Here is a 114,447-nt window from a genome sequence, read left to right as displayed (position 1 = left end):
ACGACGATCGCCTTGCCGACCTCGCCCCAGTCCGCGTCGGGGACGCCGATCACCGCGCAGTCGGCGACGCCGGGATGCTCGCGCAGCGCCAGTTCGACCTCGGCGGGGGAGACGTTCTCGCCGCCGGAGATGAACACGTCCTTCGCCCGGTCCACGATGGCGATGTAGCCGTCGGCGTCGGCGACGGCGATGTCCCCGGTGCGCAGCCATCCGTCCGCGACGGCGGCCGCGGTCTCCTCCGGTCGGCCCCAGTACCCGCGCATCACGTTGGGGCCGTGCGCGATGACCTCGCCGCGCTCCCCGGCCGCGACCGGCCGCGCCCCGGGGTCGACCACCTCGACGTCGGTGAAGAAGTGCGGCACGCCCGCCGTCCCGGCCTTGCGGGCGCTGTCCTGCGCGGGCAGGAAGAGCACGCCCGGCGAGGCCTCGGTCATGCCGTAGCCCTGGCTGAAGACGACGCCCCGGTCGAGGAAGGCCGCGATGGTGGGGGCCGGCACGGGGGCGCCGCCGCAGGTGAGGCGCCGCAGGCTCGACAGGTCGGCGCCCTCCCAGGCCGCGCAGCGGGCGATCGCGTCGAACATGACCGGGACGCCGAACACGTAGGTGACGCGGAGCTCCTCGACGAGCCGCAGCGCGCGGTCGGGGTCGAAGGCGGGCTCCAGGACCACGGTGCCGCCCTTGAGGAGCGTCGGCAGGCAGGTCATGTTCAGGCCCGCGGTGTGGAACAGCGGCGCCGCGCACAGCGTGACCTCGTCGTGGGCGAGGTCCATGTCGACCAGGACGTTGACCGCGTTCCAGGTGAGGTTGCCGTGGGTGAGCAGCACCCCCTTGGGGCGGCCGGTGGTGCCGGAGGTGTACATGATGACGAACGGGTCGTCGAGGGCCACGGCCTCGTCGATCGGGGTCGACGGCGCGTCGGCCAGCAGCGCCTCGTAGCCGAGCGGGCCGGGGTCGCCGACGTCGATCGTGCGGCGCGCGGTGCCCGCGGCCCCGTCGCCGCGGATCAGCACGGCGCTGCCCGAGTCCTCCAGGCAGTGCTCGAGCTCCGGCGGGGCGAGGCGGGTGTTGAGGGGCACGACGATCGCGCCGAGGACGCCGCCGGCGAAGAGCGTCTCGAGGAGCGTGTGGTGGTTCGGGCCCAGGTAGGCGACCCGGTCGCCGCGGCGGACGCCGAGGGTGCGCAGGGCGTGGGCGAGGCGGTGGACCCGCTCGTGCAGCTCGGCGTAGGTGAGGCGGCGGCCGGGGCCTATGACGGCGGTCCGGTGCGGGCTCTTGCGGGCCCGGCGCGCCGTCCACGATCCGATGCCGAAGTCGCGCAAGGCCTCACCCCGTTCCCAGCCCGAGGAGGCGCGCGGCGTTCTCCTTGAGGATCAGCGGCCGCACCTCGTCCTTGAGGTCGAGCGCCGCGAAGTCGGCCAGCCACCGGTCGGGGGTGAGCAGGGGGTAGTCGGAGCCGAACAGCACCTTGTGCTTGAGCAGCGAGTCGGCGTAGCGCACGAGCAGCGGGGGGAAGTACTTCGGCGACCACCCGGACAGGTCGATGTGGACCGAGGGCTTGTGGACGGCGACGGCGAGCGCCTCCTCCTGCCACGGGAAGGACGGGTGCGCCAGGATGATCGTCAGGTCCGGGACGTCGGCGGCGACGCCGTCGAGCAGCATCGGATCGGAGTACTTCAGCCGGATGCCGCCGCCGCCGGGGAGCCCGGCGCCTATGCCGGTCTGCCCGGTGTGGAACACCGCGGGGAGCCCGAGTTCGGCGATGGCCTCGTACACCGGGTAGAACCGCCGCTCGGACGGGTCGAACGCCTGGAGGCTGGGGTGGAACTTGAATCCGCGGACGCCGTGGTCGGCGGCGAGGCGCCGGACCGCCCGCACCGCCGCGGCGCCGCGCCAGGGGTCCACGCTGGCGAACGGGATGAGGACGTCCGCGTTGCGCGCGCACGCGGCCGCGACCTCCTCGTTCGGGATCGGCGGGCGGCCGGTGGCGTGCTCGGCGTCGACGGTGAACACCACGGCGGCCATGCGCCGCTCGCGGTAGTACGCGGCGGTCGCGTCGATCGAGGGGCTGCGGCGCCCGTGCGCCGCGAAGTGCGCGCTGGAGGCGTCGAGCAGCTCGTCGGGCAGCGCGGTGCGCCCGTCCTCGCCGATCTCGGCGTGCACGTGCACGTCGACGGCGGTCAGCTCCCCGACGTTCACGACCCCTCCTGCGGCGCTTCGACGGCGGGCACGCCCACCGTCTCGGCCCGCGGCCCGAACACGTGGGGCCACACGGACGCGATGCCGTCGGCGGTCCAGCCGCCGTCGCGGCACGCGGCGACGGTCTCCTGCGGGTGGGACCACAGCGAGAGCCGGTCGCCCCCGAGCCCGACGGCCTGCCCGGTGATCGCGGCGGCGGCGTCGGACATGAGGAACACCGGCAGCGCCGCGACGTCCTCGGGGACGCCGAACCCGGCCCCGGCGCGCAGCCATGCGGGCAGGGGCCGGCCCTCCTCCTCCCAGGCGCGCGCGTACGGCTCGAACACGGGGATCGTCCTGGTCATCGCCGTGGCGGCCACCGGGATCACGGCGTTGACCGCGATGCGGTCGCGCGCGCACTCGGCGGCCCAGGTGCGCGCCATGCCGACGATCGCGGCCTTCGCGGCCGAGTAGTTGGTCTGGCCCACGTTGCCGCGCTGCCCGGCCGGGGAGCCGACCACGATGATCCGGCCGCCCTCGCCCTGGGACCGCATCCGCCGCACGGCGGCCCGCACGCAGGTGAACGTCCCCCGCAGATGGACGTCGACGACGGCGTCGAAGTCCTCGTCGGACATCTTCCACAGGATCCGGTCGCGCAGCACCCCCGCGTTGGTCACCAGGCCGTCGAGGCGTCCGAACGACTCGAGCGCCGTCTCGGCCAGCATCTCCGCCGTCGCGGCGGAGCCGACCGCGCCGGGCGCGGCCACGGCCCGCCCGCCCGCCGCCTCGGCCTCGGCGGCCACCTTCGCGGCGGCCTCCGCGTCCGCGTCGTTGACGACCACCGAGGCGCCCGCGGCCGCCATCGCCAGCGCGTACGCCCGGCCCAGCCCCCGTCCCGCGCCGGTGACGATCGCGCTCTTGCCGCTCAAGTCCATCAGTGGTCTCCTTCGTCCGCTTCGGGGGTGGTGTCCAGCGCCGCGAACGCGATGGCCCGGGCCCGGGGCTCGAGCTCGGCGTGGAGGCGCCGGAAGAGGCGCTGGGCCCGCTCGGCGGGCCAGTCGCCGGGCAGGTGCTGCACCGGCAGCCGCGGGTCCTTGCGCAGCAGGTGCAGCCACTCGGCGGTGAGCAGCAGCTGCCGGGCCAGCGGGTCGGCCGAGTCGGGGCCGGTCGGCTCGGGCGACCAGCGCTCGATGAACCGGAGGTAGTGCTTGGCGAGCGCTTCGAGGTCCCAGGCGCTCTCGACGAGGTCGCGCACGTCGGTGGGGGCGAGCGCGCGGGCCTCGAAGAGCTTGACGTGCTCGGCCGCCTCGACGCCGGCCAGCAGCGTGTCCGCGTCGACGGGGGAGGGGGCGATCCACAGCCCGCCCTGGAGGCTGCCGAATCCGGCCCACATGAGCCGCGAGCGCAGGAGGTGGCGCCGGCTGCGCTGCGATTCGGGGACGGTGAACCCCAGGAGGGTCCAGGTGCCGTCCCACCGGTCGTCCACGACGCCGTTGCGCCAGATGCGGACCTCGCCGTCGTTGAGGATGCCGCGGGACCGCGGTGTGAGCCCCAGGTAGACCTTGCGCCCGTGCCGGTGCCGCCGCAGGAGCCCGTGCTCGGCCATGCGGCTCAGCGCCGACCTGGCGGCCGGCTCGGCCACGCCGACGCGGGCGAGCACCTCGACGACGCTGCCGGTGGCGACGCGCACGCCCCGGCCGAGCACGTGCCCGCCGAAGAAGGTGAGCAGCAGGCCCTGGGGGCGGACCTCCCCGTTGTCACTCGTCATGGAATCAGTATATGCAAATCCTTGACTGTCGTCATGTATTTACATAGATTAATTTAAAGGGTCCGGCCGTCCGACCGGCCCCCGCCGCAACCCCACCGGAGGCACGCCATGTCTCGGACCGAACCGGCGACCGGCCCCCAGCTCCGCCGCGCCGTCATCTCCAGCTACCTGGGCAGCCTGATCGAGTTCTACGACTTCCTCCTCTACGCGACCGCCGCCGCGCTCGTCTTCAACAAGGTCTTCTTCTCCGACATGGACCCCCTGGTGGGCACCGTCGCCAGCTTCGGCACCCTCGCCGCCGGCTACCTCGCCCGGCCGCTCGGCGGCATCGTCTTCGGGCACTTCGGCGACCGCCTCGGCCGCAAGCGGATGCTCGTGGTCACCATGGCGACCATGGGCGCAGCGAGCACCCTCATCGGCCTGCTGCCCACCCACGACCAGGTCGGGGGCCTCGCGCCGCTCCTGCTCGTCGCCCTCCGCGTCGTCCAGGGCATCGCCCTCGGCGGCGAATGGGGCGGCGCGGTCCTGCTCTCGGCCGAGCACGCCCCCTCCCGGCGCGGACTGTGGGCCTCGTTCACCAACGCGGGCGCCCCCAGCGGCATGGTCCTCTCCACAGTGGTCCTCGCCCTGGTCGCCGCCGGCACCACCGAGGCGCAGTTCCTCTCCTGGGGCTGGCGCCTCCCGTTCCTGCTCAGCGTCGTCCTGCTCGCGCTCGGCCTCTTCGTGCGGTCGCGCGTCGCCGAGACCCCCGTGTTCGAAGGCGCCGCCCCCGAGGCCGCGGAGCGCTGGCCCCTGCGCGAAGTCCTCCGCAGGCACCCCAGGAACCTGCTCCTGGCCGTCGGGATCGGCTTCGGCGTCTTCGTCGCGCAGTCCACGCTCACCGCGTTCGCCGTCGCCTACGCCGTCGAGGCGGGATTCCCGCGCGGCACCGTCCTCAACGCGCTGGCGCTCTCCTCGGCGCTGGCGGTGATCGCCATCCCCGCGTACTCGGCCTGGTCGGACCGGATCGGCAGGCGGCCGGTCGTCCTCGCCGGCGCGCTGGCCATGGCGGCGTTCGCCTTCCTCATGTTCCCGATGATCGACACCGGATCGGTCCTCATGCTCACCCTCGCCGTGGTCGTCGGCCAGGCCGTCGTCCACCCGATGATGTACGGCCCCCTGGCCGCGCTGTACAGCGAGATGTTCGCGACCCGCACCCGCTACACCGGCGCCTCGCTCGGCTACCAGGTCTCCTCGACCGGCGCGGGCGCCTCGCCGCTGGTGTTCGCCGCGATCCTGGCAGGCGGGGCCCACGTCGTCGTGCTCTCGATCGTGATCGCCGCGTGCTGCCTGCTCACCGCGGTATGCATCCGCGCGGCCGACGAGACCCACCGCAGCGACCTGTCCCGGACGACCCGCTGACACCGCCGCTCACATCTGTATCGATCGTCGCGTATTCGACGAATGAACCAGTCGAGACCCCCTCACTTCCGCCTCGGCGCGACAGTCAGGAGCACCTCCAAGTGAAACGAACCAGAACCGCTTTCGCGGCCGTCCTCAGCGGACTGCTGCTCATCGCCGCCGGGGTCGCGTTCGCGCCCTCCGCGGCCGCCGCCTCCCTCCAGGAGGTGACGAATTTCGGCGACAACCCCGGCGGCCTGCGCATGCACGTCTACGTGCCGGACGCCCGGCCGTCCGAGCCGGCGATCCTGGTCGCCATGCACGGCTGCGGCGGGTCCGGGACCGGCTTCTACTCCGGATCCGAATTCGCCTCGCTGGCCGACCAGTACGGCTTCATCGTCGTCTACCCCACCGCCACGAAGCAGACCGCGATGGGCAACTGCTTCGACGTGTGGTCGGACGCGTCCAAGACCCGAGGCGGCGGCAGCGACCCGGCATCCGTCGTCTCGATGGTCGAGTACGTCGAGGACCGGTACGGCGGCGACCCCGACCGGGTGTACGTCACCGGGAGCTCCTCGGGCGGCATGGAGACCAACGCGCTCCTCGCCCTCTACCCGGACGTGTTCGCCGCCGGCTCGGCGTTCATGGGCGTCCCCTTCACCTGCTTCGCGAACGAGGCCGACTTCCCGCCGCAGACCAGCCGCTGCGTCAGCGGCGGCATGGACCGGACCCCGCAGTCGTGGGGCGACTCGGTCCGGCAGGCCTACCCCGGCTACAGCGGCCCGCGGCCCCGCGTGCAGCTCTGGCACGGCAGCCAGGACAACCTCGTCCCCTACCAGCTGCTCCAGGAGGCGGCCGAGCAGTGGACGAACGTGTTCGGGCTGAGCCAGAACCCGACCTCCACCGACCGGCCGCAACCGAACTGGGAGCGCAAGCGCTACGCCGACGCGAGCGGCACGGTCCAGGTCGAGGCCATCACCGCCGAGGGTGCGGGGCACGCGCTCCCGCAGTCGGGCATGGCGCGGCTCGCCATCGAGTTCTTCGGACTCGACCAGGGCGACCCCGGCGGCACGACCCCGCCTGAGGAGCCCACGACCCCGCCCGAGGAGACCACGCCGCCGGCCGACGGCGAGTGCACCGCCGTCGTCCGCGTGGTCGGCGACTGGGGTTCGGGCTGGCAGGGCGACGTCGACGTCACCGCCGGCTCCCGCCCGCTCGACGGCTGGACGCTCACCTGGACCTGGCCCGGCGGCCAGTCCGTCTCCAGCAGTTGGAACGCCGAGGTCACCACCGCCGGGTCGACGGTGACCGCCCGCGACGTCGGATGGAACGGCACCGTCGCGGCCGGCCAGACCCGCAGCACCGCCTGGGGGTTCATCGGCTCCGGCGCGGCCGCCGCGCCCGCCGTGACCTGCACGGCGAGTTGAGAGCAGTACCGTTCGCCCGGGCCCCGGTCATCCGGGGCCCGGGCGCCCGCGACGCGGGAGGCCCGCCGCGGCCCCTTCAGCGGGACTCCAGGACCGCCAGGTCGCGCAGGGCGAAGCGGCGGTGCTCGCAGTGCTCGTTGAGCACCACCCGGAGGCACCTGCCGACCGGCAGGGTCACCGCTCCCCAGGTCGGGGCCGGCTCGGCGGTGACGACCCGCTCGAACTCCGCTTCGGTCAGGCGCTCCACCGCGTCCCTCATCATCGCCGCGCGACCGGCGCGGACCTCCGTGATCTCGTCCCAGGAGGGCCGCGCGTCGCGGTCGAGGCCGAGTCCGCGGGCCGCCTCGGCCGGGTAGTCGCCGGTCGGCAGGCCGATCCGGTGGAACGGCCGGGCCTCGCCCCCCGCCATGCGCCCCACCCAGATGTCGGTGGCGAAGACCAGGTGGCGCAGCGTCTCGGCGAAGGACCACTCGCCGTCCACCCGCTCGTTCCGGGCCGCCTCCGGCAGCCGCTCGGCGCGGGCGATCGCGTCCTCCCAGAGCCCCTCCAGGAGCGTCCACACCGACCGGAAGTCGTCCGGCGTCCGAGCCGCCCGCAGCGTCACGCGTTCGGGGTGGCGCCGGTCGAGTTCGTCCTGCACGAAACCGGTGACGTCGACGTCGTTGACCACGAGCCGGTCGATCTCGCCGGCGTGGCCCGACACGCGCAGCTCGGGGATCGCCGACCCGGTGACGCGGACCCGGCTCAGATCGCAGTCGCGGAACACCGCCTCCGTCAGGTCGACGGACTGGAAGACCGCCCCGCGGAAGGCGTCGGTGTGCTCGAATCTCGCTGTCATCACGCCTAATCCCGTTGTGCCGCAGTGTGAATGAAGAGGACAGAGTGTCGTATGGAGATTGTATCGCTCACGGCGTCGTCCGCGCTCTCGACCGCGCGCCCAAGACCGCTCCCGAGCCCTGCCCGGCGGTCGATTCGAAGACCCGCGGGCCTACTCCTCGCCCTGCTCGTCGGTGAACAGGTGCTCGATCGGCATGCCGAACAGCCTGGCCAGGCGGAACGCCACGGGCAGGCTCGGGTCGAACTTCCCCGTCTCGATCGCGTTGACCGACTGCCGCGAGACGCCGATGCGCCGGGCCAGGTCGGCCTGCGTCCAGGAGCGTTCGGCCCGGAGCTCTGCGATGCGGTTCCTCATCGGTACCTGATCCAGCCGACGGCGACCGCGACGATGTAGACGGCCCCCAGGAGCACAGGGAAGAGCGCGATGTCGAGGTCGCGGGCGATGAGGCCCGCGGCGTCCGCCGCGATGTAGGCGAAGCCGGCGACCCAGCCCACCCCGAGGGCGACCGCCAGCGAGTCCTGCGTGATCTTGCGCCACAGGTCGTCGAGCGCTCGGAGGTAGCGCGCGAAGGAGACGATCCAGGCGGCGCCGACGAGGACGTTGGCGCCGACGGCGACCCAGCTCGCCGCGGGCGAGGCCTGCCCGTCCCACAGCAGCTCGGGGCCGAGCCGGGCCGCGGCGAGGGTCGCCGTCCAGGCCAGCGTCCAGAGCGCGAGCCGCGCGGTCGCCCTGTTGGAGCCCTGATATCTCGTGGCCGCGTCATGAGTCGCCATCGATGTCCTCCTCGCGTCGTCGAGTCAAGTACGCTTGACTTCAATTCGATGAGTCAAGCATACTTGACTCGACGACCGTTCCGACACCCTTCACGGAGGCGACGATGGTCCGCTACAAGGCGCAGAACAGGATGGTCAAGGCGGTGCTCACCGCCAAGGACGAGGACAGGATCGCCGAGGAGACGATCCAGCCCGTCCTGGACGAGGGCGCCGGGAACGGCTGGACGCTCCACTCGTTCCAGTCCACGCCCGCGGGGCTCGTGTTCATCTGGGAGCTGCCCGACTGACCCGCAGGGGCGCCGCGCCCGTCCGGCGGGGTGAGCGCGCCGCCGCCCGCGGGCTCGGCGATACCGTGGGCTGCGGCGAGTGCCGCAGTTCAGGAGGGATCGCGTATGGGATGCGACAGGGGCGGCTCGACGGAGCGCGCCGTGGCGCGGGTCGATGCCCGGTGACGGCCGGACTGCTGTGGGGCCTGACGGGCCTGGCGCTGCTGGACTCGGTCAACGCCGCCACGATCTGGATCGTCATCGTGATCCTGCTCGGGGCGAAGCGCCCCGCGCCGACCGGCTGGGCGTTCATGCTCGGCGCGGCCGCCTCGTTCCTGGCCCTCGCCCTGGCGTTCTACTTCGGACTGTCGTTCGCGGAGTCGGCGCTGGAGGGGATCGCACTGTGGCTGCGCCGCCTGCTGTTCGCCGGCCTGGCGGCGGCACTGGTCGTCGCCGGCGTGCGCAGGCTCAGGCCCCGGGAGCGCCGAGACCGCACACTGCCGCCGTGGGTGAACGTCTGGAGCGCGCTGCCGTTCGGGGCGCTCGCCACGCTCGGCGACCTCCCCAACGCCTTCCCGATGCTCCTGGCCGTCGAACGCCTCGTCGACGCCGATGTCGCGGCCGCGGCCGCGGTGGCCGTCCTCGTCGGCTACACCCTGGTCTACGCGGCGCCGTCGGCGCTGATCCTCGCGGCGGGCCTGGCGTTCAACGAGGAGCTGCGCGAGCAGCTGGAGTCGATGCTGGGCGGCCGCGCCTCCGGGACCGCCGGACCGAGCCCGAAGGCGGCCGCGGCCTGCTTCGCGGGGGCCGCCGCGAGCCTCGCCGTCCTGCTCCTGTGGGTCGGCTGAACCGGCCGACGGACCGGTTCCGGTGCGAGCGGCCCGAACACCCGCCCTGATCCGATGGGGACCGTGAACCGGCGCCGCCGCGTCCTTCCGGGACCGGTCCCGGTGGAGCCGTGGGACTCTCGAGCCGTACGACGACGCGGCGGAAGGAGGCGGGCATGCCGGTCGGGCGAGAGGAGGAGCACGAGGCGGTACCGGCCGTGTACGGGACCGCGGACCTGTACCGGCGCAACGCCTTCCGGCTCAGCGGCCTGCCGGTGGACGCGACGCTGCGGCAGGTGCGGCGCCGGACCGGCGAGATCGAGGCGGCCCGCCGCCTCGGCGAGCGGCCCGCGGGACCGGCGGGGCCGTTCGCGGTCAGCCCGCCCCCCGGTGCCGACGAGGTCCTGGAGGCGTTGCAGCGCCTGAGCGACCCGCGCCGCCGCCTCGCCGAGGAGTGGTTCTGGCTGTGGCCCGTCGACACAGGCACCGGGCACGGCTCGGACCGGCAACTGCGGACGGCCTGGAACGAACTGGTGCGGACGAAGTCCCCGGACGCCTCCGCGGCCCTGCACAACCTCGCCGTCACCGCGCACCTGAACGCGCTTGAGACCGCCGACGGCGGCAAGGGCGTCCACACCGCCTGGAAGTCCGCCTACCGGCGCTGGCGGCAGGTGCTCGCCGACGAGGGCTGCCGGGCGTGGATCGAAGCGCGCGTGGAGGCCGCCGCGGACCCGCGGCTCAAGGCCGAGGCGGCGGCCCGGCTCCGCCGGGAGCTGCCGGACCTGCTGCTGGCCAGCCACGCCTCCCTCATCGCGGGGCTGATCAAGCGGCCGACCCGGTTGCGCGCCCACCTCGGCGCCATGCGCGAGTCCGGGTTCGACCGGGACCGGGTCGACCGGGCGCTCCTGCACGCCGTGAAGCCCCCGGTGGACCGGTTGCGCGCGCTGGTCGACCGCGCGAAGAGCCCGGAGTTCGCCGCCGAGCCGTACGCGCGGGCGTGCCTGTCCGTACTCGACGCGTCGACCGCCGACCTGAACGCGCTCCGGGCCGTGCTCGGCGCCGACCACCCGGTGGTCTCGGGCATCACCGACGGCCTGGCCTCGGGCATGCACCGCTGCGTGATCGCCGGGGCGAACCGGGCCTCCATCGCAGCGGGCGATCGGGGCGCCGAGTACGAGCGGGCGGCCGACTGGCTCGACAGGGTCGCCGCGGTCGCGGCCGCGGGCCACGTGCGCCGCCAGATCGACGCCGACATCGCGACGCTGCTGAACAACCAGGTGGTGGCCGTCTGCAACGCCGCCATGGAGAAGCCGAAGGGCGCCGGCCGCACCCTCGCCGCGCACGCCCGCCTCGTCGAGGACACGCGGCGGCCGCTCGAACGCCTCCGCAAGCACGACCGGAGCGCCTACGACAAGGTCTGCGACGAGGTCGCCGGGTCCGCGCTGGTGATCCTCGTCGACTACGCCAACGGCCGCATCCGGTCCGGCGCCGACGTCGCCGCCGTCCTCCCCGGACTGGAGGAGGCGCTCGAACTGGCGAAGGACCCGGACCTGGAGCGGCAGATCAGGCAGGCCGTCCGGGACATCGAGCGGATCGCCCGCCCCGCCCCGCCCGCGCACCGGCCCTGGGAGGCCTCCTCGGCGGAGGCGGACCGCATACTCGCCGGGCTGCGCGGCGCCGACGCCCAGGACCCCTTCGCGCCCTGGCTGCCGAACTGGCAGCGGGACGCGCAGCCGCGGTACGCGGCCTGCGCGTGGTGCGGGCGCGGCACCGAGTCCACCAGGACGATCGACCTGAGCCGCTACTCGCAGGGCGTCGGCGAGCACCGCTCCGCCGTCGTCCCCTGCTGCCCCGCGTGCGGCCGCATGCCGCTGGCGACGGGGCCCTTCTCCCGGGCGAGCCTCGGCATCTCGATCGTCGCAGTGCTCATCCTGGTCGTGAACGTCGCGTTCACCGACCTCACGATCACCGAGCCGCCCCTGACCGGCTGGTGGCGGCTCCTCGCCGTCGTGCCCCTGCTGCCCGTGCTCTACGCGACCCGCCGGTACCTGCGCCAGTGGCTGCTGCGCCGGAACGTGCCCGAACTCGACCAGTGGCACCGCGAGGGCTGGAACATCGTTCGCTGACGACCAAAGGAGGTCCACCAATGCCGGTCGAAGTCGACGAGCGCCCGCTCGCCGAACTGGCCGCCGCCGTATGGCGGCTGCACCGCAAGGTCCAGGACGGACCGCTGCACCGCCACGTCCTCGGCGTGGGCGACGCGCTCGCCGCCCTCGGCGTCCAGATCCACGAGTACGACGGCCTGGCCTACACCGCCGGCCTCCAACTGCGGGTCCTGGCCTTCCAGCCGACCGCCGGCCTCGAGGCCGAGCGGGTCCTGGAGACCGTCGGGCCCGCGGTCACCCTGCGCGGCTCCCTGATCCGCATGGGCGAGGTCATCGTCGGCATCCCCGAGGACGCGCCCGGGGAGGACCGATGAGGACCACCATCGACGTCGGCATCGACCTGGGCACCACCAACAGCGCCGTCGCGGTCCTGCGGGACGTGGGCACCGAGGTCGTCAAGAACAACGACAACGACGAGACCACGCCCTCAGCGGTGTGGGCCGACCGGCGCGGGCGCCTCCACGTCGGCCGCGCCGCCCGCGAGCGCAGCGAATCCGACCCCGACCACACCTGCACCGAGTTCAAGCTCCGCATGGGCACCGTCGACCCGGTGAAGACCCTCGCGGGCGTCCCCATGACCCCCGAGATGCTCTCCGCCGAGGTCCTGAAGTCGCTGCGCGCCAACGTGGGCAAGCGGCTCGGCGAGGACGTCCGGTCCGCGGTGATCACCGTCCCGGCCGCGTTCGACCTGAGCGCCTGCGACGCCACCCGCCGCGCCGCCGAACTGGCCGGCCTCCGGTCCGCGCCGCTGCTGCCCGAACCGACCGCCGCCGCCCACAGCTACGGCTTCCAGGCCACCGACGAGAACGCCATGTGGCTCGTCTACGACCTCGGCGGCGGCACCTTCGACGCGGCCGTCATCCGCCTGCGCGAAGGCGAGTTCTCCGTGGTCCGCCACGCCGGCGACAACTTCCTGGGCGGCAAGGTCATCGACTGGAGGATCGTCGACGAGCTGCTCGTCCCGGCCGCGGTCGACCGTGTTCCGGCGCTCGCGGGGCTCTCCCGCGGCGACGCCCGCTGGGCCGGCGCGGTCGCGAAGCTCAAGCGGCAGGCCGAGAACGCCAAGATCGAGCTCTCCCAGTCCGCGACCGCCTGGATCGAACTCGAACTCGAGGACCGGCGCGGCAGGCGCCACGACTTCGAGTACGAGCTGCGCCGCGCCGACGTCGAACGGCTCGCCGAGCCGATCGTCGCCCGGTCGGTGAACCTGTGCCGGGACGCCCTCGCGCAGGTCGGCGTCGGCCCCGCCGACCTGGAGAAGGTCATCATGGTCGGCGGCCCGACCGCCATGCCCTACCTGCGCGAACGCCTCGCCGACCCGGTCCTCGGCCTGGGCGCGCCGCTCGAGTTCGACCAGGACCCCATGACCGTGGTCGCCCGCGGCGCGGCCGTCTTCGCCGGCGGCCAGCCCCTCGACGCCGACCCGGACGCCGCCCCTCCCGCCCCCGAGGCCTACCGGGTCCGGCTCGAGTACCCGCGCGTCAGCCCCGACGTCGACCCGATCGTCATGGGCCGTATCGAAGGCGAAGGCCGGCTCTCGCGCCTCACCGTCGAACTCGTCGACCAGGACGGCGACCCCGCCTGGCGCAGCGGCAGGATCCGCCTCACCGACCGCGGCGGTTTCAGCACCAGCCTGTGGGCCACCCGCGGCAGGCGCCACACCTACGCCATCGAGCTCGCCGACGAGTCGGGGCGGCTCCTGCCGGTCGCCCCGGACCGGCTCACCTACACCGTCGGCGGCGTCGAGGAGGGCCCCGTCCTCGGTACCACCATCGCGGTCGGCCTCGACGGCAACCGCATGAAGCCGATCGTCCCCCAGGGCACCCCGCTGCCGGCCCGACGCGTGGTCTCGCTGCGCACCACCGTGACCGTCCAGCCCGGCGACTCGGGGAGCCTGCTCCCCGTCCCGGTCCTCGAGGGCGTGCACGCCCGCGGCGACCGCAACCGGCGCATCGGCCGCATCGAGGTCCGCGCCGGCGACGTCGCCCGGACCCTGCCCGCCGGCAGCGAGGTGAAGCTGACCGTCGCCATCGACACCTCCCGCCTCATCAGGGCCAGTCTCGAAGTGCCCCTGCTCGACCAGGTCTTCGAGCACACCGTCAACCTCGCCGCCGAGTCCGCGCCCTCCCACGCCGAACTGGTCGAGACGGCCGGCGAGGAGCTCGCCCGCCTCGCCGCGGTCCGCGACCGCCAGCGCGCGGCGGGCAGCCCCCTCGCCGAGATCCACTTGGCGCGCATCGACGACGAGCGGCTCGCCGAGGACGCGACCGCCCTGGTGGACGCCGCCCGCGCCAGCCAGGACGACGCGCTGGCCGCGCACAAGCGCCTGATCGACCTGCGCATCGCCGTCGACGCGGTCGAGGACGAGCTGCGCTGGCCCGAACTGGTCGAGGAGGCCGAAGGCGTCACCGCCGAGATCCGCGACCTGGTCCTGGCCCACGGCGGTGAGTCGGACCGCGAGAACCTGCCGATGTACGAGCGCCGGATCGCGGACGCGATCGAGTCGCGCGACGCGGACCTGCTGCGCCAGCGCCTGTCCGAGCTCCAGGAGTACGCGCTGCGGCTGCTCGACCGCGGACCGGTGCTCCAGACGATGATCTTCACCGACCTCGCGCAGCAGCGGTCCCTGATGCGCAGCCGCTCGCAGGCCGACCGCCTCATCGCCGAGGGGCGCAAGGCGATCGACCGCGGTGAGCCCGAGCGGCTGCGCACCATCAACATGCAGCTCAACGGCCTGCTCGACGACTCCGAGGCGCCGGACCGGCCCCGCAGGCCCTGGAGCGGCGTGAACGACGCCTGACGGCGGGCCCTCACCGGCCGTCTCGTCGACCCGGAAGCACCGCTCGGCCCGCTCGACGCCGCCGCTTGCCGATGCGCCTGTCGGCGCGGCAGGACGTGGAAGACCGCGGTGCCGGGAGGCCGGCACCGCTGCGGTTCGGCGGGCGGCGCCGTCATGCCGCGGTTACGGCTCAGGAGGATCGGGGCGGGCCGTCGCTCCACGGCTCCCGTCAGGCCGCCGGGGCCGGGCCCGTCGAGTCGCGGACGGTGAGGGAGGTCGTCAACTGCAGGTGCCGGGACGCGGGCTGGACGCCCTTCGCCATGGCGAGGACGGTCTCGACCGCCATCCGGCCCATGCCCGTGAGCGGCTGGCGCACCGACGTGAGGCCGGGCGTGGTCCACTCCGTCTGCGGGGTGTCGTCGAACCCGGTGACGGACAGCCGGCCGGGGACGTCGACGCCCAGCTCCTTCGCCGCGGCGAGGACGCCGATGGCGATCTCGTCGTTCCCGGCGACGACCGCGGTCGGCGGCGCCTCAAGGGAGAGCAGGTCGCGCCCGTGCCTGAACCCCGCCTCGACCGAGAACGCGTCGTGGAGGACCAGCGCCGGCTCCGCCGCGAGGCCGGCGGCGTCGAGCGCGGCCTGGTACCCGTGGAACCGCTCGGCCGAGGGCGCCGAGTTCCGCGGCCCCCCGATCCAGGCGATCCTGCGGTGGTCGAGGCGGAGGAGGTGCTCGGTCGCCGAGCGTCCGCCCGCCCAGTTGGTGGAGCCGATGCTCACGAAGCGGTCGCCCGCCGTGCCGATCGGGTCGATCGTCACGACCGGCAGGTCGCGGTCGCTCGCGGCGGCGTGCACCGCGTCGGGCACGGCGACGGCGAGTTCGATGACGCCGACGGCGCCCGACGCCTGCTGCTGCGCGACCCAGTCGCGGGCGGCCTCGGGGCTCGCGCCGACCTGCGGGGACGGCGGCAGGCGGAGTATCAGCTCGGTCGCCGTCCTGGTGGCGGCGGCGAGGATCTCCTGAAGCACGGTCCCCGCGTAGGGGGAGGCCATGAAATCGAGCACGACCACGAGGGCCCGCGTCCGCTCGTGCCGCGGCGTCGTCGACTTGTAGCCGGTCTCGGCGACGACGCCGAGGACGCGTTCGCGGGTGCGGGCCGAGACGTCGCTGCGTCCGTTGAGGACCTTCGAGACGGTCGCCGACGAGACCCCGGCCCGCAGGGCGACGTCCGCCAGGGTGACTCTTGCGGTTCGGGCTCGGTCGCTCACCGGGCTTCCCTCATGTTCGAAAACCTTTCGATATCCGCATCGCCGCATATCAGGATGCGTATCGAATGGTATCCGAGAGCGGAGTGGCGCCGGTATCGACCGAATAGTTTTCGAAGGTGTTTCGAAACGCGCGGCGAGGCCGCGCTGCCGGAGTGCTGCTCCGGCGGCGCGGCCGGACGGTCCTCGCGCCTCCCTCCGCCTCAGGCGGAGGGAGACGCGAAGTCCGCGGTCGGCGCCTCAGGCGAGGGACCACCGCTGGTTGGCCCCGCCGTGGCAGGTCCACAGGAGGACGCTCGCGCCGTCGGCCGTGGAGCCGCCCTCGACGTCGAGGCACAGGCCGGACGCCTGGCCGGTGACGCTGCCGTCCGCACCGATCCGCCAGCGCTGGTTGCTCTGGCCGTTGCAGGGCCAGATGATCACGGGCGTGCCCGCGGTCGTCTGGTTCTCATAGGCGTCCAGGCACATTCGCGTCTGCCCCGAGTACACGCTCAGCTCCCCGTCCGCTGTCGCGGTCCACCGCTGGTTGGCCTGGCCGTTGCAGCTCCACAGCGCCAGCTGGGTGCCCGCGGTCGTGGAGGACTCGGGCACGTCCAGGCACTTGCCGCTCGCGACCGAGCGCAGCTCGCCGCTGTCACCGCCGCCGCCGGGCTGCGCCGGAGTCAAGACCAGGCGGTAGGCGCCGAGGTAGTCCTGGTCGTCGACGGGGATGCCGACGCTGCCGCCGTCGACCTGGAAGTCCCGTGTCCACACGTGGGTCGCGCCGCCGACCGGGGTGGTGCGGCCCGACCCGGGCACGTACTCCAGCGTGGCGCTCACCTGGGACCCGAGGCCGCCGATGCCGTTGACCTGGACCGTGTTGTCCCCGGCTTCGCCCGCGAAGACGATGCTGACCTCTTGCGCGCCGGCGTCGTAGGAGGCGACGGCGTCGTTGTAGGCGGTGGGGTCGACGTCGACGATCTGACCGGACTGCTCGGCGTACCACTGGTACATCCAGTAGGAGGCGGTCGGCCGGTTGTCGTGCAGCAGGCCGTTGAGGGTGCCGGCCTCGTACCAGAACGCGCGCTCGGCGTCGCGGACGCCTTCGCGCTCGAACTGGGCGATGTAGTGGTTGACGCTGCTGGGCACGTCGATCTCATCGGGCGTGGCGTACTCGTTGATCGAGATCGGCAGCGGCCCGATGTTCAGCTCCTCCTCCAGGTCGCGGTAGTCGCGGATGTGCTGGGCGACGCCCTGCCAGCCGGAGAGCTCGTGCCAGGAGATCACCTGGGGCACGGTGCCGGAGGCCTTGGCGGCGGTCAGGAAGCTCCGCATGCGCGACTCGTTCCAGTGCGAGTCGCTGGGGCCCATGATCGGCGTGGTCGCGTCGCCGGCGCGGATGCGCTCGTAGGTGCGCTCCCAGCCGTCGTGCCAGCTGCCGGCCGAGGAGGGCCAGGTCCAGTCCGGTTCGTTCCAGACCTCCCAGGCGGTGACGTTGGTGATGTCGGGCCGGGCCTGGAGGTCGTCGATCATGCGGTCGACCCGGTCGAGCCAGTCGTTCCACCCGAACCACTGGTACGGGAAGCCCGGCAGCGAGTCGGCCATGTCGACGGTGATGTCGGCCCCGGCGGCCATGGCGTTGCCGGCGATGTCGAGCGTGTCGCCGATCGTGTCGGTCTCCCCGTTGGGGATGTGGTCGTGGTTGGGCGGCGGCTGCCGCAGCGTGTTGAGGTTCAAGGGCATGAGCAGCTCTACCGGCGGCTTGTCCGCGGTGGACAGGCCGTAGAGCATGCCGTTGCCCACCTGCGTGACCGGGCGGATCGGAGCGTTCGCGTTCACGACCAGGACGCTCTGCGCCTCGACTTGGGCGTGGGAGGCGGTCGAGGTGGTGAACATGGAGGCGATCAGGGCCAGCGCGGCGGCGAGCACGCCGAGCGCGCGCCCTCGGCGGCGGGTGAGCAGGGGTGGAGCGGTCATCGCGGACTGCCTTTCGACGGGGGTGGAAGAAGACTGTTAGCGCTAACGAAATCTCAGCCTAGAACTCGCGGACCGCTCCGGTCAAGGGCCGAGTCGCATGCATGACGAGTTCATTCACGGTTACTACCTTGAATTACGAGCACATCGCATCGATGAATAAAAATATGATGCTCTGATATTGACGCACCTGGATCGTGAGCGCTAACATTCCTTCGCATCCGACCCCCCTACCCGACAAGCCAGGTGCCATGCAGACCCTTCACGACACCGAGTCGCGCTCCGAGCCCGTGGGCGCGCACCGACCCCTGCGGCGGCGCCGCCGGCGGGAGGCGGTCGAGGCCTACGGGATGCTCGCCCCGAGCATCATCGGCTTCGCGGTCTTCCTCATCGCGCCGATCGCGGTGGTCGCCGTCCTGAGCCTCTACGACTGGAACCTGCTCTCCGACCCCGAGTTCATCGGCCTGGAGAACTACCGCGACCTGGCCGGGGACGAGCGGGCGCTCCAGTCCATCGGCAACACGTTCTACTACGTGCTGCTCAACATCCCCGTCCAGACCGCGCTCGCCCTCCTCCTCGCGCTCGCATTGAACGCGAAGATCAAGGCCCGCAACGCCTTCCGCGTGATCTACGTCCTGCCGTGGATGGCCATGCCGGTCGCGCTCGGCGTCATCTGGCGCTGGGTCTTCGACCCGGCCTACGGGGCCCTCAACCGCTTCCTCGAGGTGTTCGGCGTCGACGGCGCGTCCTGGCTGACCGACTCGGCCTGGGCCATGCCGGTGATCGCCTCGGTCAACGTCTGGCAGTACACCGGCTACACCATGCTGTTCTTCCTCGCCGGGCTCCAGGCCATCCCCGCGCAGCTCTACGAGGCGGCCGACGTGGACGGCGCCTCCGCGCCGTACCGGTTCTTCAAGATCACCCTGCCGCTGCTGCGCCCGGCGATGCTGTTCGTGCTCATCACCAGCGTCATCGGCTCGTTCCAGGTCTTCGACACCATCCACGTCATGACCGCGGGCGGCCCGGCCGGCTCCACCGCGACGCTGAACTACCAGATCTACCTGGAGTCCTTCACCCAGCGCAACGCCGGCTACGCCTCGATGCTCGCGGTGATCCTCTTCGCGATCATCGCGGTCATCACCCTGGCGCAGGTCTCGTTCTTCCGCAAGCGCACCACCTACGACTTCAGCTAGGGGCACCCGATGAAGAAGATCCCGCTCTACCTGGTGCTCCTGGCCGGCGCCCTGCTCTCGGTCGGGCCGTACCTGATGACCATGAACGCCGCGTTCAAGTCCAAGCAGGAGATCCTGACCTCCGAGCCGTGGGCGCCCCCGGCGGACCCGATCCTGTCGAACTTCGCCGAGGTGTGGAGCCGCTACGACTTCGCGACCTTCGTCGTCAACTCATGTCTCGTGGCCGTCGCCGTCACGGTCGGGCAGCTGGTGTTCTCGACGCTCGCGGCCTACGCGTTCGCGAGGCTGGAGTTCCCCGGGCGGGACGCCCTCTTCTGGGCCTACATCGCGACGATGATGGTGCCGCAGATCGTCACGCTGGTGCCGACCTTCATCATCGTGCGCGAACTGGGCCTGGTCGACACGCACCTGGGCCTGATCCTGCCGTTCGTGTTCGGCTTCCTCATGCCCTACGGGGTGTTCCTGGTGCGCCAGTACTTCAAGACCATCCCCGTCTCGATCGAGCAGGCCGCCCGCATGGACGGCGCCGGGACGCTCACCCTCCTGTGGCGGGTCATGGTCCCCATGGCCAGGCCGATCCTGGGGACGCTCGCGATCATCAGCTTCGTCAACACCTGGAACAACCTGCTGTGGCCGCTGATCATCACCCACTCCGAGTCCACCCGGGTCATCACGCGCGGCATCGCCCAGATGCAGTCCCAGTTCAACCAGGAGTACCACCTCATCCTGGCCGCCTCCACCATGGCCCTGCTCCCGCTGGTCGCCGTCTTCCTGGTCTTCCAGCGCCACATCGTCCGCTCCATCGCCCTCAGCGGCATGAAGTGACGACCCCTCGACCGAACCTCTCACGACGAAAGGCACGAAGGATGAACAAGACGCGCACCGCGGCCCTCGCCGCCCTCGCGCTCGCCCTCCCCGCGGCCGCCGCCTGCGGCGGCGACGACGGGGGAGGGGTGACGCTGCGCTACGCCTTCTGGGACGACAACCAGCGGCCCGCGCTGGAGGCCATGATCGCGGCCTTCAACGAGGACCACCCCGACATCGAGGTGGAGCTGGAGCAGAACCCCTGGGACGACTACTGGCCCGGACTCGACAGCCGGTTCGCGGCCGAGGACGCCCCCGACGTGTTCTGGAACCACGTCTCCCGCTTCCCCACCTACGCCGACAACGGCGTGCTGCTCCCCATCACCGACTACATCGAGGAGGACGGCCTCGACACCTCCATCTACCCCGAGGACCTCTACGCCTCCTGGCAGTTCGAGGGCGACCAGTACGGCCTGCCGAAGGACTGGGACTCGATCGGCCTGGTCTACCGCCTCGACGCCCTCGAAGCGGCCGGGATCGACCCGGCCACGGTGAACGACCTCGAATGGAACCCCGCCGACGGCGGCACCTATGTCGAGTTCCTCCAGAAGCTCACCGTCGACGCGAACGGCGAGAACGCCCTCAGCCCCGACTTCGACCCCGAGAACGTGGTCCAGTACGGGACGGCGATGGCCTCCTCCACCGGCCAGACCGACTGGTGGAACTACGCCGTCCAGAACGGCTGCTCGCTCCAGACCGAGCCGTGGGGCGACTACGCCATCGACGCCCCCGAATGCGTCGAGGCCATCCAGTTCACCGCCGACCTGTACAACCGGTGGCACGTGGCCGTCCCCGCCGAGTCGACCAACCAGCCCAACGGCGGCGTCCCCGGCGACTACGTGGTCCCCGGCCAGGCCGCCACCACCCTCGACGGCTCGTGGATGCTCGGCTTCTACCGCGACGGCCTGGAGCCGGGCACCTGGGCGGTGGCCGACAACCCCTCCGGCCCCGTCGGCTCCGGCACCGTCATCAACGGCCTGTCCAACGCGATCTACGCGGGCACCGAGCACCCCGACGAGGCCTGGGCGCTCGTGGAGTTCCTCGGCTCCGAGGAGGCCCAGTCCATCGCCACCGAGATGGGCTCGGTGTGGCCGGGCGTGTCCTCCCTCAACCAGGGCTTCGCCGACTACTGGGCGGGCGAGGGCATCGACGTCCACGGCTTCCAGGCCGCCGCCGAGGGCACCACGACCGGCTACCCGCTGTCGATGAACGACGCCGCCTTCGGCACCGCGGCCCTCGACGAGTTCAATCAGGTCTGGCTGGGACAGAAGGACGCCCAGGACGCGGCCGAGGCGGTCGTCGAGATCGCCAACGCCGAGTAGCCGCACCCGACCCGAAAGGTGACCGACCGCCATGAGCGCAGCCGAATCCAAGCCCGTCAGCATCTTCGACGTGGCCAAGCGGGCGGGAGTCTCGCACCAGACCGTCTCGCGCGTCGTCAACGACGCGGCGGGGGTCGCCGACTCCACCCGCGCCAAGGTCAAGGCCGCGATCGGCGAGCTGGGCTACCGGCCCAACCGCTCGGCCCGCGCCCTCGCCGGCGGCGCCGTGCGGTCGGTCACCGTCCTCACCACCGACACCTCCCTGTACGGCACCGCCGAGACCCTCCGTGGCATCGAGGACGCCGCCCGCGCCGCCGGGTTCACCATCCTCATCTCGGTCCTGGACCCCGACGAGGCCTACACCGAGACCGACATCCTGGCCCGGCTGCCCCACGACGGCGCCCCGGCCATCGTCATCGCCCACGACGAGACCACGGCCCGGGCCATGCAGACCCTCCAGAAGACCCAGGCGCACGCCACGGTCGCCACCGGCGGCGAGCACCTCGGCGTCGAGCAGCCCGCCGCGGACTGGCTCGTCTCCCTCGACGACCGCACCGTCGCCGCCCGCGCGACGAAGTACCTGCTCGACATGGGCCACGCCACCGTCCACTACCTCGCCATCCCCTCCAAGGCCAGCCGCCGCACCGGCTGGGCCGCGGCACTGGCCGAGGCCGGCGTCGAGGCGCCGCCGGTCGTCCCCTCGGGATGGTCCGTGGCCTCGGCCTACGAGGCCGCGACCGAACTCGTCGCCGACCCCGACGTCACCGCCGTCCTGTGCGGCAACGACGACCTCGCCTTCGGCGTCCTGTACGCGGCGCACCGCGCCGGCCGGAGCGTCCCGGGAGACCTGAGCGTCATCGGCTTCGACGACTGCCCGCTGGCCGCCTACCACGTCCCGCCCCTGACCACCGTCGACCTCGACTTCCGCGGCGTCGGCCGCGGCGCCTTCGAACTGCTCCGCGGCAAGCTCGAAGGCGGCGAACGGCCCCGACCCGTATGGCGGTCTCCCGAACTGATCGTCCGCGAGACCTCCGGACCCCCTGAACGACGACGTTTACCGAAAGGGTTCCCATGCATCCACTCCTTCGCAGCGGCCTCGCGGCCGCGGCCGCGACCGGGCTGCTCGCCGGCCTCGCCGCCGCACCCGCCCAGGCCCGGGACGTCCCCGTCCTGTCCGTCGACTTCGGACGGCTCGGGGGCGAGCCGGTCCACGGCGCCGTCGGCTCGCTCTACGGCGTCTCCGACGCCGGCGTGCCCGGCGACAACCTGATCGACCCGCTCGACATCCCCACCATGGCGGGCAAGCCCACCCAGGGCACGCAGCACCCGAACGGCGACGCCGCGGCCGTCCTGGAGACACTGGCCCGGCACGACCAGGGCGACGCCTACATCAACCTCCAGGACTGGTTCCCCGACTGGCCCTACGCCCGGCTGTCCGTCGAGGAGTACCTCGCCGAGATCGACCGGATCGTGCCCCTCATGGAGGCCGACGAGCACGCCGACCGCCTCGTGTACGTGCCGTTCAACGAACCGAACTGGATCTGGTACAACCGGGGCGCGGACTACGAGGGCACCGTCGAGCGGTTCCTCCACGACTGGGACGCGGTCTACGCCCACCTCAGGGCCATCGCGCCCGACACCCCCATCGCCGGGCCCAACGAGTCCCACTACGACGCCCGCTTCATGCGCGACTTCATGGCGCACACGTCCGAGGCCGGCACCGTTCCCGACGTCGTCACCTGGCACGAGCTCTCCCCGGACTCGCTGCGCCACTACCAGGACCACTACGACGACTACCGCGCCCTCGAGGCCGAGTTCGGGGTCGAGCCCCGGCCGATCAACATCAACGAGTACGGCAACAACCGCGACTTCGGCGTGCCCGGCCAGATGGTGCAGTGGGCCTCCATGTTCGAGGACACCGGCGCCTACGCGGACATGGCCTACTGGACCGCCGCGGGCGGCTTCTCCGGCAACGCCCCGCAGACCAACGTCCCCAACGGCGGCTGGTGGTTCCTCAAGACCTACTCCCAGATGACCGGCCGGACCGCCGAGGTCACGCCCCCGCAGGAGAACCAGGTCGACACCCTCCAGGGCGTCGCCGTCCTCGACGAGGGCAAGGAGCAGGCGCAGATCCTCCTCGGCGGCGGCGAGGGCGCGGCCAACGTGGACGTCACCGGCCTCGACCTCGGCAGGAAGGTCACCGCGACCGTCCACGAGATCGCCTGGACCGCCAACGAGGGCGCCTCGGGGCCGCCCCGGGTCGTCGACCGCGTCGCGCTGCGCCCCTCGCACGGCGCGGCGACCATCGAACTCGACGGCCTCGACAGGATGTCCGCGTACTGGATCACGCTGACCCCCGGCACGGGCCGCGTCGACCCGGCCGAGGTCCCCTGGAGCGGCACCTGGGAGGCCGAGGACGCCCGGATCACCGCCGGCGCCGTCTACGACGAGGGCGGCGTCGACGACGCCAACGGCTTCCCCGCCTCGGGCGGCCGGTCCGTCGGATCGCTGAACCGCGCCGACAGCCGCGTCGAGTTCGACGTCGACGTGCCCGAGGCCGGGACCTACGACCTCACGATCACGTACGGCAACACCTACGGGCGCGACCTGCCCCAGGGCGGATCGCCCACCGAGCAGTTCCTCACCGTCGACGGCGGCGAGGCCGCCACCGTCACCTACCCCTCGACCATGCAGTGGGCCGCGCGCGGCCAGGTCACCGTCCAGGTCGAACTCGACGCCGGCGCGAACACGCTGGCACTGGCCAAGTCCGACCGGACCGCGGGCACCGCCTACGGCGAGGCCGGGCTCGACAAGATCGACCTCGCCCCCGCCGCCGTGGACTCGCACACCTACCCGGCCGTGCTCGCCCGCACCGAAGGCGACGTCGACTACCGGTACGGCCGCAACGAGGGCGTCAAGGTCCGCGGCGACGAACAGGTCGTCTTCGACGTCTACGCCCCCGCGGACGGCTACTACGAGGTGGCCGCCGACGCCCGCGGCCGAGGCGAGCTGACCGTGCTCGGCCCGCACGGCGAGCACGCCGCCTTCGACCTCGACGACGAGCAGACCCTCGCCCTCCACCACGGGATCAACCGCATCGCGATCGGCGCCGACGGCCGGGGGAGCCTCACCGTCCACGACCTCACCGTCACCGGCGACGGCGGCGACGAGGGCTTCACGCAGCTCACCGCGGCGGACGCGGAGCTGTCCGGCACCGCCCGCCTGACCGACAACGAATGGGCCGCAGACGGACAGGCCGTCACCGGCGTCGGCGGCGGCGAGGAGAACACGGTGCGGCTCACCGTCGAGGCCGAAACCGCCGGGCCCCACCTGCTGCTCGTCCACTACGCCAACGACGAGCGCAGCGGGAACCACGCCTACAACATCGACGTCGTCTCCCGCTACGCCGAGTTCACCGTGAACGGCGACGCCGTCCGCACCGTGCCCATGCGGGGCACCTGGAGCTGGAACGACTTCTGGTCCTACCCGCTCATCGTCGACCTCGAAGCCGGCGTCAACACCATCGAGATCGGCAACCCCGGCCTGCACACCGACATCGGCGACCGCGAAGGCCGCACCGCCGATTTCGACCACTTCGAGCTCGCGCCGCTCCTCGGCTAGACCCGGCGCCCGAGAGCCCGCCCCGCCGATCGGGGCGGGCTCTCACCGCGAAGCACGCACCATTGCGAAAGGAAACCGAATGCCAGCGCGCGAAACCCGCCTCTGGGCCGTCGACACGCCGAACACGAGCTACGTCGTGGCCCTGGACGACCACGACCGGCTCCACGGCCTCCACTGGGGACCCCGGCTCGCCCCCGAGCAGGCGCTGGCCCTCCTCGACCTCCCCGAGGCCCCCTTCAGACCCGTCGTCGACGGGTGCGACGCGCGCCTTGACCTCAGCGCCGCCTCGGCGTTCCGCTACGGCCACAACGGCCTCCAAGTCCGCTTCGCCGACGGCACCCGCGACCTCGAACTCGCCTTCACCGAGGCGGCCGAAGCGGACGGCGCCCTCACCCTCGTCTTCACCGACCGGCACTACCCCCTCGAAGTGCGCAGCACCTACCGCGCCTTCACCGACACCGACGTCATCGAACGCTCGCTCGTCCTGCGCAACACCGGCACCGAGGACATCGAGGTCGTCCGCGCCGACTCGGCCACCTGGGTCCTCCCCGAACTCGAGACGCCCCGGCTCGGCCAGCTCCACGGCGAATGGGGCGCCGAAACACAGCTCACCCGCACCGCCGTCCCCCACGGCGAGACCGTGATCGGCTCCCGCCGCGGCATCACCGGCCACCAGGCCAACCCGTGGGTCGCCGTCGACGACGGCCAGACCACCGAGACCCGGGGCCCGGTCTGGTCGACCGCCCTCGCCTGGAGCGGCACCTGGCGGATCACCGTCGAGAAGACCCCCCGCGGCCGGGTCGCCGTCTCCGCCGGCTTCGGCCACGACCCCGTCTCGATCCGCCTGCGCGGCGGCGAGACCCTCGAGACCCCCGTCTGCGCCGGACTCCACACCGACGGCGGCTTCGCCGCGGCCGCGGGCGCCTGGCACGACTACGCCCGCGCCCACGTCCTCCCGCACCCCGACGAGGACCGCCCCGTCCTCTACAACTCCTGGGAGGCCACGGAGTTCGACTTCACCGCCGAGGACCAGATGCGGCTGGCCAAGGGGGCGGCGGCGATGGGCTGCGAGCTGTTCGTCATGGACGACGGCTGGTTCGGCTCGCGCACCCACGACGGCGCCGGGCTCGGCGACTGGACCCCCAACCCCGACCGGTTCCCCGACGGCCTGGGGCCCTTGATCGAACACGTCCACGGGCTCGGGATGCGGTTCGGGATCTGGGTCGAACCCGAGATGGTCAACCCCGACTCCGACCTGTACCGCGCCCACCCCGACTGGGTCTACCACCAGCCGCACCGGCGCCGCAGCGAGGTGCGGCGGCAGCTGGTGCTGAACCTGGCCCGCCCCGACGTCGCCGAATGGGTCCACGCCCGCCTCGATGAGCTGTTGAGCGCCAACGCGATCGACTTCGTCAAATGGGACATGAACCGGCCCTTCACCGAGGCCGGCTGGCCCGGCGAGGACGACCCCGACCGGCTCTGGTTCGACCACACCCGCAACCTGTACGCGATCCTCGACCGGCTCCGCGCCGACCACCCCGCCCTGCGCATCGAGTCGTGCTCCTCCGGCGGCGGCCGCGTCGACTTCGGCATCCTGCGCCGCACCGACCAGGTCTGGACCTCGGACAACACCGACGCGGTCGACCGCATCGCCATCCAGGAGGGCTTCGCGCAGGTCTACCCCGCGCGCGTCATGGGCGCGTGGGTCACCGACTCGCCCAACCCGTGGACCCGCAGGGCGGTGCCGCTCGAGTTCCGCTTCCACGTCGCCATGGCCGGGGCGCTCGCCGTCGGCGGGGACCTGCGGGTCTGGAGCGAGGAGGACCTGGCGCGCGGCGCCGAGCTGGTGGCCGACTACAAGCGGATCCGCCCCGCCGTCCAGCACGGGCGGCGCCGCCCGCTGCGGGCCGGCGCGGTCGCCGGCGTCCAGTACGACCGCGGCGACCGGACGGTGGTCCTGGCCTGGCGCCGGTCCCGCGCCTTCGGCTACCGCGACCCGCTGCTCAAGCTCCACGGCCTCGACCCCGGTGCGCGCTACCGGGAGCGGGGCACGGACCGCCTCCACCACGGGGCGGTGCTGCTGTCGCACGGGCTGGACCTGCGCCTCGACCCGGGAGACTACGCCTCGGCCATGATCGAGCTGGTCAGGGAGGCGTGACCTGAGCACCGGCCCGGCCGGAGGCGGCGCCGCCTCCGGCCGCGTCAGGCGAACCCTTCGACGTCGCACACCTTCCACTCGCCGCCCTCCTCGACGACGGTCATGATCGAGATGACGTCGCCGGGCCTGGACTCCTTCTCCCAGATGTAGTCGTAGGTCGGTTCACTGTCGTTCATGAAGATCGCCACCTCGGTGACGCCGTTGTACTCGCGCGAGGTCACGTAGACGTTCGAGACGGTGTAGTCCAGGTCGTTCGTCTCGTACGCCTCGGCGTACTGGAACACCGCGGCGACGGCGGACGACGGGTTCGCGCACGTGCGGGGCTCGAGCGCCTCGAGGTCGGCGTTGATCTGCGCTTCGTGCCAGAGCGCCGCCACGCCTTCCCGGCTGTCCGGATCGACCTCTTCGGTGGTCGAGTACTCCAGCGCCGCTTCCGGTTCGTCGCCTCCCGACTCCGCCGGGCCGGCGGTCGGCGGCTGGGGCGCGGCCTCGGGGGCGGGCTCGGCGAGTTCGCCGGGGAGCACTGCGACGGCGAGGAACCCCACGGCGCCGAGGATCGCGCAGACGCTGATCGCGACCGCGAGCATGGCGGCCTGGTCCCGGTTCATCCGCCGGGACCGGGCGGGGCTGGGGTGTTCGGTCATGACAGGTTCGGCCTTCTTCGTTCCGGGCGTCGGCGAGTGGATCGGGGACGGGCGCCGCACGAGGGCGCGTGCGGCACCGGGCCCCTTCGGCGGCTTCAGGGGCGAGGCTATGACACCCGATCCCGCCTCGAAATCTGTCCACTATGAACTCAATCTGTCACTGGGTCCGATGTCGAGACTGGTCGCGCGCGGTGCGCGGCCGCGCCGTCGCCGCAGCCTCGCGTGAGGACGGACGCGGAGCCGCCGGTTTCCCGCCGGATCCCTGCCTCCCGCTCGCCGCCGGCCCCGCCGGGAAGGACCGGAGCTCCACGACCACGGCGCCGCCCCCGCGCGCCCGCAGGCCCGGACGCCGGTCACCGCCGCCGCGGCGGTGTGGCCGCGCGCGCCCGGGCGGCGGTAGGCTGCTGGCACTCGACGGCGTCCCCGCCGGGGTGGAAGGGCGGCGACTGATGCGTCTCGGGGCGAACCTCCCGCGGATCGGCGGCTACAACGAGCTCGTCGTCCTCCAGGCCGTGCGCCAGGACGCCGGGATCAGCAGGGTCGCGATCGCCGAACGCACCGGACTGGCCCGCCAGACCGTCTCGGGCCTGGTGGGGCGGCTGCTGGACGCCGGGCTCGTCGAGGCCGCGGGAACCGAGATCATCGGCCGCGGCAAGCCCAGGACCCGGCTGCGCATCGTGCCCTCCGCGCGCTACGCGCTCGGCGTGCACCTGGACCCGGCGGTCGCGACCGCGGTCCTGCTCGACTTCCAGGGCGAGATCGTCGACCGGCTCGCCGACGCCGAGCTCCTCGACGCCGACCCGTTCGCCTCGACCCGCCGCGTCGCCGCGGCCGCCTCGGCGCTGGTCTCCCGCAACGGCGTCCCGCCCGACCGCGTCGTGGGCCTGGGCGTCGCCACGCCCGGCCCCGTCGACCTGGCCACCGGCGCGCTGATCACCCCGCCGTGGCTGTCGGGCTGGAACGGGTTCCCGGTCCGGCGCGAGCTCGCCGCCCGGTTCGGCGGCGAGGTGAGCTTCGACAAGGACACGACCGCCGCGCTCGTCGGCGAGATGTGGCTCCGGCCCGGCTCGTACGCGGCCGGGACGGTGCTCTTCGTGTACCTCGGGACCGGCATCGGCGCGGCGCTCGGCGCGGGCGGCGAGATCGTGCGGGGCGCGGGCAACGCGGGGGAGATCGGGCACATGGTCGTCGACCCCGACGGGCCGCCGTGCCCGTGCGGGCGGCGCGGCTGCCTCGGCGTCGCCACCGACCCGGCCGGCCTGGTCGCCGAGGCCGTCGAGGCCGGCGTCCTGCGCCCGCGGCCCGGTCCCGCCACGCCGCGCTCGATCGACCTCCAGTTCGCGGAGCTGTGCGAGGCCGCCGAACGCGGAGCGGCCGGGGCGGTCGCCTCGCTAGAGCGGGTCGGGCGCCGCGTCGCCGAGGCCGTGCGGATGCTCGTCGGCGTGCTCGACGCCGGACACGTCGTCTTCGGCGGGCCCAATTGGCAACGGCTGGAACGCTACTGCCTCCCCGCGTGCGAGGCCGCGCTCGCCCGGACCCGCAAGCGGTGGCCCGAGCCCACGGTCGTGCGGGGCACCACCGCGGGCGCCGGGGTCGGCGCGGTGGGGGCGGCGGCGATGGTCCTCGACGAGCGCTTCGTCCCGCGCGCCTCCCGCCTGCACGCGGACTTCGACGCCGACCGCGGCAGGGCCTTGACATTATTAACGCTGAATGATGTGCTAAATCGGTTCGGCAGTTCGGGCACCCCCGCGACGAAAGGAACCACCCCGTGCACGACGATTCGGCAAGACTGAACGGGAAGCTGGCACGGCTGCGCCGCGAATGGCTCGAGCCCGCACGCGAGGCCGGGACGCACCCGGTCGCCGTCGCGGCCTGGGACGTGCCCGACGAGCCGGTGCCCCCCGCCGAGGCGATCCGAGCCGAGTACGAGCCCTTCACGGTCGGCTCGCCGTGGTCGCGCCCCTGGGGCACGACCTGGTTCCACGTCCGCGGCACCGTCCCCGAGGGCTGGGGCGGCGACGCCGCACTGCTCGTCGACCTCGGCTTCTCGGGCGCCGGACCGGGCTTCCAGGCCGAAGGGCTCGCATTCCGGCCCGACGGCTCCACGGTCAAGGCGATCGCGCCGCGCAACCGGCACGTGCCCGTCGAACCCGGCCCCGGCGGCGAGTTCGAGCTGTACATCGAGGCCGCCGCCAACCCCGACGTGATGCGCGACGGCTGGACCGCACCGACCCCCTTCGGCGACAAGGCGACCGCCGGGGACGGGCCGATCTACCGGCTTGAGCGCCTCGAACTCGTGCGCCGCGACCGCGACGTCGAGGAGCTGCTGCTGGACCTCGACGTCCTCACCGGTCTGCTCGGCGAGCTGCCGCCCGCCCTGCCGCGCTCGCAGGCCCTCCTCGGCGCGATCGAGTCGATGCTCCGCGCCCTCGACCCCGACGACGTGCCCGGCACCGCGCGGGCCGCCCGCGCCGCACTCGCCCCCGCGCTCGCGTCCCCCGCCGCCGCCAGCGCCCACGAGGTCTACGCCGTGGGCCACGCCCACATCGACTCGGCGTGGCTGTGGCCGGTGCGCGAGACCGTCCGCAAATGCGCCCGCACCTTCTCGAACGTCCTGCACCTGATGGACCTCGACCCCGACTTCACGTTCGCGGCCTCCTCCGCGCAGCAGTACGCCTGGATCAAGGAGTCCTATCCGGAGCTGTTCGCGTCGATCCGCGCCCGCGTCGCCGAGGGCCGCTGGATCCCGGTGGGCGGCATGTGGGTCGAGTCCGACACGAACATGGTCGGCCCCGAGGCGATGGTCCGCCAGTTCACCGAGGGCAAGCGGTTCTTCATGGAGGAGTTCGGCGTCGAACCGCGCGAGGTGTGGCTGCCCGACTCCTTCGGCTACTCGGCGGCCCTGCCGCAGATCGCCCGCAAGGCGGGCGCGGACTGGTTCCTCACCCAGAAGATCTCCTGGAACGACACCAACGCCTTCCCCCACCACACCTTCCGCTGGGAGGGCATCGACGGCACCGACGTCTTCACGCACTTCCCGCCGGTCGACACCTACAACTCCGACCTGTCCGGAAAGGACCTGGCGCGGGCCGAACGCCAGTCCCGCGACCAGCGGCGCTCGAACCGCTCCATCGTCCCGTTCGGCTACGGCGACGGCGGCGGCGGCCCCACCCGCGAGATGGTCGGCAGGGCCAGGCGCACCGCCGACCTCGAAGGCTCCCCGAAGGTCCGCATGACCGCCCCCGCGGCGTTCTTCACCGACGCCCAGCGGGCGCACCCCGACGCGCCCCGCTGGCTCGGCGAGCTCTACCTCGAGTACCACCGCGGCACCTACACCTCCCAGCACCGCACCAAACTCGGCAACCGGCGCTCGGAGCACCTGCTGCGCGCCGCCGAGCTGTGGGCGGCCACCGCGGCCGTCGCCGGAGTCGCCGACTACCCGGCCGAACGGCTGCGCCGCCTGTGGCGGACCGTGCTGCTCCAGCAGTTCCACGACATCCTCCCCGGCTCCTCGATCGCCTGGGTCCACCGTGAGGCCGAACGCAACTACGAGGCGGTCCGCGCCGAACTCGAGGCGCTCGTCGCCGAGTCCCTGCGCGCCCTCGCCGGCGACGGCGACCTGCCGCTGGTGGCGAACGCCGCCCCGGCCGCGGTCGACGGCGTCCCGGCCGGCGCCGTCGCCGCTCGGGGCGAGGCGGCCGCCGAGCCGGTCGCGCTGACCGCCGCCGACGGCGGCCACGTTCTCGACAACGGCCTGCTCCGGGTCGCGATCGACGCCGACGGGCTCGTGCGCTCGCTCGTCGACGCCGAGACCGGGCGCGAGGTCGTCCCCGCCGGGGAGCGCCTCGGGCTCCTGCGCGTCCACCGCGACGTGCCCGCCCAATGGGAGGCCTGGGACATCGACCAGGACTACCGCGACAGCGTCGAGGAGCTGCGCGGCGCCGACGGCGTCGAGGCCGAGACGCTGCCGGACGGCTCGGCGCTCGTGCGCGTCCGCCGCAGCCGGGGCGCGAGCGCCTTCGTCCAGACCTTCACGCTCGCCCCGGGCGCCAGGCGGCTCGAACTGGGCACCGAGGTCGACTGGCACGAGCGCCGCAGGCTTCTCAAGCTCGCGCTGCCGCTCGCGGTGCACACCGACCGCGCGGCCTCGGAGATCCAGTTCGGACACCTCTACCGGCCGATCCACACCAACACCTCCTGGGACGCGGCGAGGTTCGAGACGGTCGCGCAGCGCTGGCTGCACGTCGCCGAGGAGGGCCTCGGCGTGGGCGTCGCCAACGACCAGACCTACGGGCACGACGTGACCCGCCGCCACAACGACGACGGCGTCTACGTCGTGGTGGGGGAGTCGCTGCTGCGCGCCCCGATGTCCCCGGACCCCGACGCCGACCAGGGCCGCCACTCGATGCGGACGACCGTGGTCGTCGGCGGCGTCGACGCCGCGATCCGCGAGGGCTACCGGCTCAACGTCCCCGCCGTCCCGATCCGAGGCGCGCGGGCGGTCGAACCGCTGGTCGGGGAGGCGTCACCGGGCGCGATCGTCGAGGCCGTGAAGCTCGCCGACGACGGCGGCGGCGACGTGGTCGTGCGCGTCTACGAGGCCTGGGGCGGCAGGCGCACCGCGCTCGTCCCGCTCGGCGCGGACGCCGCCGCCGCGGTCGACGCCGACCTCCTCGAACGCCCGCTCGACCGCAACCGGGCCGAACTGTCCGGCGACCGCGAACTCCGGCTCGAACTGTCGCCCTTCGAGGTCCGGACCGTCCGGATCACGCCGCGGCGCAACTGAACGACCGCTGCGAAGCGGCCCCGGCCGCGGCGTCCCGGCGCAGCCGAGGACGCCGCGGTCCGGCACTCGTCCCGCCGCCCGCCCGCCTGAGCCTCGGGTCGAACTGAGCCGCACCGGGTACGCCTCCTCCACCAGCCGCTCACCGCTCCCTCGCGGATCGCCTGAACCCCCAGCCGGTCCAGGCCCGGCCACGGCGGCACCGCCCTCACCGCTTCATCGTTGATCGTCTGCACCCTGGGCCGAGGCGGCCTGGAGCCGGATCCGGAAGCCGGGACACGGGCACCGGAGCAGCGAGGCCCAGGGCCGAAACCGCAGCGAGAACCGAGAACCGGACCGATCACCGACCACCGACCACCGACCACCGAGGGAAGGCGACGAGCAGACCATGGCGAACACGATCGCGCCCAACGCCATGCTTCACCGACCGGTCACTGCGCATCGACCGGCGCCGGGAGCACCCGCCGCGCTGGCATGTCAGGAGCGCTCATGCTCCAGGCGCGCCTTTGGGTCTGGGGTGGCGAGGGTGGCCCGGAGGTCCTCGAGCGAGTGGACGACGCCGATCCCGGCGTCGGCCGCGGAGCCGCCGCCCGCCCGGTCGAGCCAGAAGCCGCGGAGACCCGCCCGCCGCGCCCCCAGCGCGTCGGTCTCGTACTGGTCGCCGACATAGGCCACCTCGTGCGGCGGGAGGCCGAGCGCGGCGCAGCCGGCGAGGAAGATGCTCGCGGCGGGTTTGGCCGCGCCGTGCTGCTCCGAGCACACGAGCCGGTCCCCGAAGTAGGCGAGGAGGCCGATGGCCTCCAGTTTGCGGCGCTGGTGCCCGGCGGCGGAGTTGGAGACGACGCCCAGGCGGAAGCCGGGCGCGAGGGCCCTGAGCGCGGGCTCGGCGTCGGGGAACGGCGCCCGGGACGCGTGGCGGTGGGCCTGGTACCCGGCGAACCACGCGGCGGCCTCCCGGTCGGAGGGGCCGCCCTGTGCGGACGCTCCGATGCGGGCGAGGAGCTCGCGGGCGCGCTCGCGCTGCTGGGCGGCGAAGGTCAGCTCGCCGTTCAGGAAGCGGGCGTAGTGGCGCTCCTTGAGCTCCCGCCACAGTCCGAGCGCCGCGGCGCCGTCGGGGAAGCGGTCCAGCATGCCCTGCATCCGCAGGTAGGCGAGCACGCTGTCGGCCTCCGACCCGGAGTCGAACAGGGTGTCGTCGACGTCGAACAGCACGCCCCGGATCGGCATGGGGTCGCTCCTTCCGGTCAGGGCCTCCCGGCCGCCCGTGGTGATCGGTGCCGCCCGCCGTTATCCGGGCGCGTCCCCTTCGTCGGCCGCCGGGGCGCGCCGGAGGCGGATCTCGGTGATGGCGTTGCGCTTGACCTTGAGGATCTCGGCCGTGTAGTCCTCGACGGCGACGGTCTCGCCGGGGCGGGTGGGGACGCGGCCGAGGTGGTCGAGGACCAGCCCCGCGACCGTGGCGTAGTCGCCGTGCCCGGTCCGGTCCAGCTCGACGCCGAGGTCGGTGAGGTCGTGGAGGGGGAACCCGCCGGGGAGGACGAGCGCGCCGTCCGCCTCGCGCTGCACGGTCTGGATGTCGCGGTCGAACTCGTCGTAGATCTCCCCGACGATCTCCTCGACGAGGTCCTCCATGGTGATGATGCCCTCGACCGCGCCGTACTCGTCGACCACGATCGCGAACTGCTCGTGCTCGTCGCGCATCCGGCGGAGCGCGTCGGTGACCTTGAGGCTCTCGGGCAGCAGCATGCTGGGGCGGGCCAGCTCGGCGGCGGTCGCGTCGGTGCCGACCAGGTCGCGCAGGTGCACGGTGCCGATCACGTCGTCGATGCCGGCGGGCCCGGCGACCGGGGCCCGCGAGTGCCCGGTCTCGACGAGGATCTGCGCGGCCTCCGCGGCGGAGGCGCCCGCCGGGATCGAGGTGACGTCGCGGCGGGGGATCACGATCTCCCGCAGCACCCGCTCGGCGATCTCGAACGCCCCGGAGAGGATGGTGCGCTGGTCGGCGGTGAAGTCGGCCTGCGCCTCGATGAGGTCGCGGATCTCCTCGGTGGTGACCTCGTCGCGGCCCGCGGCCGGGTTGTTCCCGGTGAGGCGCACGACCAGGTCGGTCGAGCGGCCCAGCAGCCACACCGCCGGCCGCGCGACGGTCGCCAGGACGTCGAGGGGCCGGGCCACCAGGAGCGCCCAGCGCTCGGCGCGCTGCATCGCGATGCGTTTGGGCGCCAGCTCGCCGAAGACGAGCGTGACGAAGGTGAGCACCAGGGTCACCAGGACGATCGCGACCGACTCGGCGCCCGACCCGAACACCGAGAGGGCGGGCACGAGCGGTTGCGCGAGCGCGACCGCGGCGGTGGCCGAGGCGAGGAACCCCGCGAGGGTGATGCCGATCTGGATGGTGGCGAGGAACCGGTTCGGGTCGCGGGCGAGCCTGGCGAGCACCCGCCCGCCCCGGGACTCCCGTTCGAGACGCTGGATCTGGCTGTCGCGCAGGGTCACCAGTGCCATCTCGCTGCCCGCGAAGACCGCGTTCAACCCGATCAGCACCACGACCAGCGCGAGCTGCCCTCCGTAGCCGCCCACGGCAATCAACTCCCTCTCCGGTTCGCTGCCGCGAGCCTACCGAGCGCCGGAGGCCTGCGTCGGACCCCTGGGGTGCGTCGCCGGACTCCGGCGCCGGCGCCCGGTTCAGCTGTTGAGGGAGACGACCCACTTGAGGTAGTCGCCGAAGGTGTCCTCGATGTCGGCCTCGGTCAGGTCGAACTCGCGGATCGAGTACTCGTGCTTGCGGTCGGTGACGGGGCGGGCGAGGGCGTCGGCGAGGTTGCCGGCGTCGGTCTCGCTCCAGGCGGCGCCGAGCCGCTGGTACAGCTCCGGCACGTAGCGGGCGGGGTCGGCGTTGAGCCGGTGGTAGGGCACGTCGACGACGCTGTCGCGGTGGCCCTGGCGCCAGGTGCGGCCGGCCTCGACGGTCTCGGCCATGACCTCGAGCGCGAGCCGCCCGATCGCGGGCCGGTCGACGCGCTTGAGGAACAGCGAGTAGGACAGGTCGATCAGCGAGCACAGCGATCCCATGACGGTGATCGGGTCCCGGTGGGTCCACACGAACGTCGCGTCGGGGAAGACCCGCTTGATGGTCGCCATCTGGCCGAGGTCCAGCGGGTTCTTGAGCACCCAGCGGCGGCGGTCGCGCCCGTGCTGGAGGACCTGGAGCACCGCCTTGAGGTAGGCGTAGTCCGGGGTCGTGTCGCGCTCGGCGAGCCACTGCTGGTACTCGGGCATCGGCGAGTGGTACAGCACGTGGTACATGCCGTGGGGGAGCAGGAGGATGCTCTCCTCGGCCTTGGTGGCCTCGACGGGGTGGACGACGTCGAAGTCGGGCGCCCACTTGGTGACGACGTTCGCCTTCTCGGCGAGCTTGACCCGCTGCCGCTCGACCTCGGGGCCGACCGGCAGGTCGGGGTGGGCCATCTCCCAGCGGAGCGGGCCGCGGTGGGCCGGGGCGGCGGCGAGGATGCGGTGGGCGAGCGTCGTGGCGGTGCGGGGCAGGCCGACGACGAAGATCGGCCGCTCGATCGGTTCGGCGCCGACCTCGGGGTGGTCGCGGTGGAGCTGCCGGACGCGCAGGCGGGTGATGAGGCGCTGCTTGGCGTCGTTGAGGCTGCTGATCCATCCGATCGGCGTCAGCCCCGGCACGCCGGCGACGCAGGAGAGCAGGAAGCGGAAGTCCTCGATCCACACGAGGTCGGACTGGTCGGCCTCGACGCCGGTCTCGCGCTGGGCTTCGGCGGCCGCCTTGGCCCAGGCCTGGTCGGGGTTGCGGCGGGAGCGGGCGACGGGGCGCATCAGGGCGTTGGTGACGGTGAGGGCGGGAGTGGTGCGACGACCCATGGATCGGATTCCTTCGCGGTGGGGGAGCGGAATGCGCTCATCCTACGAGCGCGAGGAATCCTCCGCTCCCGGGAGGTGGGCGCACCGTGACCCGCTGCGCCGCAGCGGGATCCCGGCCCGCGTCGGCGCGACCGCGAGGGGCGCCCCGGGTCAGACCAGCCCTCGGGCACCGGCCTGCGCCCCCGCCTGGAACCGGGTCTTGGCGCCGAGCAGCTCGGTCAGCACCGCGAGCTGCCTGCTCAGGGTGCGGGGGCTGACCTCCAGCTCCCGGGCGATCGCCTTGTCGCTGAGCCCGGCCGCCAGCAGCGACAGCAGGCGCCGCGCGGACGCGTCCAGCACGGGCCCGTCCCGGTCGGCGACCGCGCCGCCGTCCGTCTCGGACAGCGGCAGGGACAGCTGCCACAGGACGTCGAACAGGGCCACCAGGGCGTCGACCAGCGTCGAGCCGCGCACGACCATCGCCTGCTCGGTGATCCGCTCATAGCTCAAGGGCAGCAGCGCCACCGCGCGGTCGGCGATCGCCAGCTTCATCGGTACGAGCCGGGAGACCCGGGCCTCCTCCCCGGCGGCCACCAGCCGCTCCAGCTCCTTCATCCGCCCGGGCGCCTCCAGCCCCTCGGAGGCGTAGATGCCGCGGACCTTCACGCCGCGCGCCAGGAGCTCGTGCTCGCTGTCGCTGGCCTGGTCCACCGATTGCGAGTACGGCGGCCGGTCCAGGACCAGCAGCTCCTCGGCGACGGTCTGCTCCAGCTGGAGGAAGCGGCGGGCCACCGCCTGGCGGCCCTGGACGATCTCGACCAGCTCCTCGGGGCCCGCGCGCTGCTCCGGCGCGATCTCGTCCATCAGGGACTGCGCCGCCGCCTGCGCTTCGGCGAGCTCCCTGCGCCGCAGCGCGACCAGCACCTCGACGGCGACGTCGGGCCGGGTGGGCCAGAAGCGCACCGGGGAGCCCGCCAGCCGGGACACCATGCCCAGCGCCTCGAGCCGGCGCAGGCCCCGGCGCACGGCGGCGACCGCCTCGCCCGCCCCCTCCGCGAGCTCGTCGGCGGTGGAGCCGGGGGCCCGCAGCAGGACGCGGTACAGCGCCTCGTCCGCCTCGCCGACGCCCAGGGTCTGCAACATGGCGGCATTCTGCCATGGCCGAAGTCCGCCACGCAAGAAAGTTGATCATGGCCGGGCGGCGAATGAGAATGGTCGCAAACCGAACACTTCCCCCCGAAGGAGCCGGCGTGACACACCCAGCTCGCAGACTGCCCCGCGCCCCCGTCGCCGCCGCGTCGATCATCGCGGTCGCGGCCGCCCTGACCCTGGTGGCCTCCAGTCCGACCCAGGCCGAGCCCCCCGCGGCCGTCGGCGAATTCGCCCAGGACACCGCCGCCACCGCGACCGACGTCACGCTGATCACCGGCGACGTGGTGCACCTGAGCGTCCTCCCGGACGGCCGCGCCGGGGTCACGGTCACCCCCGCGCCCCGGCCCGGCGGCACCGTCCCGAAGTTCCGCGTCTCCGGCTCGGGCGACCGGATCCAGGTCCTGCCCTCCGATGTCGCGCCGCTCGTCCCCGAGCGCCTCGACGCCGCCCTGTTCGACGTCGCCGCGCTCGCCGAGCAGGGCTTCGACGACGCGAGCAGCGGCCACCTGCCGCTCCTCGCCGAGTACGCCGCGGACACCACCTTGAGCGACGCGGCGATCCCCGGCACCGAGGCGACCGTCCGACTCGAGAGCGTGGACGCCGTCGGCCTCGAACTCGACAAGACCGCGGCCGCCGAACTCGGTGCGGCCCTTGCCGACTCGATCACCGGCGAGGCGAGCGCGTTCGCCGCCGGCCCGCTCGCGGGCGTCGAGAAGCTCTGGCTCGACGCCCGCGTCGAGGCCAACCTGGACCGCAGCACCGCCCAGATCTCGGCCGACGCCGTCTGGGAGACCGGCGTCGACGGCTCCGGGGTGACCGTGGCCGTCCTCGACACCGGCATCGACGACACCCACCCCGACCTGGCCGGGCAGGTGGCCGCCACCGCGAACTTCACCACGACGGAGGACTACCGGGACCGCAACGGCCACGGCACGCACGTCGCCTCCATCGTGGCCGGCACGGGCGACCCCCGCTCCGGCGTCGCGCCCGGCGCCGACCTCGTCGTCGGCAAGGTCCTCGACGACGGCGGCGGGGGCCAGGTGTCCTGGCTGATCGACGGCATGGAATGGGCGGCCGAGCAGGACGCCGACGTGGTGAACATGAGCCTCGGACTGTCCCCCGGGCACTACGAGGCCCCGATGCTCACCGACGCGATCGACGAGCTCAGCGACAGCACCGGCGTCCTGTTCGTGGTGGCCGCGGGCAACGCGGGCTGCGACGCGTGCATCGGCAGCCCCGGCGACGCGCCCTCGGCGCTGACCGTCGGCGCCGTCGACCACGACGACGTGCTCGCCGACTTCTCCAACCGCGGCCCCGTCTACGAGGGCTTCGGGCTCAAGCCCGACATCACCGCCCCGGGCGTCGACATCTGGGCCGCGCGCGCCGACGGCACGGGCGAGGACGACGACCCGTACACCGCCTACTCGGGCACGTCCATGGCCGCGCCGATGGTCAGCGGCGCCGCCGCGCTGCTGCTGGCGGCGGAACCGGACCTGACGGGCCCGGAACTCAAGGCCGCCCTCATGGCGGGCGCGGTCCCGACCGAGGGCGCCTCGGTGTTCGAGCAGGGCACCGGCCGCGTCGACGTCGCCCGGTCGATCGAGGCGGCCGTGCGGCCCTCCGAGGGCTCGCTCGACTTCGGCTTCTTCGCCTACCCGCAGAGCGACCGCGAACCGGCCGTCCGGGAGGTCGCCTACACGAACACCACCGAGGCCGAGATCGTCCTGGACCTCACCGCCGCTGCCGCCGCCGAGGACGGCACCGCCGCGGAGGGCCTCTCGGTGGAGCCGTCCACATTGTCGATCCCGCCCGGAGCGAGCGCGACGGCCCGCGTCACGGTCGACGCCGAGGCCGCCGCGGACGGGCGGTACACCGGCGAACTCACCGCGACCGCCGACGGCGCCGCCGTGCGCACCCCCGTCGCGTTCGAGGTCGAGGCGGTCCACTACGAACTCACCCTCGACGCCGTCGCCCGCGACGGCCGCCCGGCCCGCACCTGGGCGAACCACGCGCCGTCGCTGGTGTTCGACGTCGAGACCGGCGAGCCGATGCTCGATCGGTGCGACAGCGGCCCGAACTGCTTCCGGGTCCCGGCGGGCACCTACTCGGTGATGTCCTACATCTACACCAAGCCCGCCTGGGCCGCCAGCGACGGCAGCCCGTACACCGACGCGCCGCTGCACACCACCCTGGCGGGCGACCCCGAACTCGTCGTCGAGGACGACACGCACGTCACGTTCGACGCGCGCGACGCCGTGGAGGTCACCGTCGACACCCCCGAACACGACGGCAAGGCCAACACCGGGGGCGCGGTCGAGCTGGCGTGGACGCGCACCTTCGCCAACGGCGAGACGGCCTTCGACTACGACCTCAACGGGGCCGGAGCCCAGGTCGAGGAGCGGTTCTTCATGCTGCCCACCGGCGACGTGACGATCGGCGGCTTCACGGCGACCTCCCGGTGGCGGCTCGAAGCGCCCGCCGTCGCCTTCGACGCCGAGGGCCTCGACCTCGATCCGCAGTACTTCCGCGCCGACTGGTTCAGCGACCACTCCTGGCAGTTCCCGGCCCTCGAAGGGGAGCGGGAGCTGCGCGTCGCCGACGCGGGCGAGGCCACCGAGGCGGACATCGCCGCGGCCGACCTGGACGGCGCGCTGGCGCTGATCGAGCGCAGCGACGACGCCTCCGTCGCGGTGCAGTCGAACCGCGCCGCCGAGGCCGGGGCCGCGATGGTCGCGGTCTACAACGACGAGCCCGGCCTGAGCAACCGGCTCGGCGCCACCGGCACCTTCCTCGAGGCGCCGACCGTCCGCCTCTCCCGCGAAGAGGGCCTCGCGCTGCTGGAGGCGCTCGAATCCGGCGGGCTCACCGTGGCCGCGTCCGGCACCCGGCAGAGCCCGTACCGCTACGACCTCGTGTACGCCGAGCGGGGCGGGATCTCGGGCGACCTGCACTACACCGCCGACGCCGACGACCTGACCACCGTGGAGCGCGACTTCTACTCGATGCTCGACCAGGAGGCCTTCAGCGAGACGTCGTACGCGTTCCAACCCGACGCCGGGCTCGCCACGGGCATCATCACGCCGCTCCTCGGGGCGCCGAGGACCCGCGTCGACTACCACGTGTCCGACCCCGCCGTGGCGTGGCAGTACGCGGTGCACGCGCCCGAGCGGGCCTACAACCACATGCGCCCGCAGGACCCCACCGGTTCGCTGAACCTGACCAGCGGCCTGTGCTCCTACGAGCCCGGAGGGCACTACGAGCAGTCGTGGCACCGGCAGCCGCTGGCGCCCGCCTTCGACCCCGCCAGGCCGGTCACCCGGCAGGGCGACGTCCTGACCATCCCCACGGCCGGCGTCGTCGACGACGGCGGCAACTTCACCGAGACCCCCTCGAACACCTTCGAAGGCGGCATCGACTCGCACTTCCGGATCTGGCACGGGGACGAACTCCTCGGCGAGACGCACCAGCTCCCGCAGGGCACGCTCACCCTGCCGCCGCAGTCCGAGACCTACCGCTTCACCTACGAGGTGAACAACGACTCGGCGTGGGCGAGCGAATCGACTCGGACGAGCACCGAGTGGACCTTCACCTCCGCGTCCACCGACCCGGACGCGGCGACCCCGGTCCCGCTCCTGACGCTCGACTACGACCTGAACCTCGACATGGACAACAGCGTCCCGGGCTTCCGCGAACGGCTCGGCCTGAACCTGATCGGGCTCACCCTCGGCGACGAGGGCGGCGACCCGGTCCGGGCGAGGTCCCTGACGTTCTCGACGTCCTTCGACGACGGCGAGACCTGGCAGCGGGCGCCGGTCCTGCCCCTCTGGAACGGCGAGCACCTGGTCTTCCTGCCGGGCAAGGCGCCCCGGAACGGCAGCGGGTTCATCTCCTTCCAGGTGACCGCCGAGGACCGCCACGGCGGCGAGATCAGCCAGGAGATCATCCGGGCCACGGCCTACCGGTGACCGGCGAGGCCCCGGTCCGGCCGGGCCGCGCCTCGCCGCCCGAAGACCGGGCGGCGAGGCGCGGCTTGGCCGCAATGCCGTTCAGTTAGATCATCGGCGGTGGCGGTGGCGGTGGGGGCAGTGCCGGGGTGAGTCGGTCGGGTGCCGGTAGCGTTGGGGGAGCGGTCAGGGCGGCGGCGACGAAGCGGTGTGTGTGGGGCTGGGGTCGGTTGGCGGGTTCGGGGGCTGGTGTGGGTCGGGTGGGCGGAGCGTCGGTGTGGGGTGTGGATGTCGTTGCGGGACATTGGATTCGGGGTGGAACGTGAGGGTGTTCTACCCGTGTGGGTGTTGCCGGGGTGGGGTTGGTGGGGGGATGATTGGTGGTACGTACAGGGTTACGGAATCAGTGCAAGCGAACGAGATGTGTTCACTTAATGCAGACTACGACAGCCTCTGGCCGCTCGTACCGCCCACTGGTGTCGGGGCCGCCCCCGCAGTAGAGGACGGGGGTTGCTTGTCCCGCGTTCCGGTCCTGCGCTGGTACCACCGTCACCGCGGTCTACGGGCATGTGACGGGAGCGCGGCCTCCTTGAGGAGGTACCGCCGGCCAGCACAGTCGGAGTCCCGCACACACCCCGAGGCGTATCCAGCACACCCACCCGACCACCACCACAGGACAGGAGGGGAAGACCAGACAGGCCCGGCAGGCCCAACACGCCCGATAGGACTGTGACACCAGGCCAGGGAGGACTGGCGGGACCGGCAGGCCACGGCCGCACGGCGGCGACTACTACTCGACGGCGATACGAGACCCGGCCGCGAGAGCCCGCCGCGAGGCGGTGCCGTCAGGCGAGGCGATCACCATCGCGACCCTCACCGCGTATCCGCCAGGACGCGACCACACCCACCGGAAGGAGGTGAACGCACCATGACCACCACGACCACGACCACGACGATGCCCTGCGCCAGCACTCCTGCGGCACCCACCGCGCGCCAGGCCGCCCGGCGACAGGCCGCAGCGACGAACCCGGCAACCACCGACCCCGCCGCCACCACCGCCACCGCAGCGATGACCGGCAGCAACTCCGCCGCACCACCGACGACCGGCCGAGCCGCCGCAGCGAGGACCGGCCGAGCCGCCACCGCACCGGCAACCACCGGCCCCACCACCACCGGAGCATCATTGTTCGTTCCCGCCGCGACCCACACCGCCCCGGCCCCGGCGACCACCGCAGGACCGACCCCTCCGCCTGCACCCCGCCCGAGTACCGACCCGACCCCGGCGACGCACCCCGACCCCGGCCTCCACGGCACCGTCGCCGCCCGCCCGAACCCCGGTCACACCACCAGAACCGGCCCCTCCGCCACACCGCCGCCGCCTGCACCCCACGCGAGCACCGACCCGACCCCGGCAGACGGCCCCGGCCCGGCGAACCCCTACGAAGGACTCTCACCACTCCGCCACCGAGTGCCTGGCACCGACCGAAGACCCAAGGCCAACCCTCCTAACTGAACAGCATTGGGCTTAGTCGTCCTTCCTGCCGCCGGGGCGATTCCGCGGCTGCTCGGTCGGCGGAGTGAGCGGCCCGCGGCCCGGCCGCGGGTCATCGGGGCTCGGTCCGGGCTTGGGCGCGTTCGGCGGCGGGTCGGCGCTCTGCGGCCCGCTGGGGGCCTCCCTGTCGAGGGGGCCGTAGGGCCGCGTCTCGGGGGCGCCGTGCGTGCTCTGGGCCCCCTCCGCCGTGGCGGACTGCTCGTACTGCGCCGGATGCGGCTGGTGGCTGTCGGGGACGGTCGCACCGGTTCCCGCGAACAGGGCCTCGAAGGAGAGCGCGACGCCCATGCCCCAGCGCTGGAACGTCGAGAGCTGCCCCACGTAGTCGGTGTCGGTGCCCGGCTTGAGCTCGGGGGTCTCTGGGAACAGCTGCTCGAGCCGCCGCTCGCCCAGGTCGAACCGGTCGGCCAGGCCGTGGATCTCCCCGCGCAGGTCGCGGGCCTGTTCGGTGAGGCCCGGGAGCGCGTCCCTGATCCGGTCGAGCCGCTGGCCCAGCAGGAGGTCGTCCACGCGCCCGTTGAGGCTCTGGAGGCGGCGGTCGATGCTCGCGAACATCGCGTCGGCCCCGTCGAGGAACTCGCCGTAGGCGGCCCGGTCGGCCGCGCTCATCCGGTCGAAGTCGGGGACCGGCAGCGCCCCGCCCGCCCCGCCCGGGCGCCCGAGAGCGGCCGTCGTGCCGATGGCGTCCTGGTGGCTCGTGACCGTGGTGCCCCCGTCGGGGGTGATCGACGGCGACGCGCCGCCGCCCTCGCGGGTCCTGGCCGGACCGTCGGCGTCCACTCGGGGGCCGTCCCCGCCGACGCGGGGCGCGGCGCCGTCGAAGGACGGCGTCCCGCCGCTGAAGCCCCCTCGGCCGCCGACCGCCATCGCGGTGAGGGCCACGCCCATGAGGAGGGCCAGTTTCGCCGTGGGTGTCATCGTCGCGTCCTAGAGGTCGAGGAGGAGCTTGAGGTTCTGGTAACTGGCGACGAGGGCCGTGACCCAGCCGAAGATGGTGCCGCACCACTCGATGACGGCCCCCACGATGCCCACCGCGATCGCCGGGGCCGTGTAGACGCCCATCGCTTCGATCGCCCACACGATCGCCTTCCCCACGCAGTCCGCGATGAACTCGCGGATGAGCTCGCGGGTCATGACCATGAGGCCGCACGCGCCCTGGGCGGCCGCGCCCATCGCCGACGCGGTGCCGCTGAGGCCGCCGACCGCCTCGAGGTTGTGGCCCATGAGCGCCCGGTAGCCCTCCGCGGCCTCGCCCGTCCAGCCCGGCAGGTCCTGCGACAGGGCCGCCCCGAGCTCCTCCCAGATCGAGTACAGCTCGTCGGACATGTTGTACCAGGTGGTGGCGTGCGAGGTCACCAGGTCGGGTTGGCCCGACACCCAGTCCAGCGCCTCCCGCATGGGCTCGAAGTACTCCATCGCCCAGCCCAGCCCGTTCGACAGCAGCGCGCTGAACGGGTCCATCATCGACCCGACCATCTCCAGCCCCCAGCCGACGCCGCCCAGCCCCGCGTCGACCCAGTTCTCGGACATGATCGCCTCGACCACGCCCTGGGTGCTCTCGAGCAGGCCCGCCCCCGTCCACAGCTCGCGGGTCGACTGCACGTCCGCGATCAGCGCGTCGTCGCCCACCGCCTCAGCCCCCCATCGCTTCGGTGAGCGCCCGCATCTCTTGGTGCGAGGCCTGGTCCGCGTCGTCGTAGGCGCCGGCCGCGGCCCGCAGCTCCCCGGCGGCGAGCGCCAGGTTCTCCGCCACGTACGCCACGAGCTCGTCCTGCCGCCGGTGGCGGCCCTCCATCACCATGGGCATCCACAGGCACGCCTTGCCGTACGCCTCGTCGTCCTGCACGATGTGCGCGCTGGCGGCCTTGACCGCCGCGAAGCGCTCGGCCAGCGCCTCCAGGTTCGCCGCGTGCCGCAGCAGCTCCTCGGTCTCGACGCCGAAGCCCCCGGCCATCAGCGCCGCCCTTCGGGACCGGCCGGGACGAGCCGGTCGCGGATGCGGTCGGCGATGGCCTGCCCCGCGCGGCTGTCCTCGCCCATCGTCTCGCCGATGACCCGCGCGGTCTCCTCCGAGACACGGCGCCGGGCCTCCCCGAGGGTCTCCATGACGATCCGCGACGCCTCCTCGGGCGGGATCCGCCGGATCCGCTCGCTGAAGCGGAGGTCGAGCAGCATCCCGCCGGAGTCGACGGTCAGCTCGACGACCCGGTTCGGGTCGCCGAGGGTGCACCGCAGCTCCTCCAGCCGCTCGCTCATCGCCCTCGTGTCGGCCGCCATCTTGTCGACCCGCGCCCGCCAGGCCGCGACCCGCTCGATCGCCGCCTCGGGGTCCGTTCCTCGAAAGTCCATGCAGTGCTTCTCTCTCGCCGTGTCCGCGGAGCCGGACCGGCCTTGCCGACCGGTGCCGCGCTGGCGACGACGCTAACCGGGGGCACTTGCCGAACGCTTGCCGCCGCGTTGCGGGTGAACCCCGGCGCCGGGACGGGGCCGCCCGCGCCGGTTGAACCGCATCGCTGCGGGTAATGGGCCTGTATGAACGATGCACTCACCGCACTGGCCCTGACCTGCACGCTCAAACCGTCGCCCGCGCCGTCGAGCAGCGACCTGATCGCCGGGCAGGTGCTGGACGAGCTCCGCGGCCACGGCGTGGCGGGCGACCGGGTCCGCGTCGTGGACTTCGACGTGCGCCCGGGCGTGAAGACCGACATGGGGGAGGGCGACCAGTGGCCGTCGATCCGCTCGCGCATCCTGGAGGCCGACATCGTGCTGCTGTCGACGCCGACCTGGCTCGGCCACCCCTCCAGCATCGCGCAGCGGGTGCTGGAGCGCCTGGACGCCGAGCTGTCCGAGACCGACGCCGAAGGCCGCCCCTCCATGTTCGGGAAGGTCGCGGCCGTGGCGGTCGTGGGCAACGAGGACGGCGCGCACAAGATCGTCGCCGACTGCTTCCAGGCCCTGGACGACATCGGCTTCACCGTGCCCGCCCAGGGGTGCACCTACTGGAACGCCGAGGCGATGACGTCCACGGACTACAACGACCTGGACGGCCCGCCCGAGGCGGTCGCCGAGACCAACAGGACGCTCGCGGCCAACGCCGCGCACCTGGCCCGCCTGCTCAAGGCCCACCCGTACCCGCCGCCGGGCTGACGCCCCGCGACCGGCCTCCGCCGCCGTGAACGCAGACGGGCCCGCCCGCGGCGGGGCCGGGGACCCCGTCCCCGGCCCCGCCTCCCGTCAGGTCAGGGTGATGCTGTCGAGTTCGGCGTAGCCGGTGCCGCCGTCGAAGTACGGCGATCCCTTGGCGAGGCGGATGACGTTGTAGCCCGCGTGGAGGTCCACGGTGACCGTGGTGGTCGAGAACTGCCCCCACCCGGAGGTCGGCGGGTAGGAGACCGTGGACCAGGCGCTCCCGTTGTAGGCGAGGCCGTGCGTGGCGGTCGCGCCGGTGCCGTTGGCGTACCGGACGGCCATGGTGTAGCTGCGCGAGGTCGGCACGTTGACGGTGAAGTCGACGAAGGAGTCCGACCGCATGTCGGTGTCGTTGTCGATGCCGCCCACGTAGAAGCCGTTCGAGGCGCTCGAGGAGGCGTACGTCCGGGCGTTGACCACGGTGTTGTTCTCGGCCTCGTAGACCTGCTGCCACGAGGTCGCGGGGCCGCCCGCGGGCGTGACGACGAGCTGGTAGGCGCCCTCGGCGTTCATGTCGTCCACCGGCACGGTGATGGAGCCGCCGCTGGTCTGCATCGTGGTGCTGCTGACCAGGGTCGGCGAGGAGACGGCGGTGTGCCGCCCCGATCCGGGGGTGTACAGGACCTCCACCTCGACACTGGAGCCCAGGCTCCCCAGGCCGTTCACCCTGACGGCGTTGTCGCCCCAGTCGCCGCCGAACAGGACGTTGACGGTCTTGCGGCTGGAGTCGTAGGAGGCGACGCCGTCGAGCCACGAGTTCGGCGTGGTCTTGACGATGTTGCCGGTCATGGCGCCGTACCAGCGGTACAGCCAGTAGGAGGCGGTCGGCTGGTTCTGGAGGGTGAACAGCCCGTCGAAGGTCCCGGCCTCGAACCAGTACGCGCGGTGGGCCTCGCGGGCGCCGTGGCGCTCGAAGACGCTCATCCAGTGCAGGGCGACCGAGGGGATGTCCATCTGGCCGTAGCTGTTGTACTCGTTGATCGCGATCGGCCTGGGGGAGATCCCCAGCGAGGACTCGATGGCGCGGTAGTCGGCGACGTGGTCGTCGAAGGCGTCCCAGTTCATGTCGTCGAGCTCGTGCCACACGATCACGTCCGGCACCGTGCCGGTGTTCTTCGCGTGGGTCATGAACGACAGCATCCGGTCGTGGTGGTACTGCGCCCAGCTCGGGCCCACGATCGGCGTGACCGGGTCGAGCGACTCGACGAGGTCGTACGTGCGCTCCCAGCCGGAGTTGAACGACCCCGCCGCGCTGTCCCAGGTCCAGTCCGGCTCGTTCCACAGCTCCCAGCCGTGGACGTTCGTCAGGCCCGTCTCCGCGAGCCGGGCGTTCACCATGGTGGTGACCTTCTGCTCCCAGTCGGCCCAGCCCTGCCAGACGTAGGGGAACGACGGGTAGATGTCGGGCATGCGGATGAACTGCTGGGCCCCGGCCCGGGTGAGGTTGTAGCCGACGTCCATCGAGTCGCAGCACGGCTCGGTGGCGCCGTTGCCCAGGTGGGTGGTGCCGGGCGCGGGCTGGGTGAAGCTGGTCGGGTTGAGCGGCAGGAGCATCGCGGTGGTCGGCTGGGAGTCGGAGCCGACGCCGTAGAGGCCGCCGGCGGCGACCTGGGTCGCGGGGCGCACGACCTGGCCGACGTCGACCGTGAGCGTCAGGCCCGCGGCGCCGGCCGGGACGGCGGCTCCGGCCACCGCGGCCCCGACGATCATGACGACCGCGCAGGCCCGCGCGAGCGTCCGTTTCAGGGGGTGGGACATTGTTTCTCCTCGTTGAGTTCTCGAACCGGTTCGACGATCGGTTATCTCGCAGAGGCTAGTTTCGAACTTCGTTCGATGCAAGTACTTCGATATATAGGATTCTTGAACTGGTGATATGCCCAGAGGTCCGGGTTGCCTTCTGGGAATATGGGTGCTATGTTTCGAACCGGTTCGACTGACCGTGGACACACGAGGAGGTTTCGATGGTCAACATCGGAGACGTCGCCCGCGCCGCCGGCGTGGCCCGGTCCACGGCGTCGTACGCCCTGAGCGGCAAGCGCTCCGTCTCCGACGAGGTGCGCCGCCGCGTCGCCGAGGTCGCCGCCGAGCTCGGCTACACGCCCAACGCCGGCGCCCGGGCCCTGGCGACCTCGCGGGCCATGGTGATCGGCCTGCTCGCCCAGTTCCTGCCCGACGAGTTCGCCCCCGCGATGCTCCAGTACATCCAGGGCGTCGCGAACACCGCCCGCGACCTCGGCTACGACATCCTGCTCAGCTCCGACCCCGACGGGCCCGCGGCGCTCAAGCGCCTCACCGACTCCCGGATGGTCGACGGCGTCGTGCTGCTCAACGTCGCCGAGGACGACGAGCGCCTCCCGGTGCTCCGCGCCGCGCCGCAGCCCGGCGCGCTCGTCGGCCTCCCCGGCGACTGCACCGGCGTCGACGTGTTCGACCTCGACTTCGAGGAGGCCGGCCGCGCCATGGTCGAGCACCTCACGGCCCTCGGCCACCGCGAACTGCTCCTGGTCTCCCAGCCCGAGCACGTGATCGAGCGCGGCGGCGCCTACGTGTGGCGCCTCCAGAACGCCGCCGTCGAGACCGCCGCGCGGCGCGGCGCCGCCCTGCACGCCGTCCACGCCCCCTCCTCGCAGCCCGCCATCGGCCGCGACCTGCACGCCCTGCTCGACGCCCACCCCGGGGCGACCGGGCTGCTGCTCAACAACGAGGCCGCCGCCGCGGCCCTGCCGACGGTGCTGCACGAGCGCCGCCTCACCGCCCCCGCCGACCTCTCGGTGGTCGGGCGCTACTCCGACGAGTTCGCCCGGACCTTCTCCCTCCCGTTCTCCTCGATCGAGAGCGCCCCCGACCGGCTCGGCCGCATGGCCGTCCGGCAGCTGGTGCGCCGCATCGAGAAGGAACTCGACGACGAGGCCCCCCACGTCGTCCGCTTCGTCGCGCCGGAACTGGTCGACCGGGGCTCCACCGCCCCGCCCCGCACCCGGTGACGCGTCCCCCGCAAGGGCAACCCCTCACCTCGGAAGGCACGCCGCCGACCGGGAACCGTTCAAGGAGGAACACATGAAGTACCGATCCCTCACCAGGACGACCGCGGCCCTCGCCGCGGCCGCCGCACTGGCCGCGGCCGCCGCCTGCTCCTCCGGGGGCTCCAGCGGCGGCGACGCCGACACCTACACCTGGTGGGACCCCTACCCCCAGCACGCCGAGGACTCCGCCTGGGCCGAGCGCGTGGCCTCGTGCGGCGAGGAGGCCGGCGTGACCATCGAGCGCACCGCCTCCGACACCACCGCCCTCACCAACCAGGCGCTCCTCGCGGCGCAGGAGGGCACCAGCCCGGACGTCATCCTGCTCGACAACCCGGCGGTGTCCACACTGGCCGACACCGGGATGCTCACCACCGTCGACGAGCTCGGCCTGGACGTCTCCGGCGTCGACGAGAACCTGCTCGCCGCCGGGGTCGTCGACGACCAGGCGTACGGCATCCCCATCGGCGCCAACACGCTCGCGCTCTACTACAACGCCGACCTGCTCGCCGACGCCGGCGTGGACCCCGCCTCGATCACCGACTGGGCGGCCCTGACCTCGGCCCTCGCTCAGGTTACCGATAACGGCGCGAAGGGCGTCACCTTCGCCGGCATCGGCACCGAAGAGGGCTCCTTCCAGTTCCTGCCCTGGTTCTGGGGCGCCGGGGCCGACCTGACCGACCTCGACTCGCCCGAGGCCGTCGCGGCCCTCGAACTGTGGACCGGCTGGCTCGACGCGGGCTACGCGCCCGACTCGGTGATCACCAACTCCCAGAACACCACCTGGGAGGAGTTCCTGACCGGCGAGTACGCCTTCGCCGTCAACGGCACCTGGCAGGTCAACAGCGCCGCCGAGGCCGGCTTCGCCACCGGCGTCGTCCCGCTCCCGGCCCAGGGCGGCGGCGCCGCGCCCGCCCCGACCGGCGGCGAGTTCATCATCGCCCCCGTCCAGTCCGACACCGGGCGCTACGACGTCACCCGCGAGATCGTGGAGTGCATGACCACCCCCGAGGGCTTCGTCGAGACCGCCACCACCTTCGCCTACTACATCCCGCCGACCGCCGAGGGCCAGGCCGCGCTCCTCGAGGCGCAGCCCGAGCTCCAGCCGTGGGTCGACGCCGTGCGCTCCGCCAAGGGCCGCACCAGCGACAACCTCGGCACCGACTACCCGATGATCTCCGAGGCGCTGTGGACCGCCGTCCAGAACGCCCTGTCCGGATCGGCGAGCCCGGCCGACGCCCTCGCGCAGGCCCAGGCCGACGCCGAAGCCGCGATCGGCTGACGAGGAGCACCCACCGATGACCACGACTTCGGTCGACGCGACCGGGCGTGCGTCCGAGCGCGCGGCGGGCACCGGCCCCGCCGCGCGCCCCCGGGCCCGCCGCCGCCCCGACGCGGGCGCCTGGACCGCCGCCGGCTTCGCCGCCCCGCTCCTGGCCTACCTGCTCGTGTTCTACGCCTACCCGCTGTGGCGCAACGTCGAACTGAGCCTCCACGACTACACCGTGCGCGCGTTCGTCCAGGGGAACCCCGAGTTCGCCGGGCTCGCCAAGTACGCCGAGGTCTTCGGCTCCGACTCCTTCGGGACCGCCGCGCTCAACACCGCGCTGTTCACCGTCGTCTCCATCGCGTTCCAGTACACGATCGGCCTGGCCCTGGCGGTGTTCTTCCGCGACAACTTCCGGCTCTCGGGCGTGCTCCGCGCGCTGTTCCTAGTGCCCTGGCTCCTGCCGCTCATCGTCTCGTCCTCGACCTGGGCGTGGATGCTCAACAGCGAGAACGGCATCGTCAACTCCGTGATCGAGGCGTTCGGCGGCGAGCAGGTCAACTGGCTCACCTCGCCCGACACCGCGCTCACCGCCGTCGTCATCGCGAACATCTGGCTCGGCATCCCCTTCAACCTCGTCATCCTCTACTCGGGACTCCAGCAGATCCCGCCCGAGACCTACGAGGCCGCCTCGCTCGACGGGGCCGGCGCCCGCGAGCGGTTCTGGCACATCACCCTCCCGCTGCTGCGCCCCGTCTCGGCCATCACGCTGCTGCTCGGCTTCATCTACACGCTCAAGGTGGTGGACGTCATCTGGATCATGACGACCGGCGGCCCCGGCGACGCCTCGCTCACCCTCGCGGTGTGGTCCTACCGGGAGGCGTTCGGCACCGGCCAGCCCGACTTCTCGCCCGCGGCCGCGATCGGCAACCTGCTCATCGTCATCGCGCTCGTCTTCGGCTTCCTCCACCTCCGGCTCCAGCGGACGGAGGCCCGCCGATGACCGCCCGGCCCTGGTGGAAGACCGCCCTCGGCGTCGTCTTCACCGCGATCATGCTGTTCCCCGTCTACTGGATGGTGAACGTCTCCCTCACGCCCACCAACGAACTGCGCCAGACCAACTGGTTCCCGGCCCACCCGACGCTCGAGGGCTTCGAGGCGGCGCTGGCCCAGCAGCTCCCCGCCCTCGGGACCAGCCTCGCCGTGGGCATCGGCTGCGTGCTCCTGACCGTGGTCATCGCCGCCCCCGCGGGCTACGCGCTCGCGATCCTCAACCTGCGCGGCGGGAAGGCGCTGAACTTCCTCCTCCTGGTGGCGCAGATGATCCCGGCCGTGGTCATGGCCATGGGGTTCTACGCGATCTACGTGCGCCTCGGGATGCTCAACACCGTGTGGGGCCTCATCATCGCGGACTCCACCGTGGCCGTCCCCTTCGGCGTCCTGCTGTACACCGCGTTCATGGCCGGCATCCCGCGCGAGCTCGTCCAGGCCGCCCGCGTCGACGGCGCCGGCGCCTGGGGCACGTTCGCCAGGATCGTGCTGCCGGTGAGCCGCAACTCGACCCTGACCGTGGCGCTCTTCGCGTTCCTGTGGGCCTGGTCGGACTTCATCTTCGCCTCGACCCTCAACCGCTCGGGCGAGTTCGTCCCCATCACCCTCGGCATCTACCAGTACATCGGCAACAACACGACCCAGTGGAACGCGATCATGGCCACCGCCGTGGTCGCCTCCCTCCCCGCGGCGGTCCTCCTGGTCGTCGCCCAGCGCTATGTGGCCGCCGGCGTGACCGCCGGGGCCGTGAAGGACTGAACCGTGAACCCCGGCAACACCTCCCGGCCCCTTCCCGTCGCCCCGCCCGCGAACCGCCGCGGCATCGCACTCGACGAGTACCGCCTCGCCGGCGGCTTCTGGGGCGGCCTCCAGGCGGTCAACTCGGCCGCGACCCTGCGCCACTGCCTGGAGTGGATGGAGCGCCTCGGCTGGACCGCGAACTTCGACCGCGCGGCCGCGGGCGACACCGGCGGCCCCCGGCCCGGCTGGCAGTTCTCCGACTCGGAGGTCTACAAGCTCGTCGAGGCGCTCGCCTGGGAGCACGGCCGCACCGGGGACGCCTGGGCCAACGAGACGCTCGAGGTCCTGGTGGACCGGATCGCCGCGGCCCAGGCCGACGACGGCTACCTCAACACCTGCTACGGGGGCCCCGGCCAGGAGCCGCGCTACGCGGACCTCTCCTCCGGCCACGAGCTCTACTGCACCGGCCACCTCCTCCAGGCCGCCGTCGCCCGCGCCCGCACCACCGGCGAGGACAAGCTCGTCGAGGTCGCCCGCCGCGCCGCCGACCACGTCTGCCGCGAGTTCGGACCCGAAGGCCGCCAAGGGATCTGCGGCCACCCGGAGATCGAGGTCGGCCTGGCCGAGTTCGGCCGCGCCCTCGGCGAGCCCCGCTACACCGAGCAGGCGCGGCGGTTCATCGACCGCCGCGGCCGCGGCACGCTCGAACCCGTCGCGCTCCTCGACGGGTCCTACTTCCAGGACGACGTCCCCGTGGTCGAGGCCGACGCCTGGCGCGGCCACGCCGTCCGGGCCCTGTATCTCGCCGCGGGCGCCGTCGACGTCGCCGTCGACACCGGCGACCGCGAACTGCTCGGCGCCCTCGAACGCCAGTGGGCGCGCACCGTCGAGCGCCGCACCTACCTCACCGGCGGCATGGGCTCGCGCCACCAGGACGAGGGCTTCGGGGAGGACTGGGAGCTGCCGCCCGACCGCGCCTACTGCGAGACCTGCGCGGGCATCGCCTCGAACATGGTGTCCTGGCGCCTGTACCTGGCCACCGGCCGCGTCGAGTACGCCGACCTCATCGAGCGGACCCTCTACAACGTCGTCGCCGCCTCCCCGGGCGAGGACGGCCGGTCCTTCTTCTACGCGAACCCGCTGCAGCAGCGCGCCTCGGCGGCCGACGTCAAGCCCGACCAGGTCAACCCCCGCGCCGAGGGCGGCGTCCGCGCCCCCTGGTTCGACGTCTCCTGCTGCCCCACCAACCTCGCCCGCACCCTCGCCTCGTGGCAGGCCTGCGCCGCGTCGGTCGAGGGCGACACCCTCGCGCTGCTCCAGTACGCCCCCGGCGAGATCCGCGCCGAACTCGACGGCGGCGCGCTCGCCCTGCGCGTGACCACGGCCTACCCGCTCGAAGGCACCGTCCACATCGAAGTCGTCGAGGCGCCCGGGAGCGAAGTCGAACTGCGCCTTCGCGTCCCGGACTGGGCCGAGGGCGCCGCTCTGACGGACGGGGGCGGCCGCCGCGCGGTCGGGCCCGGCTGGGCCGCGGTCCGGGCGGTGTTCGAACCCGGTGCCGCCCTGACGCTCGAACTGCCCGTCGGCCCGCGCTTCACCTGGCCCGACGAGCGCATCGACGCCGTGCGCGGATGCGTCGCCGTCGAGCGCGGTCCGCTGGTGCTCTGCGCGGAGGACCTGGACCTCCCCGGCGACCTGCCGATCGAGCGCCTCCGCGTCGACACCCGGGCCGCGCCGCGCGCCGAGGGCGACGGCGCGGTGGTGCGCATGGCCGCGCGAACCGAACCCGAGGCCCCCGCCGGACGGGTCCCCTTCCGCGCCGGCCCGCAGCGGTCGGGCTGGGACGCGCCGCCCCGGGAGGTGCGGCTCGTGCCCTACCACCGCCGGGCCCGGCGCGGCGGCTCCGCGATGCGCGTCTTCCTGCCCGGCGCCGAGCGCTCCTGAGGGCTGCCGCCGCACGCGAAGCGATACGCTCGCCGACCGCCGAGGCCGCCTTCACCGGCCCCGGCGGTCGCTCCCGTCAATGCGCCGCGGCGGCCCTGCGGGCCCGCGCGGCGGTGACCGCGATGCCGGCGGCGGCGGTGAGGACGGCGGCCGCGAAGGCGGCGAGCGTCGCCGCGTCGGGCGCGGTGAACGACTGGCCGCGCACGGCCTGCCACACCGTGGTCGCGAAGACCCCGAGGTAGCCGACCGCGAACCAGCGCACGATCCCGCCGCGCACCCGGTCGTCGCGCAGCCAGGCGCGGCGCGCGGCGAGGACGCCGAGGAGCATGGCGAGTCCGATGAGGACCTGGATGCCGTGCAGGCCGATGAAGTGCGAGACGCGCAGGTCGCCGCCGGTGGTGGACCAGCCGGTGAGGAACATGCCGTTGCCGTCCGGGTCGCCCACGCCGTGCCCGCCGCTCAGCGGGATCGCGTCCCCGTTGGCGTCCGACCGCGTCCGCTCCTCCTCGTCGGCGACGCCGAGGATGAAGAACGCCGCCGCCATGCCGAGGCTCGACAGCGCCAGGCCCCAGCGGACCACAGTGGTCGCGGCGCGGTCGCCGATGCGCTGGAACAGGACCAGGACGCCGATGGCGGCGTTCGCGAGGAACAGCACGGGCACGGAGTCGAACGCGGTCTGGACGATCCGGTTCAGCGCGGTGTCGGCGCCGTTGAAGTGGCTGTAGGTGCCCGCCGCGGCAGCGGCGACGACGACCGCGAAGTCGACGGCGCCGACGACGGCGAACACGGTGCCGACGGCCCAGCCGGTGCGCCGCAGCCGCGTCAGGTGCGACAGGAGCCAGGCGAGGCTGAGGGCGTACGCGAAGAACGCGAAGCCGAACTTGAACGGTTTGGCCCAGACGCTGTCGCCCAGGAGCGCGCGGTCGTCGAAGGGCATGGCGGCGAGCGAGAAGAGGGCGACGGCGCCGCCGAAGATCCCGAGCGCCACGAGCGGGCGGTGCCATCGGCGGCCGCCCCGCGTGAGCGCCGGGCCGGTCCCGGCCGCGCGGTCCGCGGCGGCGCCTTGGTCGATGGAGGAGGGGGTGTCGGTCATGTCCACACGCTACGGAGGATCCCGCCGTGGCACATTGCCGCAGGCCGCCGTAAGCGTGGTAGGGCCTGCCTCACCTGCGCCGCCCGGAGGGCGGGCGGCGCGGGTCAGCCGGTGCCGAGGACGTGGTCGACGGCCATGTAGAGGGTCTCGGTCTCGGCCTTCAGGAGGGACCCGTCGGCGGGGAGCGCGCGCTCCACGGAGAGTCCGTTGAGGACGGTGAGCAGGAACCGCACCTTCGGGGCGTAGTCCCCCTGGGGGAGCGCGCCCTCGGCGGCGAGCGCGCTGAGCCAGTACTCGACGCGGCGGGCGGCCTCCCGCTCGTGGGCGAGGTACGCTGCGCGCACCTGCTCGGTCGGGTCGGGGGCGATGAAGGTCCGGTACGCCTGCTCCCACGCCTTGCGCGCCGCTTCGCCGACGCCGGCGGGCGCGAGCACCTGCCGCAGGCAGCTCACGAGCCGGTCGCGGGCGGGGAGCGACCGGTCCCGGATCGGGTCGTCGGGGAAGGTGTGCTCGTAGATCCGCGCCAGCAGGGTGTCCTGGAGCGCCCGCTGGGTGGGGAAGTGGAACCGGAGCGAGCCGGTGCTCACCCCGGCGCGCGCCGCGACCGCCCTGACGCTCAGTGTCGCCGTCATGTCCTCGGCGATCATCGCGGCCGCCGCCTCGAGGATCTTCTCCCGCGACCCCATGCCCGTTCCCCCGTCCGTGTCCGCCCCTTCCCCTCCATCGTACTAGCACGGTGTGCTAGCATCACGGCTAACACAGTGTATTAGTGATCTGGCGGCGAACCGAAGGCGTTGGAGCGGATGGCGGGGACGCACTGGCCGGCGCGAAGGCGGCTCAAACCGGGAGACGGGCGCGCGCTCCAGCGTTTCCGCTGGTGGCAACTGCCGCTCCGGTCGCTGTTCTGGCTCCGCCCGACCGGCGGCGGCCCCCGTGGCGCCGCCTACGCGGTGGACGTGCGCCACTGGGCGCAGCTCGACGACGCCAAGGTCCGGGCGCACCTGTTCGTGAACGGCAGGCACGCGGCCGAGTCGAAGCTGCCCGCGGCGTTCCCCGTCGAGGGCGGCACCGTCGAGGTGGCGATGAGCGCCTACGGGATCAAGCGCTGCCACTACGTCCCCGCCGCCGGGCCGGCCCGCCGGCTCGCCCCGGACCCCGCCTCGGCCGAGGGGCGCCGCGCCCGCCTGGAGGCGGCGCATCCGGGCCTGAGCCGCGGGATCGGGGCCGCCTCGGTCCTGATGCTCGTGGTCGGCCTGGGCCTGAACCTGCTCCAGCTCGCCGAACCGATCTCGCAGATCCCCCCGATCGCCGAACGCGTCGGCACTTTCACCTCCCCCGTCCGACTGCCGCTGTGGCTGAACATCGCCCTCGCCGCTGGGGCCGCGCTGGCGAGCATGGAGCGCGCGCTCCGCCTGCGCTACACGCCCCTGCTCGACCTCGCCGGCAACTGACCGAACCAGGAGAAGGAACACATGGCGACCACCACCCCACGGCCCTGGCTGCTCGACCCCGGCGCGCCGCGCCGCGCGCCCGCGGTGCCCGGCGGCGTCGAGTACCACCGCGTCCTCGCCGGCGACCGGCGCCGCATCGGGCGCGGCCTGCTCGCGATCGCGCTCCTGCTGGCCGGGTTCGTCCTCTTCCCCGCCGCGGTCGGCCTGGCGCTCGCGCCCCTCGACACGCGGCTGGGCCACACGCCCCCGAGCCTCGGCGGCACCGACTACACGCCCCTCCACCACGCGGGCTCCATGCTCGCCCTCGGCCTGCTCGTCCCGTGGAGCATGCTCATCCAGCGGTGGCTCTACGGCGTCCCCGGCGCCTCCCTGCACTCGGTGGCCTCCCGCTTCCGGTTCGACGTGCTCGGCAAGGCGCTCATCGCGTTCGGCCCCGCCTGGCTGCTCGTCAACGCGATCGGGTTCCTCGCGCCGAGCACCGAGGCGGCCTGGTCCCGCCTCGACCTCATCGGCGTCTTCGTCGGCACCCTCCTGCTCACGCCCCTCCAGACGGCGGGGGAGGAGTACGGCGTGCGCGGGCTGCTCTTCCGCGTCGTCGGCGGCTGGGCCCGCAGCCCCCGGGCCGGGCTGATCGCCGGGGTGCTCGTCTCGAGCGCGCTGTTCACCGCCGCGCACGGGTCCACCGACCTCTACATCAACGCCTGGTACTTCGTGCTCTGGACGTGCCTGGCGGTCCTCACCTGGCGCACCGGCGGCCTGGAGACCGCGGTCGCGCTCCACGCCGTCCTCAACACGGTCGCCCTCCTCGGCGCCCCGCTGCTGCGCATCGACCTCGGCGCCGAACTCGCCGACCGGTCCTCCGGCGCCGGCTCGGCGGCCCAGCTCGTCCCCGCCGCCGCCGTCGTGGTCATCACCGCGATCGTCTGGTGGTCCACCCGCAGGACCGGGCCCGCGCTCACGCCGTCCGACCGGTGACGCCGCGCCCGGCTCAGCCCCAGGACTCCACGGCCGCCCGCCACCGGTCGCGCAGCCCGTCGAGGCCCGGCATGGCCGGGTCGGTCGTGAAGCACACCGCGGCCGTGCCCCGGTAGGTCAGCATCAACGCTGCCGCCGGGACGCCGAGCGGCGCCCACATCACCGGCGCGACGCGGACGACCGGCGCGCCCTGGAAGCCGAGGCGTCGCCGCAGCGGCAGGTTGGACGCGAGCGTCGCCGAGCGGGCGGGCCGCGACACGGCCTTGAGCATCCCGGTCATCACGGCGGCCGGCGTCAGCGCCGTGACGCGCCGCACGGCCTCGCGCACGCCCGCCGACTTCAGCGCGCCGGTCGCGCCCGGTGCGCGACCGAGGCGCCCGGCGGCGCCGCGCTCCCCGCCGGGCAGCGCGACGGAGGCGAGGACGACCCGGTTGCCGGGCGCGGCCTCCTCTCCCGGTCGGCGCAGGTTCACCGGGACCAGGAACGGCACGCGCGGCGGGGCCGCCGCCGGCGCCAGCGCGTGGGCGAGCGCGGCGAGGAAGGCGTCGTTCACGGAGGCGCCGTGGCGGCGGGCGGCGCCGCGGAGCAGGTCGACCGGCACCTCGCACCAGCGGTGCTCCCGCTCGGCGGAGAACCCCGCGGGAAGGGACGCCCAGCTCCCGGCCCGCAGGGCCCCGCCCAGGAGCGCGCCCGCGCCGGTGGCGAAGTCCCGCAGCGACGCCCGCGCCGGTGCGGCGAATCCCGGGTACACCGCCGAGGAGGGCGCGTCCGCGTCGTCGGCGAACAGCGCCTCCAGCGTGTGGAGCATCCCGCCGCCGTCCTGGAGCGCGTGGTGGACCCGGTAGAGCAGCGCGAAGCCGTCCCCCGTGCGGCCGTGCAGCAGATGGAGCCGCCAGGCGGGACCGCCCTCGGGCAGGGGCGAGCCGATGAGCTCGCCCACCGCCGCCTCGAGCGGCGCCGGGCCCGGCTCGAGCCGCCGCTCGACCACGTGCGCCTCCAGGTCGAGGCCCGCCTCGACGCGCCACCGCGACCCGGCCGGGACGCTCCGCAGCGCCGGGACCCGCGGCAGCCGCGCCACGACGTGGGCGGCGAGCCGCTCCAGGCTCGGCGGCGGCCCCTCGCAGTGCAGGACCGCGCCGATGTGCGGCCGCGTGGCCGCCGAAGCCACCGGCGCCGACAGCAGCGCCCGGTCCATCGCCCCCCGCGGCGCCGTGGTCCGCGCACCCGTTCCGAGGACGCCGGTGGGCCTTGCAGTTCCGTTCACAGCCGGATCATAAGGGCCGGCGCGCCCCGGGGGCCGGAGGTCACGGCCCGGTCCGGGCCGCGGCGATCAGCTCGGCCGAACGCGCCCGGTCGCGGTCCGAGCGCCGCCGCAGGCCCCCGAGGAGGACACCGCCGACGACCAGGACCCCGCCGAGGGCCTCGGGGGGCGTCACGGTCTCGCCCAGGACCAGCCACGCCGCGGTCATCCCGACGACCGGCACCAGCATCGAGAACGGCGCCACGACGCCCGCGGGGTGGCGCGACATGAGCCAGGTCCACAGCCCCGAGCCGAGGACGGTCCCGATCACCACGGTGTAGAGCAGGCCGACCACGGCGCCGACCGCGCCGGGCTCGCCGAAGCCGGTCAGCGCGCCGGCGATGCGCGAGGGGCCCTCCACCGCCAGCGACAGCGCCAGCATCGGCAGCGGCGGGACCACCGACATCCACAGCGTCAGGTGCAGCGGGTTCGCCGCCCGCGCCTGCCGGTTGCAGACGTTGCCGACCGCCCAGCCGAGGGCCCCGGCGAGCGTCAGCAGGAACGGGACGACGCTGGCGTGCTCGGCGCGCTGCCAGCCGACCACCGCCAGCCCGCCGACCGCGACCAGGATCCCCAGCACCTGGGGGCCGGTCACGCGTTCGCGCAGGAACGTGGCGCCCAGCAGCACGGTGAAGGGCCCGGAGGCCTGGAGCACCAGTGAGGCCAGGCCGGCGGGCATCCCCGAGGCCATGCCCCAGTACAGGAACAGGAACTGGAGGGTGCCGAAGCCGAGCCCGTACCCGATCAGCCAGCGCAGCGGCACGTCGGGCCGCTTGACCAGCAGCACCGCGGGGACGGCGATCAGGGCGAAGCGGAGCGCGACGAGGAGCATCGGGGGGAAGTGCCGCAGCGAGGCGTCGATGGCGATGAAGTTGAGTCCCCACATGAGGGCGACGGCCATCGCGAGCAGTACATGGCGAGCAGGCATGGGTCCATCATCGGCGCCGCGACTGTAAAGCACAATTGAAAAATACTTAAGGCATTATGTAGCATCGCTGCATGGACGTGCGCCACCTGGAACTGCTCCGCGAACTGGCCCTGCGCGGCAGCGTCACCGAGGTCGCCCGCGCCGCGCACCGGACCCCGTCCGCGGTCTCGCAGCAGCTCAAGGCCGCCCAGCGCGAGTTCGGGATGGCCCTGGTCGAGCCCTCGGGCCGCGGCCTGCGCCTGACCGAGGCGGGCCGCGTGCTCGCCGAGGGCGGGGCGGCGGTCGCCGCCGCGCTCGAGCAGGCCCGGGCCCGGTGGGACGCCTTCCGCGGCGAACCCTCCGGCACCGTCACCGTCGCGGCCCTCCCCAGCGCCGCGACCTTCCTGCTCGCGGCGGTGCTGCGGGAGATCGACGGCGGCGCGATCGAGCTGCGGTGCGGCGACATCGACATCGCCGAGGCCGAGTACGCCGCGCTCGCCGCCGACCACGACATCGTGATCGCGCACAGCTTCACCGGCGTGCGCCCGGCGGGGACGGACGCGCTGGCCGCCGTGCCGCTGGCGCGCGAGCCCCTCGACGTGGCGATGGCCGCGGACCACCCGCTCGCCGCCCGCGGGACCGTCCGCGCCGAGGACCTGGTCGACTGCGAGTGGATCGGCGTGCCGAAGGGCTACCCCTTCGACTCGGTGCTCGAGTCGGTCGAACGCGCGACCGGCGCCTCCTTGCGGGTGGTGCAGCGGATCCGCGACAACCGCCTGGTCGAGTCGCTGGTGGCCGGGAGCCGCCGGGTCGCCGTCCTGCCCCGCTTCACCACCCCCACCGGCGCCGGCCTCGTCCTCCGCGAGATCGCCGGCATCCCGACCCGGCGCCACATCACCGCGATCCTGCGGCCCGACCGCGCCGAGCGCCTGGCGGTCAAGCGGGTCCTGGACGCCTTCCGGCGGGTGGCCGCCGACGTCGAGCGCCGCCACCGCTGACGCGGGCGCGCCTCGGCCCGCCCGGGGACGGGCGCCGCGGCGAGCGCCTGCGCCCGGGGACGGACGTCTCAGCCCGCCCGGGCCCCGGGCGCCGCCTCCAGGAGCTCCCGGAGGCGCCCGGCGTCGACGTGGGCGCCGAAGACCGGGCTGCCCGGCTCCATGCGGACGCCCTCGGCGAGCGGACCGGCGACGACGGGGTCGAAGCCGAGACCGTCCACGAGCCGCGAGACGGCCGCCAGGTCGCCGTCCTCGTCGCCGGCGACCGCGATCGCCTTGCGGTCCGGGGCCCCCGCGGGCCGGGCCCCGTCCTCGAGGTCGTGGTAGCCCATGTGGTTGAACGCCTTGACGAAGCGCTCGACCCCGAGGAACCGCCGCACGAACTCGCTCGACGAGACGCCCGGCTCCAGGATCCGCTCGCGCGGCCCGTCCACCTCCCACCAGTGGTTCATGGCGTCCACGACGAGCGCGCCGCCGAGGCGCTCGGCGGGGAGGGACCGGTACTTGCCCAGCGGCAGCGCCAGGATCGCGATGTCGGCCTCGCCCGCGGCCTCCTCGGCGCGCACCGCGACCGCGCCGGGCGTGAGGACCTCGACGGTGAGGGCGATCTTCTCCGGGTCGCCCGACCCGGCGACGAGGACCCGGTGCCCGGCCGCGACCGCCAGCCGGGCCAGGACGGTGCCCACCTTCCCGGCGCCGAGGACGCCGACGGTCGCACCGCCCATCAGGCGCCCTTCCGCTCGGGCGCCTCGGCGAGGAGCTCGCGGACGAGCGGGATGACCTTCGCGCCGTACAGCTCGACGGCGCGCATGCGGGCGCTCGCGGCGACGGCCCCCGCCGAGGAGTAGATGAGGTCGAAGCGGCCGACGTCGAGCGCGCGGACCGACTTGGCGATCTTGCGGGCCACGGTCTCGGGCGATCCGACGTAGAGCGAGCCGTGCTCGACCTCGCGGTCGAACTCCTCGCGCTGGAGCGGCTGCCAGCCGCGCAGCCTCCCGATGCGGTCGCGGACCACCTTGTAGCCCGGGTAGAACAGCGCCTTGGCCTCGTCGTCGGTGTCGGCGACGAACCCGGGGGAGTGGAGGCCCACCGGGTAGGCGGTGGTGCCCAGCTGGTCGGTCGCGCGCCGGTACAGGTCGACGTACGGGGCGAAGCGCTCGGCCGGGCCGCCGATGACGGCGAGCATGAGCCGGAACCCGTACTTCGCGGTGCGCACCACCGACTGCGGGCTGCCGCCCACGCCGACCCACGTGGGCAGGCGCCCCGACTCGGTCTTGGGGAACACGTCCTGGTCGAGCAGGGTGGGGCGCTGGGTGCCCTTCCAGGTCACGGGCTTCTCGTCGAGGAGCTTGTGGAAGAGGTCGATCTTCTCCTCGAACAGGGCGTCGTAGTCGGCCATGTCGTAGCCGAACAGCGGGAACGACTCGGTGAAGGAGCCGCGGCCGAGGATGATCTCGGCGCGCCCGTCCGAGAGCGCGTCGACCGTGGCGAACCGCTGGAAGACCCGCACCGGGTCGTCGGAGCTGAGCACGGTCACGCCGGAGGAGAGGCGGATGCGGGAGGTCCGGGTGGCGATGCCCGCCAGGACGGTCTCGGGGGAGGAGATCGCGAACTCGGGCCGGTGGTGCTCGCCGAGCGCCACCACGTCGACGCCGGTCTCGTCGGCCAGGACCGCCTCGTCGACGGCGGCGCGGATGGCCCGGGCGTACGAGACGACCTCGCCCTGCTCGTCCCGGGGCAGGTCCCCGAAGCTGTCGATGCCGAACTCGATGCCGTTCACGGTGCTCTCCTCGATCGCCCGGCGCCCGGCCGGGAACTGGTTGACGCGTCAATCCTAAGTTCATATAGATGATGCATCAACTATATGGGCCGCCACTGCGACGGGCGACACCGTCCGGCTCACTCCGGCCGCACCGGGTGCCCGCTCATGATCGAGACCCGGTTGAACGCGTTGATGGCGATCGCCGCCCAGACGACCGCGGCGATCTGGTCCTCGGTCAGCGCGCCGCGCGCTTCCCCGTACGCCGCCTCCCGCGCGCCGGCGTCCGCCGGCTCGGTGGTCGCCTCGGCCAGCGCGAGCGCGGCCCGCTCGGCGGGGGAGAACAGCCCGGTGTCGCGCCAGGCCGCCAGGACCCCCAGCCGCCGCGCCGACTCGCCCGCCTTCAGCGCCGCCTTCGTGTGCACGTCGAGGCAGTAGGCGCAGCGGTTCATCTGCGAGACGCGCAGGTTGACCAGTTCGACCAGGACCCGGTCGAGCCCGGCCGCGGCCGCGGCGTCGCGCACCGCGCGGGAGGCCTCCCGCAGCGCCGCGAACGCCTCCGGGGTCTGCCGGTCGATGAAGATCCTCTCGGGTCCGTCGCCGTTCACGGTCGCCTCCTTCGCGTCGCCGACCGGAACCGGTCGGCGTCCGATGATCGCGGGGTTATGCTGGTGCGAATATAGATGATGTGACAACTAGTTCGGATGGCAGGTGGTCCAAGTGAGCAACGCGGAAGCGACTCCCGAAGCGGTGCGGTGCGGCTCGCCGGACCGCGCCGCGGCCGGGGTCGAAGTGCTCTCGGCGCGCGAGGTCCCCCTCGGCGGTCCGCGGGCGCTGCTGGTGCGGCGCACGATCCCGCAGCGGGCCCGGACCCTCATCGGCGCCTGGTGCTTCGCCGACCACTACGGCCCGGTCCGCGTGCCCGCCGCCGGCGGCATGGACATGCCCCCGCACCCCCACACCGGCCTCCAGACCGTCAGCTGGCTCTTCAGCGGCGAGATCGAGCACCGCGACAGCCTCGGCAGCCACGCCCTCATCCGCCCCGGCGAGATGAACCTGATGACCGGCGGCCGCGGCATCGCCCACTCCGAGGTCTCCACCCCCGGCACCGACGTCCTCCACGGCGTCCAGCTGTGGGTCGCGCTCCCCGAGGCCCACCGCGGCGCCGACCGCGACTTCCAGCACTACGTGCCCGAGCCGGTGCGGGTCGACGGGGCCGAACTCCGGGTCTTCCTCGGCTCGCTCGCCGGGGACACCGCACCGGTCCGCACCTTCACGCCGCTGCTGGGCGCCCAGATCGACCTCGAACCGCGCGCCGCCGTCACCCTCGCCGTCGACCCCGGTTTCGAGCACGGCCTGCTCGTCGACGCCGGGGACGTCCGCTTGGAGGGCACGGTGGTCCGCCCGGCCGAACTCGGCTACGCGGCCACCGGCGCGGACACCCTGACGCTGGTGAACGACGCGGACGCCCCGGCGCGGACCCTCCTGCTCGGCGGGCCGCCGTTCGAGGAGGAGATCGTCATGTGGTGGAACTTCATCGCCCGCACCCACGACGAGATCGTGCGCGCCCGCGAGGACTGGGAGGCCGCCTCCGACCGCTTCGGCGCCGTCGAGGGCTACCCCGGCCGCCGCCTCCCCGCCCCGCCCCTGCCCAACGCGGTCATCATGCCGCGGCGCAACCCGCCGGCCCGCGAACGGGCCGGGGACCCGGGCGAGCCGGTCGTGCGGCGGGTGGACGCCGAGCGCCTGTACGAGATCGCGGTCGACGGCGCGCGCGCCGGACTGACCGCCTACCGCGACCGCGGCGACCGGCGGGTCTTCTACCACACCGAGGTGGACCAGGGCTTCGCCCGCAAGGGCCTGGCCTCCACTCTGGTCGAGCAGGCGCTGCTCGACGCGCGCGCGGCCGGGAAGCGCATCGTGCCGGTCTGCCCGTACGTCGCGCGGTTCGTCAAGCGCCACCCCGAGTTCGCCGACGCGGTCGACCGGGCCACCCCCGAGCTCCTGGACTGGCTGCGAGCCGAACTCGGCCCGCGGAGCTGATCGAGCGGCCCCCGCCGGGCTCCCGGGCCCGGCGGGAGCCGCGCGCCGGTCCTCGGCGAACCCGCGCCGACCGTCCGGCTCGGCGCGGGCGGGCGCGGCGCGGTTCCGCCGCCGTGGCATCGGGAACCTCCGCGGGCGATGCGCCGATCGACGCGTCGATCACCCCGGCACTTGATAGATGACCTGTCAACCAGGGATAGCATCGGCTGGTGAACGACACCGTCCCCTGGCTGAGCGACGACGAGCAGCGCTCCTGGCGCGCCTTCGTGCGCCTCCATATGAAGCTCTCCGCCCGCATGGCCGCCGACCTCCAGGCGCACTCGGGGCTGTCCAGCGCCGACTTCGAGGTCCTCGTCGCCCTCACCGACACCGCCGAGGGCCGCGTCCGCTTCCAGGATCTCGCCAGGGAGATCGACTGGGAGCAGAGCCGCCTGTCCCACCAGATCCGCCGCATGTCCAAGCGCGACCTCGTCGCCCGCGAGGAGTGCGAGGAGGACGGCCGCGGCGCCTACGTCGCGATCACCGCGCACGGCCGCACCGCCATCGAGGCCGCCGCCCCCAGGCACGTCGCCACCGTCCGCCGCCTGGTCCTGGACCACCTCACCGCCGAGGAGTTCGCCGAACTCGGCCGCCTCTCCGCGAAGGTCGCGGCGCGCATCGACGCCGCGTGAGGCCGGCGCCGCTCAGCCGCGCTCCTGCCAGAACATGAAGACCGCGTGCAGGTGCGCGGCCATCGCGGTCCGCGCGGCGATCTCCTCGCCGTCGGTGATCGCCTCCAGGATCGCCCGGTGCGAGCGGACCGCCTCGCGGTGCGCCACGGGGAGCCCGAGGTTGTGCTCGCGGACCTCCACGAGGCCGTGGTGGAGCGAGGCCAGGATCAGGCCGAAGATCTCGTTGCCGGTGAGGCGGGTGATCGCGGCGTGGAACTCGACGTCGGCCCGCGTGTGCTCGGCGACGTCGAGCCGCTCGTCCTCCAGGCGCTCGACCAGGGCGGACAGGCGGGCGACGTCGTCCGGCTGCGCCCGCCGGGCGGCGATCCCGGCGGCGTAGGTCTCGACGAGCTCCCGGACCTCGTGGATCGAGCGGTAGTCCAGGGCGTTGCCGCTGAGGTACAGCGCCAGCGACTCCTGGACGTGGGCGGGGCCGATGGCGGTCACCGTGGAGCCGCTGCCGCCGCGGGGGGTGACGACGCCCCGCCCGATCAGGTTGCTGATCGCCTCGCGGACGACCGGTCGCGAGACGCCGAGGTCGGCGGCGAGCTCGCGTTCGTTCGGCAGCCTGTCGCCGGGCCGCAGTTCGCCTTTGCGGATGCGGTCGAGGAGGCGGCGGGCGACGTCGTCGCTCCGCCGCCCCTCGATCGGCGCGTCGGCCGCCTGGTCTGCCATGCCTACCCTTCCGTGACCGCGGGCCCACCGGGGCTCGGGGCCCGTCGACGAACTCCGGGGTGGCGGAGTCCGTCAACAGACCCTAGTCGATGGCGGCGTCAGCCGATCCCCAGCAGCCTGCCCATGCCCAGCACCCCCGCGGTGATCAGGACGGCGCCGATCACGTCGAAGACGAGCCCGGTGCGGACCATCTTGGTGATCGGCACCGCGCCGGTGGCGTACACCAGGGCGTTCTGCGGCGTCGAGATCGGCATCATGAACCCGAAGGAGGACCCGAACGTCGCCGCCAGGCCCGGCAGCAGCGGGTCGATGCCCGCGGCCATGCAGATCGGGATCACGATCGGCACCACGATGCCCACCGCGGCCAGGTTGCTGCCGATCTCGGAGATGAGGATCGCCAGGAGCACCGCGAAGAACGTCAGGAGGATCAGGTTGGCGGAGCCGAACGTCGACCCGAGCGCGCCGCCGACGCGCTCGGCGAGGCCGGTGTCGGTGAGCTGCGTGCCGAAGGCCGCCCCGCAGATGATGAACAGCAGCGTGCCCCAGTCGGTCTTGGCGGCGTCCTGCCAGGTGATCGTGTAGCTCCGCTGCTTCCAGTCCACCGGGAGCAGGAAGAGCAGGGCCGCGCCGAGGACGGCGACGACGCCTTCGTCCAGGGCGTCCGAGACGGCGGTGTAGGCGGCCGAGTCGGTGCCGACCACGAGGCCGGTGAAGCCCGGCAGCAGCCATCCGATGAGGACGAGGAAGAAGACGACGAGGGTGTTGACCTCGCCGCGGCTCATGCGCCCGGCCTGCGCGCGCCTGGCGGCCATGTCCTCGCCCAGCCCCTCCAGTCGCGTGGTCTCGGGCCGGTTGAGCTTGAGCAGGAGCAGCACGAGTGCGATGAACAGCGGGATCGCGAACGTCAGGGCGATGGCCGTCCAGTGGAAGAACGAGACCTTCGTCCCGGTCGCCTGCTCGAGGAGGTCGCGCCCGATGAGCTGGTGCGGGGCGCCGACCGGGGTGACGGCCCCGCCGATGCTGGCGCTGAAGGCGAGCATGAGGAGCAGGCCGGTGCCGATGCGCAGCCGGGTCGGGTCCTCCTGGCCGAGCTGCTTGCTGATGGCGACGATGATGCCCAGCGCCGTGGGCAGCAGCATCGCCACGGTGACCGTGTTGCTGACGAACGCCGAGAACAGGCACGTGACGACGCCGATCGCGATGATCAGCCGCGTGATGGAGTTCCCGACCCAGCGCGTGGCCAGGATCGAGAAGGCGACGCGCTGCGCGAGCCCGTGCTTGAGCAGGGCCTGCGACAGGAAGAACGCCCCGAGGTACAGCAGGACGATCGTGTTGCCGAAGGAGCTCAGGACGTCGCCCGCCGGGGCCACGCCGAGCACGATCATGAGGGCGACGCCGAGCAGCGCGGCCGCGGGGATCGGGATGGCCTCGGTGAGCCAGAAGACCACCGTCAGGGTGAACACGGCGGCCAGGGCCTGCTGGTTCCACGGCAGGTCGAGGGGGAGCAGGAGCAGGACGACGGCGGCGAGGGGGCCCGCGAACAGGCCGATCGTCTGGCGCCGGCGCTCGAACCGCGCCTCGCCCTCGGTCATGCCGGACTCGTCGATCGGCCGGTAGGCGCGGAACTGCTCCAGGCCTTCGTCGGCCCCTCGGGCTGGGGAATCGACCGGGCGGGTCGATGGCTGATCGCTCATTGAACTCTTCCTTGAGTAGACTGCACTCGTATATTGGTCATACCAACTAGCGGTTGTCAAGTCTCAAGACGCGAGTCTTCACGATTAAATCCCAGCTTCTTTGATCTGATACGATAAAATCGGTAATACCAATTTTTGCACGAGGGAGTGTCATGAGCACGTACACAGTGGTGTCCCTGCCCGGGGACGGGATCGGCCCGGAGATCACCGAGGTGGCCGAGGCCGTCCTGGACCGGGCGGCCTCGGCCGTGGGCGGCCTGACGGTGAACGTCGACACCCACGACGCCGGCGCCCTCCGCTGGCAGCGCACCGGGGAGGCGATGTCCGAGGCGACCTTCGACGCCTGCGGCGCCGCCGACGCGATCCTCATGGGCGCCATCGGCCTGCCCGAGGCGCGCCACCCCGACGGCCGCGAGGTCAACGGGGACGTGATCTTCCGCCTCCGCTTCGCCCTGGACCTGTACGCGGGCATCCGCCCCGTGCGCTCCCTGCCGGGCGTGCGCCCGACCCTCGCCGCGGACGACCCCATCGACTACGTGGTGGTGCGCGAGAACGTCGAAGGCCTCTACGCCTCGCGCACGGGCGGCACGAACGTGCGCGGCGAGGTCGCGACCGACACGATCGTCATCACCGACACCGGCACCCGCAAGGTCTCGCAGGTCGCCTTCGGCCTCGCCGCGGGGCGCGGGGGCCGCCCGCTCGACGGGCGCCGCATGGTCACCTGCGTCGACAAGGCGAACGTGCTCAGCTCCTACGCCTTCTTCCGCTCGGTGTTCGACGACGTCGCGAAGGGGCACCCCGAGATCGGCGCGGACCACGTGTACGTGGACGCCATGACGGCCTTCCAGGTCCAGCGCCCCTCGCACTTCGACGTCGTGGTCGCCGAGAACATGTTCGGCGACATCATCTCCGACCTCGCGGCGGCCACGGTCGGCGGCCTGGGGCTCGCCGCCTCCGGCGACGTGGGCGACGAGCACGGCATGTTCCAGCCCGCCCACGGCTCGGCGCCGGACATCGCCGGCCGGAACAAGGCCAACCCCACCGCGATGGTGCTGTCCACCGCCATGATGCTCGACTGGCTCGGCCGCCGCCACGGCGACGAGCGGGCGATCCGCGCCGCCGGGCTCATCGACGACGCCGTCCTCGCCGTCCTCGCCGACGGCGGGTCGGTCACCGCCGACCTCGGCGGCGAGGCGACCTGCTCGGCGATGGGCGAGGCGATCGTCGGGGCCATCGGGGCATGACCGCGAACGGACGACCCGACGCCGTCCGGCGCATCGACCACGTGGCGGTGGCCGCGCACGACGCGGACGGCGCCGCGCGGTGGTACGAGGCGTCGCTCGGACTGCGCCGCGTCCACGACGAGGTCGTCGACGCGGCCGGCGTCCGGCTCCTGTGGCTCGCCGCCGAAGCCGACGAGGGCGGCGCGAGCTTCCAGATCGTGCAGCCGCTGGGACCCGGCCCCGTGGCCGACCACCTGGCCGCGCGCGGCGAAGGGCTGCACCACGTCTGCTTCGCGGTGGACGACGCCGCCGACTTCCTGCGCGCACGGGGGGAGAGCGAGGACCAGGTCTTCGCCGGCGGGTACGGCCTGCCGTGCGCCTTCGTCGAGCACGCCCCGCCGGGGATCGCGATCGAGATCGTCGAGCAGGCCCCGGCCCGGCCGCCCCGCTAGGCCGGCGTCCCGTGCCGTGTCCGGGTCGGGCGCACCGGCTCGCCCGGCCCCGGGGCGGCACGGGCGGCTCCCGGCGCTAGACTGCACCCGACCGCACGAGAACGGGAAGGAGGTGTGACGCGGTGTCGAAAACGAACAATCCGGTGTCCCCCTCCCCCCGAGTGCGCTGACGCGTCGCTCCACGGGCGGGGGGCATCCCGTCAACCTGGAGCGCATCGATGAAACGCGACCGAGCCCGACCCCAACCGCCCGATGAGCGCACCGCGCTCTACGAACGGCTCCGCTGGCAGCGCCAGACCGTCCGAAAGAAGACCGAGGGCCTCGCCGAGGACCTCGCCCACCGGGCCTTCCTGCCCTCCCCGCTCATGACCGCGGCGGGACTCGTCTCGCACCTGCGCTGGGTCGAGCACGCCTGGTTCGAGGTGGACCTCCTCGGCCTGCCCGACCGGGGGCCCTGGACCGACGAGGACCCCGACGCGGAGATGCGGGTCGACGGCGTCCCGCTGGCGCGGCTGCTCGACGAGTACGACGAGCAGTGCGCCCGCTCCGTCGAGATCGCCGACGGCATGGCGCTCGACGGGCTCGAGGCGGCGCCGCCGCCCGGCCGGGAGCCCTGCTCGCTGCGGTGGGTCCTGCTGCACCTGATCGAGGAGACCGCCCGCCACAACGGCCACCTCGACCTCATCCGCGAGCTGGCCGACGGCGTCACCGGCGAATAGCGGCATCGGGACCGGGCCGCAGGCCCGGTCCCGATCGATTTCCTTGCCGCCCCGGGCCTTTCGAGGCCCGGGGCGGCTTCGTCAGGCCGCGACCTCGTCGGTGACGCGCCCCCAGGCCCGGTGCGCCGCGATCGCGTTCGCGAAGGCGTCGAGGAAGCCCGCCGGGAGGTCCCCGCCGTGCGCGGTCGTGGTGACGACGCCCTGGTCCTCCACCGGGTCGGGGCCCTCGGCGTAGGCCGCCTCGACCCGCGCGGCGCGCAGCACGTCGAGCCCCGCGCCGAACCCGGCCACCGCCTTGGCGTGCTTGAACGCCTCGGCCACGAAGTGCAGGGCGCGGCCGTCGCGCGCGAGCGAGGCGGCGCTCTCGGGACCGCAGGGGACGGCGACCGCGTCGTACAGGACCGACGCCGTCGTCGGCAGCGCCTTGTCGGCCTCCACCTCGGTGCCGTCGGCGCCCCGGACCACCCCGTCCGCGAGCCCCACGACCTCCGGCATCGCGCCCCGGGCCCGCAGGTCCTCCACGAGGCGCGCGACCCCGGCGCCGTCCACGCCGTCGGCGGCGAGGACGGCGACCTTGCGGGTCGCGACGCTCATGACCGGGTCCGTCAACTGGGAGAGCGCCGGGGAGGTGCGGCCGTGGTTGGGCTCGCCGGCCGCGGCCGGCGCGGGCACGCCGATGCCCGCGGCCACCCTCGTCGCCAGGTCCAGGTCGACCAGGCGCAGCTGGTCGACCACGCGCGCGCGGATGCCGCGGTCGTTCACCTTGCCCAGCTCGAAGCGGAAGGCGGCCACGATGTGCTCGGCCTCGACCCCGCTCATGGAGTTCCAGAACAGCGTGGCCTGGCTGTAGAAGTCCTTGAAGCTCTCCGAGCGCCTGCGGACCGTGGCGCCCTCGACCTTCTCGGTGTAGTGCGCGAACGCGCCCGGGCACCCCGGCGTCGGCGCGTCGTCGCTGATCGAGTTCTTGCTGTAGGAGGTCGCCGAGGTGTGGACGCGGTGCTGGCCGTACCCGTCGCGCTGGTCGTTGTGGACCTCGGCCACGGGCCGGTTGACCGGCAGCTGCGCGAAGTTCGGGCCCCCCAGCCGGATCAGCTGCGTGTCCAGGTAGGAGAAGTTCCGGGCCTGGAGCAGCGGGTCGTTGGTGAAGTCGATGCCGGGCACGACGTTCGCGGTGTGGAAGGCGATCTGCTCGGTCTCGGCGAAGAAGTTGTCCGGGTTGCGGTTGAGCGTGAGCCGCCCGACCGGGCGCACCGGCACCTGCTCCTCGGGGATGATCTTGGTGGCGTCGAGCAGGTCGAAGCCGAACGCGAACTCGTCCTCCTCGGGCACCAGCTGCACGCCCAGCTCCCACTCCGGGAACGCCCCGGCCTCGATGGCGTCCCACAGGTCCCGGCGGTTGAAGTCGGGGTCGGCCCCGGCGACCTTCTGGACCTCGTCCCAGATCAGCGAGTGCGTGCCGAGGGCCGGCGTCCAGTGGAACTTCACGAAGGTGCCGTGCCCGCTCGCGTCGACCAGGCGGAACGTGTGGACCCCGAAGCCCTGCATCATCCGGTAGGAGCGCGGCAGGGCCCGGTCGGACATGAGCCACATGATCGTGTGGAGCGTCTCGGGTTGGAGCGACACGAAGTCCCAGAGGGTGTCGTGCGCGGAGGCGGCCTGCGGGATCTCGTTCCTCGGCTCGGGCTTGACCGCGTGCACGAAGTCGGGGAACTTGGCCCCGTCCTGGATGAAGAAGACCGGGAAGTTGTTGCCCACCAGGTCGTAGTTGCCCGCCTCGGTGTAGAACTTGACGGCGAAGCCGCGCACGTCGCGCACCGTGTCGGCCGAGCCGCGCGAGCCGGCCACGGTCGAGAAGCGCACGAACACCGGCGTGGCCTCGTTCGGGTCGGTCAGGAACCGGGCGCACGTGTGGGCGCCCAGCCAGTCGTCGTAGGGCTGGAAGACGCCGTAGGCGCCCGCGCCGCGCGCGTGGACCACCCGCTCGGGGATGCGCTCGTGGTCGAAGTGGGTGATCTTCTCCCGGACGTGGAAGTCCTCCATCAGCGTCGGGCCGCGCTCGCCCGCGGTGAGCGAGTCGTCGGTGTGGTCGACGCGGACGCCCTGCTGCGTGGTCAGCGCCTGGTCGTCGTCGACGACCCGGTCGCGGTCGAGCTGCTGGTCCTTGCGGTCGCGTGCGGCATCGTGCGCCATCCTGAGCGCCCCCTTCACTGTGGTCCGGCTGCGGGGCGGAGCCCCTCTGCCATCGTCGGGCACGCGGCGCCCCGCCGTGCCATTTCGCGGACCAAGCCCGGCCTCCGACCGGGAGCCGGCGCCCGGCCGGTCGGCGCGCGCGCCGACCGGCCCTCCTCAGACCGTCGCCATGCGCAGCCCCGGGAAGCGGAAGTACGTCTTGTCGATCCGCTCCGCCTCACCGCCCAGGCGCAGGTCGCCCGCCTCGCGGACCCCGGCGGCCCGCGCGGTGGCGACGATGAGCTCGGCGGCCTCGCGGGCGCGCGCGGCGCCCGGCCCGCCCCCGTCGAAGTGCCAGGGCGAGTCGAAGTGCTCGGGTTCGGTCCCGACCTGCAGGGCCTCAGGGGTGGTGGGCCTCCAGCCGAGGGCCGCCGCGCCGCCGCCGCGGGCCGCCTCGGCGACGGGCGCGGGCGCGTCGTAGCCGATGTGGAGGTGGTCCTGGCAGCGGATGTCGAACATGAACGGGCTGCTGCGGGTGCCGTCGGACTGCGTGACGGTGCCGTACAGCCCCAGGGCGAGCCGCACGCCGAGCGCGGCGGTCTCGGCCGGCAGCGCGGCGAACAGGCCGGCGAGGGCGTCGGCGCACTCGTCCCAGTCGGCCGCCTCGGCACCGGAGACGTGCATCAGCTTGTCGCCGACGACCGAGCCGATGAAGCCGTTCGGCGCGTCCCGCACGGCGTCGACGTAGTCCTCCTCCCAGATGTCGGTGTAGTCCAGGACCAGCTCGGTCCCGTGCACGCCGGCGCGGAGCGCGAGGGTGGTGTACTTGCCGCGCCACCGCACGTACGGGGTGCCCCAGGAGGGCGCCTTGGCTCCGCCGCGCGTGTAGGTCCCGAAGAAGTCGGGGAAGCCGACGGCCCCGTGGACGGCGGCGTACACCCGCCGGAACTCCGCGGCCTGCGCCGCCGCGTCCCCGCTGATCCGCGAGAGCGGCGCCACGACGCCGCTCGGGCCGCAGTGGACGGTCACCTTGCGGCCGCCGCCCGGCAGCGCGCAGACCACCCCGGCCGGCCGGCCCTGGCCGTCCCGCGGCCACTCGGCCGGGTCGGCGGGCTCCCAGCGGAGGTGGGAGGCGAGCTTGCGCATCCCCTCCTCGTCGGCGCTGTAGTGCGGCAGGACCCCTTCGACGGTGCTCGCGACGGCGGCGATCTCGCCGTCGGTCATGCGCTCGTCCGGTGCGTCGGTCATCGCGTCCTCTCGATAGGCCCGGCGCAGGCCCCGCCCGCGCCGCGTCGGCCGCGGTTCCTCTGGCGGCCAACCGAAGCCACCGTAACCGAAGCCCCCGACAGGGCCCCGGGCCGAGGGCGCGGCCGCCGGGCGGTGACACGCCTGCCGCCCGCGTGCCGCGAATGAGGATCGAACACGCTTAGTGTCGACGGGCATACTCGCCTTCCAGGACCTGTGAAAGGGGACCCCCGGTGCCGATGACCGAGGACGACCGCGAGCGGTGGATCAAGCACCTCGACGGACTGCCCGCCGACCAGACCCCCGACCCCGAGGACCGGATGGCCGTCGAGGCCAACCTCTCGGCGTTCCTGGGCAGCATGTGGTTGAACGCCACGATCCCCGAGGTCCAGGGCGTCTCGGTGGCCGAGCTCCAGATCGTCGCGGTGCAGTACTTCCTGGGCCGGGCCGACGCGTACGCGGCGGCGAGCCTGGCGTCGATGGCGGAGCTCGCGGAGCGCCCGGGCGGGCGCCGCGCCGCCGCCAAGGCCCTCGAGCGGCTGGTGGGCCTCGGCGTCCCCGCGCCCGGCTGGCACGGCGAGGAGCTGGTCCTGGGGGAGTGCTGGGAGGGCGGCGACGTCTACGGCGACTGCCGCACCTACTTCATGTCCTTCCACGCCCCCAGCGGCGACTGCGCCCTCTCGTACACGGTGGACTACTCCGACTTCCACTTCGACATGGTCACCGCCTGCGGGCACCACCCCGACCTCGAGGAGCTGCTGCGCCCGCACCGCGAGCGGAACGCGGTCTTCAGCGACCGGCTCTACGTGCCGCGCCGGTGCGAGCCGGAGGAGGTCTACCGGGGGACCGCGCGGTCCCTGACCGACTGGGACCTGTTCTGCGTCGGCGGCGACCCGGGCAAGCTCGACTTCAGCTACGTGGCGGTCCGCGCCCTGTGGAAGGCCCGGCTGCGGATGCTCCCGCAGGTCGAGGTGGACCCCGGCGAGATGGTCGCGCCGACCGACGAGGAGCAGGGGCTGCGCAACGGCGCGTTCCTGACGCACCTGCTCGGCGGCCGCCGCGCGCTCGACGAGCCGCACATGAAGGCGATCGACGAGATGTGCTGGTTCCACGGCTTCAACGGCTTCTCGGTCAGCCCCGTCAGCTCGTTCGTCTTCCTGGAGCGCTACCTGCCGGGGAAGTACGGGCCGCGCGACCCGGTGGTCCGCGCGGTCAGAGAGCTCATGCCGGACTTCGTGACCTGGGCGGCCGGCGTCACCGACGTGCCGCTCGAGGCCGTGCCGTACCTGGAGCGCAGGACCGGGCAGCTGCTCAAGGGCTATCCGAAGTGGAAGGCCATGAACAAGGACATCGCCCGCGTCCCCCGGCCGCGCTCGCTCTGATCCTCGGAGTCATTCAAGATATATCTGCAACGATGTAATCGGTGCGGTTGAGCATGGCCGGCGACTCCTTCGCCGGCCGGCCGCTCACCCGGCCGGGGCGGCGGTGCTGTCGCGCACCACGAGCTCGGTGGCGAGGTCGAGGCGCTGCTGCTCCAGGGCCTCGCCCGCGGCGAGGGCGACGATCATCCGCGCGGCCGCGGCCCCCATCTCCTTGAGCGGCTGGTGGACCGTGGTCAGCGGCGGGATCATCCACCGGGCCTGCGGCATGTCGTCGAACCCGACGACGCTCAGATCCCGGGGCACGCGCACACCCAGCATCGCGGCGGCGTGGTAGACCCCCAGGGCCATCCCGTCGTTGCAGGCGAAGATCGCCGTGGGCGGGTCGTCGAGCCGCAGGAGTTCGAGGGTGTGCTCGCGCCCGCCCACGATCTCGAAGCCGCCGTTGCGCACCAGCGCCGGGTCCAGGGTCGCCCCCGCCAGGTCCAGGCCCGCGCGGAAGCCGTCGAGGCGGGCGCGGCTCGCCTCCATCCGGTCGGGGCCGGTGACGACCGCGATCCGCCGGTGCCCCAGGCCCACCAGGTGCCGGGCGGCGGTGAGGCCGCCGTTCCAGTTGCTCGCGCCGATCGAGGGCGCGTCGTGGTCGGGGTCGCCGGTCGGGTCGAGCAGGACCAGCGGGATGTCGCGGCTGTAGAGGCGTTCGGACTGCTCCAGGGTGAGCGCCGAGAAGACCGAGACGACGCCCTTCGGGCGCCGCGCCAGCACGTCCTCGACCCAGCCCTGCCCGGGGGTGTGGCGCCCGCCCAGTTCCGAGAGCACGACGCCGAGGCGGTGCTCGCGGGCGACCTCCTCGAAGCCGTTGAGGACCTCGATCGCGTAGAGCCCCCGCAGCTCGTGGAAGAGCACGTCGATGAGCGGGGCCGATTTGGAGGCGCGCCGCTGGCGCCGGTAGCCGCGCTCGCGGATGAGCGCCTCGATCTGCTCCCGGGTGGCGGCGGCGACGTCCGAGCGCCCGTTGACCACCTTGGACACCGTGGCGGTCGAGACGCCGGCGAGGGCGGCGAGCTGCGCGATCGTCAGGGGGCCCTTGGGAGGTTCGGCCGGTTCGGGGGAGACGCTCATCGCGGCAGTCTAGCGCCAGTCGCCACACGCGTTTCAACTTCGCGGGAGGCGTTGACCAGATATCGATGATTCTCTATAGTTTGGATCATCTAGATTTCGAAACAAACTCCGAACGTTTCGAAATCCGCTCGCGATTGTGAGCGATAACAGAGCTCACGACCCTTCCGATGAAAGGCACTCCATGCAACGGACACTGCGCACCAGGACCCTGGGGGCGCTCGCCGCCCTCGCGGCCGCTGCGGCACTCGCCGCGAGCATGCTCACCGCCGGCGCCCAGACCACCGAGGACGCGGTCGAGGCCCAGGCGCTGCCGTCGACCTTCAACTGGGAGTCGACCGGCGCGCTCATCGGCCCGAAGCCGAACTCGAGCCACAACGTCGTCTCCGCCAAGGACCCCACCGTGGTCCAGGACGCGAACGGCAAGTGGCACGTGTTCTTCACCGTCGCCAACACCGCCGGGAACTGGAGCCTGGCCCACACCAGCTTCAACGACTGGTCCCAGGCCGGGTCCGCCCCGCACACCTTCCTCGACACGAACCCCAACATCGGCTCCCGGTACGCCGCTGCGCCGCACGTGTTCTACTTCGAGCCCCAGGGGCTGTGGTACCTCGTCTACCAGACGGGCCTGCCCTCGTACTCGACCACGTCGAACATCGACGACCCGGGCTCGTGGTCGGCGCCGCGGAACTTCCAGAGCTCGATGCCCGACATCGTCAGGGACAACATCGGCAACGGCCACTGGCTCGACTACTGGGTCATCTGCGACGACGCCATGTGCTACCTGTTCTCCGCCGACGACAACGGCCACGTCTACCGCGCCCAGACCACCCTCGGGAACTTCCCGAACGGGTTCACCAACACCCAGATCGTCCTGCAGGACAGCAAGAACAACCTGTTCGAGGGCGGCGCGGTCTACAACGTGGACGGCACCGACGACTACATGCTCATATGGGAGTCGATCGGCTCCGACGGCGCCCGCTACTACCGGGCGTACACCGCCGGCACCCTCACCAGCCAGTGGCAGCCGCTGGCGACGAGCCAGAACGCGCCCTTCGCCGGGGCCGCGAACGTGTCGTTCCCGGGCGGCGCCTGGACGAGGGACATCAGCCACGGCGAACTCCTGCGGTCCGGCCGCGACCAGACCATGACCATCGACACCGACAACCTCCAACTGCTCTACCAGGGCCGCGACCCGAACTCGGGCGGCGAGTACTCGCAGCTGCCCTACCGCCTCGGCCTCGCCACCCTCGAAGGGGGCGGCGGCTCGTGCTGACCCCTCGGAATCCCTCGTCCCCCGTCTCCCACACCGTCAAGGAGTTCCCGATGACCTCGGCCGCACCCGACTTCTCGATCCTGGCCCGCTGGACCCGCGGCCTCGCCGCGCTCGCGGCGGCCATCGTGCTCGCCACGGCCGGGCTCGTCGCCCTCGCCGCCGACCGCGCCGACGCGCAGCCGCCGAACACCAGCGACTGGTACACGATCGTCTCCCGCCACTCCGGGCTCGCCTTCGACATCCAGGGCGCCTCGACCGCGACCGGCGCGATCCTCACCCAGTACACCAACTACGAGGGCACCAACCAGCAGTTCCGGTTCATCGACTCCGGCGGCGGCTACTACCGCATCCAGGTCCGCCACTCCGGCCAGGTGCTCGACGTCTACAACTGGTCGACCGCCGACGGCGGCACCATCGCCCAGTACACCAACCTGAACGGCAACAACCAGCAGTGGCAGGTCAACCGGAACTCGGCCGGCTACTACACCTTCGTCAACCGCCACTCGGGCAAGGCCCTGGACGTCTACAACTGGTCGACCACCGCCGGCGACCCGATCCGCCAGTGGGCCCCCACGGGCGCCACCAACCAGCAGTTCTCCCTCGTCCCGGTGGGCGCGACCTGCGGGGCGGACACCGTCCTCGCCGACATCGCCGCCGCCTCGGCCGTCGAGTAGCCGGACGAGTGACCGACCCGGGACCGGACCGGGCGAAGCGCGCCGCGCGCACCGGCGCCGCGCCGAACCCGGCCCGGTCCCGCCTTCCGAAAGGACCACGCATGACCATGTCCCGACGCACCGTCCTCGGCCTCGGCACCGCCGTCGGCGCGGCGGCGCTGATCGGATCCGCCGCGCCCGCGCCCGCGCAGGCCCGGACCGCCCCGACGCAGACCTTCCCGCTGGGCGTCCGCCAGTTCACCTGGAACCGCGCCGGCCGGACCCTGGTCACCCGCGTCTTCTACCCGGCCGCCTCCGGCACTCCCGGCGGTGACCCGGTGCCCGACGCCCCGATCGCGGACGGGCCCTTCCCCGTCGTGGAGTGGAGCCACGGCCTCGGCGGCAACCCCGAGAGCTACGGCGTCTGCATCCGCCCCTTGGCCGCCGCCGGGTTCATCGTCCCGGCTCCCGTCTTCCCGACCACGACCACCGGCGCCGAGGGGAACATCGGCGACGTCTACAACGGCAACCAGTCCAAGGACGTCACCGAGGTCCTCACCCGGACCCTCGCCCTCGGCGAGACCGGCTCGTGCGACCCCTTCGAGGGGCGCATGGACACGACGCTCGGCGTCGGCGCCGCCGGGCACTCCCTGGGCGGCATGACCACGCACGGCCTGCTCACCGCCTGGCCCGACCCGCGCATCACCGCCGCGATCCCCTACGCCTGCGTCGACATGGGGAACCCGACCGGGGCGGTGGACGCGAAGGTCCTGTTCGTCCACGGGGACCAGGACCCGATCTGCGACTACGGCCTCGCCCGGCAGGCGTACGCGGAACTGCCGGCGCCGAAGGCCTTCATGACCCACACCGGGCAGGGCCACGACGAGTTCATCTGGAACGGCCCCACCTACGGCCAGACCGTCGCGACCAGTCTCGACTGGATGCGTTGGGGCCTGTACGGCGACACCGCCGCCCGCGACCGGCTCGCCTCCGACGCCACCGGCGGCGGCATCGTCTGGGAGGCCGCCCTCTCATGACCGGACCGAAAGGAACGTCCATGTCCTGGCTGAGAACCCCCCAGAGCCGCAGAAGCGTGTTCATCGGCGGGGCCGGCCTGCTCGCCGGAGCCGCCGCCGCGACCGCGCTCGTCCCGTTCGCCGCGGCCGAGGCCCAGCAGACCACGTACGCGAACCCGGTCGTGTGGCAGGACTTCGCCGACGTCGAGGTCATCCGGGTCGGCGCGGACTTCTACATGACCGCGTCCACGATGCACTACTCGCCGGGCGCACCCGTCCTGCACTCCCGCGACCTCGTGAACTGGGAGTTCATCGGCCACTCGGTGCCCTCGCTCGACTTCGGGGACAAGTACGACCTGAACGGCGCCCGCGGGTACGTCCGCGGCATCTGGGCCTCCACGCTCGCCCACCGTCCCAGCGAGGACCGGTTCTACTGGCTCGGCCAGATCGACTTCGCCCGGTCCTACATGTACACCGCTACGGACCCGGCCGGGCCCTGGACGCGCCACGCCGAGCTCTCCCGCGCCTACTACGACGCCGGGATGCTCGTCGACACCGACGGCACGATGTACGTCGCCTACGGCAACACCCAGATCTCGGTCGCCCAGCTCTCGGCCGACGGCCGGTCCGAGGTCCGCAACCAGCAGGTCTACTCGACCCCGTCGAGCATCGGCACCCTGGAGGGCGCCCGGTTCTACAAGATCAACGGCAGCTACTACATCTTCCTGACCCGCCCGGCCAACGGCCAGTACATCCTCAAGTCCTCCTCGCCTTGGGGCCCTTACACACTCCGGCAGGTCCTGCTCGACATGCCCGGACCGATCGCGGGCGGCGGCGTCCCCCACCAGGGCGGCCTCGTCTCGACCCCGGGCGGCGACTGGTACTACATGGCGTTCGTCGACGCCTACCCCGGCGGCCGGATGCCCGCGCTCGCGCCCATCACCTGGACCGGCGACGGCTGGCCGCAGGTCGCCACCGTCAACGGCGCCTGGGGGAGCACCTACCCGTTCCCGGACCTCGCACCGCACCCCGTCCCGTCCCTCATCGGCACCGACGAGTTCACCGGCGCGGCGCTCGCGGCGAAGTGGGAGTGGAACCACGACCCCGACGACTCGAAGTGGTCCACCGGGAACGGCCTCCACCTCCAGACGGCCACGGTCACCAACGACCTCTACTCGGCCCGCAACACGCTCACCCACCGCATCCAAGGGCCCTCCTCGACCGCGACGGTCGAGATCGACCCGTCCGCCATGCGCGACGGCGACCGCGCCGGCCTCGCCATGCTCCGCCACGCCTCGGCCTGGATCGGGCTGCGCCGCGACAACGGCACCACCCGCCTCTCCATGACCGACGGCCTGACCATGGACTCGAACTGGAACACCACCGGCACCGGCACCGAACGGGCGTCCGAGGAGCTGTGCGGCGCCACCGTCTGGCTGCGCGTCACCGCCGACATCCGGCCCGGCTCCGGACGGCAGGCGGTCTTCTCCTACAGCACCGACGGCTCCGGCTTCACCCAGCTCGGCCCCGCCTTCACCCTCGACAACGCCTGGCAGTTCTTCATGGGCTACCGCTTCGCCGTCTTCAACCACGCCACCCAGTCCCTCGGCGGTGCCGTCACCGTCAACCGTTTCTCCATCACCACGTAAGGAGTCGCAATGACCGACCAACTCCCAAGGCCGCGAAGCGTCCGCCGCCGCCTGGCACTGGCGACGGCCGCCGTCGCCGCCGCCGGCATCGCCGCCGTGAGCGCGCTCGTGTTCACCAGCCCGGCGCAGGCGGCGACCACGCTCGGCGCCTCGGCGGCCGAGTCCGGCCGCTACTTCGGCGCCGCCGTCGCCGGCAACCGCCTCAGCGAGGCCGGCTACGCCAACACCCTGGGCACCGAGTTCAACTCGGTGGTCGCCGAGAACGCCATGAAATGGGACGCCACCGAACCGAACCCGGGCCAGTTCAACTTCAGCGGCGGCGACCAGATCGTCTCCTGGGCCCAGGCCCGCGGCATGGCCGTGCGCGGCCACACGCTCGTCTGGCACGCGCAGCAGCCCGGCTGGGTCGAGGGCCTGACCGGCAACAACCTCCGAAACGCCATGGTCAACCACATCACCGGCGTGGCGAACCACTACGAGGGCGACGTCTTCGCGTGGGACGTGGTCAACGAGGCGTTCGAGTGGGACGGCTCGCGCCGCCAGTCGAACCTCCAGCAGCAGCTGGGCAACGGCTGGATCGAGGAGGCCTTCCGCGCCGCCGACGCCGCCGACCCGAACGCGAGGCTCTGCTACAACGACTACGGCACCGACGGGATCAACGCCAAGAGCACCGCGATCTACAACATGGTGCGCGACTTCCAGTCGCGCGGCGTCCCGATCGACTGCGTCGGCTTCCAGACCCACGTGAGCGCGGGCGACAACCTCAGCAGCTACCAGTCGAACCTCCAGCGCTTCGCCGAACTCGGCGTCGACGTCGAGATCACCGAGCTCGACGTCGGCGGCTCCGGCTCGGGCCAGGCCGCCACCTACGAGACCGTGGTGAACGCCTGCATGGCGGTCTCCCGGTGCACCGGCATCACGGTCTGGGGCGTCACCGACAAGTACTCCTGGCGCGACGACGACCCCCTGCTCTTCGACGACAACTACCAGAAGAAGCAGGCCTACACGGCGGTCCTCAACGCCCTCAACGAGGGCGGCGGCACCTGCTGAACCGCTCCGGCCTCGGGGAGCCTCGTGCCTGGGGCTCCCCGAGGCCGCCCGCGTCCCTCCGCCACCTCCCGCCACACGAGGTGACGGAGTGCTCGCGGAAAACACTCATTGACACGGGCGCTCCGTGAAACTACGCTCTGGAAAGTATCGGAAATCTCTTCGAAACTTTCGCTCAGCGCGGTGCTGCGATCCCTCTCGCAGCGGACGCCGTGCCGACCCCGGGCGGAACGAAGACAACCCCCCATAAGGAGAGACATGTCAGACGTGTTCGGGCGTACGCCCATGAGAGCGACCCGTCGTGGTGTTATCGGTATCTCGATCGCCGCCTCCGGCGCGCTCGCACTCGCGGCGTGCAGCGACGACGGCGACACCGAAGTGGACCTCGAGGCGCAGTCCAAGGGCGCGATGGACGACTACGCCGCCGACTCCCAGTTCACGGCCACCGAGGCGTTCACCCTCTCGCTCCTGTGGACGGAGTGGCCCGAAGTCCCCATCACCGACTCGTGGCAGTTCTTCACCGAGATCGAGAAGCGCACCAACGTGAAGCTCGAGGTCACGACCATCCCCTTCAGCGACGCGGTCGAGAAGCGCAGCCTCCTGATCAGCGCGGGCGACGCCCCCTCCGTCATCCCGCTGATCTACACCGGCGACGAGGACTCCTTCGTCTCCTCGGGCGCGATCCTCCCGATCAGCGACTACGTCGAGCACATGCCGCACTTCCAGAAGTACGTGGAGGAGTGGGACCTCGGCGAGATGATCGACAACCTCAAGCAGGCCGACGGCAAGTACTACATGCTCCCCGGCCTCCAGGAGGTCTCGGTCCCCGTCTTCACGCTCGTCGTCCGCAAGGACGTCTTCGAGAGCGTCGCGGGCGGCATCCCCGAGACCTGGGACGAGATGCGCGAGGCCCTCGTCAAGATCAAGGCCGAGTACCCCGACTCCAAGCCCCTCGCCGACGGCTTCGAGGCGGCGTCGATGCTCAACTACGCCGCGCACGCGTTCGGCGCGCAGGCCGGCTGGGGCTTCGGCGACGGCATGATGGACGACGGCTCCGGCAAGCTCCAGTACACCGCCGTGTCCGAGGGGTACAAGCAGATGGTCGAGTACTTCCGCGGCCTCGTCGCCGACGGCCTCCTCGACACCGAGTCGCTCACGGCCGCCAACGACGGCGGGGGCGGCGGCAGCGTCGCCGAGAAGTTCGCCAACGAGCTCGTGTTCGCCGCCTCCGGCTCCAGCGGCACCGCCATCGAGTTCGCGCAGGCCCTGAACGAGACGGTCGGCGAAGGCAACTACGAGGTCCTCCAGATCGCCCCGCCCGGGGGCCCGGCCGGCCAGGTCTGCGAGCCGCGCAACTTCTGGAACGGGTTCATGCTCAACTCCGAGGTCGCCGAGTCCGAGCACTTCCTCGCCACGCTCCAGTTCCTCGACTGGCTCTACTACAACCCCGAAGCGCGCGAACTGGTCCGCTGGGGCGTCCTCGACGAGACCTACACCAAGGACGCCGACGGCACGATCACCCTCAAGCCCGAGTACTCCCTCAACGCCTACAACATCAACCCCGGCGCGGCCACGGACATCCAGGAGGACCTCGGCTGGTCCAACGCGGTGTTCGCCGACTCGACCGAGTCGCGCGCCCTCAAGGAGTCCTACAACACCCCCACGTTCGTCGAGTACATCGACTCCGTGCTCGCCACGCGGACCCCGCGCGACCCGAACCCGCCCGCCCCCCTCGACGAGATGGAGCTCGAGCAGGCGTCGCTCCTCGCCACGCCGATCAAGGACACCGTCGACACGAACACGCTGCGGTTCATCATGGGCGAGCGCGACATCGCCGAATGGGACGACTACGTGGCCGAGCTCGAGGCCCAGGGCCTCCAGCAGTACGTCGACCTCATCAACGGCGCCCGCGACCGCTTCGAGGAGGAGAACTCCTGATCCGCCGGCCGGGGCACCCGCCCCGGCCCGGACGGGAGGAAGCGCACATGCCCCTCACACGAGACGAAACGGCTCCGCGGCCGGCCGACGCGACCGGGAAGACCGCCCCCGAGCGGCCCGCGACGCGACCGGGCGCCGCGGGGCCGGGCCCCCGGCCCCGCAAGCGCAAGCAGACCTGGCGGGAGGCCTTCCGGCGCGACTGGCAGCTGTACAGCCTCGCCCTGGTCCCCCTGATCTTCTTCGCGATCTTCAAGTACGGCCCCATGATCGGGAACGTCATCGCGTTCCGGAGGTTCCGCCCCGGCGGCAGCATGTTCGGCGACGAGTGGGTCGGCCTCCGATACATCGAGATGTTCATCAACGACCCCACGTTCTGGCACGTGTTCGCGAACACCGCGATCCTGGGCGGACTGACCCTCGTGGTCTGCTTCCCGCTCCCGATCGTGCTCGCGCTCCTGCTGAACGAGGTGCGCAAGCGGCACTTCAAGAAGATCGTGCAGTCGATCTCCTACCTGCCGCACTTCCTCTCGGTCGTCATCGTCGTCGGCATGCTCATGCAACTGCTCTCGTTGCAGGGCACGGTCAACCAGGTCATCGGGGCGTTCGGCGGCGAGGGCATCCCGTTCCTCCAGCGGCCCGAGTGGTTCCGCGCCGTCTACGTCGGCTCCGAGGTGTGGCAGACCGTCGGGTGGGGCACGATCCTCTACCTGGCGGCGCTCACCACGGTCGACGACTCCCTGTACGAGGCGGCGAGGATCGACGGGGCGGGCCGGTGGCGCCAGACCTGGCACGTCACGCTCCCCGGCATCCGCCCGACCATGATGACGCTCCTGGTCCTCAACATCGGCACGTTCCTCAACGTCGGCTTCGAGAAGGTGCTCCTGCTGTACAACCCGCTGACGTACGAGACGGCCGACGTCATCTCCACGTACCTCTACCGGGTCGGCCTCGTGTCGAACAATCTCAGTTATGCGGCGGCGATCGGCCTGTTCCAGGCGGTGATCGGCCTCGTGATGGTGCTTTCCGCGAACCTGATCTCGCGGCGGATGGTGGGGACGAGCCTGTGGTGACCGACGTGATCTCCGAGAACGCGACGAGGACGCCGAGGCGCCCCCGTCCAGTGCGGGAGACCCGCGGGACGCGCGCCTTCGGCGCCGTCAACACGGTCCTCCTCGTCCTCCTGTGCGCGGCGATGCTGTACCCGTTCGTCACGGTGCTCGCGCAGTCGTTCAGCTCGCCGGGCGCGATCAACGCCGGCCAGGTCAGCTTCTGGCCCGTCGGCTTCAACACCGACACCTACGCCGCGGTGATGTCGAACGACACCTTCTGGCGCAACTACGGCAACACCGTGCTGTACACGGTGGTCGGCACGGTGATCGCCATGCTGCTCACCACCACCTACGCGTACGTGCTGTCGAAGAAGCACCTCAAGGGCCGCAAGGCGCTCATCGGCATCGCCGTGTTCACGATGTTCTTCAACGGCGGCCTCGTGCCGAACTACGTGCTCATCTCCTCGCTGGGCATGAAGAACACCATGTGGGCGATCGTGCTCCCCGGTGCGATCTCGGTGTTCAACCTCCTGGTCATGAAGTCGTTCTTCGAGAGCCTGCCGAAGGAGCTCGAGGAGGCCGCGCAGATCGACGGGCTCGGCTGGTACGGCATCTTCGGGCGGATCACGCTGCCGCTGTCCAAGGCGGTCATCGCCACGATGGTGCTGTTCTACTCGGTCGCCTACTGGAACGACTGGTTCGCCGCGTTCCTCTACCTCGACAAGACCGAGCTGTTCCCCGTCACGCTGTTCCTGCGGAACCTCATCGCGGGGGCGTCCACATCGGCCTCCGAGGGGGCGGCGGCCGCGGGGACGACGACCGCGCTGGTGTCCACGAACATCCAGGCGGTGACGATGATCCTCACCGTCATCCCCATCCTGTGCGTCTACCCCTTCGTGCAGCGCTACTTCGTGTCGGGCGTGATGCTGGGGTCGGTGAAGGGGTGACGCGCACCGACGCCGACGAGATCGGCCCGGGGGCGCTCTCCCGGTTGACCGCCGCGGTCTACCGGTACCTCGTCCTCGGGCTGTTCCTCGCGGCGGCGGGCCTGCCGACCCTGCTGCTGTGGACCCTGCTGTCGCCCGAGCCCGCGAACGTCGCGTTCTTCATGGCCGCGCTGCTGCCCGTCGCGCCCGCGCTCTCGGCGGCGCTGTACGGCCAGCGGGCGTGGTCGCGGGAACCGGACCTGAGCCCGGCGCGGCCGCTGCTGCGCGGGCTCCGGCTGAACCTGCGGGACACGCTCGCCTGGTGGGTCCCCGTGCTCGCGCTGGCGACGGTGCTGGCCGTGAACGTCCTCTTCGCCGAGGGCGTCCCCGGGGGCGCGCCCCTGCGGCCGGTCGCCTTCGTGCTTCTGGCGGCGCTGGCCGTGTGGTCGGGGCACCTGCTCGCGGTGACCTCGTTCTTCTCGTTCCGGTTCAGGGACGTCCTCCGCGTGGCGGCGGCGGAGTGCTTCCTCTCCTGGCGGACGTCCCTGGGCGTCCTGGCGATCCTGGTGGTCGCCGCCGCCACCGCGGTCGCCGGCTCGGAGGCGCTGCTGCTCCCGCTGGGCTGGGCGTTCGCCGGTCTGCTGTGGCTGGTCGTGCGCCCGGCGGTCGCCGATGTCACCGAGCGGTTCACGACCGGGGGCTGACCCCCGGTCCGGCCGGGGCCGGACCGGGGCCCGATGCGGCCGCGGCGGACCTCAGCCGACGGACGGCGCGGACCGGCGCAGGTGCGGTTCCAGTTCGCGCATGATCGCGGCCCGCGGGCGGGCGCCCACGATCTGCGCGACGACTTCGCCGGAGACGAACAGCGCCAGCGTCGGCATCCCCATGACCTGGTACTTCATGGTCGTCTCCGGGTTGGCGTCGACGTCGAGCGCCACCACCCGCATCCGGTCGCGCTCGCTGTCGGCGATCTGCTCGAGCACCGGGGCGATCGTCTTGCACGGCGGGCACCATTCGGCGGTGAACTCGACGAGGACCGGGAGGGGGCTCGCCAGGACGTCGTCGGTGAAGGCGGCGTCGGTGGTCGCGTTGAGCGGCATGCGTACTCCTATGTTCAGATGGTCGTGGTGATGCGCTTCCACAGGACGGCGGTCAGCGGCGCACCTCGGCGATGAGCCGCCCGTGCGGGTCGATCCGCTCGCCGCACTCGCATTGCAGCGCCGCGGTGACGCGGCCCCCGCAGCTGCTGTGCCGGTACACGATCTCGGGGAGGGCCCCGGCGCCGCGGTGGCGCTCGCCCCAGTCGGACAGCGCCGCCAGGACGGGGATCAGGTCGATGCCGGCCTCGGTGAGCACGTACTCGTGGCGGGTCCGCTGCCCGGGCGTGCGGTAGGGGCGCGTGCTGAGCAGCCCCGCCTCGGTGAGGCGGTGCAGGCGGTCGGAGAGCACCTGCCGGGGCGCCCCGGTCGACGCCTGGAGCTGGTCGAAGCGCCGCAGCCCGAGCGCCGTCTCGCGGACGATGAGCAGGGCCCACCGGTCCCCGACGACACCGAGCACTTCCGCCATTCCGTGATCCACAGTCCAGAGTCTAGACCATGAACCCAGCCTTCGCCGACCGTGGCCCCACGGGCCTCGGCGGCGCGGGCCCACCGCTCGAGGGCGCCGACGCTCAACCCTTGCGCTCAGTGTTCCGATGCGCAATACTTAGCCTCATGGCACAGTATTTGGAGGAGCTCGACGGCGTGTTCGTCGCGCTCGCCGACCCGACCCGGCGCGAGGTCGTCCGGCGCCTCGGACGCGGCCCGGCGAGCGTGGGCGACCTCGCCCGCGACTTCCCGATGACCCTGCCGTCCTTCATGAAGCACGTGCGGATGCTCGAGGCGAACGGCCTGATCCGCACGGCCAAGTCCGGCCGGGTGCGCACCTGCGAACTCCGGCGCGACCGCCTCGCCGTCGTCGACGACTGGCTCGCGGAGCAGCGCCGGATCTGGGAGGAGCGCACCGACCGCCTTGAACGACTCGTCACCGAACCCGAGGAGCAGCAGTGAATCCCGATCTCGACCTGACCCTGGAGCGGATCATCCGCGCCCCCCGCGCCGCGGTCTGGCGCGCGTGGACCGATCCGGACCGCTTCGCCCGGTGGTGGGTCCCCGCGCCGACCGTGTGCCGCGTCGACCGCCTGGACGTCCGGCCCGGCGGCGGCCTGGTGACGCGCATGAGCGACGACGGGGCGGCGTTCGCCCCGCACATGGACGCGACCTTCCTCGTCGTCGACGAACTCGAGCGGATCGTGTTCACCAACGCGATCGACAGCGCCTGGCGCCCCGCGGACCCCGCGCCGGTCCCGATGACGGCCGAGGTCACGATGGGCGACCACGCGGACGGCACGGACTACCGCATCATCGTCCGGCACGGCGACCCGGCCGCCCGCGCCCGCCACGAGGAACTCGGCTTCGCCGACGGCTGGGGCGCGGTCACCTGTCAGCTCGCCGAACTCGCGGAGAGCCTGGTGGCGCGGTGAGGACCGCCCCGGTGGCGTCCGAGGGCGTCCAGCTCCACCGCCGGTTCCGGTAGCGGCGCCGTTCAGCGGCGGGGCGGCTGCCCGCCCCGCCGCGGCGGGACCGGAGGCCGCTGCGGCGGCACCGGGTGGTGGTGATGGTGGTGGCGAGGCGGGCAGAGCGGTACCGGCGGGCCGGGCGGATTCCATTGCGGCCCAAGACTATGCGGTGGCCTGCGAAGCGGCCCGGGAGGATTCCCCGGCGGTGCCGCGGACGGGGCCGGAGCAGCAGGCGACGCCGCAGGCGGTGCGGCTGGCGCGGGCGGCGCCGCAGGAGCGGGCGGGACCGGTGCCTCCACCTGCACGGGCGGAGCCGCCCCGGGAACGGGAGTCCCGTGCCTCAGCGTCTCGGCACGCGACACGGCCGGGGCCCCCGGCTGCGGCGGGATCACCGGCGCGGCTTCGCGATAGGCCATGACCAGCTCCGTCGGCGGCGTCCAGTGCCGCACCCCCGGGGCGAACATGAGCCCGAACGCGACGCACGCCAGCGCGAACTCCAGGCCGAACGCCAGCGCGAGAGCCGTGCCGGTCCGCATCTCGACGGTGTTGGTCCCGAGCGTGCCGGTCGCCAGCAGCAGGCCGGGCGCGATCGCGCCACCGGCCGCGACGCCCGCGGCGCCCACCCACACCAGCGTGAACACCCGCGCCCAGAACCGCCCCCGCACCAGGCCGACCGACGAGGTCAGCGCCAGGCCCCCGAGGGCCGCGGCGACCCCGACCGCCCACGGCGTCGCGACGGACCAGGCCAGCGGCGTCAAGGCGACCGCCCAGAACAGCACCTGCGCCCACGCCAGCGAGCGCGGCCGGGACGGCGTCCGCTTCGCGCCCGAACGCTCCGCCATGAGCATCATGCCCGGGCCCGGGACGCCCTGGACCCGCACCTCGCCGCGCAGCACGCGGTGCATGAGGATCCACTCGCGCACCGGCTTCGAGCACAGCAGCACCACGAGCACCAGGTAGAGCACGCCGACGCCCGCGGCGAAGAGCACCGTCCCCGGCGCCATGCCGAGCAGGCTCATCCCGACCATCGTGGTGCCGACCGACAGCACCAGCCCGATGACGGCGCTGGCGAGGGCCCACAGCCAGGCCCAGCGCTTACCGCGCCCGATCTGCGCGGGCGTGATGAACGACTGGACCGTGGCGTACAGCGCGTAGGCGAGTCCGGCGAGGCTCAGCGGCTGGAAGTCGCGGGCCATGATCAGCGCGGACAGGAGGTCCGCGACGGAGGCGACGGCCGCGAAGACCCACAGCAGGGTCTGGACCCAGGTGAGGGACCGCGGCTTCGCCATCGCGAACGCCGGGGCCGGCCGTCCGGCGGGGGCGTCGCCCGGGCTCGCCGGGCCGCTTCTGAGCCGCATCCAGTCCACAGGGGGCGGGAGGAGCTGTTGCTGCGACAAGGTTCCCTCTCAAGGGTTGTCGTTCAGGACCGGGGCGGGGTCGTGCGCGGGCCCATGGTATCCGGTCCCCGCACCGGGGGCGCGGCCCGCCGAGAATCCTACGGCCGCATCCGGTCACCTCAGCCGCGAGGTCGACGCGCCGTGCCGGCCCCGCGCGGCCGAGACGGCCCGCCCCTCCGCGAGGGCCCCTCAGCAGCCCGTGAAGTGCTCGTCCCCGGACCAGCCGACGTTCGCCCACTCCTGCGGTTCGGGCGGCGTGAAGTCCGGGTACAGCTCCGCGAACCCGGTGAGCAGCCACTGCGTGAAGCGCGCGGCCCCCTGCGGGCAGGTGTGGACGCCGTCGGTACTCCGGTCGGGCCTGCCGTCCACGGTCTGCGCGTACTCCTCGCCCCACACCTCGGCGGCGTCGAGCATGACCGCCGCGCCGTCCGACGCCTTGGCCGCCTCGGCCGCGACCTCGGGGGCGCGCTCCAGGTCGGCCATGTGCGGCTCGTAGAACTCGTCCGGCACGATCGGCGGGGCGCTGACGAACACCAGCGTCGCCCCCAGGCCCGCGACCGTGTCCACCAGGCGCCCGTAGGCCTCCCGCTGCTCCTCCTCGGTGCCCCAGTCGTAGGTGGTGATCTGGTAGACGACGGTGCCGGGCCTGGCGGAGCCGAGCTCCTCGGGCAGGGTCGCCCACCGCTCCTCGGCCCCCGGGCCGACGACGTTGCCGCCGCCTTCGGCGGCCATCGAGTGGAACTCCACGCCCGCCGCGTCGAGCGCGAAGCCCAGGGGCAGCGCCTCGCCGACGGCGATCGAGTCCCCCAGCATGATCACCCGGGACAGCCCCGGGCCCGGTTCCGGCAGGGCCGTCGCCCCCTCCTCGGGGCGCTCGGCGTCCGCGCGGCCGCCGCAGGCGGCCGCGGCGACGAGCAGGAGTCCGCACAGGCCGGTGGTGAGTGTTCGCATCTTGGTCATGGACCCCACGTTGACGCGCCCGCGTCCCGGGGCCGCCGCCGCGATGTCGCGATCGTGTCGCAGAGCGGCGCCGACCCCGCCGGACCGGCGCCCCGATGTGCATACTGGCCCGGTGGCCGCAATCCTGCTCATCGAAGACGACCCCCTCGTCCGGCGCGGGCTCCAGCTCGCCCTCGGCCGCCACGGCCACGAGGTCGAGGCGGCGGCGACCGGCGAGGACGGCGTGGCGGCGTTCGACGCCGCACCGCCCCAGCTGGTGGTGCTCGACCTGATGCTCCCCGGCATCGACGGATTCACCGTGTGCCGCCGCATCCGGGCCCGCGGCACGGTGCCGATCATCATGCTGACCGCCCGCGGCGACGACTTCGACATCGTCGGCGGCCTGGAGGCCGGCGCCGACGACTACATCGTCAAACCGGTGCAGCCCACCGTGCTCGACGCCCGCATCAGGGCCGTCCTGCGCCGCGGCGGAACCGGGCCCGACGGCGTGCGCGAGTTCCGCGGCCTGCGCGTCGACACCGTCTCGCTGACCGTGTCCCTCGACGGCGCGCCGGTCGCGCTCACCGCGACCGAGCTGCGGCTCCTGCTGACCCTCTCCGGTTCGCCCGGCCGCGTCTTCAGCCGCCGCCAGCTCCTCGAAGCGGTCTGGGAGCACGACTACCTCGGCGACTCGCGCCTGGTCGACAACTGCGTCCAGCGGCTGCGCGCCAAGATCGAGACCGACGGCGCCGACCCCGTGTACGTCCAGACCGTGCGCGGCTTCGGCTACCGCTTCGGGCCGGTATGACCCGGTTCCCGCTGCGGGGACTGCGCGCCCGCATGATCGTGGCGTTCGCGCTGGCCACCATGATCGGCGCGGGCGCGGCCTCCTGGGCCGGCGCCGAGTCCGCGAGCGACGCGCTGGTGGAGTCGCACCAGCGCCAGCTCACCCGGACCCTCGCCGAGCAGATCGCCGCCATCGCCCCCACCCTCACCTACCCGCCCGACCAGGCCGTGCTCGACCGGCTCCGCGCGGCGGTCGGCCCCGACACGACCGTGTCCTTCGAGGACCTGCGGTCCTCGGACGGCGCCGACCGGGCCACCGCCGAACTCCGCGGCGCCGTCCGCGAACGGGACCGGATCGCGACCCAGCGGATCACCGCCGACGGCCGGCCCCTCCTGCTCATCGGCGCCCCCGTCATGACCACCGCGCCCGACGGCTCGCGCACTCCCTCGGGCATCGAGGTGTACGCCGCGCGCGACCTCGGCGAGGTCGAGGCGCGGATCGACGACCTCGCGGCCACGGCGATCGGCACCGCCGCGCTGGCGCTCCCGGTCGCGGGCGTGATCGCGCTGCTGGCCGCGGGCGGCGTCCTGCGCCCCGTGCGCGAACTCCGCGACACCGCCCAGCGCCTCGCCGACGGCGACCTCGACGCCCGCACCCCGCCGCAGGGCGCCGACGAGCTCGCGCAGCTCACCGCCACGGTCAACGAGATGGCCGGGTCCCTCCAGGCCTCGATGGCGGCGATGCGGCGGATGCAGTCCGACGCCAGGCGGTTCGCCGCCGACGTCTCCCACGAGCTGCGCACCCCGCTGACCACGCTCACGGCGGTCGCCGAAGTGCTCGCGGACGCGGCCGACCGCATGGAGGAGACCGACGCGAGGGAGTCCGCGCGGCTGGCCGTCACCGAGATCCACCGGATGGTGCGGCTCGCGGAGGACCTGATGGAGGTCTCCCGCTTCGACGCCGGCACCGTCCGGCCGCGGCTGGAGGAGATCGACGCCGCCGAGGCCGTGCGCGACACCCTGCGCGCCCGGGGCTGGCTCGACCGCGTCGAGCTGACCGGCCCGGACGGGATCGCGCTGCGGGCCGAGCGGCGCCGCCTCGACGTCATCGTCGCCAACCTCGTCGGCAACGCCCTGCGGCACGGCGCCCCGCCGGTGCGCGTCCGCGTCCGCGAGGCCGGGCCCGAGGTCCGCATCGAGGTCGCCGACGCCGGACCGGGCCTGCCCGACCACGTGCTGCCGCACGTGTTCGACCGCTTCTACAAGGCCGACGACGCCCGCGCCCGCACGCCCGGCAGCGGACTCGGCCTCGCGATCGCGCTGGAGAACGCCCGCCTCCACGGCGGCGGCCTCACCGCGGGCAACGGCGACGACGGCGGCGCGCGCTTCGTGCTGCGCCTCCCGAAGGAGGCGCCGTGAGGCGGATCTGGATCGCGGCCGCGGTGCTGCTGCTGGCGGGCTGCGGCGTCGAACCCTCCGGCGTGACCGACGGGGGGCCCGCCCCGACCGGCGTCGCCCCCGGCCCCACGCTGTACTTCGTCGACGGCGGCGAGCTGCGCGCGACGGTGCGCGACACCGGGCGCCTCGGCACGATCGCCGAGGCGCTGTCGCTGCTGCTGTCGGGCCCCGGCGACGCGGACCTGGACACCGAGATCGCGCCGACCGCGTTCGCGAAGGTCGAGGTGACCGTCACCGGGCAGGAGGTCGAACTGCGGGTGCCGCTGTCGACCGAGGAGGTGACGCCGCTGGGCATCGACCAGATCGTGTGCACGGCACTGGCCGCGCACGTCCAGAACGGCGGCTCGACCGAGGCGACGGTGCGCCTCAGGTTCACCTTGGAGGAGCCCGGTTCGCGCGACCCCCGCACCTGCCCGCTGCTCTAGAGCCCGCCGACGTCCACGACGGGCGGCGCCGGTTCCGGCAGCAGTGTCCACAGGAGAGCGAGCGCGACCATGGCCGCGGTGAGCGCCAAGGCGCCGCGCCGCCCCCTCGCCCAGCCCGCGCGGTACCGGATCGGGTCCTCCACCAGGTACTTCGACACCGCCGCGAGGGCGATCGACACTGCGCAGACGAGCGCCGTCCACGACCACCTTCCGAATCCCGTCGCCTCCGGCGAGAGCAGCACGATCACCGGCCAGTGCCACAGGTACAGGCTGTAGGAGACCAGCCCGAGCCACCGCAGCGGCCGCGCCGCGAGGGCACGGGGCCACCCGGCGTCCGGCGCGGACGCCAGCAGCGCGATCAGGACGGCCGACAGCAGCGCGTGCGCGAACAGGCCGCCGTCGAACAGCCACGGCCCGCCCGTCCCGTCCACCAGCAGCCACATCGCGCCGATCCCCGAGGCCGCCAGCGCGGCCGCCGCACCCGGGCGGCGACCGCACGCCCGCACCAGTCCTCGGCGCACCGCCGGAGCGGCGACCAGGGCGCCCAGCAGCAGCGAGAACGCCCGCGTGTCCGTGCCCATGTAGACCCGGCTCGGGTCGGCCCCCAAGGCCATGAACAGCACCGAGAAGACCGAGACGAGGCCCGCGGCCGCGGCGACCGGGCGGTCCACCCGCCGCCAGCCCAGGGCGAAGACCGCCACCAGAGCGGGCCACACGAGGTAGAACTGCTCCTCGACGGCGATGCTCCACAGGTGCTCGAACACCCGGTCCTGGCCGAAGCGGTCCCAGTAGTCCGACGACTCGGCGATCAGATGCCAGTTGAACAGCTGCAGCTGCGCCCACGGCAGGTCCGCGAGGGTCGTCCGCACCAGGCCGGGCGGCGCGACCGCCCACGTGACGGCCGTGACGACGGCGAGCATGACCGCCAGCGCGGGCAGCAGCCGCCGTATCCGCCTGCCCCAGAAGGCGGCCAGGGAGACCCGCCCGGTCGCCGCGGCCTCGCGCAGCAGCAGATCGGTGATGAGGTGACCGGACAGGACGAAGAACAGGTCCACCCCGAGGAAGCCCCCGGGCAGGTGCCCGGTGTGGAACAGCAGTACGCCGGTGATCGCGGCGCCGCGCACGACGTCGAGCGCGGCCACGTGCCGGGGCCGGGCCGGTGCGACGGGCGGGGCGGATCGGAGTTCGCTCATGCGCCGAGCCTTCCGGCCCGATGTCGGGTGCCCGTCCCCCCGACGTCCCAGTCGCGTCGCAGAAGGCCCGCAGTGCGGCCGAGACGCCGGCACGGGCCCGGAAGCGGCGGCAGCGTGCGCCCGGCCGCGGTCGCAGAGGGCGAGCGGTCGGCGATGTGGCTGCGGTCGAGCCGGACCGGCCCGGTCGGCGGCCGCTGCGCCGCACTGACCGGCTCCGAGGCCAGGCCCCGCCGAGCGCCCGAAGCGAATCCGGTCCCATCTTCCCCCAACGGCTCCGGCGCCCGCCCCGCGCATCGGGAAATGCCGTCGCCAGGCGGAGCGGCGACCCGTAGGGTGTACCCGGCGGGACGCGGCGACGACCGGTCGCACCGCCCTCGTTCTACTGCGGCCGTTGAGAAGGGATACGACGCGATGAAGCCCTCCGACCTCCGGCGCGCGGTGGCCGCGGCGGTCTCCACCGCCGCAGAGCTCGGCCTGAGCGCCGACGACGCCGCCGTCCTGCACGACTCGAACCGGATCGCGGTGCGCCTGCTGCCCTGCGACGTGCTCGCCCGGGTCGCGCACGTCGAGCACCGCGCGGGCGCCGAGTTCGAAGTCGAGGTCGCCCGCCGGCTCGCCGAGACCGACGCCCCGGTCGCCGGACTCGCGCCCCGGGTCGAACCCGGCGTCCATGTGCGCGACGGCTTCGCGATCACACTGTGGCAGTACTGCGAGCCGCTGCCGTCGCAGGACATCGCGCCCGCGGAGTACGCGCGGTCGCTCGCGCGGCTGCACGAGGGGATGCGGCGGATCGACGTCCCCGCACCGCACTTCACCGACCGGGTCGCCCAGGCGCGGCGGCTGGTCGACGCCCCCGCGCTCACCCCCGATCTCGGCGAGGCCGACCGCAGGCTGCTCGGCGGCACGCTGGCGGACCTGAGCCGCGCCATCGCCGACAGCGGCGCCGAGATGCAGCTGCTGCACGGCGAACCGCATCCGGGCAACCTCCTGGAGACCGGGGGAGGGCCGCTGTTCATCGACCTGGAGACCTGCTGCCGCGGGCCCGTCGAGTTCGACATCGCCCACGCGCCTGAGGAAGTCGGCGGGCACTACCCCGGGGCCGACCCGGACCTGCTGCGCCAGTGCCGAATCCTCACGCTCGCGATAGCCACGTCATGGCGCTGGGACCCGGACGACCAGCTCCCGAACGGACGCCGACTGGCCGCGCAGTGGCTCGACCAGATCCGAGCGATGCTCGACCAGGGCGGGGACCCCCACCGCTGACCCCGTGCGCACGGGCGCCACGCGGCGGCCGTCTCCGCGCACGCCCGGCGGCGCCTCGAACCGTTGCCGTCGTTGCTCCTCGATGTCCGCCGTCTCCGCGCACGCCCGGCGGCGTCCAGCCCGCGCAAGGGGCCCGGCTGCGGACGCTCGGCACGTTCCTCATCGAGCGTCCCGACGCCGAAGGCGTCCACGCGAGAACCGCCGAGCTCGATCCGGGAAGCACCGGGCGGGAACCGGACCGGGCGTCCGAGCGGTGCCACCGGTTCCCCGGTCGGGCGACGCCGAGCCGAGACCCCGGTCGCCGACGGTGCGCCGGGCGGTCCGGGGCCGGCGCCGTCACTCCTCGATCGCGCCGCCCAGCGACCGGAGGTGCTGCCGGAACGTGGTCCCATTGCGGTCCCGCCCGGCGAGGTAGTCGGCGAATCGGACCTGTTCGCGCAGACTGGTGCCGAGGCGCAGGAGCCCGGCCTGGCGGTGCTCGGTGTCGCGGATCGCGGCGGCGGCCGCGGCGATGTCGGCGGCCCGGTCCAGGGGCAGGAACAGGACGCCGTCGTCGTCGGCCAGCACGAAGTCGTCGCCGGTGACGCGGTGCTCGCCGACGCGGGCCCAGGCCAGCGCGTCCGGCTCCTGGGGGTCGAGGCGCTGGGGCCCGGCGGGGAGCGCGCCCTGGCTGTGGACGGGCAGGCGGATGGCGCGCAGTTCCGGGGTGTCGCGGTGGAGGCCCCAGATCACGACGCCGGAGAGCCCGGCGTGGCGGGCTTCGAGGGCGATGAGGTCGCCGACGCAGGACTCGTCGCGGCGGCCGGCGTTGTCGACGACCAGGACGTCGCCGGGGCCGGCGTGCCCGAGGGCCTCGAGGAAGACGTCGACGCTGCCGTAGTGGCGCGCGGGCCGGGCCCGCCCGGCGAAGTGGACGCCGTCCCAGAGCGGGCGGACGTCCGGTGGCGCGCAGCGGAGCAGGAGGCCGAGGCGGATGAGGGCGTCGGCGACGTGCGGCGTGGTCAGGTCGAGGTACGTGTTCTGCAGGTCGAGCGCGTCCATGTCTGCTCCTCGGAGCGTGCGGTGGCCGGTGGCGGCGGTGCCGCAACGATATCGACGCCTGCTGGGACCGCTCGCGCCTCCCCGGTCCCGAGGGAGGCGAGGCGCTGCGGCGGATCGGCCGGAGCCGGGCGGGAGCGGGCCGCGCGGCCGGGGCCGGAGGCGAGGAGTTCGCATCCGAAGCGCCGCTTCACGGTCGCGGCCGGTGCGCCGAGCGCGGTGGACCACCGGCTCCCCGCCGGCCTCGCGGCTCAGTGCTGGATCAGGCCGCCGACCGGGACGGGGGCGACGCGGCCGGTCGCGGGAAGGCGCTGCGCCAAGGCGATGCCGACGTCCACCAGGCCCGACCGGTGCAGGCCGGCGACCTCGGGGATCGGCGTCCAGACCGACTCGTCGGTCTCGCCGTTCGGCTCGGGCCGGAGGCGGCCGCCGGTGATGCGGACCCGGTAGAAGACGCCGATGTTCTGATGCTCGACGCCCGCCCGCGCGATCGACGCGGGGATTACCCTCGAGTCGACGCCGAGCAGCCGCTCGACCACCCCGTCGCAGCCGGTCTCCTCGGCGAGCTCGCGGACGACCGCGTCGAACGGGTCCTCCGACTGCTCGACCCCGCCGCCCGGAAGCGTCCAGTGCGTCCCGCCCCCGGGGGCGACGTAACGGGCGAGCAGCACCCGTCCGTCCTCGACGCACACGGCGTACGCCGCCAACCGCACACTCACCCCGCCCACCTCCCGCCAGACCCTATCGCGAACCGGCTCAACACGATGCGGGCCATGAGGGAGGCGGTTCGGACCCGCCGCGCCCGAGACGTGAAACGTCCGGTCTGCGACGGTCTCGGTCCCCGTGCCCATCCGGTAAGGTGACCGCTACTGCACTCCTGAACTGCGAGGACCCCGATGAGCTACCCGCCCCCTCCGCCCGACCGGACGCACCTCCAGTACCAGCCCGTACCGCCCCCGCAGCCGCACCAGGGCCCCGGCGTCCTCCCTCCGGCCGGCGGGCCCGAGCGGCCCGGCCCGGCGACGCTCGCGGTGCTCGCCGTGTGGGCGCTCGCCGCGCTCATGGCCTACTTCACGGTCGACCTGGTGCTCACCTCGATGGACCAGCGGCACTTCTTCGACGAGTACGGGTACGTCGAGATGCTGTTCCTCGGCGACTTCCCGCAGGTCGGGGTCGTCATGATCACCTACGCGGTCTTCCTGGTCTGCGCGGTGGCCACCGCGCCCGGCCTGGCGAAGGGCAGGGCGGGCGCGCGGATCTTCGGCATCGTCTGGACGAGCGTCGCGATCCCCGTGTTCGTGACCTACACGGTGCTCAACTACCAGGCCCTGGCCCTGTTCCCGCCGCTGCCGGGGGAACCGGACCTGCGGATCTCGATCTTCGGGTGGGGCGCCGCCCGCCTTGCCCTGGCGCTCTTGATCTTCGTCCTCATGCTGACGCCCGGCGTGCGGGCCTGGACGCCGACGAGGCCCGCGGCCGCGCTCGTCGTCATGGTCCCGCACGCGCAGCAGCCGTACGGGCAGCAGCCCTACCCGTCTCAGCCGCATCCGCCCCAGCCGCCCTACGGCAGGTGAGCGCGATCGGACCGCAGCCGTTGGGGCCCTTGACATGACCGGCGAGCGGCGGATGTCGTTCAACGCCGCGGCGGACGCCTACCACCGCGGCCGCCCGCCCTACCCGCGGGCGGTGTTCGACCTCCTGGCCGACCGCTGCGGGCTCGCGCCCGGCACGCGGGTGCTCGAGATCGGCGCGGGCAGCGGCCTGGCGACCGGGCCCCTCCTGGCCGCGGGCGCGCAGGTGGTCGCGGTCGAACCCGGCGCGGACCTCGCCGCGATCCTCACCGCCCGCTTCCCCGGCGACCGTCTACAGGTGACGATCGACGATTTCGAGACCGCCGACCTGCCGGGCGGATTCGACCTGGCGGTGGCGGCGACCTCGCTGCACTGGCTCGACCCGGTCGCCGCGATCGCGAAGCTCGGCGCCCTGGTCGAACCGGGCGGGTGGTTGGCCGCCTGGTGGACCGAGTTCGGCGACGCCGACCGCCCCACCCGGTTCCGCGACCGGCTCGACGACGTCTACCGCGACCTGCTCCCCGCCGAACCCGGCTACCGGGACTCCCGTTCGCACGCCCACGACACCGAGCGCTGGAGCCGCGTGCTGACCGCCGGCGGCCGGTTCGCGGGCGTCGCCGTCGACGTCGTCGCCTGGCACCAGACCTTGACCGCGGCGACCGCCCGCGACCTGTGGTCGACGTTCCCGAACATCGCCGAACTCGCCCCGCCCGCCCGGACCGAGTTCCTCTCGCGGCTCGGCGCGCTCGTCGACGACGAGCCGGGCGGCACGGTCGAGGACCCGCGCTCGACGGTCGTCTACACCGCCCGCCGCACCCGCCGGTGAGTCAGACGCCGAACTCGGCGTAGGCGGTCGTGACGTCGACGGCCTCGATCGTGGTCATCTCGGCGGAGGTCGGGGTCCCGTCGTCGCCGTACCCGACCAGCAGGCGCAGGTCCCGCTGCGCCGCGGCCTTCCGGCAGAGCTCGCGGGCGAACCGGCCGTTCCCGAGCGCGTCGATCCTCCCCATGCCGATCGCGATCGAGAAGCTCACCCGCAGGGCGTGCTCGGCCTCGGCCGTGAGCGTCTCGCCCGCCCCCGCGAGGATCGAGACGGCGATGCCGGCGAGCTCCTCGGTCGAGTACGACGGGAACTCGATCACCGTGGAGAACCGCGACCGCAGGCCGGGGTTGGTGGACAGCAGCTCGCGGATCTCCTCGGTGTACCCGGCCAGGACGATGACGAGCCGGTCGCGCCGGTTCTCGGCCGCCGTCAGGATCTCCTGCATCGCCTCCTCGCCGAACGCGTCCCTGTCGCCCTCGTACCCCTGCCCGGCCAGCGAGTACGCCTCGTCGACGAACAGGACGCCGCCGGTCGCCTCGTCGATCTTCGCGCGGGTCTTCATCGCGGTGTGCCCCAGGTAGCCGCCCACCAGGTCGCCGCGCTGGACCTCCACGACCCGTCCGTGCTCGAGCAGGCCCAGGCCCGCGAGGATCTCGCCCGTGATGCGGGCGACCGTGGTCTTCCCGGTGCCGGGCGGTCCGGTGAACACGAAGTGGTGCGGCCGGTTCGAGGCCGGCAGCCCGCGCTCGGCCCGCAGCGCCGCCATCCTGAACTGCGCCTTCAGGGCCTGGATCCGCTCCTTGACCGGCTGGAGCCCGATCATGGCGTCGAGCCGCCGCCCGGCCTCCTCGAGCAGCGTCGCGCGGTCGGCGCGGTCCCGCTCGACCTCGGCGGCCGCCTTCGACGGGTCCGGGTCGAAGTCCAGCTCCACCGCCTTGGCGGGGCGGACGGTCCGGACGCGCTCGGCGAACACCTCGATGTCGGGGGCGAGCCGGTAGGCGCGCTGGAACGCCTGCGCCGCCTCCTCGGCCTCCCCGAGCGACTCCATCGCCGCGCCCCGCACGAAGGCGAGGTGGGCCTCGTACAGGGGGTCGCGCAGCCCGCCCGGCAGGTCCTGGAGGGTGTTCAAGGCCTCGTAAGGGGTCTCGAGGTGCACCAGGGACGCGGCGACGTAGAACTGGGCCTCGTCGCGCAGCCGCGGGTCCTCGATGCCGTGCGCCGCCTTGAGCACCTCCTTCCAGTCGTCCTGCTCGAAGCGGCAGCGGGTCCGCAGGAACCTGGCCTTGTCCTCCAGGTCGCCCTCGCGCACGAGGGTGAGCTGCTCCCAGGCGAGGTCGGTCTCGTCGGCGTCCAGCAGCCCCGCCACGTAGGCCAGCCAGATCTCGTAGGGGCCGGTGAGCCGGTAGTCGACGAACATCCCGATGGCGTACGACGACTCGAGCGCGAGCCCCGTGTCGCCCCGCAGGTCGCCCAGGCGGTCCCGGTGCTCGAGCATGCGGAGCAGCGCCTCCTCCTTTCGCTCGCCGCAGGCGTGGAGGCCGAGCCAGGCGTCCGCGGCGCGGGGGTCGTAGTCGAGGACGAACTCGAAGCAGTCCGACGCGCGCACGCGGTCGCCGTCGTGGAGGAGTTCGACTCCGCGCGCCCAGGTTTCCGTTGCGCCAGAGAAGGGCATGTCCGCTCCAAGCCGAGAAGAGGGTGTCCGGGGGCCGCCGAAGGGCGCCCTCCAGCGTAGTCAGCCGGGTCGACCGGGACCGGGCGGCGAAAGGGCGCCGAAGCCGGCCCCGCGGGCCGGTGCGCGGCCGTCCCGCCTGCGCGGCGGGGGCCTGCGGTTCGCGTGTCCGGGCAGGTGGACGGGGCGGCCGAGGCGCCTCCCGGTCGGTCCGCGCGACCCTGGCCCGCAGTCCGCGACGCCGCCGGCCCGGCGAGCCGGAGGCGTGCGGCGGGACACCGGCAGAAAACCGGCAGCCGGGTCCGGGCCGTCACCGCACGCGGGGGAGCAGCCCGGACCCGGGCACGCCGCACCGCTCGTAACCCGCTGCGGCGCTGCGCAGGTGCCGTTGCGCGGCCGCGGCGTCGCCCTCGGCCCGGCGGGCCTCGGCGAGCCCGTGGTGGGCCTCCGCGAGCTGGTAGGCGTCCTCTTGGGACTCGGCCAGCCGCAGCACGCGCTCGTGCTGGTCGACCGCCCCCGCCAGGTCGCCGGAGGCGGCGAGCGCGCGCCCGAGCGCGTTCCGGGCGGTGCGCTCGAACGACAGGTACGCCATCTCCTCCGCCTGCTCCACGGCCTGGCCCAGGCGGGCCACCGCTTCGCCGGTCCGGCCCAGGGCCAGCAGGTCCTCGCCCAGCTCGATGAGCGTCGGCGTGAAACCGCCCAGCAGCCCCGCCCGGCGGCAGCGCTCCAGGCACGCGGTGTGCACCGCCAGGGCCGCGGCCGGGTCGCCGTGCATGCGGGCGAAGGTCCCGCGGCAGACCTCGATGCGCACGGGGTTGTAGTCGTCGTCGGCGCCCAGGTGCCGCTCCGCCTCCGCGGCGCTGCGCTCGGCCTCCGCCAGGCGGCCCAGCGACAGCAGCGGGTCGACCGCGTTCACCGCGATGTTCACCATCGTCCTGGTGTCCGAGGCGGACTCGGCCAGCGCGAACGCGGAGCGGTAGACCTCGAGCGCCTCGGCGAACCGCCCCGACTGCCGGTGCAGGATGCCGATGCTCCGCAGCGCCAGCGCGGCCCCGCCGGCGTCGCCGAGGCCCCTCCTGAGCGCGGCGACCTCTTCGAGGCAGCCCGCGGCCTCCCGGTTCCTGCCCGCGAACATGAGGTGCCGCCCCCGGTCGCCCAGGCTGTGCGCGGTCTTCCGCTCGTCGCCGAGCCGGCGCGCGATCCCCAGGGCCATGCCGTTGACCTCGAGGTGCCGCCGGGCGTCCCGGCCGTGCATCCGGAAGGCGCTGAACGCGTTCGCGAGGTGCCAGGCAGGCTCGAGCAGCCCGGCGCGCTCCGCCGCGTGCACGGCGGCCGCCAGGTTGCCGCGCTCGGCCTGGAACCACGCTATGGCCTCGGCCTGCCCGTCGAAGCCGGGCAGGCCGAGGTCGTGCGCCGCCGCCTCCTTCGCGAGCATCCGCTGGTACTGCGACGGCACCCGGACCGCCGCCTGGAACGCGAAGTGCAGGTAGCCGCCGAGCAGGCGCCGGAACGCCGCGTCCCGCCCGGCCCCGGTCTCCTCGGCGTCCGCGCGCCCGGCCGCGAAGACCCGCACCAGGTCGTGCAGCCGGTACCGCCCCGGCGCGTGCGTCTCGACCAGGTGCACGTCCACCAGGGACTCCAGTGCCGCCGAGGCCTCCTCCGGGCCGGTCCCGCACAGGGCCGCGGCGGCGCGGGCGTCCACGTCCTCGCCCGGGACCAGGCCGAGGCGCCGCAGGAGCCGCCGCTGGTCCGCGTCGAGCTCGCGGTAGGAGGCGCGCAGGGCGGCGGCGACGCCGCGGTGCCCCATGTCGAGCTCGTCCAGCAGCCGCTCCTCGTCGTCCAACCGCCGCAGCAGGTCCTCGACGCTCCACAGCGGGCGGCTGCGCAGCCGCGCCGCCGCCAGGCCCATCGCCAGCGGCAGGCGCCCGCAGCGCTCCGCGACCGCGGCCGCCTCGGCCGCCGTGACCCGGTCCCCGGCGGCGGCCTCGAACATCGCGACGGCCTCGCGCATCGGCGGCGGCCCCAGCGGCACCGGGACCGCGTCCGCCACCGCGGACAGGTCGCGCCTGCTCGTCGCCAGCGTGAGCACGTCCGCCGTCCCCGGCAGCAGCGCCTCCACCTCCTCGGCGCCCGCGGCGTTGTCGAGCAGCAGGAGGACGCGGCGGCCCGCGAGGGCGCTGCGGTAGGCCGCGGCGAGCTCCCCGGCGCCGGCGGGGAGGTCCTGCTCGTCCGCGCCGAGGACGCGCAGCACCCGCGCCAGGACGGACTCCCGGCTCGGCCGGTGCCCCGCGGCGCGGGTGAAGCCCTGGAGGTCCACGAACAGCTGCCCGTCGGGGTACCGGGGCGCGAGGGCGTGGGCGGCCCGCACCGCCAGGGCGGTCTTGCCGACGCCCGCCATGCCGTGCACGGCGACCACGGCGGCCCCGGCGTCGACCGCCGCGAGCAGGTCCCCGAGGTGCCGCTCCCGCCCGGCGAACGCGGCGAGCGAGCGGGGCAGCTCGCGGGGCGCCGGCGCCCCGGCGCGGGGCGTCCCGGCCAGCAGCGCCCGGTCCTCCTCGCCCAGCCCCAGCGCCTCGACGATCAGCCGCAGCGTCTTCGGCTGCGGCCGGACCCGTCCCGACTCGATGTCGCGGACGGTCCGCGTCCCGACGCCCGCCTTCAGCGCGAGCTCCTCCTGCGTCAGCATCGCCCGCAGCCGCAGCGGGCGGAGGCTGCGGGCGTCGGGCGCTCGGTCGGGCATGGTGCCCATGGTAGGGCGGACCGGCAGGTGGACACCCGGCCACGGGCGCGGGCCGCCGCCCCGGCCCCGTGCTCTCGGCGCGACCGCCCGCCGCCGAGGGGCGGCGATCCCGCCGGTGTCCCGCCTGTCGCCCGCCTCGAAACCCGACCCCGCCCGGGACACACTGGTCGCGGCGGGGACGCACGGCGCGCCGGGGCCAGTGCGCCCGGCCGCGCGGTCGCCGCCGGATCGAGCGCCGCCCCGCAGCGGGACGGCGGCAACCAGTCAGCGAACGAAAGGCCGAACCGTGCCCATCCGAACACTCGCCCTCCTGCCCCTCGCCCTCGCGGCCGTCGGCCTCGCCGCGTGCAGCGTCGAAGCCGGACCCACCGTCTCGAGCGAGGACGTCGCGGCGGCGGCCGAGGACGCCCTGGAGGGCGAGATCGGCTCGCGCCCCGAGATCGACTGCGGCGACGACGACTCGATCATCGTCACCGAGGGCGAGGAGGTCGACTGCGTGCTGACCGACCCGTCCACGGGTTCGGAGTTCGACGCCGCGGTGACCTTCACCGGCGTCGACGGCGGCGAGTGGAACGCCGACGTCGAGGTGGCCTCCGAGCCCAACGGCGGCGCCGCCTCCGACCCGGCCGAGACCACGGCGCCGCCCGCCGACGACGCCGGCCTCGAGGTCGAGGCCGAGCGCCTCGCCGAGGCCGCCGAGGACGCCCTGGAGGCCCAGGTCGGCTCGCGCCCCGAGATCGACTGCGGCGAACTGAACCTCACCGTCTACGTGGACCGGCAGACCTACTGCACGCTGATCGACGCCGCGACCGGCTCGGAGTACGAGGTGACCCTCACCATCACGAGCATCCAGGGCGAGCAGTTCGAATTCGACGTCCAAGTGGCCGACACGCCAAAGAATTAGCCTGTCCCCCCCGCAGGCCCCTCCGCGCTCAGAGCCGAGCGCCCGTACCGGACCGGTCGCGCCTTCGGGCATGATCGGTCCGGTGCGCGTCCCCCGCCCGGCAGGGGCGCGGACGCGCCCCGATCGATCCCACGGAAGGTCCAGCGATGCCCGAAGCGCGACCACCGGTCCCGCCGCCGTACCCGCCCGCACCCGAGCGGATGCCCGGAGCGACCACCACGGCCGTGGTGCTCCTGTGGATCATGCTCGCCCTCGGCGTCTGCGGCGGCGCCCTCTTCCCCGTCTTCGGCTACCTGGCGGACGCCTGGACCGACGACGGCCTGGAGCCCGGACTCGGCGCGGTGATCGCGGCGGTCTCGGTGATCCTGGTCGCGTGGTCCGCCGCGCGCGGCGTGCTCGCCGTCGGCATCAGGCGCCGCCGCGCCAAGGCGAGGGTCGGGGCGATCGCGGTGGAGGCGGTCGGCCTGGCGATCACGGCGGCGGTCTGGTTCGTCAACAGCGCGCTCATCGGCCCGGTCACGACCACCACCGACACGGGTGCCGGCCTCGAGACGACGAGCGCGTACGCCCCGGACGTCACCACGGTGGCCTCCAGCTGCCCCGGCGTCCTCCTGTCCATCGCCATCATCGTCCTGCTGGCGCTCCCGGACTCGAAACGCTGGTGCGACCGGTGACCGGGCTCCGCCCGCCGACGAAGGACCGCGGGCGGCGCGGCACGGGTGACCATCGGTCCTGACACCGCCGCGGAACGTCCCGTCGGGACGATCCCGATTCGCCCCGCTGCCCTACCATTGCGACATGCCTGACCGAGTGCCCGAAGCCTCCCTCGAACTCCGGCGGCTCCGGTCGCGGGCGATGATGACCCAGGAGGAGCTCGCCGCGAAGGCGGGCATCGGCATCCGCACGATCCGGGACATCGAGGCGGGGCGGACGCGGCCGCAGCCGCGCACCCTGCGCCTGCTCCTGCGGGCGCTGGGACTCGACGAGGCCGACCGGGGCCCCCTGGCACCGGCCGGACCGACCGCGCCGGTGCCCCGCGAGCTGCCCCGCTCGCTCGCCGGGTTCGCCGGCCGCGAGCCCCTGCTCGACGCGCTCGTCGCCGCCGTCGAGGACGGCGCCGAGGTCGTGGCGGTGCACGGCATGGCCGGCGTCGGCAAGACCTCCCTGATCGTGCGCGCCGCCCACGTCCTCGCCCCCCGGTACCCCGACGGGCAGCTGTTCGTGGACCTCCACGGCTTCACGCACGCCGCCGGGCTGCGCCCGGACCTGGAGTCGGTGCTCACGCGCGTGATCCGCAGCCTCGACCCGGCCAGTCGGGCCCGCCCCGAGGAGTTCGACGAGCTCGCCGCGACCTACCGGAGCGTCCTGGCGGGCAGGCGCGTGCTCCTGCTCTTCGACAACGCCGCGAGCGCCGACCAGGTGGAGGCGCTGCTGCCGGGCACGCCCGACGGCCTCGTCCTCGCCACGAGCCGCCGCGACCTGTCCGTGCTGTCCGGTGCCCACTCGGTGCCGCTGGAGCCGCCGCCGATGCGCGAGGCGGTGGCGATGCTCGGCGCCGCGGCCGAGGGCCGGGTCACCGAGCAGGAGGCCGCCGCGATCGCGGAGCGCTGCGGGCGCCTGCCGCTGGCGATGGGGCTGGCCGCGGCGCGGCTGCGCAGCCGCCCGCTGTGGCGCGCCCGGGACCTGCTGGAGCGGCTCGACGACGAGGACCGGCTCTTGGACGAGCTCGACATGGGGCACCGCGGCGTCGCCGCCGCCCTGGGCGCCTCCTACCGCGAGCTCGACGACGCGCACCGGCGCCTGCTGCGGCGCCTCGGCCTCGCCCCCGGCGACGACGCGGACGTCCAGGCCGCCGCCGCACTGGCCGGGGTGGACGCCGAACGCGCGTCGAGGACGCTCGAGGACCTGGTGGACGTGCACCTGGTCGAGACCCGCTCCCCGGGCCGCTACCGGCTGCACGACCTGGTGCGGCTCTTCGCCGCGCGCCTCGCGGCCGTGGAGGAGACCGAGGCCGAGCGGGACGCGGCGTTCCGGCGCCTGGTCGCCGTCCACCTGCACAGCGCCTACCGGGCGGCGGCGCGGCTGCACCCGAACAAGCGCCGCTTCACCGACGGCGCCGCCGCCCACGACCTCGGCCTGCCCGGCTTCACCGGCCAGCCCGACGCCCTGGCGTGGTTCCAGACCGAGCGCGGCAACCTCGAGGCCGCCGTGGTCGCCGCCGAGGCCGCCGGGCTCGACGAGGAGGCCTGGCACCTGGCGACGGCGTTCAACGCGTTCTTCGTCCACGACTCCGACATCGGCCCCCACGCCACGGTCAACGGGATCGCCCTCGGCATCGCCCGCCGCACCGGCGACGACCGCAAGGAGGCCTACACCCTCGGCGACACCGGCCGCCGGCTGCTGGCCGCGGGCCGGAACCGCGAGGCGATCGACCACCTCGACCGGTCCGTCGCGCTCAAGCGGGAACTGGGCGAGTTCGGCGACGCGGCGCTGACGCTCGCCAACATCGGCGTCCTCCACCGCCGGTCCGGGCGGTTCGCCGAGTCGGTGGCCGTCCACGAGGCGGCCCTGGAGCAGGCCGAGGCGGTCGGGGACGCGGCGGCGGCCGCGCTCATCAGGACGAACATGGTCGTCCCGCTGCTGCGGCTCGGCCGCTTCGACGAGGTCGAGCGCCGGCTCGCCGCGGCGGAGCGGCGGCTCGACATCGGCGACGAGCACAACCGCGTCCGCATCGAGTCGTTCCGCGGGGTGCTGGTGCGCGAGCACGGCGACCCGGCGCGGGCCGCCGACGTCCACGCCGCCTGCCTGGAGGCCTACGGCGGCGAGGGCGACACGGCCGATGTGACCGCGACGCTCATCGAGCTCGGCGAGGACCTGCTGCGCCTGGGCGAGGGCGCCGAGGCCGCGAAGCACCTCGACCGCGCCGTCGAGTACGCGGTGAAGCTCGTCGACCCCTCGCTGGAACGCGCGGCCCGCAACGACCTGGGCCGGGCGCTGACCACCTCGGGGGACGCCGAGGCGGCCCTCGCCCAGCACGAGCGGGCGGCGGCGCTCGCCGAGTCCCATGAGGACGCCTACGAGCTGGCCCGGGCGCACCACGGCCTCGCCGACGCCCTCGGCGCCCTCGGCGACGCGGCCGCCGCGCACCGCCACCTGCGCGCGGCCGCCGAGGGCTACGCGGCGTGCGGCGTGCCCGAGGCCGGGCCGGTCGCGGCCGCCCTGGAGGGGACCGGGCCCTGACGGGCCGCAGGCGGGAGACCGGCGGGAAACCGGCAGGAAATCCCGACCGCGCGCCGGCGCGCGTCCGTGAGCAGCCCGTCCGAGACGCGACCGCGGCCGGGACCGGCGGCGAGGAAGGAGCCCCTCCGCAGGGGAACGCTAGGGTTCTCCCCATGGCAGCAGCGAAGGTCAAGGCGTTCTCCGACGGCACCCGCTACGTCCCGGCGGGGGACTGGGCCATGTTCTTCACCTGGCTCATCGACTTCGTCGTCTTCGCGCTCGGGGTCGCCGCCGGCGTCGTGGTCCTGGCGGCCCTCGACCTGGCGCTGGACCTCGGCAACACGCTCATCGGGATCGGGCTGGTCACGCTGCCGTTCGCCGTGCCCCTGCTCTACGGCCTGTGCTACACCAACGGCCGCGCGCTCGGGGCCGTGGTCACCGGCACGCGGCTCGTGCGCCTCCGCGACGGCGGGCGCCTCGGCGCCAAGGGCCCGTGGGCCATGCTCGTCCGCACGGTCCTGCTGCCGCTGCTGATCATCGCGATCGTCGTCGGCGGCGGCTACGCGGACGGGACGCTCAAGCGCGGCAGCATCGACATCGCCCGGACCCGCCGCCTCCACGCCGAAGGCCACCTGCTGACGCCCCGCTGACCGCGGACCGGGGCTCCCTCGCGGCGGAGCGCGCCCGACGCGCATGCGGACCCGGGCGACCTCGGCCCGGCGGACCGGGCACCTCCACGAGGATCTGTCGCGTTTCCGACAGGCGCCGCGCCCGTCCGGGACCCCGTCCTGTCGGCCGCTCCTGCGATGATGCCTGCCGGGCACTTTGGAGCGTCGACGTTCGGGAGGACGCATGCGGCAGTGGCGATGGCCGAGGATACCGCGGCAGCGGCGGACCGAGACGGCCGACGAGCGCGACGAGGCCCTGCCCGAACTGGAGGACATCGCCTGGTACGCGCACGCCGAGGAGGCCGAGAACGCCTCCTTCTGGCGGATGGCGCGCCGCCTGCCCGGCCTCATGGCGCAGGCGCTGCGCACCGCGTGGGCGGCCGCGCCCGGCCTGACCGTGGCGGCGCTGGCGCTCAACGTCGTCGCCGGGGTCGCCACCACGACCGCGCTCCTGGCGGTCTCCGACGTGACGGTGGCGCTGTTCTCGGCCGCGCCCACCTGGGACCGCGTCGTCGGCGCGCTCCCGGCGCTCGCGCTCCTGGCCGGCGCGACGGCCGCCCGGGCGGCCCTGGGCATCGGGGCCGGGTACGCGCAGCAGCGCCTGAACCCGCTGGTGCTCAACCGGACCCAGCGCGAGTTCTTCCGCCTCGTCACCGGCGTGCCGCGATCGGCGTTCGACGACGACGTGTTCGCCGACCGCCTCGAAGCGGCCAAGGACCGCGGCTCGCGCGCCGTCGTCGACCTCGTCGGCAACTGCGTCGACCTGGTGACCGGCGCGGTCACCGTCGCCGCGGTCGCCGTGGCGCTCGCGGTCATCGAACCGGTCCTGATCCCGCTGCTGTTCGCGGCGGCCCTGCCGACCGGCTGGGCGGCGGTGCGCTCGGCCCGGCTCATGTACGTCTCGAACCGGTCCCGGGTGTCGCGCCGCCGTCGCCTGTGGATGGTCGAGTGGCTGATGGACAACCGCTGGACCGCCGACGACCTCCGCTACCACCAGGCCGGGACGTGGCTGCGCGGCCAGCACCGGGCGATGGTCGACGCCGAGACCCGCGCCGACTTCGCCGTGATCCGCAGCCAGACCGCGACGCGCGCGGTCGGGCAGGCCGCCTCCGGGATCGCGGTCGCCGCCGTCTACGGCGCGCTCCTGTGGATGGTCGCGGCCGGGGCGGTCCCGCTCGCGGCGGCCGCCGCCGCGGTCCTCGCCCTCGGCCAGGGGTCGGCGGCGATGGCGAACCTGCTGGTCGCCGTGAACCAGGTGTACGAGGACGGCCTGTACGCCGCCGACCGGCGCGAGTTCGACGACCTCGCGGCCGAGCGGATCGCCGCGCAGCCCCACCTGGCCGCGCCCGCGGACGCCCCCGCGGAGGCGCTGCCGGTGCCGGAGCTGATCGAGGTCCAGGACGTGTCCTTCCGCTACCCGGGCAAGGACGCCGACGCGCTCACCGGCGTCTCGCTCACCATCCGGCGCGGCGAGACGGTGGCCCTCGTGGGCGAGAACGGCTCCGGGAAGACCACGCTCGCGAAGCTCCTCGCGGGCCTGTACACGCCCACCTCCGGCCGGATCCTGTGGGACGGCGTCGACATCGCGCTCGTCGACCCCGACCGGTGGCGCCCGCACGTGTCGGTGGTCGCCCAGCAGGTGCAGCGCTGGCCCTTCACCGCCGAGCTCTCGGTCAGGCTCGGCCGCTCGGCGGCCCCGGCCGACCGGGACCGGCTGGAGCGGGCCGCGCGGGACGCCGGCGCACTGGCGATGGTCGAAGGGTTCGACCACGGCTGGGACCAGCTGCTCGACACCCAGTTCCGCGCCGGGACCGACCTCAGCGGCGGCCAGTGGCAGCGGCTCTCGTCGGCCCGCGGGCTCTACCGCGACGAAGACGGACTGCTCATCGCCGACGAGCCCTCGGCCGCGCTCGACGCCCGCGCCGAGGCCCTCCTGTTCGCGACCCTCCGGGCCCGGGCCGGGAAGGCCGCCACCGTCCTGATCTCCCACCGCCTCCAGGGCGTCGTGCACGCGGACGCGATCGCGGTCCTGGAGGACGGCGAGCTCACCGAACTGGGCCCCCACGCCGACCTCGCGGCCGCGGGCGGGGCCTACGCGGAGCTGTGGGCGCTCCAGTCCCGGGCGTACACCGGCGCCCCCGACGACGCTTGACCGCCCGGGCCGGCCCGTGTCACGCGGCGTAGCCCAGGAGCCGCATGGCGGCGGCGTTGTCCGGCTGCCGCCAGAACAGTTCGTGCAGGTCCTCGGCGAGCTCGGTCCGGTGCGCCCCCGTCGTCCCGGAGCGGAAGAAGCCGGGGTCGCGGCCGCGGAGCTCGTCGAAGTCGGGCAGCCCGGCGCGGCCGACCCGGGCCAGTCCGGGGGCGATCTCGCCGACGGCGGCCTCCACGGCGGCCTCCGGGGCCGCGACGAGGTCCTCGAAGCGGACCCATACGGGCGCCGGGGCGGCCGACCGGTGCCAGGAGAGCACGTTCGGGCCCCAGCCGCCCGTGCCGCCGCTCCGGCGGGTGATGATCGAGCGCGCCTCCGCGGCGAACCGCTCCCCGTAGTCCTCCCTGCCCGCGAGCGGCGCGGTGCGCAGCCGGGCCCAGGAGACCACGCAGTCGCGGCCGTCCCGCACCAGGCAGACGGCCCGGTCCTCCTCGGCTATGACCGGATCGGTGCGCTGCCGGTGGGTCTTGACGAAGTGGACCTCGTCCGAGGCGCGCATCCGCGCGAACGACCCCGGCCGGTCCCGGGCGCCCATCAGCTCGGGGCCGATCTGCGCGGCCACCCCGTCGACGTCGTAGACCGCGTAGGTGGGCACCCGGTAGAGGCGGTGGAGGGCGATGCGGAAGAAGGTGTTGCCCGAGCGGGGGAACGACGACAGCCAGACGATCACCGCGACAGCGTAGGGCCCCGCGGATCGGACCGGTCGCTCCGATCCGCGGGCCCGGACGCCGCCCCCGTCACGCCGGGACCTTCTCGCGCGTCCCGGTCTCGGCCGCCTCCTCGGCCGCGACCTCGTCGACCGCGGCCTGGTAGCGCGCGCTGAGCCGGCGGTACTGCGGCGCCAGGAAGGCGGCGAGCGCGAGCGCCGCGCAGCCCAGGCCCCCGATGAGGAGGACGAGCGCGATGCCGCGCGCGTCCCCGGTGCCCAGCAGCCACTCCCACTGCCGCACCCCTTCGCCGGTGCGCATGTACGGGATGACCCACAGCTCGGCGAGCGGGGCGACGAACAGGGCGGTGACCGGCGCGGCGGCGGCCTCGAACGTCATCGCGAACCCGAACACCCGGCCCTGCCGCTCGAAGGGCACGACGCGCTGGACGACGGTCTGCTCGGCGGCCTCGGCCGCCGGGACCAGCGCCATGAACAGCCAGACGCCGAGGACGTACAGCCAGCCCCACTCGCGGACGGTCGAGAACGCGCCCGCCGCCCCGAGGGCTACGGCCACGAGCAGGATCGTGCGGATCGGGTTCCCCCCGACGCCCCGCTTCGCGACGACCGCGCCCCCGGCGATGAACCCCGTCGAGGCCACGGCGAACCAAAAGCCCCAGCCCTGCACGCCGAACATGTCGATGCCGTACGGGTCCATGACGGCCATGGCGACCCCGCCGAACAGGTTGTTGAGCGAGGTGAACAGGATGAGCGCGAGCAGGCCCGGCACCGCCCGCACGGCGAGCCAGCCGCCGCGGACGTCCACCCAGGAGGCCCCCGGCCCGGCGCCGGCGGGCCGCTCCTCGGGGAGGCGCAGCGGCACGAGGTGGACGAGCGTCAGCGCGAGCGCGGCGATCCCGATCAGGAGCGTCCACCCCATGCCCAGGAAGCCGACCGACAGCCCGCTGAACACGCTCGTCACCAGCATCGCGACGCCCTGGACGGTGCCGACGAGGCCGTTGGCGTTGGCGCGGCGGCCCTCGGGCACCAGGAGCGTCACGGTGGTAGACAGCGCGATGCCCCGCAGCTGCTCCACCACCGACCCGGCCAGCATGACGACGGCGAAGATCCAGAACCACGGCAGCGAGAGGTCCCCGATCCGCTCCTCGCCCACGGCGAGGAAGAACATCGCGTCGAGGACGAAGACCGCGAGCGCGGCGAGGGTCGCCCAGGTCATGACGGCCTTCTTCCGGAACCGGTCGACCAGCGTCCCGAAGAGCATGCTGAACACCGAGACGAACAGCATGTACGAGGCGCCGATGACGCCCGTGGCGATCACGTTGCGCGTCTCGACGTAGATCCAGAACGTCAGCGCGAACCACAGGAAGCTGGTCGTGACGTTGGCGACCGCGGTGTTGACCAGCACCTGGAGGAACGTCTGGAAGCCGTCCGGGGGGACGGGGCGCCCTCCGGAGGGGGCCGGTGCGGCACCGCCGGGGTGCGTCGACGCCTCGGTCATCGCGGTCGTCCTTTCGGGAGGGACGCAGTCGCCCGGGCCGGGCTCCTTCACGTCTTTCCCGTTATGACGGCTCCGGGGCGCGGAACTCATCGGTCCCGCCGACCGGCGAGGGGACTCGCCGGTCGGCGGGGCGGACGCTAGTCGTCGGCGGGCACGAGCCTGCGGCTCGCGGTGGGCGGGTCGTCCGTGCCCTCCACGGCGTTCGTCGGCAGCAGCCGCCAGTCCGGGCGGGCGAAGAACTCGCGGGTCTCGCGGTACACCACGGGCGTCAGCATGAGCAGGCCGAGGAGGTTCGGCAGCGCCATGAGGCCGTTCGCGACGTCCGACAGGCCCCACAGCAGGTCGAGGCTGGTGACCGCGCCCAGGTAGGAGACCAGGACGTACACGATCCGGTAGGGGAGGATCAGGACCCGGCCGGTGTACCGCTCCAGGCACTTCTCGCCGTAGTAGGACCAGCCGATGATGGTGGAGAACGCGAACGTCGCCAGGCCGATCGCGACGATGAAGCCGCCGATCGCGCCCCCGGCGGTGCCGGCGCCGCCCAGCCCCTCCTCGAAGGCCAGGCGCGTCAGCGCCGAGGACGTGACGAGCTCGCCCGCGTCGTCCATCGTGCCGAGCACGCCGGTGGTGACGATGACCAGGCCCGTCAGCGTCACCACGATGATCGTGTCGATGAAGGTCTGCGTCATCGACACCAGGGCCTGGCGCACCGGCTGGTCGGTGCGGGCCGCGGCGGCCGCGATACCGCCGGTGCCGAGCCCGGACTCGTTCGAGAAGATGCCGCGCGCGAACCCGATCTGGATGGTCAGCATGATCGCCGAGCCGGTGAAGCCGCCCACGGCCGCGCCGCCGCTGAAGGCCTGCTCGAAGACCGTCGCGAAGGCCGTGCCCAGGACGTCGACGTTGACCGCGAGCACCGTGAGCGCCCCGGCGACGTAGAAGATGATCATGAAGGGCACCAGGGCGGCGGCGACGTGCCCGATCCACTTGATGCCGCCGAGGATCGTCACGCCCACGAGCACGAGGATCACCAGGCCGGTCAGCTGCGGGGTCCACCAGGAGTCGGCGGGCAGCTGGGCGTCGATGGCGCTCGTGACGTTCCCGGACTGCACCGCGTTGCCGATGCCGAAGCTCGCGACCACGGCGAACAGCGCGAACAGGAACGCCAGCACCTTGCCGATGGGGCCGGGGATGCCGTCCGAGAGGTACCGCTGCGGGCCGCCGGACTGCTCGCCTCGGGCGTTGGTCTTCCGGTACTTGACGCCCAGCAGCGCCTCGGAGTACTTGGTGGCCATGCCGAGGAAGCCGGTCACCCACATCCAGAACAGCGCGCCGGGGCCGCCGATCGCGATCGCCGCGCCCACGCCGCCGATGTTGCCCACGCCCACGGTCGCGGCCAGCGCCACCGAGAGCGCCTGGTAGTGGCTCAGGTCCCCTTCGGACTCGTTGTTCTCCTTGCGCTTGAACAGGGCCAGCCACAGGGCGTAGCCGAGGCGCCGCAGCTGGACGCCCTTGAGCTGGATCGTGAAGATCAGGCCCACGCCGAACAGCGTGAAGATGAGCAAGGGCCCCCAGACCGCTTCGCTCGCCGATGTCACGGCGGACCCGTACTGCTCGTTCAGGCCGTCCGCCCAGGACTGGACGGCCTCCGTCACGGGATCGAGGAAGTCCATGAAGTCCACATGCTCCTTTCGCGAGGGAAACGCGGAGAAAGGCAGGGTTGCACCGCGTCCGGAGAGCATATAGGCGGATATTCGGGACTCGTCCGCACGGTGGGGTGCGAGTGGTCGATGGTGTGAGCGCTCGCTGACGGGCCTTGAGTCCCGCGCAGATCTAGGGGCGATACCGCTCGGTCAGGGGCGGTCGTCAGTCTGCGGTCGGCGTCCAAATGCTCAATGATGGAGGAGCGGGGAGCGGCCCTGGGCGGGTTGCCGGGGCGGGGTCGGATCGTGTCCGGTGTTCGGGCGGGCGGTGACGGAGCCGTGGAGGCCGGGGTCGGGGTGGGTTGCCGGGGTCGGGCGGGTGCTCGGGCGGG

Annotated in this window: 97 protein-coding genes (1 of these 97 only partly in view); 53 read left to right on the top strand and 44 right to left on the bottom strand. The window is 73.4% G+C overall.

Translation table 11 applies throughout. The annotated features are described in order from the left end of the window. The 4 genes in view from LO763_RS05755 to LO763_RS05740 are tightly spaced (at most 4 nt apart) and all read right to left on the bottom strand, a layout consistent with a single transcriptional unit that may run on beyond the window. A protein-coding gene (locus tag LO763_RS05755) for an acyl-CoA synthetase (protein WP_230601013.1) crosses the window boundary here: on the bottom strand, window positions 1-1,319 show its 5' portion. It extends 163 nt beyond the left edge of the window; the window shows 1,319 of its 1,482 coding nt (coding positions 1-1,319); its start codon is at window positions 1,317-1,319; the stop codon falls past the left edge of the window. 4 nt (window positions 1,320-1,323) lie between these two features. After that, window positions 1,324-2,196: an amidohydrolase family protein gene (locus tag LO763_RS05750; protein WP_230601012.1), complete on the bottom strand. Its 873-nt coding sequence runs from the start codon at window positions 2,194-2,196 to the stop codon at window positions 1,324-1,326. Further along, window positions 2,193-3,110 (bottom strand): SDR family oxidoreductase, encoded by a 918-nt coding sequence (locus LO763_RS05745; protein WP_230601011.1) that lies wholly within the window; start codon window positions 3,108-3,110, stop codon window positions 2,193-2,195. The genes LO763_RS05750 and LO763_RS05745 overlap by 4 nt, the downstream gene beginning before the upstream one ends. Next, window positions 3,110-3,943, bottom strand: a complete 834-nt coding sequence (locus tag LO763_RS05740) for a PaaX family transcriptional regulator (protein WP_230601010.1) — start codon at window positions 3,941-3,943, stop codon at window positions 3,110-3,112. The genes LO763_RS05745 and LO763_RS05740 overlap by 1 nt, the downstream gene beginning before the upstream one ends. Before the next feature lie 108 nt (window positions 3,944-4,051). Here LO763_RS05740 and LO763_RS05735 point away from each other — a divergent pair, with 108 nt between their 5' ends. Beyond that, entirely contained in the window at window positions 4,052-5,344 is a 1,293-nt protein-coding gene (locus tag LO763_RS05735; protein ID WP_230601009.1) for an MFS transporter, read from the top strand. Between the two features lie 101 nt (window positions 5,345-5,445). After that, the gene (locus tag LO763_RS05730) at window positions 5,446-6,750 is read left to right on the top strand and encodes an extracellular catalytic domain type 1 short-chain-length polyhydroxyalkanoate depolymerase (protein ID WP_230601008.1); all 1,305 of its coding nucleotides are present in this window, start codon (window positions 5,446-5,448) and stop codon (window positions 6,748-6,750) included. A 76-nt stretch (window positions 6,751-6,826) separates the two neighbouring features. On the opposite strand, the gene LO763_RS05725 is transcribed toward LO763_RS05730, so the two are convergent. The 3 genes from LO763_RS05725 to LO763_RS05715 form a co-directional block, all read right to left on the bottom strand. Further along, the gene (locus LO763_RS05725; RefSeq protein WP_230601007.1) at window positions 6,827-7,588 is read right to left on the bottom strand and encodes a DinB family protein; all 762 of its coding nucleotides are present in this window, start codon (window positions 7,586-7,588) and stop codon (window positions 6,827-6,829) included. 150 nt (window positions 7,589-7,738) lie between these two features. Further along, entirely contained in the window at window positions 7,739-7,942 is a 204-nt protein-coding gene (locus LO763_RS05720) for a helix-turn-helix transcriptional regulator (RefSeq protein ID WP_230601006.1), read from the bottom strand. Continuing rightward, a complete protein-coding gene (locus LO763_RS05715; RefSeq protein ID WP_230601005.1) occupies window positions 7,939-8,361 on the bottom strand; it encodes a hypothetical protein in 423 nt (140 codons plus the stop codon). Before LO763_RS05715 ends, LO763_RS05720 begins: the two co-directional genes overlap by 4 nt. Before the next feature lie 104 nt (window positions 8,362-8,465). On the opposite strand from LO763_RS05715, the gene LO763_RS05710 reads away from it, so the two are divergent. The 5 genes from LO763_RS05710 (at window position 8,466) to LO763_RS05690 (ending at window position 14,419) form a co-directional block, all read left to right on the top strand. Beyond that, complete coding sequence (locus LO763_RS05710) at window positions 8,466-8,648, top strand: hypothetical protein (protein ID WP_230601004.1); 183 nt, start codon at window positions 8,466-8,468, stop codon at window positions 8,646-8,648. A 161-nt stretch (window positions 8,649-8,809) separates the two neighbouring features. Next, window positions 8,810-9,475, top strand: a complete 666-nt coding sequence (locus LO763_RS05705; protein WP_230601003.1) for a GAP family protein — start codon at window positions 8,810-8,812, stop codon at window positions 9,473-9,475. Between the two features lie 155 nt (window positions 9,476-9,630). After that, window positions 9,631-11,580 carry a hypothetical protein gene (locus LO763_RS05700; protein WP_230601002.1) on the top strand — a complete coding sequence of 650 codons (1,950 nt, stop codon included), beginning with the start codon at window positions 9,631-9,633 and terminating at the stop codon, window positions 11,578-11,580. 20 nt (window positions 11,581-11,600) lie between these two features. Then, window positions 11,601-11,933, top strand: a complete 333-nt coding sequence (locus LO763_RS05695; protein WP_230601001.1) for a hypothetical protein — start codon at window positions 11,601-11,603, stop codon at window positions 11,931-11,933. Further along, window positions 11,930-14,419, top strand: coding sequence for an Hsp70 family protein (locus LO763_RS05690; protein ID WP_230601000.1), 2,490 nt, complete (start codon window positions 11,930-11,932; stop codon window positions 14,417-14,419). Before LO763_RS05695 ends, LO763_RS05690 begins: the two co-directional genes overlap by 4 nt. Before the next feature lie 208 nt (window positions 14,420-14,627). Here the strand turns inward: LO763_RS05690 and LO763_RS05685 are convergent, their stop codons facing one another. Continuing rightward, window positions 14,628-15,665 carry a LacI family DNA-binding transcriptional regulator gene (locus tag LO763_RS05685; protein ID WP_230600999.1) on the bottom strand — a complete coding sequence of 346 codons (1,038 nt, stop codon included), beginning with the start codon at window positions 15,663-15,665 and terminating at the stop codon, window positions 14,628-14,630. A 237-nt stretch (window positions 15,666-15,902) separates the two neighbouring features. Further along, window positions 15,903-17,618 (bottom strand): RICIN domain-containing protein, encoded by a 1,716-nt coding sequence (locus tag LO763_RS05680; protein ID WP_230600998.1) that lies wholly within the window; start codon window positions 17,616-17,618, stop codon window positions 15,903-15,905. A gap of 248 nt (window positions 17,619-17,866) precedes the next feature. On the opposite strand from LO763_RS05680, the gene LO763_RS05675 reads away from it, so the two are divergent. The 6 genes from LO763_RS05675 (at window position 17,867) to LO763_RS05650 (ending at window position 26,773) form a co-directional block, all read left to right on the top strand. Beyond that, complete coding sequence (locus LO763_RS05675; protein WP_230600997.1) at window positions 17,867-18,808, top strand: carbohydrate ABC transporter permease; 942 nt, start codon at window positions 17,867-17,869, stop codon at window positions 18,806-18,808. Between the two features lie 9 nt (window positions 18,809-18,817). Continuing rightward, window positions 18,818-19,633 carry a carbohydrate ABC transporter permease gene (locus LO763_RS05670; protein ID WP_230600996.1) on the top strand — a complete coding sequence of 272 codons (816 nt, stop codon included), beginning with the start codon at window positions 18,818-18,820 and terminating at the stop codon, window positions 19,631-19,633. A gap of 41 nt (window positions 19,634-19,674) precedes the next feature. Then, window positions 19,675-20,994 carry an ABC transporter substrate-binding protein gene (locus tag LO763_RS05665; RefSeq protein WP_230600995.1) on the top strand — a complete coding sequence of 440 codons (1,320 nt, stop codon included), beginning with the start codon at window positions 19,675-19,677 and terminating at the stop codon, window positions 20,992-20,994. A gap of 31 nt (window positions 20,995-21,025) precedes the next feature. Next, window positions 21,026-22,264, top strand: coding sequence for a LacI family DNA-binding transcriptional regulator (locus LO763_RS05660; RefSeq protein ID WP_230600994.1), 1,239 nt, complete (start codon window positions 21,026-21,028; stop codon window positions 22,262-22,264). 23 nt (window positions 22,265-22,287) lie between these two features. Beyond that, the gene (locus tag LO763_RS29610) at window positions 22,288-24,615 is read left to right on the top strand and encodes a CBM35 domain-containing protein (RefSeq protein WP_369431930.1); all 2,328 of its coding nucleotides are present in this window, start codon (window positions 22,288-22,290) and stop codon (window positions 24,613-24,615) included. Between the two features lie 79 nt (window positions 24,616-24,694). Further along, a complete protein-coding gene (locus LO763_RS05650) occupies window positions 24,695-26,773 on the top strand; it encodes an alpha-galactosidase (RefSeq protein ID WP_230600993.1) in 2,079 nt (692 codons plus the stop codon). Window positions 26,774-26,817: 44 nt separating this feature from the next. On the opposite strand, the gene LO763_RS05645 is transcribed toward LO763_RS05650, so the two are convergent. After that, the gene (locus LO763_RS05645) at window positions 26,818-27,417 is read right to left on the bottom strand and encodes a hypothetical protein (protein ID WP_230600992.1); all 600 of its coding nucleotides are present in this window, start codon (window positions 27,415-27,417) and stop codon (window positions 26,818-26,820) included. Window positions 27,418-27,866: 449 nt separating this feature from the next. On the opposite strand from LO763_RS05645, the gene LO763_RS05640 reads away from it, so the two are divergent. Together LO763_RS05640 and LO763_RS05635 are read left to right on the top strand one after the other, a co-directional pair. Further along, the gene (locus tag LO763_RS05640) at window positions 27,867-29,210 is read left to right on the top strand and encodes an ROK family transcriptional regulator (RefSeq protein ID WP_230600991.1); all 1,344 of its coding nucleotides are present in this window, start codon (window positions 27,867-27,869) and stop codon (window positions 29,208-29,210) included. Continuing rightward, window positions 29,186-32,203 (top strand): alpha-mannosidase, encoded by a 3,018-nt coding sequence (locus LO763_RS05635; protein ID WP_230600990.1) that lies wholly within the window; start codon window positions 29,186-29,188, stop codon window positions 32,201-32,203. The genes LO763_RS05640 and LO763_RS05635 overlap by 25 nt, the downstream gene beginning before the upstream one ends. Before the next feature lie 474 nt (window positions 32,204-32,677). Here the strand turns inward: LO763_RS05635 and LO763_RS05630 are convergent, their stop codons facing one another. The 4 genes from LO763_RS05630 to LO763_RS05615 all read right to left on the bottom strand — a co-directional run bounded on the left by LO763_RS05630 (window position 32,678) and on the right by LO763_RS05615 (window position 37,210). Beyond that, window positions 32,678-33,427, bottom strand: a complete 750-nt coding sequence (locus LO763_RS05630; protein WP_230600989.1) for an HAD family hydrolase — start codon at window positions 33,425-33,427, stop codon at window positions 32,678-32,680. Between the two features lie 60 nt (window positions 33,428-33,487). Next, window positions 33,488-34,780, bottom strand: a complete 1,293-nt coding sequence (locus LO763_RS05625) for a hemolysin family protein (RefSeq protein ID WP_230600988.1) — start codon at window positions 34,778-34,780, stop codon at window positions 33,488-33,490. A 105-nt stretch (window positions 34,781-34,885) separates the two neighbouring features. Continuing rightward, window positions 34,886-36,088, bottom strand: coding sequence for a sulfotransferase family protein (locus LO763_RS05620; RefSeq protein WP_230600987.1), 1,203 nt, complete (start codon window positions 36,086-36,088; stop codon window positions 34,886-34,888). Window positions 36,089-36,238: 150 nt separating this feature from the next. After that, the gene (locus tag LO763_RS05615; protein WP_230600986.1) at window positions 36,239-37,210 is read right to left on the bottom strand and encodes a TrmB family transcriptional regulator; all 972 of its coding nucleotides are present in this window, start codon (window positions 37,208-37,210) and stop codon (window positions 36,239-36,241) included. Window positions 37,211-37,317: 107 nt separating this feature from the next. Between LO763_RS05615 and LO763_RS05610 the strand changes: the two genes are divergently transcribed. Further along, the gene (locus LO763_RS05610; protein WP_230600985.1) at window positions 37,318-41,184 is read left to right on the top strand and encodes a S8 family peptidase; all 3,867 of its coding nucleotides are present in this window, start codon (window positions 37,318-37,320) and stop codon (window positions 41,182-41,184) included. An 852-nt stretch (window positions 41,185-42,036) separates the two neighbouring features. Here the strand turns inward: LO763_RS05610 and LO763_RS05605 are convergent. The 5 genes from LO763_RS05605 to LO763_RS05585 form a co-directional block, all read right to left on the bottom strand. Beyond that, the gene (locus LO763_RS05605) at window positions 42,037-42,393 is read right to left on the bottom strand and encodes a hypothetical protein (protein WP_230600984.1); all 357 of its coding nucleotides are present in this window, start codon (window positions 42,391-42,393) and stop codon (window positions 42,037-42,039) included. Window positions 42,394-42,688: 295 nt separating this feature from the next. Further along, on the bottom strand, window positions 42,689-43,633 hold the full coding sequence (locus LO763_RS05600; RefSeq protein WP_230600983.1) for a hypothetical protein: 945 nt from the start codon (window positions 43,631-43,633) through the stop codon (window positions 42,689-42,691). 9 nt (window positions 43,634-43,642) lie between these two features. Beyond that, window positions 43,643-44,344, bottom strand: a complete 702-nt coding sequence (locus LO763_RS05595) for a WXG100 family type VII secretion target (protein WP_230600982.1) — start codon at window positions 44,342-44,344, stop codon at window positions 43,643-43,645. A gap of 4 nt (window positions 44,345-44,348) precedes the next feature. After that, entirely contained in the window at window positions 44,349-44,669 is a 321-nt protein-coding gene (locus LO763_RS05590) for a type VII secretion target (RefSeq protein ID WP_230600980.1), read from the bottom strand. Next, entirely contained in the window at window positions 44,669-45,064 is a 396-nt protein-coding gene (locus LO763_RS05585; RefSeq protein WP_230600978.1) for a YbaB/EbfC family nucleoid-associated protein, read from the bottom strand. The genes LO763_RS05590 and LO763_RS05585 overlap by 1 nt, the downstream gene beginning before the upstream one ends. Before the next feature lie 183 nt (window positions 45,065-45,247). Here LO763_RS05585 and LO763_RS05580 point away from each other — a divergent pair, with 183 nt between their 5' ends. Next, window positions 45,248-45,862: a flavodoxin family protein gene (locus LO763_RS05580; RefSeq protein WP_230600976.1), complete on the top strand. Its 615-nt coding sequence runs from the start codon at window positions 45,248-45,250 to the stop codon at window positions 45,860-45,862. An 87-nt stretch (window positions 45,863-45,949) separates the two neighbouring features. Here the strand turns inward: LO763_RS05580 and LO763_RS05575 are convergent, their stop codons facing one another. Next, window positions 45,950-47,662 (bottom strand): carbohydrate-binding protein, encoded by a 1,713-nt coding sequence (locus LO763_RS05575; protein WP_230600975.1) that lies wholly within the window; start codon window positions 47,660-47,662, stop codon window positions 45,950-45,952. A gap of 203 nt (window positions 47,663-47,865) precedes the next feature. On the opposite strand from LO763_RS05575, the gene LO763_RS05570 reads away from it, so the two are divergent. The 5 genes from LO763_RS05570 to LO763_RS05550 all read left to right on the top strand — a co-directional run bounded on the left by LO763_RS05570 (window position 47,866) and on the right by LO763_RS05550 (window position 53,926). Continuing rightward, the gene (locus LO763_RS05570; RefSeq protein WP_230600974.1) at window positions 47,866-48,888 is read left to right on the top strand and encodes a LacI family DNA-binding transcriptional regulator; all 1,023 of its coding nucleotides are present in this window, start codon (window positions 47,866-47,868) and stop codon (window positions 48,886-48,888) included. 73 nt (window positions 48,889-48,961) lie between these two features. Then, window positions 48,962-50,206, top strand: coding sequence for a sugar ABC transporter substrate-binding protein (locus LO763_RS05565; RefSeq protein ID WP_230600973.1), 1,245 nt, complete (start codon window positions 48,962-48,964; stop codon window positions 50,204-50,206). 16 nt (window positions 50,207-50,222) lie between these two features. Next, window positions 50,223-51,194, top strand: coding sequence for a carbohydrate ABC transporter permease (locus tag LO763_RS05560; RefSeq protein WP_230600972.1), 972 nt, complete (start codon window positions 50,223-50,225; stop codon window positions 51,192-51,194). Further along, complete coding sequence (locus LO763_RS05555) at window positions 51,191-52,000, top strand: carbohydrate ABC transporter permease (protein ID WP_230600971.1); 810 nt, start codon at window positions 51,191-51,193, stop codon at window positions 51,998-52,000. The genes LO763_RS05560 and LO763_RS05555 overlap by 4 nt, the downstream gene beginning before the upstream one ends. A gap of 3 nt (window positions 52,001-52,003) precedes the next feature. Next, the gene (locus LO763_RS05550; protein WP_230600970.1) at window positions 52,004-53,926 is read left to right on the top strand and encodes a glycoside hydrolase family 127 protein; all 1,923 of its coding nucleotides are present in this window, start codon (window positions 52,004-52,006) and stop codon (window positions 53,924-53,926) included. A 76-nt stretch (window positions 53,927-54,002) separates the two neighbouring features. Here LO763_RS05550 and LO763_RS05545 read toward each other — a convergent pair whose 3' ends face one another. Both LO763_RS05545 and LO763_RS05540 read right to left on the bottom strand, forming a co-directional pair. After that, complete coding sequence (locus tag LO763_RS05545) at window positions 54,003-55,019, bottom strand: SGNH/GDSL hydrolase family protein (RefSeq protein ID WP_230600969.1); 1,017 nt, start codon at window positions 55,017-55,019, stop codon at window positions 54,003-54,005. Between the two features lie 104 nt (window positions 55,020-55,123). Continuing rightward, entirely contained in the window at window positions 55,124-55,705 is a 582-nt protein-coding gene (locus tag LO763_RS05540) for a TetR/AcrR family transcriptional regulator (protein WP_230600968.1), read from the bottom strand. Window positions 55,706-55,822: 117 nt separating this feature from the next. On the opposite strand from LO763_RS05540, the gene LO763_RS05535 reads away from it, so the two are divergent. Together LO763_RS05535 and LO763_RS05530 are read left to right on the top strand one after the other, a co-directional pair. Continuing rightward, window positions 55,823-56,470: a hypothetical protein gene (locus tag LO763_RS05535; protein WP_230600967.1), complete on the top strand. Its 648-nt coding sequence runs from the start codon at window positions 55,823-55,825 to the stop codon at window positions 56,468-56,470. A gap of 21 nt (window positions 56,471-56,491) precedes the next feature. Next, window positions 56,492-57,445, top strand: a complete 954-nt coding sequence (locus LO763_RS05530; RefSeq protein ID WP_230600965.1) for a CPBP family intramembrane glutamic endopeptidase — start codon at window positions 56,492-56,494, stop codon at window positions 57,443-57,445. A 13-nt stretch (window positions 57,446-57,458) separates the two neighbouring features. Here the strand turns inward: LO763_RS05530 and LO763_RS05525 are convergent, their stop codons facing one another. After that, window positions 57,459-58,709 carry a wax ester/triacylglycerol synthase domain-containing protein gene (locus LO763_RS05525; protein WP_230600963.1) on the bottom strand — a complete coding sequence of 417 codons (1,251 nt, stop codon included), beginning with the start codon at window positions 58,707-58,709 and terminating at the stop codon, window positions 57,459-57,461. A gap of 40 nt (window positions 58,710-58,749) precedes the next feature. Further along, on the bottom strand, window positions 58,750-59,673 hold the full coding sequence (locus LO763_RS05520) for an EamA family transporter (protein ID WP_230600962.1): 924 nt from the start codon (window positions 59,671-59,673) through the stop codon (window positions 58,750-58,752). Between the two features lie 71 nt (window positions 59,674-59,744). On the opposite strand from LO763_RS05520, the gene LO763_RS05515 reads away from it, so the two are divergent. Then, entirely contained in the window at window positions 59,745-60,650 is a 906-nt protein-coding gene (locus LO763_RS05515; RefSeq protein ID WP_230600961.1) for a LysR family transcriptional regulator, read from the top strand. A gap of 68 nt (window positions 60,651-60,718) precedes the next feature. Here the strand turns inward: LO763_RS05515 and LO763_RS05510 are convergent, their stop codons facing one another. From LO763_RS05510 to LO763_RS05500, 3 genes are all read right to left on the bottom strand, one after another. After that, window positions 60,719-61,372 (bottom strand): NADPH-dependent F420 reductase, encoded by a 654-nt coding sequence (locus LO763_RS05510; RefSeq protein ID WP_230600960.1) that lies wholly within the window; start codon window positions 61,370-61,372, stop codon window positions 60,719-60,721. Next, window positions 61,372-62,427 (bottom strand): LLM class flavin-dependent oxidoreductase, encoded by a 1,056-nt coding sequence (locus LO763_RS05505; RefSeq protein WP_230600959.1) that lies wholly within the window; start codon window positions 62,425-62,427, stop codon window positions 61,372-61,374. Before LO763_RS05505 ends, LO763_RS05510 begins: the two co-directional genes overlap by 1 nt. Window positions 62,428-62,546: 119 nt before the next feature. Then, complete coding sequence (locus LO763_RS05500; protein ID WP_230600958.1) at window positions 62,547-63,014, bottom strand: carboxymuconolactone decarboxylase family protein; 468 nt, start codon at window positions 63,012-63,014, stop codon at window positions 62,547-62,549. A 112-nt stretch (window positions 63,015-63,126) separates the two neighbouring features. Here LO763_RS05500 and LO763_RS05495 point away from each other — a divergent pair, with 112 nt between their 5' ends. Together LO763_RS05495 and LO763_RS05490 are read left to right on the top strand one after the other, a co-directional pair. Continuing rightward, complete coding sequence (locus LO763_RS05495) at window positions 63,127-64,449, top strand: bifunctional pirin family protein/GNAT family N-acetyltransferase (protein WP_230600957.1); 1,323 nt, start codon at window positions 63,127-63,129, stop codon at window positions 64,447-64,449. 209 nt (window positions 64,450-64,658) lie between these two features. Further along, window positions 64,659-65,120, top strand: a complete 462-nt coding sequence (locus tag LO763_RS05490; protein WP_230600956.1) for a MarR family winged helix-turn-helix transcriptional regulator — start codon at window positions 64,659-64,661, stop codon at window positions 65,118-65,120. 12 nt (window positions 65,121-65,132) lie between these two features. Here LO763_RS05490 and LO763_RS05485 read toward each other — a convergent pair whose 3' ends face one another. Both LO763_RS05485 and LO763_RS05480 read right to left on the bottom strand, forming a co-directional pair. Continuing rightward, window positions 65,133-65,834: a FadR/GntR family transcriptional regulator gene (locus LO763_RS05485; protein ID WP_230600955.1), complete on the bottom strand. Its 702-nt coding sequence runs from the start codon at window positions 65,832-65,834 to the stop codon at window positions 65,133-65,135. A gap of 98 nt (window positions 65,835-65,932) precedes the next feature. Next, on the bottom strand, window positions 65,933-67,528 hold the full coding sequence (locus tag LO763_RS05480; RefSeq protein ID WP_230600954.1) for an SLC13 family permease: 1,596 nt from the start codon (window positions 67,526-67,528) through the stop codon (window positions 65,933-65,935). 152 nt (window positions 67,529-67,680) lie between these two features. On the opposite strand from LO763_RS05480, the gene LO763_RS05475 reads away from it, so the two are divergent. From LO763_RS05475 to LO763_RS05465, 3 genes are all read left to right on the top strand, one after another. Further along, on the top strand, window positions 67,681-68,772 hold the full coding sequence (locus LO763_RS05475) for an isocitrate/isopropylmalate dehydrogenase family protein (protein ID WP_230600953.1): 1,092 nt from the start codon (window positions 67,681-67,683) through the stop codon (window positions 68,770-68,772). Then, a complete protein-coding gene (locus LO763_RS05470) occupies window positions 68,769-69,203 on the top strand; it encodes a VOC family protein (protein WP_230600952.1) in 435 nt (144 codons plus the stop codon). The genes LO763_RS05475 and LO763_RS05470 overlap by 4 nt, the downstream gene beginning before the upstream one ends. A gap of 218 nt (window positions 69,204-69,421) precedes the next feature. Next, window positions 69,422-69,922 (top strand): DinB family protein, encoded by a 501-nt coding sequence (locus tag LO763_RS05465; protein ID WP_230600951.1) that lies wholly within the window; start codon window positions 69,422-69,424, stop codon window positions 69,920-69,922. Window positions 69,923-70,003: 81 nt separating this feature from the next. Here LO763_RS05465 and LO763_RS05460 read toward each other — a convergent pair whose 3' ends face one another. Next, window positions 70,004-72,112: a catalase gene (locus LO763_RS05460; RefSeq protein WP_230600950.1), complete on the bottom strand. Its 2,109-nt coding sequence runs from the start codon at window positions 72,110-72,112 to the stop codon at window positions 70,004-70,006. A gap of 156 nt (window positions 72,113-72,268) precedes the next feature. Further along, window positions 72,269-73,339 (bottom strand): hypothetical protein, encoded by a 1,071-nt coding sequence (locus LO763_RS05455; RefSeq protein WP_230600949.1) that lies wholly within the window; start codon window positions 73,337-73,339, stop codon window positions 72,269-72,271. Between the two features lie 230 nt (window positions 73,340-73,569). Between LO763_RS05455 and LO763_RS05450 the strand changes: the two genes are divergently transcribed. Then, entirely contained in the window at window positions 73,570-74,718 is a 1,149-nt protein-coding gene (locus tag LO763_RS05450; protein ID WP_230600948.1) for a hypothetical protein, read from the top strand. An 84-nt stretch (window positions 74,719-74,802) separates the two neighbouring features. Here LO763_RS05450 and LO763_RS05445 read toward each other — a convergent pair whose 3' ends face one another. Next, window positions 74,803-75,837 (bottom strand): LacI family DNA-binding transcriptional regulator, encoded by a 1,035-nt coding sequence (locus LO763_RS05445; RefSeq protein ID WP_230600947.1) that lies wholly within the window; start codon window positions 75,835-75,837, stop codon window positions 74,803-74,805. A gap of 181 nt (window positions 75,838-76,018) precedes the next feature. On the opposite strand from LO763_RS05445, the gene LO763_RS05440 reads away from it, so the two are divergent. The 9 genes from LO763_RS05440 (at window position 76,019) to LO763_RS05400 (ending at window position 86,092) form a co-directional block, all read left to right on the top strand. Then, window positions 76,019-77,110 (top strand): glycoside hydrolase family 62 protein, encoded by a 1,092-nt coding sequence (locus LO763_RS05440; protein WP_230600946.1) that lies wholly within the window; start codon window positions 76,019-76,021, stop codon window positions 77,108-77,110. 50 nt (window positions 77,111-77,160) lie between these two features. Beyond that, entirely contained in the window at window positions 77,161-77,784 is a 624-nt protein-coding gene (locus LO763_RS05435; protein WP_230600945.1) for an RICIN domain-containing protein, read from the top strand. A 101-nt stretch (window positions 77,785-77,885) separates the two neighbouring features. Then, window positions 77,886-78,800 carry an alpha/beta hydrolase family protein gene (locus LO763_RS05430; protein ID WP_230600944.1) on the top strand — a complete coding sequence of 305 codons (915 nt, stop codon included), beginning with the start codon at window positions 77,886-77,888 and terminating at the stop codon, window positions 78,798-78,800. A 20-nt stretch (window positions 78,801-78,820) separates the two neighbouring features. Further along, entirely contained in the window at window positions 78,821-80,428 is a 1,608-nt protein-coding gene (locus LO763_RS05425; protein ID WP_230600943.1) for a glycoside hydrolase family 43 protein, read from the top strand. A 9-nt stretch (window positions 80,429-80,437) separates the two neighbouring features. Beyond that, window positions 80,438-81,478, top strand: a complete 1,041-nt coding sequence (locus LO763_RS05420; protein ID WP_230600942.1) for an endo-1,4-beta-xylanase — start codon at window positions 80,438-80,440, stop codon at window positions 81,476-81,478. Between the two features lie 255 nt (window positions 81,479-81,733). Further along, window positions 81,734-83,413, top strand: a complete 1,680-nt coding sequence (locus LO763_RS05415; RefSeq protein WP_230600941.1) for an ABC transporter substrate-binding protein — start codon at window positions 81,734-81,736, stop codon at window positions 83,411-83,413. Between the two features lie 47 nt (window positions 83,414-83,460). Continuing rightward, window positions 83,461-84,483, top strand: a complete 1,023-nt coding sequence (locus LO763_RS05410; RefSeq protein WP_230600940.1) for an ABC transporter permease — start codon at window positions 83,461-83,463, stop codon at window positions 84,481-84,483. Window positions 84,484-84,533: 50 nt separating this feature from the next. Further along, window positions 84,534-85,409: a carbohydrate ABC transporter permease gene (locus LO763_RS05405; protein WP_439650270.1), complete on the top strand. Its 876-nt coding sequence runs from the start codon at window positions 84,534-84,536 to the stop codon at window positions 85,407-85,409. Further along, window positions 85,406-86,092, top strand: a complete 687-nt coding sequence (locus LO763_RS05400; RefSeq protein WP_230600938.1) for a hypothetical protein — start codon at window positions 85,406-85,408, stop codon at window positions 86,090-86,092. Before LO763_RS05405 ends, LO763_RS05400 begins: the two co-directional genes overlap by 4 nt. A 51-nt stretch (window positions 86,093-86,143) precedes the next feature. Here the strand turns inward: LO763_RS05400 and LO763_RS05395 are convergent, their stop codons facing one another. After that, the gene (locus LO763_RS05395; protein ID WP_230600937.1) at window positions 86,144-86,488 is read right to left on the bottom strand and encodes a thioredoxin family protein; all 345 of its coding nucleotides are present in this window, start codon (window positions 86,486-86,488) and stop codon (window positions 86,144-86,146) included. Window positions 86,489-86,540: 52 nt separating this feature from the next. Further along, on the bottom strand, window positions 86,541-86,966 hold the full coding sequence (locus tag LO763_RS05390) for a winged helix-turn-helix transcriptional regulator (protein WP_230600936.1): 426 nt from the start codon (window positions 86,964-86,966) through the stop codon (window positions 86,541-86,543). A 134-nt stretch (window positions 86,967-87,100) separates the two neighbouring features. Between LO763_RS05390 and LO763_RS05385 the strand changes: the two genes are divergently transcribed. Next, window positions 87,101-87,436, top strand: coding sequence for an ArsR/SmtB family transcription factor (locus LO763_RS05385; RefSeq protein ID WP_230600935.1), 336 nt, complete (start codon window positions 87,101-87,103; stop codon window positions 87,434-87,436). Further along, window positions 87,433-87,909 carry an SRPBCC domain-containing protein gene (locus tag LO763_RS05380; RefSeq protein WP_230600934.1) on the top strand — a complete coding sequence of 159 codons (477 nt, stop codon included), beginning with the start codon at window positions 87,433-87,435 and terminating at the stop codon, window positions 87,907-87,909. Before LO763_RS05385 ends, LO763_RS05380 begins: the two co-directional genes overlap by 4 nt. Window positions 87,910-87,971: 62 nt before the next feature. On the opposite strand, the gene LO763_RS05375 is transcribed toward LO763_RS05380, so the two are convergent. Both LO763_RS05375 and LO763_RS05370 read right to left on the bottom strand, forming a co-directional pair. After that, window positions 87,972-89,342 carry a hypothetical protein gene (locus LO763_RS05375; protein ID WP_230600933.1) on the bottom strand — a complete coding sequence of 457 codons (1,371 nt, stop codon included), beginning with the start codon at window positions 89,340-89,342 and terminating at the stop codon, window positions 87,972-87,974. Window positions 89,343-89,531: 189 nt separating this feature from the next. Then, window positions 89,532-90,302 (bottom strand): SGNH/GDSL hydrolase family protein, encoded by a 771-nt coding sequence (locus tag LO763_RS05370; protein ID WP_230600932.1) that lies wholly within the window; start codon window positions 90,300-90,302, stop codon window positions 89,532-89,534. A 112-nt stretch (window positions 90,303-90,414) separates the two neighbouring features. On the opposite strand from LO763_RS05370, the gene LO763_RS05365 reads away from it, so the two are divergent. The 3 genes from LO763_RS05365 to LO763_RS05355 are packed head-to-tail and all read left to right on the top strand — an operon-like array spanning window position 90,415 to window position 92,950. Next, the gene (locus tag LO763_RS05365; RefSeq protein WP_230600931.1) at window positions 90,415-91,089 is read left to right on the top strand and encodes a response regulator; all 675 of its coding nucleotides are present in this window, start codon (window positions 90,415-90,417) and stop codon (window positions 91,087-91,089) included. Then, window positions 91,086-92,486 carry an ATP-binding protein gene (locus LO763_RS05360; protein WP_230600930.1) on the top strand — a complete coding sequence of 467 codons (1,401 nt, stop codon included), beginning with the start codon at window positions 91,086-91,088 and terminating at the stop codon, window positions 92,484-92,486. The genes LO763_RS05365 and LO763_RS05360 overlap by 4 nt, the downstream gene beginning before the upstream one ends. Continuing rightward, entirely contained in the window at window positions 92,483-92,950 is a 468-nt protein-coding gene (locus LO763_RS05355) for a hypothetical protein (protein WP_230600929.1), read from the top strand. The genes LO763_RS05360 and LO763_RS05355 overlap by 4 nt, the downstream gene beginning before the upstream one ends. Here LO763_RS05355 and LO763_RS05350 read toward each other — a convergent pair. Next, window positions 92,947-94,143: an acyltransferase family protein gene (locus tag LO763_RS05350; RefSeq protein WP_230600928.1), complete on the bottom strand. Its 1,197-nt coding sequence runs from the start codon at window positions 94,141-94,143 to the stop codon at window positions 92,947-92,949. The genes LO763_RS05355 and LO763_RS05350 overlap by 4 nt on opposite strands. Before the next feature lie 411 nt (window positions 94,144-94,554). Here LO763_RS05350 and LO763_RS05345 point away from each other — a divergent pair, with 411 nt between their 5' ends. Beyond that, window positions 94,555-95,406 carry a phosphotransferase gene (locus LO763_RS05345; protein ID WP_230600927.1) on the top strand — a complete coding sequence of 284 codons (852 nt, stop codon included), beginning with the start codon at window positions 94,555-94,557 and terminating at the stop codon, window positions 95,404-95,406. Window positions 95,407-95,742: 336 nt separating this feature from the next. On the opposite strand, the gene LO763_RS05340 is transcribed toward LO763_RS05345, so the two are convergent. Together LO763_RS05340 and LO763_RS05335 are read right to left on the bottom strand one after the other, a co-directional pair. Further along, entirely contained in the window at window positions 95,743-96,447 is a 705-nt protein-coding gene (locus LO763_RS05340) for an RraA family protein (protein WP_230600926.1), read from the bottom strand. Between the two features lie 248 nt (window positions 96,448-96,695). After that, a complete protein-coding gene (locus LO763_RS05335; protein ID WP_230600925.1) occupies window positions 96,696-97,163 on the bottom strand; it encodes an NUDIX hydrolase in 468 nt (155 codons plus the stop codon). Between the two features lie 177 nt (window positions 97,164-97,340). Here LO763_RS05335 and LO763_RS05330 point away from each other — a divergent pair, with 177 nt between their 5' ends. Continuing rightward, window positions 97,341-98,018 carry a hypothetical protein gene (locus LO763_RS05330; protein ID WP_230600924.1) on the top strand — a complete coding sequence of 226 codons (678 nt, stop codon included), beginning with the start codon at window positions 97,341-97,343 and terminating at the stop codon, window positions 98,016-98,018. 34 nt (window positions 98,019-98,052) lie between these two features. Further along, window positions 98,053-98,841 carry a class I SAM-dependent methyltransferase gene (locus LO763_RS05325; protein ID WP_230600923.1) on the top strand — a complete coding sequence of 263 codons (789 nt, stop codon included), beginning with the start codon at window positions 98,053-98,055 and terminating at the stop codon, window positions 98,839-98,841. A 1-nt stretch (window position 98,842) separates the two neighbouring features. Here the strand turns inward: LO763_RS05325 and LO763_RS05320 are convergent, their stop codons facing one another. After that, the gene (locus LO763_RS05320) at window positions 98,843-100,510 is read right to left on the bottom strand and encodes an AAA family ATPase (protein ID WP_230600922.1); all 1,668 of its coding nucleotides are present in this window, start codon (window positions 100,508-100,510) and stop codon (window positions 98,843-98,845) included. 307 nt (window positions 100,511-100,817) lie between these two features. Next, complete coding sequence (locus LO763_RS05315) at window positions 100,818-103,247, bottom strand: ATP-binding protein (RefSeq protein ID WP_230600921.1); 2,430 nt, start codon at window positions 103,245-103,247, stop codon at window positions 100,818-100,820. 286 nt (window positions 103,248-103,533) lie between these two features. Here LO763_RS05315 and LO763_RS05310 point away from each other — a divergent pair, with 286 nt between their 5' ends. From LO763_RS05310 to LO763_RS05290, 5 genes are all read left to right on the top strand, one after another. Further along, complete coding sequence (locus tag LO763_RS05310) at window positions 103,534-104,151, top strand: DUF4333 domain-containing protein (RefSeq protein WP_230600920.1); 618 nt, start codon at window positions 103,534-103,536, stop codon at window positions 104,149-104,151. A gap of 146 nt (window positions 104,152-104,297) precedes the next feature. After that, window positions 104,298-104,825, top strand: coding sequence for a hypothetical protein (locus LO763_RS05305; RefSeq protein WP_230600919.1), 528 nt, complete (start codon window positions 104,298-104,300; stop codon window positions 104,823-104,825). A gap of 124 nt (window positions 104,826-104,949) precedes the next feature. Continuing rightward, the gene (locus LO763_RS05300) at window positions 104,950-107,391 is read left to right on the top strand and encodes an ATP-binding protein (RefSeq protein WP_230600918.1); all 2,442 of its coding nucleotides are present in this window, start codon (window positions 104,950-104,952) and stop codon (window positions 107,389-107,391) included. Window positions 107,392-107,543: 152 nt separating this feature from the next. After that, on the top strand, window positions 107,544-108,020 hold the full coding sequence (locus LO763_RS05295) for a hypothetical protein (RefSeq protein WP_230600917.1): 477 nt from the start codon (window positions 107,544-107,546) through the stop codon (window positions 108,018-108,020). Between the two features lie 202 nt (window positions 108,021-108,222). Then, window positions 108,223-110,190: an ATP-binding cassette domain-containing protein gene (locus LO763_RS05290; protein WP_230600916.1), complete on the top strand. Its 1,968-nt coding sequence runs from the start codon at window positions 108,223-108,225 to the stop codon at window positions 110,188-110,190. A gap of 19 nt (window positions 110,191-110,209) precedes the next feature. Here LO763_RS05290 and LO763_RS05285 read toward each other — a convergent pair whose 3' ends face one another. The 3 genes from LO763_RS05285 to LO763_RS05275 form a co-directional block, all read right to left on the bottom strand. Continuing rightward, entirely contained in the window at window positions 110,210-110,917 is a 708-nt protein-coding gene (locus LO763_RS05285) for a sulfotransferase domain-containing protein (RefSeq protein WP_230600915.1), read from the bottom strand. A 67-nt stretch (window positions 110,918-110,984) separates the two neighbouring features. Further along, window positions 110,985-112,412, bottom strand: coding sequence for an MFS transporter (locus tag LO763_RS05280; RefSeq protein ID WP_230600914.1), 1,428 nt, complete (start codon window positions 112,410-112,412; stop codon window positions 110,985-110,987). Window positions 112,413-112,549: 137 nt separating this feature from the next. Continuing rightward, on the bottom strand, window positions 112,550-114,085 hold the full coding sequence (locus LO763_RS05275) for an alanine/glycine:cation symporter family protein (RefSeq protein ID WP_230600913.1): 1,536 nt from the start codon (window positions 114,083-114,085) through the stop codon (window positions 112,550-112,552). Window positions 114,086-114,447 lie beyond the last annotated feature (362 nt).

Origin of the sequence: Glycomyces amatae, assembly GCF_020991375.1 — a bacterium.
Lineage (GTDB): Bacteria > Actinomycetota > Actinomycetes > Mycobacteriales > Micromonosporaceae > Glycomyces > Glycomyces amatae.
Note: the sequence above shows the minus strand (reverse complement) of the source record. Positions and strands in the feature narration are given on the sequence as shown.

What these genes read in the sequence shown, in the direction of transcription:
- LO763_RS05745 (WP_230601011.1), bottom strand. Translation starts at nt 3,110, where the DNA reads ATGGACTTGAGCGGCAAGAGCGCGATCGTCACCGGCGCGGGACGGGGG.
- LO763_RS05740 (WP_230601010.1), bottom strand. Translation starts at nt 3,943, where the DNA reads ATGACGAGTGACAACGGGGAGGTCCGCCCCCAGGGCCTGCTGCTCACC.
- LO763_RS05735 (WP_230601009.1), top strand. Translation starts at nt 4,052, where the DNA reads ATGTCTCGGACCGAACCGGCGACCGGCCCCCAGCTCCGCCGCGCCGTC.
- LO763_RS05725 (WP_230601007.1), bottom strand. Translation starts at nt 7,588, where the DNA reads ATGACAGCGAGATTCGAGCACACCGACGCCTTCCGCGGGGCGGTCTTC.
- LO763_RS05720 (WP_230601006.1), bottom strand. Translation starts at nt 7,942, where the DNA reads ATGAGGAACCGCATCGCAGAGCTCCGGGCCGAACGCTCCTGGACGCAG.
- LO763_RS05715 (WP_230601005.1), bottom strand. Translation starts at nt 8,361, where the DNA reads ATGGCGACTCATGACGCGGCCACGAGATATCAGGGCTCCAACAGGGCG.
- LO763_RS05710 (WP_230601004.1), top strand. Translation starts at nt 8,466, where the DNA reads ATGGTCCGCTACAAGGCGCAGAACAGGATGGTCAAGGCGGTGCTCACC.
- LO763_RS05700 (WP_230601002.1), top strand. Translation starts at nt 9,631, where the DNA reads ATGCCGGTCGGGCGAGAGGAGGAGCACGAGGCGGTACCGGCCGTGTAC.
- LO763_RS05695 (WP_230601001.1), top strand. Translation starts at nt 11,601, where the DNA reads ATGCCGGTCGAAGTCGACGAGCGCCCGCTCGCCGAACTGGCCGCCGCC.
- LO763_RS05690 (WP_230601000.1), top strand. Translation starts at nt 11,930, where the DNA reads ATGAGGACCACCATCGACGTCGGCATCGACCTGGGCACCACCAACAGC.
- LO763_RS05680 (WP_230600998.1), bottom strand. Translation starts at nt 17,618, where the DNA reads ATGACCGCTCCACCCCTGCTCACCCGCCGCCGAGGGCGCGCGCTCGGC.
- LO763_RS05675 (WP_230600997.1), top strand. Translation starts at nt 17,867, where the DNA reads ATGCAGACCCTTCACGACACCGAGTCGCGCTCCGAGCCCGTGGGCGCG.
- LO763_RS05670 (WP_230600996.1), top strand. Translation starts at nt 18,818, where the DNA reads ATGAAGAAGATCCCGCTCTACCTGGTGCTCCTGGCCGGCGCCCTGCTC.
- LO763_RS05665 (WP_230600995.1), top strand. Translation starts at nt 19,675, where the DNA reads ATGAACAAGACGCGCACCGCGGCCCTCGCCGCCCTCGCGCTCGCCCTC.
- LO763_RS05660 (WP_230600994.1), top strand. Translation starts at nt 21,026, where the DNA reads ATGAGCGCAGCCGAATCCAAGCCCGTCAGCATCTTCGACGTGGCCAAG.
- LO763_RS29610 (WP_369431930.1), top strand. Translation starts at nt 22,288, where the DNA reads ATGGCGGGCAAGCCCACCCAGGGCACGCAGCACCCGAACGGCGACGCC.
- LO763_RS05650 (WP_230600993.1), top strand. Translation starts at nt 24,695, where the DNA reads ATGCCAGCGCGCGAAACCCGCCTCTGGGCCGTCGACACGCCGAACACG.
- LO763_RS05645 (WP_230600992.1), bottom strand. Translation starts at nt 27,417, where the DNA reads ATGACCGAACACCCCAGCCCCGCCCGGTCCCGGCGGATGAACCGGGAC.
- LO763_RS05640 (WP_230600991.1), top strand. Translation starts at nt 27,867, where the DNA reads ATGCGTCTCGGGGCGAACCTCCCGCGGATCGGCGGCTACAACGAGCTC.
- LO763_RS05630 (WP_230600989.1), bottom strand. Translation starts at nt 33,427, where the DNA reads ATGCCGATCCGGGGCGTGCTGTTCGACGTCGACGACACCCTGTTCGAC.
- LO763_RS05620 (WP_230600987.1), bottom strand. Translation starts at nt 36,088, where the DNA reads ATGGGTCGTCGCACCACTCCCGCCCTCACCGTCACCAACGCCCTGATG.
- LO763_RS05615 (WP_230600986.1), bottom strand. Translation starts at nt 37,210, where the DNA reads ATGTTGCAGACCCTGGGCGTCGGCGAGGCGGACGAGGCGCTGTACCGC.
- LO763_RS05600 (WP_230600983.1), bottom strand. Translation starts at nt 43,633, where the DNA reads ATGACACCCACGGCGAAACTGGCCCTCCTCATGGGCGTGGCCCTCACC.
- LO763_RS05590 (WP_230600980.1), bottom strand. Translation starts at nt 44,669, where the DNA reads ATGGCCGGGGGCTTCGGCGTCGAGACCGAGGAGCTGCTGCGGCACGCG.
- LO763_RS05585 (WP_230600978.1), bottom strand. Translation starts at nt 45,064, where the DNA reads ATGGACTTTCGAGGAACGGACCCCGAGGCGGCGATCGAGCGGGTCGCG.
- LO763_RS05580 (WP_230600976.1), top strand. Translation starts at nt 45,248, where the DNA reads ATGAACGATGCACTCACCGCACTGGCCCTGACCTGCACGCTCAAACCG.
- LO763_RS05575 (WP_230600975.1), bottom strand. Translation starts at nt 47,662, where the DNA reads ATGTCCCACCCCCTGAAACGGACGCTCGCGCGGGCCTGCGCGGTCGTC.
- LO763_RS05570 (WP_230600974.1), top strand. Translation starts at nt 47,866, where the DNA reads ATGGTCAACATCGGAGACGTCGCCCGCGCCGCCGGCGTGGCCCGGTCC.
- LO763_RS05565 (WP_230600973.1), top strand. Translation starts at nt 48,962, where the DNA reads ATGAAGTACCGATCCCTCACCAGGACGACCGCGGCCCTCGCCGCGGCC.
- LO763_RS05560 (WP_230600972.1), top strand. Translation starts at nt 50,223, where the DNA reads ATGACCACGACTTCGGTCGACGCGACCGGGCGTGCGTCCGAGCGCGCG.
- LO763_RS05555 (WP_230600971.1), top strand. Translation starts at nt 51,191, where the DNA reads ATGACCGCCCGGCCCTGGTGGAAGACCGCCCTCGGCGTCGTCTTCACC.
- LO763_RS05545 (WP_230600969.1), bottom strand. Translation starts at nt 55,019, where the DNA reads ATGACCGACACCCCCTCCTCCATCGACCAAGGCGCCGCCGCGGACCGC.
- LO763_RS05540 (WP_230600968.1), bottom strand. Translation starts at nt 55,705, where the DNA reads ATGGGGTCGCGGGAGAAGATCCTCGAGGCGGCGGCCGCGATGATCGCC.
- LO763_RS05535 (WP_230600967.1), top strand. Translation starts at nt 55,823, where the DNA reads ATGGCGGGGACGCACTGGCCGGCGCGAAGGCGGCTCAAACCGGGAGAC.
- LO763_RS05530 (WP_230600965.1), top strand. Translation starts at nt 56,492, where the DNA reads ATGGCGACCACCACCCCACGGCCCTGGCTGCTCGACCCCGGCGCGCCG.
- LO763_RS05520 (WP_230600962.1), bottom strand. Translation starts at nt 59,673, where the DNA reads ATGCCTGCTCGCCATGTACTGCTCGCGATGGCCGTCGCCCTCATGTGG.
- LO763_RS05515 (WP_230600961.1), top strand. Translation starts at nt 59,745, where the DNA reads ATGGACGTGCGCCACCTGGAACTGCTCCGCGAACTGGCCCTGCGCGGC.
- LO763_RS05510 (WP_230600960.1), bottom strand. Translation starts at nt 61,372, where the DNA reads ATGGGCGGTGCGACCGTCGGCGTCCTCGGCGCCGGGAAGGTGGGCACC.
- LO763_RS05485 (WP_230600955.1), bottom strand. Translation starts at nt 65,834, where the DNA reads ATGGCAGACCAGGCGGCCGACGCGCCGATCGAGGGGCGGCGGAGCGAC.
- LO763_RS05480 (WP_230600954.1), bottom strand. Translation starts at nt 67,528, where the DNA reads ATGAGCGATCAGCCATCGACCCGCCCGGTCGATTCCCCAGCCCGAGGG.
- LO763_RS05475 (WP_230600953.1), top strand. Translation starts at nt 67,681, where the DNA reads ATGAGCACGTACACAGTGGTGTCCCTGCCCGGGGACGGGATCGGCCCG.
- LO763_RS05470 (WP_230600952.1), top strand. Translation starts at nt 68,769, where the DNA reads ATGACCGCGAACGGACGACCCGACGCCGTCCGGCGCATCGACCACGTG.
- LO763_RS05465 (WP_230600951.1), top strand. Translation starts at nt 69,422, where the DNA reads ATGAAACGCGACCGAGCCCGACCCCAACCGCCCGATGAGCGCACCGCG.
- LO763_RS05460 (WP_230600950.1), bottom strand. Translation starts at nt 72,112, where the DNA reads ATGGCGCACGATGCCGCACGCGACCGCAAGGACCAGCAGCTCGACCGC.
- LO763_RS05455 (WP_230600949.1), bottom strand. Translation starts at nt 73,339, where the DNA reads ATGACCGACGCACCGGACGAGCGCATGACCGACGGCGAGATCGCCGCC.
- LO763_RS05445 (WP_230600947.1), bottom strand. Translation starts at nt 75,837, where the DNA reads ATGAGCGTCTCCCCCGAACCGGCCGAACCTCCCAAGGGCCCCCTGACG.
- LO763_RS05440 (WP_230600946.1), top strand. Translation starts at nt 76,019, where the DNA reads ATGCAACGGACACTGCGCACCAGGACCCTGGGGGCGCTCGCCGCCCTC.
- LO763_RS05435 (WP_230600945.1), top strand. Translation starts at nt 77,161, where the DNA reads ATGACCTCGGCCGCACCCGACTTCTCGATCCTGGCCCGCTGGACCCGC.
- LO763_RS05430 (WP_230600944.1), top strand. Translation starts at nt 77,886, where the DNA reads ATGACCATGTCCCGACGCACCGTCCTCGGCCTCGGCACCGCCGTCGGC.
- LO763_RS05425 (WP_230600943.1), top strand. Translation starts at nt 78,821, where the DNA reads ATGTCCTGGCTGAGAACCCCCCAGAGCCGCAGAAGCGTGTTCATCGGC.
- LO763_RS05420 (WP_230600942.1), top strand. Translation starts at nt 80,438, where the DNA reads ATGACCGACCAACTCCCAAGGCCGCGAAGCGTCCGCCGCCGCCTGGCA.
- LO763_RS05415 (WP_230600941.1), top strand. Translation starts at nt 81,734, where the DNA reads ATGTCAGACGTGTTCGGGCGTACGCCCATGAGAGCGACCCGTCGTGGT.
- LO763_RS05410 (WP_230600940.1), top strand. Translation starts at nt 83,461, where the DNA reads ATGCCCCTCACACGAGACGAAACGGCTCCGCGGCCGGCCGACGCGACC.
- LO763_RS05395 (WP_230600937.1), bottom strand. Translation starts at nt 86,488, where the DNA reads ATGCCGCTCAACGCGACCACCGACGCCGCCTTCACCGACGACGTCCTG.
- LO763_RS05385 (WP_230600935.1), top strand. Translation starts at nt 87,101, where the DNA reads ATGGCACAGTATTTGGAGGAGCTCGACGGCGTGTTCGTCGCGCTCGCC.
- LO763_RS05370 (WP_230600932.1), bottom strand. Translation starts at nt 90,302, where the DNA reads ATGACCAAGATGCGAACACTCACCACCGGCCTGTGCGGACTCCTGCTC.
- LO763_RS05360 (WP_230600930.1), top strand. Translation starts at nt 91,086, where the DNA reads ATGACCCGGTTCCCGCTGCGGGGACTGCGCGCCCGCATGATCGTGGCG.
- LO763_RS05350 (WP_230600928.1), bottom strand. Translation starts at nt 94,143, where the DNA reads ATGAGCGAACTCCGATCCGCCCCGCCCGTCGCACCGGCCCGGCCCCGG.
- LO763_RS05345 (WP_230600927.1), top strand. Translation starts at nt 94,555, where the DNA reads ATGAAGCCCTCCGACCTCCGGCGCGCGGTGGCCGCGGCGGTCTCCACC.
- LO763_RS05340 (WP_230600926.1), bottom strand. Translation starts at nt 96,447, where the DNA reads ATGGACGCGCTCGACCTGCAGAACACGTACCTCGACCTGACCACGCCG.
- LO763_RS05330 (WP_230600924.1), top strand. Translation starts at nt 97,341, where the DNA reads ATGAGCTACCCGCCCCCTCCGCCCGACCGGACGCACCTCCAGTACCAG.
- LO763_RS05325 (WP_230600923.1), top strand. Translation starts at nt 98,053, where the DNA reads ATGACCGGCGAGCGGCGGATGTCGTTCAACGCCGCGGCGGACGCCTAC.
- LO763_RS05320 (WP_230600922.1), bottom strand. Translation starts at nt 100,510, where the DNA reads ATGCCCTTCTCTGGCGCAACGGAAACCTGGGCGCGCGGAGTCGAACTC.
- LO763_RS05315 (WP_230600921.1), bottom strand. Translation starts at nt 103,247, where the DNA reads ATGCCCGACCGAGCGCCCGACGCCCGCAGCCTCCGCCCGCTGCGGCTG.
- LO763_RS05305 (WP_230600919.1), top strand. Translation starts at nt 104,298, where the DNA reads ATGCCCGAAGCGCGACCACCGGTCCCGCCGCCGTACCCGCCCGCACCC.
- LO763_RS05300 (WP_230600918.1), top strand. Translation starts at nt 104,950, where the DNA reads ATGCCTGACCGAGTGCCCGAAGCCTCCCTCGAACTCCGGCGGCTCCGG.
- LO763_RS05295 (WP_230600917.1), top strand. Translation starts at nt 107,544, where the DNA reads ATGGCAGCAGCGAAGGTCAAGGCGTTCTCCGACGGCACCCGCTACGTC.
- LO763_RS05290 (WP_230600916.1), top strand. Translation starts at nt 108,223, where the DNA reads ATGCGGCAGTGGCGATGGCCGAGGATACCGCGGCAGCGGCGGACCGAG.
- LO763_RS05280 (WP_230600914.1), bottom strand. Translation starts at nt 112,412, where the DNA reads ATGACCGAGGCGTCGACGCACCCCGGCGGTGCCGCACCGGCCCCCTCC.
- LO763_RS05275 (WP_230600913.1), bottom strand. Translation starts at nt 114,085, where the DNA reads ATGGACTTCCTCGATCCCGTGACGGAGGCCGTCCAGTCCTGGGCGGAC.